Origin of the sequence: Citrobacter sp. RHBSTW-00887, from assembly GCF_013728095.1 — a bacterium.
Taxonomy (GTDB): domain Bacteria; phylum Pseudomonadota; class Gammaproteobacteria; order Enterobacterales; family Enterobacteriaceae; genus Citrobacter; species Citrobacter braakii.
In genome coordinates this window covers 57,672-171,327 of the sequence record NZ_CP056268.1, presented here as the reverse complement: position 1 = coordinate 171,327, position 113,656 = coordinate 57,672, and the positions used below count along the sequence as shown (strand labels likewise).

The 113,656-nt window shown below is 53.6% G+C and carries 117 protein-coding genes and 6 pseudogenes (2 of these 123 only partly in view); 80 read left to right on the top strand and 43 right to left on the bottom strand.

Going from position 1 to position 113,656, the window contains the following annotated elements:
• Positions 1–176: the beginning of an IS6-like element IS26 family transposase gene (locus HV314_RS26385; protein WP_001067855.1), read on the bottom strand. The gene continues 529 nt to the left of window position 1, outside the view; the window shows 176 of its 705 coding nt (coding positions 1–176); the start codon lies at positions 174–176; its stop codon lies beyond the left edge, outside the window.
• 24 nt (positions 177–200) lie between these two features.
• Between HV314_RS26385 and HV314_RS26380 the strand changes: the two genes are divergently transcribed.
• The 7 genes from HV314_RS26380 (at position 201) to HV314_RS26350 (ending at position 8,934) form a co-directional block, all read left to right on the top strand.
• The gene (locus HV314_RS26380) at positions 201–3,179 is read left to right on the top strand and encodes a Tn3 family transposase (RefSeq protein WP_065366010.1); all 2,979 of its coding nucleotides are present in this window, start codon (positions 201–203) and stop codon (positions 3,177–3,179) included.
• A gap of 184 nt (positions 3,180–3,363) precedes the next feature.
• Positions 3,364–4,386, top strand: coding sequence for an IS110 family transposase (locus HV314_RS26375; protein WP_001572362.1), 1,023 nt, complete (start codon positions 3,364–3,366; stop codon positions 4,384–4,386).
• A 1,047-nt stretch (positions 4,387–5,433) separates the two neighbouring features.
• Positions 5,434–5,763 carry a type II toxin-antitoxin system RelE/ParE family toxin gene (locus HV314_RS26370; protein WP_000493286.1) on the top strand — a complete coding sequence of 110 codons (330 nt, stop codon included), beginning with the start codon at positions 5,434–5,436 and terminating at the stop codon, positions 5,761–5,763.
• Positions 5,744–6,025 (top strand): helix-turn-helix domain-containing protein, encoded by a 282-nt coding sequence (locus tag HV314_RS26365; RefSeq protein ID WP_000780222.1) that lies wholly within the window; start codon positions 5,744–5,746, stop codon positions 6,023–6,025. The genes HV314_RS26370 and HV314_RS26365 overlap by 20 nt, the downstream gene beginning before the upstream one ends.
• A gap of 277 nt (positions 6,026–6,302) precedes the next feature.
• Positions 6,303–7,283 carry an IS5-like element ISKpn26 family transposase gene (locus tag HV314_RS26360; protein WP_181548137.1) on the top strand — a complete coding sequence of 327 codons (981 nt, stop codon included), beginning with the start codon at positions 6,303–6,305 and terminating at the stop codon, positions 7,281–7,283.
• A 119-nt stretch (positions 7,284–7,402) separates the two neighbouring features.
• Positions 7,403–8,107, top strand: coding sequence for an IS6-like element IS26 family transposase (locus HV314_RS26355; protein ID WP_004118358.1), 705 nt, complete (start codon positions 7,403–7,405; stop codon positions 8,105–8,107).
• Between the two features lie 326 nt (positions 8,108–8,433).
• A complete protein-coding gene (locus HV314_RS26350) occupies positions 8,434–8,934 on the top strand; it encodes a non-heme ferritin-like protein (protein WP_001752509.1) in 501 nt (166 codons plus the stop codon).
• A gap of 320 nt (positions 8,935–9,254) precedes the next feature.
• Here HV314_RS26350 and HV314_RS26345 read toward each other — a convergent pair whose 3' ends face one another.
• From HV314_RS26345 to merT (HV314_RS26305), 9 genes and pseudogenes are all read right to left on the bottom strand, one after another.
• Positions 9,255–9,959: an IS6-like element IS26 family transposase gene (locus tag HV314_RS26345; RefSeq protein ID WP_004118358.1), complete on the bottom strand. Its 705-nt coding sequence runs from the start codon at positions 9,957–9,959 to the stop codon at positions 9,255–9,257.
• A gap of 84 nt (positions 9,960–10,043) precedes the next feature.
• A complete protein-coding gene (locus HV314_RS26340; RefSeq protein ID WP_001162010.1) occupies positions 10,044–10,601 on the bottom strand; it encodes a recombinase family protein in 558 nt (185 codons plus the stop codon).
• 129 nt (positions 10,602–10,730) lie between these two features.
• A pseudogene (locus HV314_RS26335) lies at positions 10,731–10,958 on the bottom strand (DUF3330 domain-containing protein); the annotation flags it as partial.
• A gap of 50 nt (positions 10,959–11,008) precedes the next feature.
• Complete coding sequence (gene merE, locus HV314_RS26330) at positions 11,009–11,245, bottom strand: broad-spectrum mercury transporter MerE (RefSeq protein ID WP_001087807.1); 237 nt, start codon at positions 11,243–11,245, stop codon at positions 11,009–11,011.
• Positions 11,242–11,607, bottom strand: a complete 366-nt coding sequence (gene merD, locus HV314_RS26325; protein WP_001277466.1) for a mercury resistance co-regulator MerD — start codon at positions 11,605–11,607, stop codon at positions 11,242–11,244. Before merD (HV314_RS26325) ends, merE (HV314_RS26330) begins: the two co-directional genes overlap by 4 nt.
• Positions 11,608–11,624: 17 nt before the next feature.
• Positions 11,625–13,310 (bottom strand): mercury(II) reductase, encoded by a 1,686-nt coding sequence (gene merA / locus HV314_RS26320; protein WP_181548136.1) that lies wholly within the window; start codon positions 13,308–13,310, stop codon positions 11,625–11,627.
• A 38-nt stretch (positions 13,311–13,348) separates the two neighbouring features.
• Positions 13,349–13,774, bottom strand: a complete 426-nt coding sequence (gene merC / locus HV314_RS26315; protein WP_000522996.1) for an organomercurial transporter MerC — start codon at positions 13,772–13,774, stop codon at positions 13,349–13,351.
• Between the two features lie 27 nt (positions 13,775–13,801).
• On the bottom strand, positions 13,802–14,077 hold the full coding sequence (gene merP / locus HV314_RS26310; protein WP_000732275.1) for a mercury resistance system periplasmic binding protein MerP: 276 nt from the start codon (positions 14,075–14,077) through the stop codon (positions 13,802–13,804).
• Between the two features lie 15 nt (positions 14,078–14,092).
• Positions 14,093–14,443 carry a mercuric ion transporter MerT gene (merT, locus tag HV314_RS26305; protein ID WP_031623830.1) on the bottom strand — a complete coding sequence of 117 codons (351 nt, stop codon included), beginning with the start codon at positions 14,441–14,443 and terminating at the stop codon, positions 14,093–14,095.
• A gap of 71 nt (positions 14,444–14,514) precedes the next feature.
• Here merT (HV314_RS26305) and merR (HV314_RS26300) point away from each other — a divergent pair, with 71 nt between their 5' ends.
• The 5 genes and pseudogenes from merR (HV314_RS26300) to HV314_RS26280 all read left to right on the top strand — a co-directional run bounded on the left by merR (HV314_RS26300) (position 14,515) and on the right by HV314_RS26280 (position 18,158).
• Positions 14,515–14,970, top strand: coding sequence for an Hg(II)-responsive transcriptional regulator (merR, locus tag HV314_RS26300; protein ID WP_001166628.1), 456 nt, complete (start codon positions 14,515–14,517; stop codon positions 14,968–14,970).
• Between the two features lie 32 nt (positions 14,971–15,002).
• Positions 15,003–15,428 (top strand): annotated as a pseudogene (locus HV314_RS26295) (TrbG/VirB9 family P-type conjugative transfer protein); the annotation flags it as partial.
• Positions 15,428–16,588, top strand: a complete 1,161-nt coding sequence (virB10, locus tag HV314_RS26290; protein ID WP_012561145.1) for a type IV secretion system protein VirB10 — start codon at positions 15,428–15,430, stop codon at positions 16,586–16,588. The pseudogene HV314_RS26295 and the gene virB10, both read left to right, overlap by 1 nt.
• Before the next feature lie 41 nt (positions 16,589–16,629).
• The gene (locus HV314_RS26285; protein ID WP_012561144.1) at positions 16,630–17,625 is read left to right on the top strand and encodes an ATPase, T2SS/T4P/T4SS family; all 996 of its coding nucleotides are present in this window, start codon (positions 16,630–16,632) and stop codon (positions 17,623–17,625) included.
• Positions 17,625–18,158 (top strand): phospholipase D family nuclease, encoded by a 534-nt coding sequence (locus HV314_RS26280; protein WP_000792636.1) that lies wholly within the window; start codon positions 17,625–17,627, stop codon positions 18,156–18,158. Before HV314_RS26285 ends, HV314_RS26280 begins: the two co-directional genes overlap by 1 nt.
• 172 nt (positions 18,159–18,330) lie before the next feature.
• Here HV314_RS26280 and HV314_RS26275 read toward each other — a convergent pair whose 3' ends face one another.
• The 4 genes from HV314_RS26275 to HV314_RS26260 all read right to left on the bottom strand — a co-directional run bounded on the left by HV314_RS26275 (position 18,331) and on the right by HV314_RS26260 (position 19,934).
• Positions 18,331–18,645, bottom strand: a complete 315-nt coding sequence (locus HV314_RS26275; RefSeq protein WP_000091613.1) for a hypothetical protein — start codon at positions 18,643–18,645, stop codon at positions 18,331–18,333.
• Positions 18,646–18,899: 254 nt separating this feature from the next.
• Positions 18,900–19,256 carry a cupin domain-containing protein gene (locus tag HV314_RS26270; RefSeq protein WP_000215515.1) on the bottom strand — a complete coding sequence of 119 codons (357 nt, stop codon included), beginning with the start codon at positions 19,254–19,256 and terminating at the stop codon, positions 18,900–18,902.
• Entirely contained in the window at positions 19,246–19,647 is a 402-nt protein-coding gene (locus tag HV314_RS26265) for a HepT-like ribonuclease domain-containing protein (RefSeq protein WP_001293886.1), read from the bottom strand. Before HV314_RS26265 ends, HV314_RS26270 begins: the two co-directional genes overlap by 11 nt.
• The gene (locus HV314_RS26260) at positions 19,644–19,934 is read right to left on the bottom strand and encodes a nucleotidyltransferase family protein (RefSeq protein WP_001247892.1); all 291 of its coding nucleotides are present in this window, start codon (positions 19,932–19,934) and stop codon (positions 19,644–19,646) included. The genes HV314_RS26265 and HV314_RS26260 overlap by 4 nt, the downstream gene beginning before the upstream one ends.
• Positions 19,935–20,092: 158 nt before the next feature.
• Between HV314_RS26260 and HV314_RS26255 the strand changes: the two genes are divergently transcribed.
• The 6 genes and pseudogenes from HV314_RS26255 to HV314_RS26230 all read left to right on the top strand — a co-directional run bounded on the left by HV314_RS26255 (position 20,093) and on the right by HV314_RS26230 (position 27,242).
• Positions 20,093–23,059, top strand: coding sequence for a Tn3-like element ISPa38 family transposase (locus HV314_RS26255; RefSeq protein ID WP_032640605.1), 2,967 nt, complete (start codon positions 20,093–20,095; stop codon positions 23,057–23,059).
• Positions 23,060–23,137: 78 nt separating this feature from the next.
• A complete protein-coding gene (locus HV314_RS26250; protein ID WP_000427623.1) occupies positions 23,138–24,142 on the top strand; it encodes an IS110-like element IS4321 family transposase in 1,005 nt (334 codons plus the stop codon).
• Positions 24,143–24,419: 277 nt separating this feature from the next.
• A pseudogene (trbF, locus tag HV314_RS26245) lies at positions 24,420–24,740 on the top strand (conjugal transfer protein TrbF); the annotation flags it as partial.
• The gene (gene trbG / locus HV314_RS26240) at positions 24,737–25,786 is read left to right on the top strand and encodes a P-type conjugative transfer protein TrbG (RefSeq protein WP_011191356.1); all 1,050 of its coding nucleotides are present in this window, start codon (positions 24,737–24,739) and stop codon (positions 25,784–25,786) included. The pseudogene trbF and the gene trbG, both read left to right, overlap by 4 nt.
• Positions 25,783–27,003 (top strand): TrbI/VirB10 family protein, encoded by a 1,221-nt coding sequence (locus HV314_RS26235; RefSeq protein WP_011191355.1) that lies wholly within the window; start codon positions 25,783–25,785, stop codon positions 27,001–27,003. The genes trbG and HV314_RS26235 overlap by 4 nt, the downstream gene beginning before the upstream one ends.
• Positions 27,004–27,005: 2 nt before the next feature.
• Complete coding sequence (locus tag HV314_RS26230; protein WP_026227538.1) at positions 27,006–27,242, top strand: DUF2274 domain-containing protein; 237 nt, start codon at positions 27,006–27,008, stop codon at positions 27,240–27,242.
• On the opposite strand, the gene HV314_RS26225 is transcribed toward HV314_RS26230, so the two are convergent.
• On the bottom strand, positions 27,239–28,135 hold the full coding sequence (locus HV314_RS26225; protein ID WP_011191354.1) for a LysR family transcriptional regulator: 897 nt from the start codon (positions 28,133–28,135) through the stop codon (positions 27,239–27,241). The two genes, HV314_RS26230 and HV314_RS26225, sit on opposite strands and share 4 nt — an antisense overlap.
• A gap of 367 nt (positions 28,136–28,502) precedes the next feature.
• Between HV314_RS26225 and HV314_RS26220 the strand changes: the two genes are divergently transcribed.
• Entirely contained in the window at positions 28,503–28,925 is a 423-nt protein-coding gene (locus tag HV314_RS26220; RefSeq protein WP_223296479.1) for a MarR family winged helix-turn-helix transcriptional regulator, read from the top strand.
• Between the two features lie 26 nt (positions 28,926–28,951).
• On the top strand, positions 28,952–29,911 hold the full coding sequence (locus HV314_RS26215; RefSeq protein WP_004099025.1) for a YeeE/YedE thiosulfate transporter family protein: 960 nt from the start codon (positions 28,952–28,954) through the stop codon (positions 29,909–29,911).
• Positions 29,912–29,949: 38 nt separating this feature from the next.
• On the opposite strand, the gene HV314_RS26210 is transcribed toward HV314_RS26215, so the two are convergent.
• Positions 29,950–30,309 (bottom strand): DUF6314 family protein, encoded by a 360-nt coding sequence (locus tag HV314_RS26210; protein WP_166479491.1) that lies wholly within the window; start codon positions 30,307–30,309, stop codon positions 29,950–29,952.
• A 297-nt stretch (positions 30,310–30,606) separates the two neighbouring features.
• Here HV314_RS26210 and HV314_RS26205 point away from each other — a divergent pair, with 297 nt between their 5' ends.
• On the top strand, positions 30,607–31,095 hold the full coding sequence (locus tag HV314_RS26205) for a YkgB family protein (protein WP_004099027.1): 489 nt from the start codon (positions 30,607–30,609) through the stop codon (positions 31,093–31,095).
• A gap of 557 nt (positions 31,096–31,652) precedes the next feature.
• Positions 31,653–32,147, top strand: a complete 495-nt coding sequence (locus HV314_RS26195) for a MarR family winged helix-turn-helix transcriptional regulator (RefSeq protein ID WP_004099028.1) — start codon at positions 31,653–31,655, stop codon at positions 32,145–32,147.
• A gap of 396 nt (positions 32,148–32,543) precedes the next feature.
• Here the strand turns inward: HV314_RS26195 and HV314_RS26190 are convergent, their stop codons facing one another.
• From HV314_RS26190 to HV314_RS26180, 3 genes are all read right to left on the bottom strand, one after another.
• Positions 32,544–33,569: a zinc-binding alcohol dehydrogenase family protein gene (locus HV314_RS26190; protein WP_004357654.1), complete on the bottom strand. Its 1,026-nt coding sequence runs from the start codon at positions 33,567–33,569 to the stop codon at positions 32,544–32,546.
• Positions 33,569–34,057: a peptide-methionine (S)-S-oxide reductase MsrA gene (msrA, locus tag HV314_RS26185; RefSeq protein WP_045269765.1), complete on the bottom strand. Its 489-nt coding sequence runs from the start codon at positions 34,055–34,057 to the stop codon at positions 33,569–33,571. The genes HV314_RS26190 and msrA (HV314_RS26185) overlap by 1 nt, the downstream gene beginning before the upstream one ends.
• 107 nt (positions 34,058–34,164) lie before the next feature.
• A complete protein-coding gene (locus HV314_RS26180) occupies positions 34,165–35,397 on the bottom strand; it encodes a bifunctional alpha/beta hydrolase/OsmC family protein (protein ID WP_045269764.1) in 1,233 nt (410 codons plus the stop codon).
• Between the two features lie 228 nt (positions 35,398–35,625).
• On the opposite strand from HV314_RS26180, the gene HV314_RS26175 reads away from it, so the two are divergent.
• From HV314_RS26175 to HV314_RS26155, 5 genes are all read left to right on the top strand, one after another.
• The gene (locus tag HV314_RS26175) at positions 35,626–36,501 is read left to right on the top strand and encodes a LysR family transcriptional regulator (protein WP_011191349.1); all 876 of its coding nucleotides are present in this window, start codon (positions 35,626–35,628) and stop codon (positions 36,499–36,501) included.
• A 145-nt stretch (positions 36,502–36,646) separates the two neighbouring features.
• On the top strand, positions 36,647–37,090 hold the full coding sequence (gene msrB / locus HV314_RS26170) for a peptide-methionine (R)-S-oxide reductase MsrB (RefSeq protein WP_004099035.1): 444 nt from the start codon (positions 36,647–36,649) through the stop codon (positions 37,088–37,090).
• Between the two features lies 1 nt (position 37,091).
• Positions 37,092–37,631 carry a peptide-methionine (S)-S-oxide reductase MsrA gene (gene msrA, locus HV314_RS26165; RefSeq protein WP_004099036.1) on the top strand — a complete coding sequence of 180 codons (540 nt, stop codon included), beginning with the start codon at positions 37,092–37,094 and terminating at the stop codon, positions 37,629–37,631.
• 132 nt (positions 37,632–37,763) lie between these two features.
• Complete coding sequence (locus HV314_RS26160; protein ID WP_004099038.1) at positions 37,764–38,468, top strand: glutathione S-transferase N-terminal domain-containing protein; 705 nt, start codon at positions 37,764–37,766, stop codon at positions 38,466–38,468.
• Entirely contained in the window at positions 38,465–39,433 is a 969-nt protein-coding gene (locus HV314_RS26155) for a magnesium and cobalt transport protein CorA (protein WP_002118270.1), read from the top strand. The genes HV314_RS26160 and HV314_RS26155 overlap by 4 nt, the downstream gene beginning before the upstream one ends.
• A 63-nt stretch (positions 39,434–39,496) precedes the next feature.
• On the opposite strand, the gene HV314_RS26150 is transcribed toward HV314_RS26155, so the two are convergent.
• Positions 39,497–42,505 carry a Tn3 family transposase gene (locus tag HV314_RS26150; RefSeq protein WP_012817690.1) on the bottom strand — a complete coding sequence of 1,003 codons (3,009 nt, stop codon included), beginning with the start codon at positions 42,503–42,505 and terminating at the stop codon, positions 39,497–39,499.
• 163 nt (positions 42,506–42,668) lie between these two features.
• On the opposite strand from HV314_RS26150, the gene HV314_RS26145 reads away from it, so the two are divergent.
• Together HV314_RS26145 and HV314_RS26140 are read left to right on the top strand one after the other, a co-directional pair.
• Positions 42,669–43,241 (top strand): recombinase family protein, encoded by a 573-nt coding sequence (locus HV314_RS26145; RefSeq protein WP_001556711.1) that lies wholly within the window; start codon positions 42,669–42,671, stop codon positions 43,239–43,241.
• 119 nt (positions 43,242–43,360) lie between these two features.
• A pseudogene (locus HV314_RS26140) lies at positions 43,361–43,654 on the top strand (ArsA-related P-loop ATPase); the annotation flags it as partial.
• 30 nt (positions 43,655–43,684) lie between these two features.
• Here the strand turns inward: HV314_RS26140 and arsC are convergent.
• From arsC to arsR, 5 genes are read right to left on the bottom strand one after another with little or no spacing between them, the layout of a single operon-like run.
• Entirely contained in the window at positions 43,685–44,110 is a 426-nt protein-coding gene (arsC, locus tag HV314_RS26135) for a glutaredoxin-dependent arsenate reductase (protein ID WP_000065759.1), read from the bottom strand.
• A 12-nt stretch (positions 44,111–44,122) separates the two neighbouring features.
• Positions 44,123–45,412, bottom strand: a complete 1,290-nt coding sequence (gene arsB, locus HV314_RS26130) for an arsenite efflux transporter membrane subunit ArsB (protein WP_003026002.1) — start codon at positions 45,410–45,412, stop codon at positions 44,123–44,125.
• A gap of 48 nt (positions 45,413–45,460) precedes the next feature.
• Positions 45,461–47,212 (bottom strand): arsenite efflux transporter ATPase subunit ArsA, encoded by a 1,752-nt coding sequence (gene arsA / locus HV314_RS26125; RefSeq protein ID WP_181545835.1) that lies wholly within the window; start codon positions 47,210–47,212, stop codon positions 45,461–45,463.
• A gap of 17 nt (positions 47,213–47,229) precedes the next feature.
• Complete coding sequence (gene arsD, locus HV314_RS26120; RefSeq protein ID WP_000783215.1) at positions 47,230–47,592, bottom strand: arsenite efflux transporter metallochaperone ArsD; 363 nt, start codon at positions 47,590–47,592, stop codon at positions 47,230–47,232.
• Positions 47,593–47,639: 47 nt separating this feature from the next.
• A complete protein-coding gene (gene arsR / locus HV314_RS26115) occupies positions 47,640–47,993 on the bottom strand; it encodes an As(III)-sensing metalloregulatory transcriptional repressor ArsR (RefSeq protein ID WP_001114073.1) in 354 nt (117 codons plus the stop codon).
• A 397-nt stretch (positions 47,994–48,390) separates the two neighbouring features.
• Here arsR and HV314_RS26110 point away from each other — a divergent pair.
• A pseudogene (locus HV314_RS26110) lies at positions 48,391–49,452 on the top strand (ISNCY family transposase); the annotation flags it as partial.
• A 239-nt stretch (positions 49,453–49,691) separates the two neighbouring features.
• Here HV314_RS26110 and HV314_RS26100 read toward each other — a convergent pair.
• The 7 genes from HV314_RS26100 to glgB form a co-directional block, all read right to left on the bottom strand.
• Positions 49,692–49,970, bottom strand: a complete 279-nt coding sequence (locus HV314_RS26100) for a hypothetical protein (RefSeq protein WP_004197671.1) — start codon at positions 49,968–49,970, stop codon at positions 49,692–49,694.
• 334 nt (positions 49,971–50,304) lie between these two features.
• Positions 50,305–50,871 carry a LuxR C-terminal-related transcriptional regulator gene (locus tag HV314_RS26095; RefSeq protein WP_004197678.1) on the bottom strand — a complete coding sequence of 189 codons (567 nt, stop codon included), beginning with the start codon at positions 50,869–50,871 and terminating at the stop codon, positions 50,305–50,307.
• Between the two features lie 124 nt (positions 50,872–50,995).
• Positions 50,996–52,639, bottom strand: coding sequence for a phosphoglucomutase (alpha-D-glucose-1,6-bisphosphate-dependent) (pgm, locus tag HV314_RS26090; RefSeq protein ID WP_004197675.1), 1,644 nt, complete (start codon positions 52,637–52,639; stop codon positions 50,996–50,998).
• Between the two features lie 113 nt (positions 52,640–52,752).
• Entirely contained in the window at positions 52,753–55,200 is a 2,448-nt protein-coding gene (glgP, locus tag HV314_RS26085; protein WP_094543334.1) for a glycogen phosphorylase, read from the bottom strand.
• 18 nt (positions 55,201–55,218) lie between these two features.
• On the bottom strand, positions 55,219–56,652 hold the full coding sequence (glgA, locus tag HV314_RS26080) for a glycogen synthase GlgA (RefSeq protein ID WP_004197677.1): 1,434 nt from the start codon (positions 56,650–56,652) through the stop codon (positions 55,219–55,221).
• An 89-nt stretch (positions 56,653–56,741) separates the two neighbouring features.
• On the bottom strand, positions 56,742–58,025 hold the full coding sequence (gene glgC, locus HV314_RS26075; protein ID WP_015632388.1) for a glucose-1-phosphate adenylyltransferase: 1,284 nt from the start codon (positions 58,023–58,025) through the stop codon (positions 56,742–56,744).
• A 129-nt stretch (positions 58,026–58,154) separates the two neighbouring features.
• On the bottom strand, positions 58,155–60,347 hold the full coding sequence (gene glgB / locus HV314_RS26070) for a 1,4-alpha-glucan branching enzyme (RefSeq protein WP_004099052.1): 2,193 nt from the start codon (positions 60,345–60,347) through the stop codon (positions 58,155–58,157).
• A 372-nt stretch (positions 60,348–60,719) separates the two neighbouring features.
• Here glgB and HV314_RS26065 point away from each other — a divergent pair, with 372 nt between their 5' ends.
• Together HV314_RS26065 and HV314_RS26060 are read left to right on the top strand one after the other, a co-directional pair.
• Complete coding sequence (locus tag HV314_RS26065) at positions 60,720–61,688, top strand: IS5-like element IS903B family transposase (RefSeq protein WP_004099053.1); 969 nt, start codon at positions 60,720–60,722, stop codon at positions 61,686–61,688.
• Between the two features lie 300 nt (positions 61,689–61,988).
• Entirely contained in the window at positions 61,989–62,189 is a 201-nt protein-coding gene (locus HV314_RS26060) for a hypothetical protein (protein WP_022631502.1), read from the top strand.
• A gap of 529 nt (positions 62,190–62,718) precedes the next feature.
• Here HV314_RS26060 and HV314_RS26055 read toward each other — a convergent pair.
• Positions 62,719–65,616 (bottom strand): Tn3-like element Tn5403 family transposase, encoded by a 2,898-nt coding sequence (locus HV314_RS26055; RefSeq protein WP_023307208.1) that lies wholly within the window; start codon positions 65,614–65,616, stop codon positions 62,719–62,721.
• A gap of 94 nt (positions 65,617–65,710) precedes the next feature.
• Between HV314_RS26055 and HV314_RS26050 the strand changes: the two genes are divergently transcribed.
• Together HV314_RS26050 and HV314_RS26045 are read left to right on the top strand one after the other, a co-directional pair.
• Positions 65,711–66,316, top strand: a complete 606-nt coding sequence (locus tag HV314_RS26050) for a recombinase family protein (protein WP_000509966.1) — start codon at positions 65,711–65,713, stop codon at positions 66,314–66,316.
• Between the two features lie 72 nt (positions 66,317–66,388).
• Positions 66,389–66,538 carry a hypothetical protein gene (locus tag HV314_RS26045; protein ID WP_176564481.1) on the top strand — a complete coding sequence of 50 codons (150 nt, stop codon included), beginning with the start codon at positions 66,389–66,391 and terminating at the stop codon, positions 66,536–66,538.
• A gap of 167 nt (positions 66,539–66,705) precedes the next feature.
• On the opposite strand, the gene HV314_RS26040 is transcribed toward HV314_RS26045, so the two are convergent.
• Positions 66,706–69,393, bottom strand: a complete 2,688-nt coding sequence (locus tag HV314_RS26040; protein ID WP_016241527.1) for a cation-transporting P-type ATPase — start codon at positions 69,391–69,393, stop codon at positions 66,706–66,708.
• A gap of 50 nt (positions 69,394–69,443) precedes the next feature.
• On the bottom strand, positions 69,444–69,875 hold the full coding sequence (locus tag HV314_RS26035) for a universal stress protein (RefSeq protein WP_016241528.1): 432 nt from the start codon (positions 69,873–69,875) through the stop codon (positions 69,444–69,446).
• A gap of 524 nt (positions 69,876–70,399) precedes the next feature.
• On the opposite strand from HV314_RS26035, the gene HV314_RS26030 reads away from it, so the two are divergent.
• The 3 genes from HV314_RS26030 to HV314_RS26020 all read left to right on the top strand — a co-directional run bounded on the left by HV314_RS26030 (position 70,400) and on the right by HV314_RS26020 (position 75,657).
• Positions 70,400–71,485 carry an efflux RND transporter periplasmic adaptor subunit gene (locus HV314_RS26030; protein WP_016241530.1) on the top strand — a complete coding sequence of 362 codons (1,086 nt, stop codon included), beginning with the start codon at positions 70,400–70,402 and terminating at the stop codon, positions 71,483–71,485.
• The gene (locus HV314_RS26025) at positions 71,485–74,541 is read left to right on the top strand and encodes an efflux RND transporter permease subunit (RefSeq protein WP_045270087.1); all 3,057 of its coding nucleotides are present in this window, start codon (positions 71,485–71,487) and stop codon (positions 74,539–74,541) included. The genes HV314_RS26030 and HV314_RS26025 overlap by 1 nt, the downstream gene beginning before the upstream one ends.
• Positions 74,542–74,733: 192 nt before the next feature.
• Complete coding sequence (locus HV314_RS26020) at positions 74,734–75,657, top strand: acyltransferase (protein ID WP_024196075.1); 924 nt, start codon at positions 74,734–74,736, stop codon at positions 75,655–75,657.
• 7 nt (positions 75,658–75,664) lie between these two features.
• Here the strand turns inward: HV314_RS26020 and pagP are convergent, their stop codons facing one another.
• Together pagP and merR (HV314_RS26010) are read right to left on the bottom strand one after the other, a co-directional pair.
• Positions 75,665–76,240 (bottom strand): lipid IV(A) palmitoyltransferase PagP, encoded by a 576-nt coding sequence (gene pagP / locus HV314_RS26015; RefSeq protein WP_045270086.1) that lies wholly within the window; start codon positions 76,238–76,240, stop codon positions 75,665–75,667.
• A gap of 48 nt (positions 76,241–76,288) precedes the next feature.
• Positions 76,289–76,744, bottom strand: coding sequence for an Hg(II)-responsive transcriptional regulator (gene merR, locus HV314_RS26010; protein ID WP_001166628.1), 456 nt, complete (start codon positions 76,742–76,744; stop codon positions 76,289–76,291).
• Between the two features lie 71 nt (positions 76,745–76,815).
• Here merR (HV314_RS26010) and merT (HV314_RS26005) point away from each other — a divergent pair, with 71 nt between their 5' ends.
• The 14 genes and pseudogenes from merT (HV314_RS26005) to HV314_RS25940 all read left to right on the top strand — a co-directional run bounded on the left by merT (HV314_RS26005) (position 76,816) and on the right by HV314_RS25940 (position 86,103).
• Positions 76,816–77,166 (top strand): mercuric ion transporter MerT, encoded by a 351-nt coding sequence (gene merT, locus HV314_RS26005; protein ID WP_031623830.1) that lies wholly within the window; start codon positions 76,816–76,818, stop codon positions 77,164–77,166.
• A gap of 15 nt (positions 77,167–77,181) precedes the next feature.
• Positions 77,182–77,457, top strand: coding sequence for a mercury resistance system periplasmic binding protein MerP (merP, locus tag HV314_RS26000; RefSeq protein WP_000732275.1), 276 nt, complete (start codon positions 77,182–77,184; stop codon positions 77,455–77,457).
• Between the two features lie 27 nt (positions 77,458–77,484).
• Positions 77,485–77,910 carry an organomercurial transporter MerC gene (merC, locus tag HV314_RS25995; RefSeq protein ID WP_000522996.1) on the top strand — a complete coding sequence of 142 codons (426 nt, stop codon included), beginning with the start codon at positions 77,485–77,487 and terminating at the stop codon, positions 77,908–77,910.
• A 38-nt stretch (positions 77,911–77,948) separates the two neighbouring features.
• On the top strand, positions 77,949–79,634 hold the full coding sequence (gene merA / locus HV314_RS25990) for a mercury(II) reductase (RefSeq protein ID WP_181548136.1): 1,686 nt from the start codon (positions 77,949–77,951) through the stop codon (positions 79,632–79,634).
• 17 nt (positions 79,635–79,651) lie between these two features.
• Positions 79,652–80,017: a mercury resistance co-regulator MerD gene (merD, locus tag HV314_RS25985; protein WP_001277466.1), complete on the top strand. Its 366-nt coding sequence runs from the start codon at positions 79,652–79,654 to the stop codon at positions 80,015–80,017.
• Positions 80,014–80,250, top strand: coding sequence for a broad-spectrum mercury transporter MerE (merE, locus tag HV314_RS25980; RefSeq protein WP_001087807.1), 237 nt, complete (start codon positions 80,014–80,016; stop codon positions 80,248–80,250). Before merD (HV314_RS25985) ends, merE (HV314_RS25980) begins: the two co-directional genes overlap by 4 nt.
• A 50-nt stretch (positions 80,251–80,300) precedes the next feature.
• Positions 80,301–80,528: pseudogene (locus HV314_RS25975) on the top strand (DUF3330 domain-containing protein); the annotation flags it as partial.
• A gap of 129 nt (positions 80,529–80,657) precedes the next feature.
• Positions 80,658–81,215, top strand: a complete 558-nt coding sequence (locus tag HV314_RS25970; protein ID WP_001162010.1) for a recombinase family protein — start codon at positions 80,658–80,660, stop codon at positions 81,213–81,215.
• Between the two features lie 2 nt (positions 81,216–81,217).
• Positions 81,218–82,615, top strand: coding sequence for a DUF4158 domain-containing protein (locus HV314_RS25965; protein ID WP_045269836.1), 1,398 nt, complete (start codon positions 81,218–81,220; stop codon positions 82,613–82,615).
• Between the two features lie 78 nt (positions 82,616–82,693).
• Complete coding sequence (locus tag HV314_RS25960) at positions 82,694–83,698, top strand: IS110-like element IS5075 family transposase (RefSeq protein WP_000427614.1); 1,005 nt, start codon at positions 82,694–82,696, stop codon at positions 83,696–83,698.
• 459 nt (positions 83,699–84,157) lie between these two features.
• On the top strand, positions 84,158–84,478 hold the full coding sequence (locus HV314_RS25955; RefSeq protein WP_001137910.1) for a DUF134 domain-containing protein: 321 nt from the start codon (positions 84,158–84,160) through the stop codon (positions 84,476–84,478).
• Positions 84,453–84,914: a NifB/NifX family molybdenum-iron cluster-binding protein gene (locus HV314_RS25950; protein ID WP_000626969.1), complete on the top strand. Its 462-nt coding sequence runs from the start codon at positions 84,453–84,455 to the stop codon at positions 84,912–84,914. The genes HV314_RS25955 and HV314_RS25950 overlap by 26 nt, the downstream gene beginning before the upstream one ends.
• Positions 84,915–85,251: 337 nt before the next feature.
• Positions 85,252–85,512, top strand: coding sequence for a PaaI family thioesterase (locus HV314_RS27500; protein WP_017901299.1), 261 nt, complete (start codon positions 85,252–85,254; stop codon positions 85,510–85,512).
• A gap of 114 nt (positions 85,513–85,626) precedes the next feature.
• Positions 85,627–86,103 carry a Dps family protein gene (locus HV314_RS25940; RefSeq protein WP_000043177.1) on the top strand — a complete coding sequence of 159 codons (477 nt, stop codon included), beginning with the start codon at positions 85,627–85,629 and terminating at the stop codon, positions 86,101–86,103.
• A gap of 304 nt (positions 86,104–86,407) precedes the next feature.
• Here HV314_RS25940 and HV314_RS25935 read toward each other — a convergent pair whose 3' ends face one another.
• Entirely contained in the window at positions 86,408–86,758 is a 351-nt protein-coding gene (locus tag HV314_RS25935; RefSeq protein ID WP_000928911.1) for an ArsR/SmtB family transcription factor, read from the bottom strand.
• A gap of 160 nt (positions 86,759–86,918) precedes the next feature.
• Here HV314_RS25935 and HV314_RS25930 point away from each other — a divergent pair, with 160 nt between their 5' ends.
• Positions 86,919–88,577 (top strand): FAD-dependent oxidoreductase, encoded by a 1,659-nt coding sequence (locus HV314_RS25930; RefSeq protein ID WP_025760366.1) that lies wholly within the window; start codon positions 86,919–86,921, stop codon positions 88,575–88,577.
• A 263-nt stretch (positions 88,578–88,840) separates the two neighbouring features.
• On the opposite strand, the gene HV314_RS25925 is transcribed toward HV314_RS25930, so the two are convergent.
• Positions 88,841–89,482, bottom strand: coding sequence for a recombinase family protein (locus HV314_RS25925; RefSeq protein ID WP_045269835.1), 642 nt, complete (start codon positions 89,480–89,482; stop codon positions 88,841–88,843).
• Between the two features lie 167 nt (positions 89,483–89,649).
• On the opposite strand from HV314_RS25925, the gene HV314_RS25920 reads away from it, so the two are divergent.
• Positions 89,650–92,688 carry a Tn3 family transposase gene (locus HV314_RS25920; protein WP_045269834.1) on the top strand — a complete coding sequence of 1,013 codons (3,039 nt, stop codon included), beginning with the start codon at positions 89,650–89,652 and terminating at the stop codon, positions 92,686–92,688.
• A 23-nt stretch (positions 92,689–92,711) separates the two neighbouring features.
• Positions 92,712–93,734 (top strand): IS110 family transposase, encoded by a 1,023-nt coding sequence (locus tag HV314_RS25915; RefSeq protein ID WP_001572362.1) that lies wholly within the window; start codon positions 92,712–92,714, stop codon positions 93,732–93,734.
• A 356-nt stretch (positions 93,735–94,090) separates the two neighbouring features.
• Here HV314_RS25915 and HV314_RS25910 read toward each other — a convergent pair whose 3' ends face one another.
• A complete protein-coding gene (locus tag HV314_RS25910; protein WP_007372141.1) occupies positions 94,091–94,594 on the bottom strand; it encodes a hypothetical protein in 504 nt (167 codons plus the stop codon).
• Positions 94,595–94,847: 253 nt separating this feature from the next.
• On the opposite strand from HV314_RS25910, the gene umuD reads away from it, so the two are divergent.
• The 6 genes from umuD to HV314_RS25880 all read left to right on the top strand — a co-directional run bounded on the left by umuD (position 94,848) and on the right by HV314_RS25880 (position 99,470).
• Positions 94,848–95,264: a translesion error-prone DNA polymerase V autoproteolytic subunit gene (umuD, locus tag HV314_RS25905; protein ID WP_008786793.1), complete on the top strand. Its 417-nt coding sequence runs from the start codon at positions 94,848–94,850 to the stop codon at positions 95,262–95,264.
• The gene (gene umuC / locus HV314_RS25900) at positions 95,264–96,529 is read left to right on the top strand and encodes a translesion error-prone DNA polymerase V subunit UmuC (protein ID WP_009652912.1); all 1,266 of its coding nucleotides are present in this window, start codon (positions 95,264–95,266) and stop codon (positions 96,527–96,529) included. Before umuD ends, umuC begins: the two co-directional genes overlap by 1 nt.
• 149 nt (positions 96,530–96,678) lie before the next feature.
• The gene (locus tag HV314_RS25895) at positions 96,679–97,569 is read left to right on the top strand and encodes a DNA replication terminus site-binding protein (protein WP_007372144.1); all 891 of its coding nucleotides are present in this window, start codon (positions 96,679–96,681) and stop codon (positions 97,567–97,569) included.
• Between the two features lie 312 nt (positions 97,570–97,881).
• Complete coding sequence (locus HV314_RS25890; protein ID WP_127649377.1) at positions 97,882–98,262, top strand: type I-E CRISPR-associated protein Cas6/Cse3/CasE; 381 nt, start codon at positions 97,882–97,884, stop codon at positions 98,260–98,262.
• Between the two features lie 288 nt (positions 98,263–98,550).
• Entirely contained in the window at positions 98,551–98,808 is a 258-nt protein-coding gene (locus HV314_RS25885) for a helix-turn-helix domain-containing protein (protein ID WP_001333498.1), read from the top strand.
• A gap of 170 nt (positions 98,809–98,978) precedes the next feature.
• Entirely contained in the window at positions 98,979–99,470 is a 492-nt protein-coding gene (locus HV314_RS25880; protein ID WP_000217395.1) for a GNAT family N-acetyltransferase, read from the top strand.
• Between the two features lie 85 nt (positions 99,471–99,555).
• Here the strand turns inward: HV314_RS25880 and HV314_RS27495 are convergent, their stop codons facing one another.
• Positions 99,556–100,239 (bottom strand): hypothetical protein, encoded by a 684-nt coding sequence (locus HV314_RS27495; RefSeq protein WP_008786796.1) that lies wholly within the window; start codon positions 100,237–100,239, stop codon positions 99,556–99,558.
• Between the two features lie 356 nt (positions 100,240–100,595).
• Here HV314_RS27495 and HV314_RS25870 point away from each other — a divergent pair, with 356 nt between their 5' ends.
• The 5 genes from HV314_RS25870 to HV314_RS25850 all read left to right on the top strand — a co-directional run bounded on the left by HV314_RS25870 (position 100,596) and on the right by HV314_RS25850 (position 103,099).
• A complete protein-coding gene (locus tag HV314_RS25870) occupies positions 100,596–100,997 on the top strand; it encodes a hypothetical protein (RefSeq protein ID WP_008786797.1) in 402 nt (133 codons plus the stop codon).
• Between the two features lie 185 nt (positions 100,998–101,182).
• Positions 101,183–101,473: a hypothetical protein gene (locus HV314_RS25865; protein ID WP_007372147.1), complete on the top strand. Its 291-nt coding sequence runs from the start codon at positions 101,183–101,185 to the stop codon at positions 101,471–101,473.
• A 77-nt stretch (positions 101,474–101,550) separates the two neighbouring features.
• Entirely contained in the window at positions 101,551–101,787 is a 237-nt protein-coding gene (locus tag HV314_RS25860; protein ID WP_007372148.1) for a hypothetical protein, read from the top strand.
• A gap of 29 nt (positions 101,788–101,816) precedes the next feature.
• Entirely contained in the window at positions 101,817–102,368 is a 552-nt protein-coding gene (locus tag HV314_RS25855; protein ID WP_007372149.1) for a hypothetical protein, read from the top strand.
• A 326-nt stretch (positions 102,369–102,694) separates the two neighbouring features.
• Positions 102,695–103,099 (top strand): hypothetical protein, encoded by a 405-nt coding sequence (locus HV314_RS25850; protein ID WP_008786799.1) that lies wholly within the window; start codon positions 102,695–102,697, stop codon positions 103,097–103,099.
• Between the two features lie 26 nt (positions 103,100–103,125).
• Here the strand turns inward: HV314_RS25850 and HV314_RS25845 are convergent, their stop codons facing one another.
• Positions 103,126–104,115 (bottom strand): hypothetical protein, encoded by a 990-nt coding sequence (locus tag HV314_RS25845; protein ID WP_007372150.1) that lies wholly within the window; start codon positions 104,113–104,115, stop codon positions 103,126–103,128.
• A gap of 122 nt (positions 104,116–104,237) precedes the next feature.
• On the opposite strand from HV314_RS25845, the gene HV314_RS25840 reads away from it, so the two are divergent.
• The 15 genes from HV314_RS25840 (at position 104,238) to HV314_RS25770 (ending at position 113,401) form a co-directional block, all read left to right on the top strand.
• Positions 104,238–104,561, top strand: a complete 324-nt coding sequence (locus HV314_RS25840; protein ID WP_020996132.1) for a hypothetical protein — start codon at positions 104,238–104,240, stop codon at positions 104,559–104,561.
• On the top strand, positions 104,554–105,624 hold the full coding sequence (locus tag HV314_RS25835; RefSeq protein WP_007372151.1) for a phosphoadenosine phosphosulfate reductase domain-containing protein: 1,071 nt from the start codon (positions 104,554–104,556) through the stop codon (positions 105,622–105,624). The genes HV314_RS25840 and HV314_RS25835 overlap by 8 nt, the downstream gene beginning before the upstream one ends.
• A gap of 109 nt (positions 105,625–105,733) precedes the next feature.
• Positions 105,734–106,051, top strand: coding sequence for a hypothetical protein (locus tag HV314_RS25830; protein WP_020996134.1), 318 nt, complete (start codon positions 105,734–105,736; stop codon positions 106,049–106,051).
• Between the two features lie 8 nt (positions 106,052–106,059).
• Positions 106,060–106,395, top strand: a complete 336-nt coding sequence (locus HV314_RS25825; protein WP_008786801.1) for a PerC family transcriptional regulator — start codon at positions 106,060–106,062, stop codon at positions 106,393–106,395.
• Positions 106,396–106,778: 383 nt separating this feature from the next.
• Positions 106,779–107,240 (top strand): hypothetical protein, encoded by a 462-nt coding sequence (locus tag HV314_RS25820; RefSeq protein WP_009653863.1) that lies wholly within the window; start codon positions 106,779–106,781, stop codon positions 107,238–107,240.
• Positions 107,241–107,330: 90 nt separating this feature from the next.
• Positions 107,331–107,732 carry a hypothetical protein gene (locus HV314_RS25815; RefSeq protein ID WP_181548142.1) on the top strand — a complete coding sequence of 134 codons (402 nt, stop codon included), beginning with the start codon at positions 107,331–107,333 and terminating at the stop codon, positions 107,730–107,732.
• Between the two features lie 199 nt (positions 107,733–107,931).
• The gene (locus HV314_RS25810; RefSeq protein WP_007372154.1) at positions 107,932–108,816 is read left to right on the top strand and encodes a hypothetical protein; all 885 of its coding nucleotides are present in this window, start codon (positions 107,932–107,934) and stop codon (positions 108,814–108,816) included.
• A gap of 79 nt (positions 108,817–108,895) precedes the next feature.
• The gene (locus tag HV314_RS25805; RefSeq protein WP_007372155.1) at positions 108,896–109,423 is read left to right on the top strand and encodes a hypothetical protein; all 528 of its coding nucleotides are present in this window, start codon (positions 108,896–108,898) and stop codon (positions 109,421–109,423) included.
• A gap of 5 nt (positions 109,424–109,428) precedes the next feature.
• Entirely contained in the window at positions 109,429–109,734 is a 306-nt protein-coding gene (locus HV314_RS25800; RefSeq protein WP_032941601.1) for a hypothetical protein, read from the top strand.
• A gap of 12 nt (positions 109,735–109,746) precedes the next feature.
• Positions 109,747–110,199 (top strand): hypothetical protein, encoded by a 453-nt coding sequence (locus HV314_RS25795; RefSeq protein WP_007372157.1) that lies wholly within the window; start codon positions 109,747–109,749, stop codon positions 110,197–110,199.
• 82 nt (positions 110,200–110,281) lie between these two features.
• The gene (locus tag HV314_RS25790; protein ID WP_007372158.1) at positions 110,282–110,812 is read left to right on the top strand and encodes a hypothetical protein; all 531 of its coding nucleotides are present in this window, start codon (positions 110,282–110,284) and stop codon (positions 110,810–110,812) included.
• A gap of 322 nt (positions 110,813–111,134) precedes the next feature.
• Positions 111,135–111,692, top strand: a complete 558-nt coding sequence (gene ssb / locus HV314_RS25785) for a single-stranded DNA-binding protein (RefSeq protein ID WP_008786804.1) — start codon at positions 111,135–111,137, stop codon at positions 111,690–111,692.
• A gap of 55 nt (positions 111,693–111,747) precedes the next feature.
• Positions 111,748–112,101 (top strand): hypothetical protein, encoded by a 354-nt coding sequence (locus HV314_RS25780; RefSeq protein ID WP_154050669.1) that lies wholly within the window; start codon positions 111,748–111,750, stop codon positions 112,099–112,101.
• A 277-nt stretch (positions 112,102–112,378) separates the two neighbouring features.
• Entirely contained in the window at positions 112,379–113,059 is a 681-nt protein-coding gene (locus HV314_RS25775) for a hypothetical protein (RefSeq protein ID WP_007372161.1), read from the top strand.
• A gap of 27 nt (positions 113,060–113,086) precedes the next feature.
• Positions 113,087–113,401, top strand: coding sequence for a hypothetical protein (locus HV314_RS25770; protein WP_127649449.1), 315 nt, complete (start codon positions 113,087–113,089; stop codon positions 113,399–113,401).
• Between the two features lie 17 nt (positions 113,402–113,418).
• Here HV314_RS25770 and HV314_RS25765 read toward each other — a convergent pair whose 3' ends face one another.
• A protein-coding gene (locus HV314_RS25765) for a hypothetical protein (RefSeq protein ID WP_127649446.1) crosses the window boundary here: on the bottom strand, positions 113,419–113,656 show its 3' portion. It continues 110 nt past the right edge of the window; the window shows 238 of its 348 coding nt (coding positions 111–348); the start codon falls outside the window, past its right edge; it ends in the stop codon at positions 113,419–113,421.

Below are 113,656 nucleotides of genomic sequence, written 5' to 3'. Positions count from 1 at the left end.
TCCATTTCAGGCGCATAACGCTGAACCCAGCGGTAAATCGTGGAGTGATCGACATTCACTCCGCGTTCAGCCAGCATCTCCTGCAGCTCACGGTAACTGATGCCGTATTTGCAGTACCAGCGTACGGCCCACAGAATGATGTCACGCTGAAAATGCCGGCCTTTGAATGGGTTCATGTGCAGCTCCATCAGCAAAAGGGGATGATAAGTTTATCACCACCGACTATTTGCAACAGTGCCGTTCAGCTGGCTCGGTATTTTCATCTGGATGAGCGTGACCTTGCTTTTATTAATCAGCGACGGGGAAAACATAACCGGCTGGGGATTGCACTTCAGCTGACTACGGCGCGCTTTCTGGGAACGTTTCTTCCTGATCCCCTTCAAATTCCCTCATTCATCCGTTTTTACATTGCGGCACAGTTGAACATCAGCCGACCAGAGATCCTTTCCCGGTATGCTGAAAGAGAAAATACCCGCTGGGAGCATCAGGGGCTTATCAAGCTCTATTATGATTATCATGATTTTGGTGATTTCCCCTGGACATTCAGACTGAAGCGTTTGCTCTATACTCGCGCCTGGCTCAGCAATGAGCGTCCAGGTCTGCTGTTTGATTTTGCTACCGCATGGTTGCTGCAAAATAAGATCCTGCTACCCGCAGCCTCGACTCTGACAAGGCTGATTGGCGAAGTACGCGAACGGGCAAGTCGACGATTATGGCGAAGGCTGGCTTTGTTGCCTGACAGCTGGCAGAAAACACAACTGGACGGTTTACTTGAAATACCTGAAGGGCAGCGTATATCGGTGCTGGAGGAGATGCGAAAAGGTCCTGTCACTATCAGTGGGCCGTCATTTACAGACGCCCTGGAGCGATATACCCGACTGCGTAGCATGGAGTTTTCCCGGTTGAATTTCTCCGGTCTGCCTGCCATCCAGCTGCGGAATTTGGCCCGTTATGCCGGAATGGCTTCGGTGAAATACATTTCAAGAATGCCTGACGAACGGCGACTGGCCGTGCTTACTGCGTTTGTGAAAGCACAGGAAATTTCGGCGCTTGACGAGGCCGTGGATGTGCTGGATATGCTTATTCTGGATATCACGCGTTCTGCAAAAAATATCGGGCAGAAAAAGCGGCTCAGGACCCTGAAAGATCTTGATCGTGCCCCGCTATTACTGGCACGGGCATGCACGTTATTACTTGATGAGAACACCGATGAAGCAGCTCTGCGGCAGGCTATTTTTCGCCGCATACCAAAGGACAAACTGGCTGAATCCGTCGGCAAGGTAAATGAGCTGGCGCGCCCGCAAGATACTCAGTTTCAGGATGAAATGGTGGAACAATATGGACGGGTGAAGCGTTTCCTGTCCGCGATGTTGCGTGACTTACACTTTCAGGCCGCCCCGGCCGGGGAGCTCACGTTGTCAGCAATCCATTATCTGGCCGAACTGAGTGGCTCAAAAAAGCGAATTCTCGACGATGCACCAGAGCAAATCATTTCCGGCCCATGGAAACGTCTGGTCTACGACAGAGATGGTAGGATTCTACGAGCGGGTTACTCGCTGTGTCTTCTCGAGCGCCTTCAAGATTCTTTGCGCCGTCGTGATCTCTGGCTGGAGAACAGTGATCGGTGGGGGGACCCGCGTCAAAAATTGCTTCAGGGAGCTGAATGGCAGGCACAACGCATCCCGGTATGTCGGGCGCTGGGTCATCCATCAGACGGAACTAAAGCAGCAGAACAACTGGCTACGCGGCTTGATGACACATGGAAATCAGTGGCTTCACGTTTTGCCTGCAACGCAGCGGTCAGCATAAGCAATGAAGGTAAGCATCCCTCACTGACGATTAGCAGTCTGGATAAACTGGATGAGCCACCGGCACTGATACAATTGAATCGTCGGGTAAGAGAATTGATCCCTCCGGTTGATCTGACGGAGCTGTTGCTTGAAATAGATGCCCGAACCGGTTTTACCCGCGAATTCAGCCACGTCAGTGAATCAGGTGCTCGGGCGCAGGATCTCCAGGTCAGTCTGTGCGCAACACTGCTGGCAGAAGCCTGCAATATAGGGCATGAACCCCTGATAAAGCATAATATTCCCGCGCTTACTCGCCATCGTCTGAGCTGGGTTAAACAAAATTATCTCAGGGCAGAAACGCTGGTCACCGCTAATGCACGGCTGGTTGATTTTCAGTCCACGCTGCCGCTCGCGGGGTACTGGGGAGGTGGTGAGGTTGCCTCCGCAGATGGTATGCGTTTTGTCACACCGGTTAAAACGGTTAATTCCGGACCAAATCGTAAATACTTTGGTTCAGGACGCGGTATCACCTGGTACAACTTCGTCTCCGATCAATACTCCGGTTTCCATGGCATTGTAGTTCCCGGGACGCTTCGTGATTCCATCTTTGTACTGGAAGGGCTTCTGGAGCAGCAGACCGGGCTGAATCCGGTAGAAATTATGACGGACACGGCAGGATCCAGCGATATCATTTTTGGCCTGTTCTGGTTACTGGGCTACCAGTTTTCCCCTCGTCTGGCCGATGCAGGCGGGGCGATATTCTGGCGGGCAGATAAAACGGCACATTATGGTGCCCTGAATGAGCTGGCCCGGGGATGTGTTGAACTGTCAAAAATAGAATCCCAATGGGATGAAATGATGCGAATGGCGGGCTCACTGAAGCTTGGGACCATCCATGCATCAGAGCTTATTCGTTCACTGTTGAGAAGTAGCCGACCATCTGGTCTGGCTCAGGCGATTATGGAAGTGGGCCGGGTCAACAAGACGTTGTATCTTCTCAACTATATCGATGATGAGGATTACCGGCGTCGGATCCTCACTCAGCTCAACCGGGGAGAAGGACGCCATGCAGTGGCTCGAGCCATTTGCTACGGACAACGTGGTGAGATTAGAAAACGCTACCGTGAAGGGCAGGAAGATCAACTCGGTGCTCTGGGTCTGGTGACCAATGCGGTTGTGCTGTGGAATACACTTTACATGCAGGAGGCGTTGTCACATCTTCGCAAATCGGGGGAAACACCTGAAGAGGAGCATCTGGCAAGATTATCGCCGCTGATACATGGCCATATAAATATGCTGGGACATTATACGTTTTCGTTACCGGAAGATATTCTGAAGGGCGAGTTAAGACCATTAAATTTGAATACAAACAATGAATTAACCTCTTAGCGTGGTTTTTTACATCATTGGACCTCGAACCCCACTACCGCCTTAGCTGGCGGGGATTCTGCACGTCTGCAATAAACCTCAGTACAAAAAACAGCCTTAACGAATGGAAGGGACTTCCCCTGGATATGCGCCTGATTAACTCTTGTGCAATCATGGGGTAAACATAGCCCCGGAGGGATTCGTTATGACCATCACGACTGTCGGTATCGATCTTGCTAAAAATGTGTTCGCTGTTCACTGCGTTGACCAACACGGTAAAACTGTTCTGGTTAAACCCAAAGTATCGCGTGCTGCCCTTCCTGAGCTGATTGCCAGTTTACCTCCCTGTGTTATCGGGATGGAGGCATGCTCCGGGGCTCACTACTGGGCAAGGTTGTTTCGGCAATATGGTCATGAACCACGGCTGATGGCTGCTAAATTTGTATCTCCTTACCGCATGGCCGGTAAATCAGGCAAAAATGATGCAGCTGATGCTCAGGCTATCTGTGAAGCAGTTCGTCGCCCGCATATGCGGTTTGTACCAGTGAAGGATGAGAGCCAGCAGGCGATGCAATGCCTACACCGTATCAGACAGGGTTTTATCGAAGAGAAAACAGCAACATATAACCGATTGAGAGGTTTGATATCGGAATTCGGTGTCATCGCCCCACAAAGTACAGATGCCCTGCGTCACATGGTTTCTGAGCAGAAGAGTTCTTTGCCACTTCAGGTTCAACAATGTGTTAATGACCTGCTGGAACACATTGATCGTATTGAAGATAATATTACTGAATATGACCGGATTTTGTCCCGCATGGCAAAAACAGATCACCGCAGCCAGCGATTGATGGAACTGAAAGGGATTGGTCCCACAACGGCCTGTGCGCTGGTCGCCAGTATCGGTAATGCACACGATTTTAAAAATGGGCGACAACTGGCAGCCTGGCTGGGACTAACGCCATCGCAGTACAGCAGTGGTGGGAAATCAAAGCTTGGCAGGATAACTAAAGCTGGCGATTCGTATCTGCGAACGCTACTGGTTCAGGGGGCTCGTTCGGTTCTGATTGGTGCCGAGAAAAGGACTGATTTATTCAGTCGTTGGGTCTGTTCACTGGTCGATCGCAGAGGATACTGGCGTGCCGTTGTAGCCATCGCCGCCAAAAACGCAAGGCTGTGCTGGGCATCATTGCATTACGGTGATGATTTCAGGCTGTACTCAGCCAGCTAAAGCACGAAACAAAATAACCATCTGACCTGCAATTCGTTGATGATAAAGGGTTAGACCCCGTGAGGCCTATCTGGCTATTGTACAGGATATACGTATCCGCTTAACGAACAAGAACCTCACGCGCGTCTTTCATCAGGGTCCGAATCGATGACGATTCATCATGGCCGTTTATAGTACCGCAGTCTCTCCCCTTTATTTTTACTGAAGAGCAGACAGAAACCATAAACACCGGCGTTGACACGCCGGGGAAGCCCTTATAGTACAATAATTTTCGAAATCCAACCCATCCCGCCTACAGGAATGACGGATTTTTCGGCGGTTCCGGCGTAGACCCACCACAACTGCTGTATAGCTTGTGGGTAAGTGATAATGAAGTGCAAACGAGATGGCGCAAATACTCTTTTGGTTTATCTTTTAATTACTTACGTATTAAAAGATAAACCAAAAAAAATAAAAGACATTACTGTTATCCCCTTTAAAAAGTGGATAACCGAACAGCATCGGCGCGAGCGCCTCAAAAGTAGCTCCCCACGCTAAAGCGCGGGGCATTCAGAACGGAATCCCTCGATGGCTAACAGCTCGCCTGTTAGCCATCGAGGGATTGGACAAATCCGGCCACGCCGGATACGTCAGCAAATATCGCTGAAGAATTAGCTTACACGCTCGTAAGCGGCTCTTACGACCCGCTAACGAGGAGATACGCCCCAACTGCGGCTTCGCCTTGTTGTGACCACTCCGACCGCGCACAAAAGCCTCTGAGCCGCTTTTAGCGGAATATGGCTTTGCAGGGTGAAGGGATGGATAGGCGATCCCTTTCGATCCCTCACTGGTATCGGCGGCTAACCCTCGGTGCTACCTGTCATTTCATCCTGCCGCCTTACATGCGCTAACGCGCATAAATCCCCGTTCCTCAGTGGAACGAAAACTCACGCTAACAGGGTAGTGACCGGGTAGCCACGATAACTGCCAACAAAATTAGCTTATAGGTTAATTCTACCTTGTCTGAAATTAGCCTATAGGTTAATATTAATAGAAATGGGAGGTCACATGTTTAGCGTTGTTTATCACCCGGAAGCCAGGGAAGAAGCCACAGCATTACCCGTAAAAATCAGGGTGAAGTTTGACCGTCTCATCGGCAAACTGGAGTATGACGCCCGATTACTGCGGGAGCCGGACACGAAGCCCCTGGGCGATGGACTTTTTGAGATCCGCACGATGGGGACGGACATAGCCAGGGGAATCTGGGTATACCACAAAGGCAATACCATCATCATGCTCCGTGTTTTCATCAAGAAGTCACAGAAAACGCCAGCGAAAGAAATCGATCTCGCCAAAAAGCGGTTAGCGGAGGTACTTAATGAAACTGGTAAGCCATAAAGAACTGCATAACGAGTGGATGCAGGACGATGAATATCGCGCTGCATGGCAGGAAGAAGAACGTAAGGAAAAGCTCAGGGAGCTGCTTGCTGAATGGCGCAAGCATGACAACCTGACAAAAGCGCAGGTTGCTGAACGCATGGGGGTTACACCTCCGGTTATTTCTCGCCTGGAAAACAACATCACCAAAGCCAGCATCGACACACTGACCCGCTACGCTCACGCCTGCGGCATCAAGAAACCTGTCATTGCCCTGTACTGAATAGCCAGCCCTCCGGGGCTGGCCTTTTTGTTTCGGTCAGTCCCAAAATTTTGTTAAAGCAAGTTTAAAATGTCACCTGTTTCTCCAAAGTTGAAATGTCACTTCTAAGCCAATCTATTTATACATAATCTTTACATCTTTCCCCGGTGACAAAGTGCTAATTGGTCTGTAATGTTCAATGTGTGGCAGGCAAGCCGCCGGTGACTTAGGGAAGGTGCGAACAAGTTCCTGATATGAGATCATCATATTCATCCGGAGCGCATCCCAGAGGGACATCATGAGCCATCAACTCACCTTCGCCGATAGTGAATTCAGCACTAAGCGCCGTCAGACCCGAAAAGAGATTTTCCTCTCCCGCATGGAGCAGATTCTGCCATGGCAGAATATGACCGCTGTCATCGAGCCGTTTTATCCCAAGGCGGGCAATGGCCGACGGCCCTATCCGCTGGAGACCATGCTGCGTATTCACTGCATGCAGCATTGGTACAACCTGAGCGACGGTGCCATGGAAGATGCCCTGTACGAAATCGCCTCCATGCGCCTGTTTGCCCGATTATCCCTGGATAGCGCCCTGCCGGATCGCACCACCATCATGAATTTCCGCCACCTGCTCGAGCAGCATCAACTGGCCCGTCAATTGTTCAAGACCATCAATCGCTGGCTGGCCGAAGCAGGCGTCATGATGACCCAAGGCACTTTGGTGGATGCCACCATCATTGAGGCACCCAGCTCGACCAAGAACAATGAGCAGCAACGCGATCCGGAGATGCATCAGACCAAGAAAGGCAATCAGTGGCACTTTGGCATGAAGGCCCACATTGGTGTCGATGCCAAGAGTGGCCTGACCCACAGCCTGGTCACCACCGCGGCCAACGAGCATGACCTCAATCAGCGGGGTAATCTGCTTCATGGAGAGGAGCAATTTGTCTCAGCCGATGCCGGCTACCAAGGAGCGCCACAGCGCGAGGAGCTGGCCGAGGTGGATGTGGACTGGCTGATCGCCGAGCGTCCCGGCAGGGTAAAAACCTTGAAGCAGCATCCGCGCAAGAACAAAACGGCCATCAACATCGAATACATGAAAGCCAGCATCCGTGCCAGGGTGGAGCACCCGTTTCGCATCATCAAGCGGCAGTTCGGCTTCGTGAAAGCCAGATACAAGGGGCTGCTGAAAAACGATAACCAACTGGCGATGTTATTCACCCTGGCCAACCTGTTTCGGGTGGACCAAATGATACGTCAGTGGGAGAGATCTCAGTAAAAACCGGAAATAACGCCAGAAATGGTGGAAAAAATAGCCTAAATAGGCTGATTCGAGGCACTGTTGCAAATAGTCGGTGGTGATAAACTTATCATCCCCTTTTGCTGATGGAGCTGCACATGAACCCATTCAAAGGCCGGCATTTTCAGCGTGACATCATTCTGTGGGCCGTACGCTGGTACTGCAAATACGGCATCAGTTACCGTGAGCTGCAGGAGATGCTGGCTGAACGCGGAGTGAATGTCGATCACTCCACGATTTACCGCTGGGTTCAGCGTTATGCGCCTGAAATGGAAAAACGGCTGCGCTGGTACTGGCGTAACCCTTCCGATCTTTGCCCGTGGCACATGGATGAAACCTACGTGAAGGTCAATGGCCGCTGGGCGTATCTGTACCGGGCCGTCGACAGCCGGGGCCGCACTGTCGATTTTTATCTCTCCTCCCGTCGTAACAGCAAAGCTGCATACCGGTTTCTGGGTAAAATCCTCAACAACGTGAAGAAGTGGCAGATCCCGCGATTCATCAACACGGATAAAGCGCCCGCCTATGGTCGCGCGCTTGCTCTGCTCAAACGCGAAGGCCGGTGCCTGTCTGACGTTGAACACCGACAGATTAAGTACCGGAACAACGTGATTGAATGCGATCATGGCAAACTGAAACGGATAATCGGCGCCACGCTGGGATTTAAATCCATGAAGACGGCTTACGCCACCATCAAAGGTATTGAGGTGATGCGTGCACTACGCAAAGGCCAGGCCTCAGCATTTTATTATGGTGATCCCCTGGGCGAAATGCGCCTGGTAAGCAGAGTTTTTGAAATGTAAGGCCTTTGAATAAGACAAAAGGCTGCCTCATCGCTAACTTTGCAACAGTGCCCCTAATCGTGTTCAGCAGAATAGCCGGAGGAAGTTTCCTACTGTCGATAAGAAAGGATTGGCACAGGGAGTGTGAATATCGAAACACCATCACAGAATAATGCCAGATAGAAATGCGATAGTAGGGTTGGATATTTAAATAAGGAGCATCCCGACTTAAAATGAATATGACTGCGTAACCAGGCGCAATAAAAAAAGCGAAAGAATCGCTTTTATTCTGGTTGTTTTTTCGAAGAGTGACCGTTTTCTGAGATGACAAGAAATAAGGAAGTCCTATGATCGCTAGCGGAATAGTTCAAAAACTGAATGCGCAAATGAATCAGGAGTTTTATACCTCAAATTTGTATCTTCAGCTCAGCCAGAGGTGCAGCGAGAATAGCCTTAATGGCACCGCACTATTTTTGCGTCATCAGGCGCAAAATACGGTGACGCAAATGATGCGCATGTACGAATACATCAAACAGAGCGGCGCCACGCCGGTGTTACAGGAGCAACACGCCCGGTGCGGTGAATTTTCCACGCTGGAAGATCTGTTTGAGCAGACGGTAAGCGATTACCAGAAGCGCATTAATGCGCTGACCTCTTTGACGGAAGACGCCCAGGCAGCAAACGATAAGTCAGCGATTAACTTCCTGAAGCGATACAGAAAAGAGGAAATCGTGGACGGGACGCTGTTGCAAATCATTCTGGATGAAGTCCGCAGCGCTAAAAAAGCGGGCATCAACATGCAGCAAACCGACCACTATCTGGTTGGCGTGATCGATCGCTATCACTAAATCAATTTCGCAGTACGAGGAGGTTTTACGCCTCCTCAGAAAATCTGTTTTACATCAGAAACAGAGGTTTATGCCAGTGAACATTTGATACCCAACACGTCATAGTGATTTTTTAACTTAGCGTTTTTATATCGTGCCAAAAATGTCTCTGCTTGTGTCTTTATATTAAGGAAGGTGCGAATAAGCAGGTCATTTCTTCCCAAGCTGACTCGCTGATTAAAATTTCGCGGATCTGGGCCGATTTTTTTCCCGCAAACACATCGAATCAGGCACTGTTGCAAAGTTAGCGATGAGGCAGCCTTTTGTCTTATTCAAAGGCCTTACATTTCAAAAACTCTGCTTACCAGGCGCATTTCGCCCAGGGGATCACCATAATAAAATGCTGAGGCCTGGCCTTTGCGTAGTGCACGCATCACCTCAATACCTTTGATGGTGGCGTAAGCCGTCTTCATGGATTTAAATCCCAGCGTGGCGCCGATTATCCGTTTCAGTTTGCCATGATCGCATTCAATCACGTTGTTCCGGTACTTAATCTGTCGGTGTTCAACGTCAGACAGGCACCGGCCTTCGCGTTTGAGCAGAGCAAGCGCGCGACCATAGGCGGGCGCTTTATCCGTGTTGATGAATCGCGGGATCTGCCACTTCTTCACGTTGTTGAGGATTTTACCCAGAAACCGGTATGCAGCTTTGCTGTTACGACGGGAGGAGAGATAAAAATCGACAGTGCGGCCCCGGCTGTCGACGGCCCGGTACAGATACGCCCAGCGGCCATTGACCTTCACGTAGGTTTCATCCATGTGCCACGGGCAAAGATCGGAAGGGTTACGCCAGTACCAGCGCAGCCGTTTTTCCATTTCAGGCGCATAACGCTGAACCCAGCGGTAAATCGTGGAGTGATCGACATTCACTCCGCGTTCAGCCAGCATCTCCTGCAGCTCACGGTAACTGATGCCGTATTTGCAGTACCAGCGTACGGCCCACAGAATGATGTCACGCTGAAAATGCCGGCCTTTGAATGGGTTCATGTGCAGCTCCATCAGCAAAAGGGGATGATAAGTTTATCACCACCGACTATTTGCAACAGTGCCGGATTGAGCGGCGTGGCATGGTCAGTCTTCCCGCAGGTACTGGTACAAGGTTTCGCGGCTGATGCCGAAGTCACGGGCCACCAAGGTTTTCTGGTCGCCTGCCGCAACTCGCCGTTTCAACTCGGCAATTTGTTCGCTGTTCAGCGATTTCTTTCGTCCCCGGTAGGCCCCGCGCTGCTTAGCCAGCACGATTCCCTCGCGCTGACGTTCGCGGATCAGAGCGCGCTCGAACTCAGCAAAGGCTCCCATGACCGACAGCATCAGATTGGCCATCGGTGAGTCCTCGCCGGTGAACGTTAGCCCTTCTTTGACGAACTCCATGCGCACGCCCCGTTGTGTCAGCCCTTGGACGATGCGGCGCAGGTCATCAAGGTTGCGTGCCAACCTGTCCATGCTATGCACCACCACGGTGTCGCCCTCGCGGACGAAGGCCAGCAGCCTTTCAAGTTCGGGACGTTGTGTGTCCTTGCCTGAAGCCTTATCGGTGAATACCTTGCCGACTTCTATTTGTTCCAGTTGTCGATCAGGATTCTGGTCGAAGCTGCTGACGCGAACGTAGCCGATACGTTGACCTTGCAAGATGCCTCCAAAGGTAAAAATGTCAGGATGAAATCTATTACCCTTGGCTGAATGTATCAATAAATATAAATTAATACCCTACTCTGACGTTGTTTGTGCTCAACATCTGACATCAGGTTAGGGTATGCCTCAATCTGACGGCTGCGAACCGCCAGGGACAGGCGCAATGTCAGATTCTGTCGCGGCCTTGGCGCGTGCCTGGAAGCGTTCATAGCAATCCAGCCCGCAGAAATGTTCGACGTATTCCGCGCCTTCCGGGGTGAAGGCGGCATCGAGCGGAATTTCTTTGCAGCATTCGCAGCAGGTGGTGCAACTGGCAGTGTTCGGGGCGTTTGCGTTCATGGTGGTACTCCTCCAGATTGGTAGCGAAGCTCAAAGCTGCCCACTCTCGGCTGGCTGGGAAGCGGTCATGATCTTCCCTTGAAGGCCCGCAGCAGCCGCGTCACAGACAGGACAAACAAGCCGGTCAGCGTGAGGGCTGCAATACCCCAGTGCTCCCCGATGAACGCGCCGGCCGTCGTGCCGGCTAGCACAATGGCGAGAATCGGCAAATGGCAGGGACAGGTGAGCACGGCCAGCGCGCCCCACAAGTAGCCGGTGATCGGTTTGTGCGTCTCAGACGGCAAGTGCTCTGGGCTGTTCATGGCAGACTCTCCGCGTGCTGTGCCGGTTCGGTTGGCATGGCGGCCAGTTGCATTTCGAGGCTGGCCAGGGCCTCGCGCCGACGCTCGACGAGTTGCCGCAACACGGCAAGCTGCGCAGACGCACCGTCACCGTCCGCAGCATCCAGCGCCCGGCACAGCCGCGCCAGTGCGTCCAGGCCGATACCCGCTTCGAAGGCAGCCCGTACAAAGCGCAGCCGTTGCAACGCGGTGTCATCGAACAAGCCGTAGCCGCCCGTGGTGTACGCGACCGGCCGTAGCAATCCGCGCAGCAGGTAGTCGCGCACGATATGCACGCTCACCCCGGCATCAAGGGCCAGCCGGGACACTGTGTAGGCGCTCATTGAACACCTCCTTTTCCTCATCCGGCGCAGCACGAAAGCTGCTTCACGTCCTTGCTGAAGGTCTGCGCCGCGAGCTTCAGCCCTTCGACCATGGTCAGGTAGGGGAACAATTGGTCGGCCAGTTCCTGCACGGTCATACGGTTGCGAATGGCGAGCACCGCCGTCTGGATCAGTTCACCCGCTTCCGGGGCCACCGCTTGCACGCCGATGAGCCGTCCGCTACCTTCCTCGATGACCAGCTTGATGAAGCCGCTTGTGTCGAAGTTGGCAAGCGCACGCGGCACGTTATCCAGTGTTAGCAGGCGACTGTCGGTCTCGATCCCGTCGTGATGTGCTTCCGCCTCGCTGTAGCCCACGGTGGCGACCTGCGGGTCGGTGAACACCACGGCCGGCATTGCGGTCAGGTCCAGGGCCGCATCGCCGCCAGTCATGTTGATCGCCGCACGAGTGCCGGCCGCTGCCGCCACATAGACGAACTGCGGCTGGTCGGTGCAGTCGCCGGCCGCGTAGATGTTCGGGCTACTGGTGCGCATGCCCTTGTCGATGACGATGGCCCCCTGCGCATTGACGGCTACCCCCGCCGCTTCCAATGCCAGGCTGCGCGTGTTCGGTGTCCGGCCGGTGGCGACCAGCAGCTTGTCGGCGCGCAATTCACCGTGCGTGGTGGTCAGCACGAATTCACCGTCCATATGGGCGACCTGGCTGGCTTGCGTGTGCTCCAGCACCTCGATGCCCTCGGCACGGAAAGCGGCTGTCACCGCCTCGCCGATGGCCGGGTCTTCACGGAAGAACAAGGTATTGCGCGCCAGGGCCGTGACCTTGCTGCCCAGCCGGGCAAAGGCTTGCGCCAGCTCCAGCGCCACCACCGACGAGCCGATTACGGCAAGGCGTTCGGGAATGGTGTCGCTCGCCAGGGCCTCGGTGGAAGTCCAGTAGGGTGACTCTTTCAAGCCCGGAATCGGCGGGACCGCCGGGCTGGCACCCGTGGCGACCAGGCAGCGGTCGAACATCACGACGCGCTCGCCACCCTCGTTCAAACTAACGATAAGGCTCTGGTCGTCCTTGAAACGCGCTTCACCGTGCAGAACGGTGATGGCTGAATTGCCGTCCAGGATGCCTTCGTACTTGGCATGACGGAGTTCTTCGACACGGGCCTGCTGCTGGGCCAGCAGCCGCTCGCGCAAGATCGTCGGCGGTGTGGGTGGCATGCCGCCGTCGAATGGGCTTTCCCGGCGCAGATGGGCGATGTGGGCGGCGCGGATCATGATCTTGGACGGCACACAACCGACGTTGACGCAGGTGCCGCCGATGGTGCCGCGCTCAATCAGCGTGACCTGCGCGCCTTGCTCGACGGCCTTCAGTGCTGCCGCCATCGCGGCTCCACCGCTACCAATGACGACGACCTGCAACGGGCGTTCGTTGCCACTGGGCTTATCAGCGGCCCCTATCCAGCCGCGCATCTTGTCGAGCAGGCCGGCGCGGTTGTCCGTCGGTGGCGCATCGGCAAGCGTTGCCTCGTAGCCCAGTCCGGCCACGGCGGTAGTCAGCGCATCCGATGACGTGCCCGCCTCAATGGCGAGTTGCGCTGTGCCCTTCGGATAGGACACCAGCGCCGATTGCACGCCGGGCACTTTCTCCAAGGCTTCCTTGACGTGAGCCGCGCACGAGTCGCAGGTCATCCCGGTGATTTTCAGGGTGGTCATGTATTTTTCCTTTTCTGTGGTGGCTACGGCTGTTGCCGTCAGCCACGTTGTTCTGGCAATTCACAGCTGTCCGGCCCGCAGCGGCGATGTGCTGGCGAGATGAAATCCCAGACCGACACCCCAACCATCAAGGCCAGGCCGACATAGAGCAGTCCACCGCTCTGCCAGCCGTAAGCCCGCATTAAAAACACCGCTGCCAGCACCAAGATCGGGCCTATCGTGCCGAGCGCCGTGCGTCGCCACTGTCGATGATTGAGCCAAGCGATAGCATTGGCGAGTAACGCGATGCCGGCGAACATCGGCAGCAGGATGCCAATGAATAGCCCCTCGTACTGGCTCAAGAAGCCCAGTCCGATGGCCGCGCCAAAGCTGGCGATGGCAGGAAAACAGGCGGCGCAGCCCATCGCGGAAACGACGCTGCCGAGCGCGCCGGTTTTGCCAGCGATGCGCGTGATGAGTCCCATGTGTCGCTCCCGAGTTCGGTTAACGGATCAGCGTTTGAGGCTGGACGGATAGCCCGCGTCCTCGGTCGCCTTGGTCAACTTCTGGACGTTGGTCTTGGCATCGTCGAAGGTGACGACGGCCTGGCGCTTGTCGAAACTTACGTCGGTCTTGCTCACGCCCTCAACCTTGGAAAGCGCGTGCTTGACAGTGATCGGGCAAGAGGCGCAGGTCATGCCAGGCACGGACAGCGTGACGGTCTGGGTGGCGGCCCACACGGGGGCAACAACGGCAGCGAGGGCGAGGGCGGCAAACAGTTTTTTCATGATGAACTCCTGTGATTAATAGAAAAATGGCATGACGTAGGGAAATCCGAGCGAGACCAGGACCAGCGCGGCCACGATCCAGAAAATGAGCTTGTAAGTAGCTCGCACTTGGGGAATCGCGCAGACCTCACCCGGTTTGCAGGCTTGCGCCGGGCGGTAGATGCGCCGCCAGGCGAAAAACAGCGCGACCAGCGCTGCGCCGATGAAGATCGGGCGATAGGGTTCCAGCACCGTCAGGTTGCCGATCCATGCCCCGCTGAACCCCAAGGCGATCAAAACCAGCGGCCCCAGGCAGCAGGCCGACGCAAGAATGGCGGCCAGCCCACCGGCGAAGAGCGCGCCGCGCCCGTTTTGTGGTTCAGACATACGCTTGTCCTTTCAAATTTGGTTTGGATAGCTTAAGCTTACTTCCGTAGTTATGTACGGAGTCAAGCGATATGCAAATTAATTTTGAGAATCTGACCATTGGCGTTTTTGCCAAGGCGGCCGGGGTCAATGTGGAGACCATCCGGTTCTACCAGCGCAAGGGCCTGCTGCCGGAGCCAGACAAGCCCTATGGCAGCATTCGCCGCTATGGCGAGGCGGATGTAACACGAGTGCGGTTCGTGAAATCGGCCCAGCGGCTGGGCTTTAGCCTGGACGAAATCGCCGAGCTACTGCGGCTGGAGGATGGCACCCATTGCGAGGAAGCCAGCGGCCTGGCCGAGCACAAGCTCAAGGATGTGCGCGAGAAGATGGCCGACTTGGCACGCATGGAGGCCGTGCTGTCTGAACTGGTGTGCGCCTGCCATGCGCGGAAAGGGAACGTTTCCTGCCCGCTGATTGCGTCACTGCAAGACGGAACGAAGCTCGCTGCATCGGCGCGGGGGAGTCACGGGGTGACTACGCCTTAGCGTGCTTTATTTTCCGAATTCTGAGACGACCCCAGCAGGAAAAAGCCAAAAGCGCGGCTGATAAAAAACGCATTACGCAGAAGCTGAAGCAGACGGCTTTTGCGGGGGCGAAGAACTATCAGTACGTAATGAGCGAACAGCCTGAAATGCGCAGCATCCAGCCGGTTCACGTCTGGGATAACTACCGCTTTACCCGGTTTGAGTTTCCGGCCAATGCGGAGTTACCGCAGGTCTACATGATCTCGGCCAGTGGCAAAGAAACGCTGCCTAACTCTCATGTTGTGGGTGAGAACCGCAACATCATCGAGGTGGAAACCGTCGCTAAAGAGTGGCGTATTCGTCTGGGCGATAAAGTCGTTGGCGTTCGTAATAATAATTTCGCGCCGGGCGCCGGTGCGGTAGCAACCGGTACGGCTTCCCCGGATGTGCGCAGGGTTCAAATTGGGGAGGATAACTGATGGCCCGTAAAAGTGTCGATGTAGATCAGGAACTCGATGAAAACACCGGAGACGGTGAATTTGAAAGCGAGCGTGGCGGATTTAATGGCAGTAACCGCCGTTCGGCTCCTGGTATGAAAGCCTTTGTCATACTGATGGCGCTGCTTGCTTTGGTATTCATCGGGATTACGGTCATGGGTAAAATTCGCGCCCCGGCTAAAGCTGAAGCTGATAAAGACGGTGGTAAAGCGCAACAGGCCAATACACTGCCAAACTACAGCTTTAACAGCGATCCTGATGTTAATAAACCTGCAACTGCGCAGAATAGCGCCACTGATGCCCGTGCTGTGCAGGCTGCCGCACAGGCAGATGCAGATGCGGGCAGCAGCAATACCGGCGCGCGTACCTCTAATAAGCGTAAAGAACCTTCGCCTGAAGAACTGGCTATGCAGCGTCGTCTGGGCGGCGAGCTGGCCCAGACTAATCAGGCGGCTACAAGCAATAGTCCCGGAGTGCAGCCCCAGGACAACGAAACAAGCGAAGGTAGTTCAGCACTCGCTAAAAACCTGACTCCTGCAAGGCTGAAGGCTAGCCGCGCTGGAGTCATGGCTAATCCCAGCCTGACTGTTCCGAAAGGCAAAATGATCCCCTGTGGTACCGGCACCGAGCTGGATACCACTGTTCCGGGTCAGGTTTCCTGCCGGGTTTCACAGGACGTTTACTCAGCTGATGGACTCGTTAGGCTGATTGATAAAGGCTCATGGGTTGACGGGCAGATTACCGGTGGTATCAAAGACGGCCAGGCGCGCGTGTTTGTTCTCTGGGAGCGTATCCGCAATGACCAGGACGGAACAATCGTTAATATTGACAGTGCCGGAACGAACTCACTCGGCAGCGCGGGGATTCCGGGCCAGGTGGATACCCATATGTGGGAGCGTCTGCGTGGTGCGATCATGATTTCGTTGTTCTCTGACACCTTAACGGCGCTGGTTAACCAGACGCAGAGTAATAACATTCAGTACAACAGTACAGAAAACAGCGGTGAGCAGCTGGCGTCTGAAGCACTCCGCTCTTACATGTCTATCCCCCCTACCCTCTACGATCAGCAGGGTGATGCGGTGAGCATTTTTGTTGCCCGCGACCTCGATTTCAGCGGCGTTTATACGCTCGCAGACAACTAAAAAAGTGGGCGCTTAGCGCCCGCTTTTCTTCAGGAGTAATCATGACTGATGCAGCTTTCTATCAACTTGGCCCACTGCGCGAGTATTTAGAAGATCCTACTGTTTTTGAAATTCGCATTAACTGCTTTCAGGAAGTTATCTGTGATACGTTCAGCGGCCGCAGGGTTGTGCAGAACGCGGCAATTACGGCAGATTTTATTAGGAACCTTGCTAAATCGTTGGTGAGCAGCAACAAGCTGACCATGCAGGCCATTAATGACGTGATCCTGCCTGGCGGGATCAGGGGCGTTATCTGTCTGCCCCCTGCGGTGATTGACGGTACAACGGCCGTAGCGTTTCGTAAGGATTTGGCGGCCGATAAAAATCTGGAGCAGCTGACCCGCGAGGGGATTTTCAGTGACTGCCGGAAGATTACCGGCAGCAAGCAAAGCCTAACGGATGATGATTTTTTCCTTAAAGAGCTGCACAGCAGCGAAAAATGGCCCGCATTCCTGCAAACCGCCGTTGAGAAGAAACGCACTATCGTGATCTGCGGTGAAACCGGGTCGGGGAAAACGGTACTCACGCGCGCGCTGTTAAAATCGCTACATAAAGACGAGCGTGTAATTATTTTAGAGGACGTTCACGAAGTCACGGTCGATCACGTTGTAGAAGCCGTTTATATGATGTACGGCGATGCAGGAAAGATCGGCCGCGTCAGCGCCACTGATGCCCTGCGAGCCTGTATGCGTCTGACACCGGGCCGTATCATCATGACTGAGCTTAGGGATGATGCTGCGTGGGATTATCTTAAAGCACTTAATACCGGCCATCCAGGCGGTGTTATGTCAACGCACGCTAACTCTGCGCGCGATGCCTTTAACCGTATTGGGCTGCTTATCAAGGCGACCCCTATCGGCCGTATGCTCGATATGAGCGATATTATGCGAATGCTCTACTCCACCATTGACGTTGTGGTGCATATGGAAAAGCGGAAAATCAAAGAAATTTATTTTGACCCTGAATATAAAATGCAGTGTGTGAACGGGAGCCTGTAATGAAAAACTTAGCAACCTGGCTTCTGGCCGCAGCATTTACGACAGCCGCCCTGCCCGCCTTTGCGGTGGAACCATCCGTTCAGGTTGGCTACTCGCCTGAAGGAAGCGCCCGCGTTCTCGTCCTGAGCGCCATTGACTCCGCAAAAACCTCGATACGGATGATGGCTTATTCTTTTACCGCCCCGGATATTATGAAAGCACTGGTAGCAGCCAAAAAACGGGGAGTTGATGTGAAAATCGTAATTGATGAAAGGGGCAATACGGGGCGCGCCAGCATTGCGGCCATGAACTACATAGCGAACAGCGGCATCCCTTTGCGTACTGACAGTGATTTCCCTATCCAGCATGACAAGGTGATCATCGTGGATAATGTGACCGTTGAAACTGGCAGCTTTAATTTCACCAAAGCGGCCGAAACGAAAAACTCGGAGAATGCGGTGGTGATCTGGAACATGCCTAAGCTCGCTGAATCATTCCTCGAACACTGGCAAGACCGCTGGAATCGGGGGAGAGACTACCGTTCCAGCTACTGAATACTGACCGCCAAAAGGCGGTTTTTTTGTTCAAAGAAACTGATCTCAGTATCGCGCCCGGGGCAGCTGGCCAACGTCGCCGGCATCGCGCCGGCAAAAATCGAAAAACAGAAATATCAGCAAGATAGCTTAAACAGGTGTCGGGAAATTTCGTTGAGATATTTTGAAGGAATCACAGTGTAAGCAGGCGCTTTTTCAGGGAGGCGCGTTCTTGCGGGTTGCGTCCCTTGTGATTGGCGATGCGATCCGCCGTGGCGGCCTGGCGCTTGACGGGCCAGTAGGAGCGGCCATCCTTGCCCATCGACCAGACGCTGCTGGCCTGGTTTTCCAGCAGGGGCAGATGGGCGCTCAGGGCTTCGGGCGACGCGCTGGTCAGCGCCGTGCGCTCACGGGTGCGCCAGCGCTGATGCCAGAGCTTCTTGTCCTCGCGCTCGCTGCCGCAGGTCGTGTGCCCGACGATGGGTGTTTTGCGGCGGCTGCGGCTCATAACGTAGTGGTCTCCAAGAACATTCAGGACTGATCCCAGGCGTCGATGGTCAAGACCTGATCGGCAGGACAGGCGGCTACGCGGTCGGGAACTGGATGGTGTTCAGTCTCATGCCGACCCCATTCGATTGATCGCGTCGCTTGCGGCACGCTGCGACGCAAGGAGGTTTGCGACCTGGTTTAGCAGCCGTGTCCGCTGCATGTCTGTTACCTATCTCCCCGACCGCTCATTGGACCAACTCCAGAGATTGGGCTCTATCGCTCAGCCAATACGAAACCGGCATTGGCTGATGCCACAACCGAGACTAACACAAATGGCTCGGTACCTGTATTTCGCGCCCCGTGCACTTGGCCCGGTCTTGCCACGGCTATCTCACCTTCCCTGAGGGCACGAACAATCCCATTGCCCTGAAAGTAATCAGCCATTCCCGACAAAACAGTCCACGTGTCTTGGCCGTGAGGATGAATGTGAGCCGCAATTTCCTGCCCGGGATGGACATGCCAAACCACGATAATTGAGTCTCGGGTTTCAAGCACAACGGAACGAATAGGCTCGCCTTCGGACGGCTGAACATACTCGGCTACAGAAAATATTCTCGATTCAACAGTCATCGGAGATCCCTCTTTCACAGTTGTCGTTACGGTCTTCATCGTCGGCATCCTGACGCACGGCGGGCAATTGCTGGAGCAACGCCGGCAGCCATTCCTGTACCGTCTCCCACACCACATCGAGGTTGATGTCGAAATAGCCGTGAGCCATGCGATTACGCATATTGCGCATGCTGCGCCACGGCACGTCGGCATGCGCCTGGGTGAACTCGACGTAGCCATCCATCACCTTTGTGGCCGCCTCGCCGATGACGATCAGGCTCATGATGACGGCCTGCTGGGTGCGCTTGTCGGCCAAGAAGTCGTCCTTGGCCATCCCTTCCACGAAGCTGCGCGCATCGGTTGCGGCCTGCTGAATGTGGTCGAGGTAATCGGGCAGGCGGTTCTCGCTCATATCGGTTGCGCCTCCGCGAGCACCTTGGCCCGGAACTTCGGCGGCAGGTCGCCGGGAGTCAGCAGATCGACGTCAACGCCGAGCAGCGATTTCAGTTCTTCTTCCAAATCGCCCAAGTCCAACAACGTGGCACCGGGCAGCGCATCGACCAACAGGTCGAGGTCGCTGCCATCCCGGTCGGTGCCATGCAGCACCGAGCCGAAGACGCGCGGGTTCGCGGCGCGAAAGCGGCCTACCGCTTCACGCACTGCGCTTCGCTTCATGTCAAGCACAACAGACGGTCGCATGCGCATCCTTTCTTATCGAAACTCGTTGAGATGATATGCAATCAAGAATAGAATTTCAAGAACTATTTTCGAGAATCGCAATGCCTTGATTCCCGTGCCGCGCCGGTTGCCTTGGCGGGCTTGTCACAAACCTACGTTTTCAAGAAGAAGGAAACCGCATGCCCCGCCGTTCGATCCTCTCCGCCGCCGAGCGCGAAAGCCTGCTGGCGTTGCCGGACACCAAGGATGAGTTGATCCGTCACTACACGTTCAGCGAAAGCGACCTCTCCATCATCCGGCAGCGGCGCGGCCCGGCCAATCGGCTGGGCTTCGCGGTGCAGCTCTGCTACCTGCGCTTTCCCGGCGTCATCCTTGGCGCTGATGAGCCACCGTTCCCGCCATTGCTGAGACTGGTCGCCAACCAGCTCAAGGTCGGCATCGAAAGCTGGGACGAGTACGGGCAGCGTGAGCAGACCCGACGCGAGCACCTGGTCGAGCTGCAAACGGTGTTCGGCTTCCAGCCGTTCACGATTGGCCACTACCGGCAGGCTGTCCAGTTGCTGACCGAGCTGGCCATGCAAACCGACAAGGGCATCGTGCTGGCCAGAGCCTTGATCGAGCACCTGCGGCGGCAGTCGGTCATTGTGCCCGCCCTCAACGCCGTCGAGCGGGCGAGCGCCGAAGCGATTACCCGCGCCAACCGGCGTCTCTACGACGCCTTGGCTGAGCCGCTGACGGACGTGCATCGCCGTCGCCTCGACGATCTGCTCAAGCGCCGCGACAACGGCAAGACGACGTGGCTGGCCTGGCTGCGGCAATCCCCGGTCAAACCGAACTCGCGGCACATGCTGGAACACATCGAACGCCTCAAGGCGTGGCAGGCGCTCGACCTGCCCTCCGGCATCGAGCGGCTGGTTCACCAGAACCGGCTGCTCAAGATCGCCCGCGAGGGCGGCCAGATGACGCCCGCCGACCTGGCGAAGTTCGAGCCGCAGCGGCGTTACGCGACCCTGGTGGCGCTCGCCATCGAGGGCATGGCCACCGTCACCGACGAAATCATCGACCTGCATGACCGCATCCTGGGCAAGCTGTTCAATGCCGCCAAGAACAAGCATCAGCAGCAGTTCCAGGCATCCGGCAAGGCGATCAATGCCAAGGTGCGGCTGTTCGGGCGCATCGGCCAGGCGCTGATCGAGGCCAAGCAAGCGGGCCGCGATCCGTTCGCCGCCATCGAGGCCGTCATGTCCTGGGATGCTTTCGCCGAGAGCGTCACCGAAGCGCAGCGGCTCGCGCAACCCGAGGACTTCGATTTCCTGCACCGCATCGGCGAGAGCTACGCCACGCTGCGCCGCTACGCGCCGGAATTTCTCGACGTGCTCAAGTTGCGGGCCGCGCCCGCCGCCAAGGACGTACTCGACGCCATCGAGGTGCTGCGCAGCATGAACAGCGACAACGCCCGCAAGGTGCCCACCGACGCGCCGACCGAGTTCATCAAGCCGCGCTGGCAGAAGCTGGTGATGACCGACACCGGCATCGACCGGCGCTACTACGAACTGTGCGCGCTGTCGGAGCTGAAGAACGCGCTGCGCTCCGGCGACATCTGGGTGCAAGGCTCGCGCCAGTTCAAGGACTTCGAGGACTACCTGGTGCCGCCCGCGAAATTCGCCAGCCTCAAGCAGGCCAGCGAATTGCCGCTGGCCGTGGCCACCGATTGCGACCAGTACCTGCATGACCGGCTGACGCTGCTGGAAACGCAGCTCGCCACCGTCAACCGCATGGCGCTGGCCAACGAGCTGCCGGACGCCATCATCACGGAGTCGGGCCTGAAGATCACGCCGCTCGATGCGGCGGTGCCCGATACCGCACAGGCCCTGATCGACCAGACGGCGATGATCCTACCGCACGTCAAGATCACCGAATTGCTGCTGGAGGTAGACGAATGGACGGGCTTCACCCGGCACTTCGCCCACCTGAAGTCAGGCGACCTGGCCAAGGACAAAAACCTGTTGCTGACCACGATCCTCGCCGACGCGATCAACCTGGGCCTGACCAAGATGGCGGAATTGTGCCCCGGCACGACCTACGCCAAGCTGGCCTGGCTGCAAGCCTGGCACATCCGCGACGAAACCTACGGGGCGGCACTGGCCGAGCTGGTCAACGCGCAGTTCCGACATCCCTTCGCCGGGCATTGGGGCGACGGCACCACGTCATCGTCGGACGGCCAGAACTTCCGCACCGGCAGCAAGGCCGAGAGCACCGGCCACATCAATCCGAAATACGGCAGCAGCCCAGGGCGGACGTTCTACACCCATATCTCCGACCAGTACGCGCCGTTCCACACCAAGGTCGTGAACGTCGGCGTGCGCGACTCGACCTACGTGCTCGACGGCCTGCTGTATCACGAATCCGACCTGCGGATCGAGGAGCACTACACCGACACGGCAGGGTTCACGGACCACGTCTTCGCGTTGATGCACCTGCTGGGCTTCCGCTTCGCCCCGCGCATTCGTGACCTGGGCGACACCAAGCTCTACATCCCGAAGGGCGATGCCACCTACGAGGCGTTGAAACCGATGATCGGCGGCACGCTCAACATCAAGCACGTCCGCGCCCATTGGGATGAAATCCTGCGGATGGCCACCTCGATCAAGCAGGGCACGGCGACGGCCTCGCTGATGCTCAGGAAGCTTGGCAGCTACCCGCGCCAGAACGGCCTGGCCGTCGCCCTGCGTGAGCTGGGACGCATCGAGCGCACACTGTTCATCCTGGACTGGCTGCAAAGCGTCGAGCTGCGCCGCCGCGTGCATGCCGGGCTGAACAAAGGCGAGGCGCGCAACGCGCTGGCCCGCGCCGTGTTCTTCAACCGCCTGGGGGAAATCCGCGACCGCAGCTTCGAGCAGCAGCGCTACCGGGCCAGCGGCCTCAACCTGGTGACGGCGGCCATCGTGCTATGGAACACGGTCTATCTGGAGCGGGCCGCGAACGCCTTGCGTGGCCACGGTCAAGCCGTCGATGACGGCCTGTTGCAGTACCTGTCGCCGCTCGGCTGGGAGCACATCAACCTGACCGGCGATTACCTCTGGCGCAGCAGCGCCAAGATCGGCGCGGGCAAGTTCAGGCCGCTACGGCCGCTGCAACCGGCTTAGCGTGCTTTATTTAATGAGATGGTCACTCCCTCCTTCCCGGTATTATGCTGAGGACAGGCTTTCATTCGGAGAACTATCATGGAAAACATTGCGCTCATTGGTATCGATCTGGGTAAAAACTCTTTCCATATTCATTGCCAGGATCGTCGCGGGAAGGCTGTTTACCGTAAAAAATTTACCCGGCCAAAGTTGATCGAATTTTTGGCGACATGCCCCGCTACAACCATCGCAATGGAAGCCTGTGGCGGTTCTCACTTTATGGCACGCAAGTTGGAAGAGTTGGGGCATTCCCCAAAGCTGATATCACCACAATTTGTCCGCCCGTTCGTTAAAAGCAATAAAAACGACTTTGTCGACGCCGAAGCTATTTGTGAAGCTGCATCGCGTCCGTCTATGCGTTTTGTGCAGCCCAGAACGGAATCTCAGCAGGCAATGCGGGCTCTGCATCGTGTCCGTGAATCCCTGGTTCAGGATAAGGTAAAAACAACCAATCAAATGCATGCTTTTCTGCTGGAATTTGGCATTAGCGTTCCCCGAGGAGCTGCCGTTATTAGCCGACTGAGTACCATTCTTGAGGATAATAGTTTGCCTCTTTACCTCAGCCAGTTATTGCTGAAATTACAACAGCATTATCACTATCTTGTTGAGCAGATTAAAGATTTGGAATCCCAGTTGAAACGAAAGTTGGACGAAGATGAGGTTGGACAGCGCTTGCTGAGCATTCCCTGCGTCGGAACACTGACAGCGAGTACTATTTCAACTGAGATTGGCGACGGGAAGCAGTACGCCAGCAGCCGTGACTTTGCGGCGGCAACAGGGCTTGTACCTCGGCAGTACAGCACGGGAGGTAGGACGACATTGCTGGGAATTAGTAAGCGAGGTAATAAAAAGATCCGAACTTTGTTGGTTCAATGTGCCAGGGTATTCATACAAAAACTGGAACACCAGTCTGGCAAATTGGCCGATTGGGTCAGGGATTTACTGTGCCGGAAAAGCAACTTTGTCGTCACTTGTGCTCTGGCAAACAAGCTGGCCAGAATAGCCTGGGCCCTAACGGCACGACAGCAAACTTATGTAGCATAACGGCAGAAATACACCGGTTTAAAGAATTACTGATCTGGTTTTGCGAATACTGATATTGATGATACTAACGGCCCACCGGCCTGTTGAGGAACCTGTAAAACGGAAAGGCTCATTGAAGCCGTATATTTTCTGGAGGTTCATCAGGCGCGGAACTCATCAAGGCGCGGGAATAAAATCCCATTCAGACGCCGGATAGATTCAAGCAAGCCAACTTGTCGTCAAAATCGGTGTTGCAAAAACGGGAGTGACCATAGATTCCGTTTTCTGAGACGACCCCTGGCTGCGCGCCTACGACTTCACGACTGACCGCGGCGCCATGGCGCTCAATGACTACGCCCGCTCCAACGACCCCTTTACACGGGTCGGCCGGCAGCAGGTCGCTGTCGACGTCTCCAGCGTCATCCGCGCGTCCCCGGACAGCTTCCGCGTCGCCTGGGTCGAGCGCCGATACGAAAATGGCCAGCTCGCCGAGACCACGCGCTGGACCGCGATCCTGACGATCGTCGTGCAGATCCCCCGAAACGCCGACCGGCTCAGGGCGAACCCGCTCGGCATCTACGTCAACGCCATCAACTGGTCACGGGAGCTTGGGCAATGAAGCCGTATTTCCGTAAAGCCGGAAACCCGGCTTCACACACACACGTACTCCCGGCTCTCCGTAGAGCCGCATTCCCGGTCGTTCTGCTAGCGGCGACCGCGCTCGCGGGCTGCGCGACCACCAATCCGCCGCCGGAGATTTCCTACGACAATGCGGCTCCGGCGGTGCAGACCGTCGATCCACCCGCGCCGGTCACCGTGGTCGAGCTGCCCCGGCCGCTGCCGCTGCCTGGCCAATTGCAGCGTGTGGAGGAGACGCGGCGTGCCCCGGAGCCTTCTAATCCGACCGCTCGCGTCAACCAGGCAAACGAGGCGGCACGAGTCCAGCCGGTGCGCGACGGCTTCATTAACTCGATGCAGGTCTACCCGTGGACTCAAGGGGCGCTTTATCAAGTCTATACCGCCGTCGGGCAGATCACCGACATCGCGCTCCAACCCGGGGAGCAGCTTGTCGGCGCAGGCCCGGTGGCCGCCGGCGACACAGTGCGCTGGATCATCGGCGACACCGAGAGCGGATCGGGGGCAACGCGCCAGATCCACATCCTAGTAAAGCCCACCCGCGCCGACCTGATGACAAACCTCGTCATCAACACCAACATGCGCACCTATCACATGGAGCTGCGCTCGACAGAGCGCACCTATATGGCGTCGGTCTCATGGCAGTATCCGCAAGACCAGCTCATTGCGCTGCGCCGTCAGAACGCCGAGGCGCAGGCGGCCCAGCCGGTGGCGAGCGGCGTCGATCTCGCGAACGTCAACTTCCGCTATGCGATCGAGGGCGACCGTGCGCCGTGGCGGCCGCTGCGCGCCTTCGACGACGGACGCCAGGTCTTTATCGAGTTTCCGCGCGGCATCGGTCAGGGCGAGATGCCGCCACTCTTCGTCGTCGGCCCCGAGGGCAACACCTCTGAGCTCGTGAACTATCGCGTTCGCGGCCACCACATGATCGTTGATCGTCTGTTCGCGGCTGCCGAACTTCGCTTCGGCTCCGGCCGCGAGCAGAAGCGCGTCAGGATCGTCCGCACAGACGGGAGGCCGACCTCGTGAGCGAGAACCCGCCCCGGATTGAGGAAGTGCCGGACGACGATGCGCAGCCCCTGACCGGCGAGCCGGTCGGGCCTGCGCCGATGCGGCTGCGGGCCGAACCGCCCCGCGTCACCCGGTTGTCGCGGAAGGTTCTCGCCGGCCTCGGTCTTGTCGCCAGCGTCGGGCTCGGAGGTGCGCTGATCTACGCGCTTCAGACCCGCGACGCCGGTCGGCCGAACGACGAACTCTATTCGACCGAGAACCGCTCGACCGCTGACGGACTGGCCGGCCTGCCGCGAGATTACAGTGGCGTGCCACAGCTCGGTCCCCCTCTTCCCGGTGACCTCGGCCGGCCGATCCTTAGTACCCAGGATCGCGGACAGCCGGTGCCCACACCCGGGACGGCCACGCCCAATCCCGGCATCAGCCCGGAAGAGCAGCGCCGCCTTCAGGAAATCGAGACCGCGCGCACCAGCCGTCTCTTCTCCGGATCGGAAAGCCGGGGCACACCCGCTGCTGCGGGAGCTGCCCCAGCGCTCGCGCCGGTGCCGGATTTGGCGAGCATTGGCCTCGCTCCGCCGCCCGCCACGCCCTCGGCGCAGGACCGGCAGAACGCGTTTCTGAACGCCGCGGCCGATCGCAGGACGGTTGCGCCCGATCGCGTCGCTGCGCCAGTATCGCCGAACGTCCTTCAGGCGGGAGCAGTGATATCCGCGGCGCTGATCACCGGCATCCGATCCGATCTACCCGGCCAGATCACCGCGCAGGTCACCGAAAACATCTACGACAGCCCAACCGGCCGTATCTTGCTTGTGCCGCAAGGCACTCGTGTGGTCGGGCAGTACGACAACAACGTGCAGTTCGGCCAGAGCCGAGTCCTGCTCGTCTGGACTCGGCTCGTCTTCCCGAACGGGCGCTCGATCGTTCTCGAGCGCCAGCCTGGTGCTGACGCTGAAGGGTTCGCCGGGCTGCAGGATGGCGTCGATTACCATTGGTGGGATCTGGCCAAGGCTGCGGGATTGTCGACACTGCTGAGCGTCGGCGCCGAACTCGCGGTCGACAACGACGATCAGCTCGTTCAGGCGATCCGGAACGGTGGGCAGGACACCATCAACGACGCAGGGCAGCAGATTGTGAGGCGTCAGCTCAACGTCGCGCCCACGATCACTATTCGGCCCGGATTTCCCGTGCGCGTTCTCGTGACGCGAGACTTGGTACTGGAGCCATATGGAGGGTGATGATGTCGAAGCTTAAGCTAGGCCCCATCGCGGACGACAAGCCGCTTAAGGTACAGGTCGAGCTACCTGCAGCTCTCCACCAGGACCTTGTTGACTACGCCCACCTATTGGGCCGAGAGCAAGGTCAGTCCGCTGTTGACCCAGCTCGGTTAATCGTCCCGATGTTACAACGGTTCATCGCGACAGACCGTGGCTTCGCCAAAGCCAGGCGAACGTTGACGCCGGGGAGCGCCGATTAATCCGTGGTCCCCGCTCTAGAGGGGGTGTCGAAACACTTCAGCAGCAGCGGCAGAGTCGGGTTGTCGTTGTCACTGGAAGAAATTATAGCGGCCGTCGGCGCCCGCGCCGATGGGAGCGGGATCAACGCGATATCCGGCCGGTAGATCACGCTGGTGATGGTCAAGCCGAAGCCCTGTTCGACCATCGTCAGCAGGGTTTCTCGGCTGACTTGTTGGATCGAGAGTTGAACCGCTCCGTCTCCGGCGCCCACCATGCGCCGGAGTATGCCAGCGAGCTCACGCCCAGCGCCATCCGAGCGAACGAGGAAGACTTCGTCACAAACGTCCTCCCACGACAGCTGTGGCCGTGCTGCCAACTCGTGAAGCGGGGACAATGCCACGAACAGATCTGGTTCGCAGAGACGTCGAACTTGGAACTGAGGGCTCTTGCTCGCACTCAGGCTGATTGCTGCGTCCAGTAATCCGCGCTTCACCCCCAAAGTGTTTTCTTCTGAAGTGCCTTCCTCAAGCTTTACCTCGATCGTCGGATGTCTATTTCTGAATGCCGAGAGAATGTTGATGATCGGGCACGCCGGGAACGCTTCAAGCATTCCAAACCTCACGAGCCCGGTCTTGAGTTTCCGCGCGGAGCGGATCTCCGTTGCGGCGTTACGAAGGTAGCGCGCTCCCACCACCGCTTGTTGAAGGAAGCGCTCACCTTCTGGAGTCAGCCCTGCCCCCGCTCGCGTACGCTTGAAGAGAGAAAAGCCAAGTTGGCGCTCAAACAGCTGCACACGTCGGCTGACGGTGGATTGCGATATCGATAGGCGCTCCGCCGCTCGGCGGAAGCTGCCGGCCTCGGCGACCTGAACGGCGTACTTCAGGTATCGGAGATCAAGAGTCAGGTCGGGCATGAGACCCGTCCGATCATACCGGCGGTCTCATCGGCGAACCGCCTGCGCCCGGTGAGCGGCACCCATGCACGTCCACTTTCATCGAGCCCACCCCCGCTAGCGCCTGGGGAACGAGCACGTCCGTTGATCTCAGATGTGGAATCCGAGCTGAGCCCCTCAATGAGCATGACCATGTCCGAATCTGTCATAGATGCATGCGGCGGTCATACATTTTCACACGCTTGAAGTCTATGCGCGAAGCATATATTCTTGCGGTATGGAGCCTGAGGTCGCCAAGTACCATTTAGGTGCACTCGCGTTGGCCGTTGCAGACAGCATCGCCAGTGTCTCGGCCTCGTTTTCACCAAGCGGCCCGGGGACCGCCGTGATGGTGTTACTCAGCATGGAGCCCGGACTGCCGATCAGCGTTTTGGCTACCTCGATCGGGCTTTCTCATGCCGGGACGGTGCGATTGATCGATAGGCTCGAGCGCGAACAGTTGGTGGAACGACGAAGACAAATCACCGACAGGCGGGCGCGCTTCATTCACCTCACCAATTCGGGGAAGAAGATAACGGACGCCTTGCTCAAGGCACGGGAGCAGGTGATCTCCGAATGTATTTCGCCCCTGTCGCCCAATGACCTCGACATTCTAGGCATGCTGTCGGAGCGGCTCCTTGTGGCAAACGGCTTCGACAAAGATGGCTCGGTCAGCCTTTGCCATCTGTGCGGCTACAGCAGGATCGCGCCTTCCCGTGGTAAAGCTAAGCCGGGGCGCTCGCCACGCTGGAACGTCGCATCAGAAGGCTGACGATATGATCAGGCAGGCTTGAAATAATGGGATCGTTTGCGCTCGAACTTCTTCTATGCGTACTTGCCTTCGGGTTCGGATATGCGGCGAACCAAGGCGGAACCTGTTTAGTGGTGGCCGCTCATGAGTTACACAGAAGACAGCCGCCGAAAATGTTCGTCGGATTTCTCGCAGCGTCGGCAGCGGCAGGCCTGGTTGCGGTCCCGATAGTCTGGACGGGAACACTGGGCGCAACACTCGCACCCTCGACCAGCATCAATTTCCTCCTGCTCATCGGCGCCATCGCCTTCGGCCTCGGCGCACTCATTAATGACACATGCCTGCTCGGATCGCTGGCGCGGCTTGGGGATGGGGAGATGCGACTTCTAGCTCTACCCTTGGGATTAACGATTGGTATCTTGGCTGCCGACCATGGCAGGTTCGGCTACGATTCAACATGGCCAAGCTTAATCTCCAAACCGAGCGCAACAGGCCTCGTTACTCTCCTAGCCTTCCTAGTTGTGCTCGTGCTGGCACTCGTTTTCGTTTCCACGAAGAGCGTTCTGCGAACAAAGCCGGGTTGGTCGTTCGGCGCTTCGATGATTGGACTCGGTATCACTGGCGGACTTCTATATGCACTCTCGCCGGCCTGGACCTTCGCAGACGTGATTCAACGCGCCCTTCCTCTCAGAATGTCCCCGGCCGGCGAGGTCGCGCTCACTGCGGTGATCTCTTCGATCGCAGGCGCCCTAACCGCCTCCTTTCGCCAAGGCAATCTGCGTCTCCAACTGCCGACAGCCAATGGCATTCTGCGATCTGTCGTCGGCGGCACATTGATGGGTATCGGCATCGCGCTCATACCCGGCGGGAATGATGGGTTGATCCTCGCAGCGGTTCCGACTCTTTCACCTGGTGGGATAGTCGCCTACCTTCTGATGACGACGACAATCGTCTTCGGATTTGCAGCGCGTGGTAAGTTATTCCGGCGCTGCCTTTCACGGCCATGATAAGGGCAACAGAGGACTTGCCCTCCTGACATGAGCATTTATCCCGACCGGGAATATCGGCTGACTAGCTCGTATGCCTTTGCAGGCCCTTGGACCATGATGACCACTTCAAAGGCCGCCGGCCCCAGAATCCTGTAGGTTGCATGGTAGGTGTCGTCTCCGCAGGCATAGACGCCACTCGCTTCCAACCCGGTATCCGTCCGCGAGAAACTCAAGCTGAGGAACTGCGTCCCGATATGAGGTCCGTCTGCGAACTCGACGACAACACTGTCCTCGCTCAAGCGATAGCGATACTGCCGGCACGCGGAGAATACTCTGCCATCTGCCAGTGAGAGAATGCCGCTCTCTCGATAAGCGAGCGCGCCTTCGCCGATCGCTGCTACGATTTCGGTGGGCATGGTTATCTCGTCCAGGGCCGCGTCCATCCGTACAGGCTGGACGTTTGCCAACGGGCTATAGGCCCACCCGGAGCGCCAGCCCCATCAAGTCAAAATCCCGCAAAGGTCGCGCGTTTGCTGGGTAAAGGCATCGCCGATGAGGATGGCTTCGTGAGGCAGCGAAGCGCGAGCCAGCCGCTCGACATATCTCGCTTATTAGTATATGGTATATGCGTCGCGCATATACTGCAACGCCTGCCCGAAGCACGTAGACGACGTTCGTGACGTTCCCACGGGACCACTGTTGAGGAATTTTAGATGAGCATTTTCGACCGTTATGAATTTCTTGTCCCCGAGCACGGTCGGAGGGATCTTGGCCTGCTTAGATGGGCTCTCGTGATCGTATTTCTGTGGTTCGGCGCGATGAAGTTCACAGCGTACGAGGCCTATGGTATCGCCCCGTTTATCGAACACAGCCCGATCATGAATTGGCTCGGCATGTTCGGGACGCAGGGGCAAAGCTATTTCATCGGCGTTATCGAGTTATCGACCGGTCTCGTTCTGATCCTTGGTGCATTTCGTCCACTCTTCTCTGCGCTAGGCGCACTAATGTCAGCAGCGACCTATCTGATCACGCTGACCTTTTTCATCACCACTCCAGGTGTCGCGGAGCAGACTGCCGGCGGCTTTCCTGCGATTTCGGCTGCACCAGGGCAGTTTCTACTGAAGGACGCAGTTCTGCTAGCGGCGTCCCTCGTGCTGCTGCGTGCTTCGGTCCGCCACAGAGGGGCGCTTGTGCTCTCGTGACTGTGGTCCTCTCGTGACGGCGGGCGTGCAAATCCTGCAGAACCTCCGCGGGGCATGGATGCTCCGTCGCGATATCGAGCCCGGAGGCGCTCAGCTGCATGGCGACGCGGTCTTCGCCCGTTTCGCCGCAATCCCCGACGTCGTGGAGCACGGACTGTTCCTCAATGGGATTGATACAATCGTGATCGCGCGCGGTGACACGATGGAAGTGCGACGCCGGGGGCAAGCTAGGTCTCGCTGATCTGCACCTGCGCGGCCTGGATGACAGCGCTGACGCGGAGTGATTCTCGGGCGCGACCTACGGCGATTCCGAGCGAAAAGGCTTGCCCTATAGCCGCCAGGTATCAACGGTTCCGCGGCCTTAACGAGCCGGACCCGTTTTTTTCGGCGCGCTCGATCAGTCGAAATCCTCCGAAACCCTTCTAAAACAGGACATTTTCCACAAGCCGCGCGGAGGAAGAGGACCACGGTATGGCTTGCTGTCTATGCTCCGCGCACATATAGATGTGGCAATGGATGGACCTCGAGATCGAAACATTTTCGGGGCGTTCGCACTCATGATCAGCGACGACATCGTTCGCGCTAGTTCATCGCGGGCGCCGGAAGCTGGACCCGCCGCCTCAGCGCTGGCGTTGCTCGCGCACAAGCCCGGGCTCTCGATCCGTATGCTTGCGATCGGGGTGGGCCTTTCACATGCTGGAACTGTTCGCCTGGTGGATAGATTGGTAAGCGAGGGATTGATCGAGCGTAGGGAGCATTCGACAGACGGGCGCGCGCGATCCCTCTATCTTACTCCAACTGGCAAGGTCGCGAGCGACGAGGTCCTGGCCTCGCGCGATCAAGTGATTGCCGAAGGGCTATCGATCCTTAATCCAGACGAACTGAAAACCTTATCGGACATCGCTGAACGCGTTCTCCGAAATCGCTTGGAAAACCTCGAGCAGTCATACCGCATCTGCCGCTTGTGCTGCTACGAGGGCTGCACGAACTGCCCCGTCGATGCCGAATTGCATGAGCGAGGTGTGGACCGCGAGAAGAACGACGACGCGTAGGAGACTCGCAATTGCGGCAGCTCAACGCTGCTCAGATGGCGGGGCTTCATAATGTCAGCGAGCCTACCATCAGCCGCATTCTTTTGGCTACGCGTCAAGCCGGCCGATCGGGCATGGCGGTCTCATTCTAATATGTCGGTGATCGCCCCACTTTTAGCCGCTCAATTGATCGGAACGCGGTTTCGGAAGCGGCCGTTCAAACCACTCGCTGCATTCCCATTTCTCTATGTCCGATAGGTAGTTTCGGGGAAAAGCAGTCGGGAACAGGTTTCGGGAACGCATGCTCCGGCAGGAGCGCAGCGCGCGTCCCACACGCGTTTTCCCGGTAGAGCTTCCCAATCGGCAAAGTGCGGGCCACCTCAGACTGCGAACGCGAAAAACCGCCTGGCTGGTCACTCAAGGCAGGGTAACGACGATTTTCGCTGCGGATACACCCGCCTTCAGGGCTTCCAAGGCAGCCTGGAGCATTTCAAGGCCCTGGCCCACGATCTTCGCCGGAGGGGCGGGGACGAACGTGCGCGCCGCGAGAGCCTGCGGCAGGAATTCGCGGTAGATCATTGGACCAACCTCGTCATCCTTGAGGCTCGTCCCGGAGATGTGCGTCGCCTCGACTCCAAATGAACGCTCGTCGGGCGGGGCCAGCGTCGCTGCCACCCGGCGCGAGCCCTCGCATCTCGCAACTACGGCAAAACAGTCTTTCATGTGACCGGTCGCGTGAAGCGTTCCAGCGAGACTGCGCCCGCGCATTGCCTCAATCACGTCTTCCACGATGGCTGGACTCGAGTGGTCAAGAACCTCGCTTGCACCCAGCTCCTTCAACAGGCCGACGTTGCGCGCCGAAGCGGTGGCGACGCACCTGTAGCCCGACGCCACCGCGAGCTGGATGGCGTTGCAGCCAACGCTCGACGATCCACCCCAGACCAGAACGACCTCTGGACGCGCGGTCGGCGAGTGTAACGGTGGCGCGAGAGCCAACTGTGTCCGTCCGTAGAGCCCGCTTGCGGCGGTGCCAAGGCCAAGCGGGAGGACTGCCGCATCAGCGAAGGCAATGTTGTTGGGGATCGGCGCCGCCATGTGGTCCAGCACGATCGTGTGGTGCTGGAACGCACCCTGCGCAGGTTGATTTACGGTTGTCCCGACCGCCTGTCCGATGACTCGATCGCCGACCTTGAACCGCTCGACCGCGCCACCGACCGCCGCGACCTCACCGGAGACGTCGCTGCCGAGAATCGCGGGATAGTCGAGCCATGGCAAAAGCGCGACGTCCTGCAGAATCCAGTCGAGTGGGTTGATCGCGATGGCCGCGTTGCGGATCAATATCTCGTTCGCCGCCAGATGCGGCAGAGCGGTGACACCGATCCTCAGTGGCTGCCCCGGCGCTTTCTGCCAGGCGGCCTGATTAGTCACGGTTTCGGTCATCATCAACTCTTTCTGTCAAGTATTACAGCTGGGCGTTCGTCTGAGCGGTCCAACCGCCAGGTCGGGCGCACGAAGTGGCAGCTATAGCCCCCAGGATAGCGCACCAGGTATTCTTGGTGCTCTGGCTCCGCCTCCCAAAAGGGTTCTTCTGGGTTGATCTCCGACACGACCGGGCCAGGCCAGCTTCCTGATGCCTCGATTTCCGCGATGGTTGTGAGGGCGACTTCCTTCTGCACTTCGGTGGTGTAGAAAATCGCCGATCGATAGCTCGGACCGACATCGCTGCCTTGTTGCTCGTAGGTCGTGGGGTCATGTATCTGGAAGAAGAGTTCCAAGAGCGAGCGATAGGCGAGAACGGAAGGGTCGAAGGTCACTTCCACTGCTTCCGCATGGCCGTAATGTCTCGCGTAGGTCGGATCAGGCATTTCTCCGCCTGTGTAACCGACACGCGTCGAAATGACTCCCCTGGCTCGGCGCAGCAAATCCTCCATGCCCCAGAAGCAGCCGCCTGCGAGAATTGCTCGCTCTGTCGCGGCCGCCCTATTGCCGGTAGGCGATTGGCTCACAGTCCGTTCGCCCTCCTCCGTGTGCGCCACGGTCAAGCCAGCCTCGCGGGATCCGCAGCCTGACTGGCGCTCAAGAGCTCGGTCTGCACGTCCGAACCCCGGATGAGACTCAGATCGACGGGACACCGATCAGCGATCGCGAGGATCCGAGCGCGCTGATCATCACTCAGCGGCCCATCGAGGACAATGGTGCGGGTGAACCGGTCGGGTGGCATCATGTCCGGCACCTTCTCGTGCTGCACGGTCGTGCTCGCCCGTTCGAGCGGAAAGCCCTTGCGGTTCGCATAGAGACGCATCGTCATCACCGTGCAGGCTGCGAGGCCGGCAGATACGAGTTCGTAGGGAGATAGTCCGGTCCCGAGGCCACCGACCGATGCTGGCTCGTCGGCGAACAGAGTGTGCTCGCCGCTGCGGACCTTGAGCTGGAACGTCCCTGCAAGAGTTTCGGTGGCGACGACGCCCTCCGCAACCTCGATCTGCGGAAGATCCGCGCTGAGTGGTGGGAGAAAGCGGCTCGCCCAAACCGCCACCATGGCCGCGGCGTAGTTCGCGTCCGCGACGTCGGTGAGAAGGTGATCCGCGTTGTCGAGCGAGATGAAGCTTTTAGGGTGCCTGGACGCGACGAAGATGCGCGACGCGTGGTCGATGCCGACCACCTGATCCAGCGGAGAGTGCATGACCAGCACCGGCCGTCGCAGGGAGGCAATGGCCTTCTCGACGTCGATCCCCTCAACCGCCTCAAGGAACCCTCGGCGAATGAGGAAGGGCCTACCGGCAATCTCCACCGAGGCCTCGCCCTCGCTCGCGATGGTGTCCAGATCATTCGGTCCGAAGAGGCGCAAGATATGCTGAAGGTCGGCCGGCGCACCAATCGTCGCTACCGCCGCAATATCAGGCATGTCGGCGGCGGCTACGATCGCAGCGGTGCCACCCAGGCTGTGCCCGACGAGGAGGGACGGTGACATGCCCGCCGCCGCCATCGCATTTGCGGCGGCCCGAAGGTCCTCGACGTCCGACGCGAAGTTCACAGGTTCTCCCGTCCCACCGCCGATCCCGGTCCCGGCGAAATCGAACCTCAAGACCCCGATGCCCGCACGCGACAGCGCGCGCGAGATGTGAACAGCGGCGCGACTGTCTTTCCCGCACGTGAAGCAGTGGGCGAAGATCGCCCAGCCCCGCGGCGTCCCTTCCGGCGGTTCGAGGTGCCCGGACAGCGGAGAGCCAGCCCCACTGACAAACGTAAATGATCTTCCTGCCATGTCCATCAAACCTCCAGCACGCGGCTTGGCGGTTGCGCTCTCAGAACCTTCGACGGAGCTGAGCGGAGCGCACCGCCAACCGGTAATCGTCATCTCAGGCTATCATTTATATGTCTGGCGCATATAGACAAGCCCCTATATCATGATTATATGCGCCAAGCATACTTCTGCGACCTGCGTTCCAAAGGCGGTCTCACGGAAGAGGTATCAGTCAGGCGCGTGGGCCAAAGGACTATGGAACTCAATCAAGTCAGCTATTTCATCAACTTGGCCGAGACGCTGAATTTCACAGCGGCCGCTCGCTTGAGCGGTGTGTCACAGCCAAGTCTGACCCGCGCGATCCGCCGCTTGGAAGATGAGCTTGGCGGGCCGCTGATCTATCGCGACGGGAAGAACAGCCGCCTGACTGGCCTTGGCCATGACGTCGAGGCAGAATTCCGGCGCATGGTGGTCGCGATGAAGAGCGTTCGCAATCACTCGGAGCACTGGGCGATGGGGGGGCACCGCGTGCTGGATGTCGCCGTCGCGCCCACCGTCGGACCAAAGGAATTTACGGCATTCTTCGAGAGCGCATTGGCGGAGATGCCATCCATCGAAATCAAGCTGCACTCGCTCCAGTCGAACGAGGACACATCGGAGGTGCTTTCAGGAAAATACCACGCGTGCATCATGCCGCGTGAAACAAGACCGGAACGCAAGCTGGATGTGCATCCTCTATTTCGGGAGCGCTTCGTGCTCGGCTGTTCTGCAAACCATCCCTTGGCTGCCAACGAGATCGTGCGCGGCGAAGACCTGCTCGAGTTTCCTTTCGTCGATCGCCTGAAATGCGAGTTTCGCGATCGGATCCTCGATCACTTCGCGCGACGGGACTTGCTCATGCGACCTCGCTTTCGATCAGATCGCGAGGACTGGGTGCAACGGGTCGTCGCTGACGGCCACGCCATATGCATTCTTCCGGAACGATCGCCGACCGTGCAAGGCCTCGTCACTCGGCCGATCGACGGATTTGTCTTGGAGCGCGAAGTCGTGATCGCGACAGTATCCGGCTCCACGGCAACGGTCGAGATACGGAACATCGCGCAGCTGGCAGCCCGGTATGAGTGGAACTGAATCACGACGTGAAGAGCTTCGGCGCTATGGAAACTATACGCGCAGCGTATTGGATAAATCTGGGGCGCATGCTATAGTCGGCGCAATGACTGCAAAGATAAATGACAGTGTGTCGAGCTCTCTAGATTAATTATTGGAGACTATCATGAAGTTTGAGAAGTCACAGGCAGCAGTTGACCGCCTGACCCCCGAGCAACGCCGGATTACCCAGGATTCGGGGACCGAAAGGCCCTTCACGGGTGAGCACAACGACAACAAGGAGCCTGGCATCTACGTCGACATAGTGTCGGGAGAGCCGCTGTTCGCTTCAACGGACAAGTTCGATTCGGGTACTGGCTGGCCCAGCTTCACCAAGCCGATCGTTCCGGCAAACGTGAACGAGGTGCGGGACAGTGCACACGGCATGGTCCGGACGGAGGTCAGGTCGGTACACGCCGACAGCCATCTGGGCCACGTTTTCCCGGACGGTCCTTCCGACCGCGGCGGTCTGCGCTACTGCATCAACTCTGCGTCCCTTCGCTTCATCCCGCGCGACGAGATGGAGTCCGAGGGATACGGTGAATATCTCGATCAAGTAGAGGAGGCTTAACATGCATCAGCGCGCTGTTCTCGCAGGAGGATGTTTCTGGGGCATGCAGGATCTGATCCGCAAGCGGCCCGGCATCATCTCGACCCGTGTGGGTTACACGGGCGGCGATATTCCGAACGCCACGTATCGTAATCACGGCACGCATGCCGAGGGGATCGAGATTGTCTTCGACCCGACAGTGACGAGCTACCGGCACATCCTGGAATTCTTCTTCCAGATCCACGATCCGACGACGCTGAACCGCCAGGGCAATGATCGTGGGCTCTCCTACCGGTCGGGCATCTATTATGTCGACGAGGAGCAGAAGCGCGTCGCCGAGGATACGATCGCCGATGTGGATGCCTCGGGGCTGTGGGATGGCAAAGTGGTGACCGAGGTCCAGCCGGTCGGCGAGTTCTGGGAGGCCGAGCCCGATCACCAGGATTATCTGGAGAAGCGGCCGGGCGGCTACACCTGCCACTTCGTCCGTCCCGACTGGGTTCTTCCAAAGCGGCATGAGGCCGGCGATGTGAGCCCTGCGGCCGGGGCTGCAGCGGAATAGGCTTCGCTGCCGTTAGTGCCGCGCCGATCCGGTTCGCAACCTCCGACGACCGCGTCAATCGACGCGGTCGTCGAACCCGGCCTTGAAGCAGATCATTCCATTCAGCCGCCGTCGCAGTGCCAGGATCCAGATATGACAGACCTCTCCTCCTTTCCCATCACGCAGCGCTGGCCAGCATCTTATCCGGATCGCTTGCAACTATACGCGGCCCCCACGCCCAACGGCGTCAAGGTCTCGATGATGCTGGAGGAGACTGGCCTGCCGTATGAGCCCCACTTCGTCGACATCTCGAACAACGAGTCGAAGGATCCAGCGTTCGTGTCGTTGAATCCCAACGGCCGCATACCCGCGATCATCGATCCGGCTGGCCCTGACGGCCAGCCCATTGGCATATGGGAAACCGGTGCGATCCTCATCTATCTGGCCGACAAGACGGGGCAGCTCATCTCAACAACACCCGCCCAGCGGTACGAGACTCTGGCCTGGGTGTTCTTTCAGGTGTCGGGCGTTGGGCCGACCTTCGGACAGCTAGGCTTTTTCCTGCGATTTGCCGGCAAGGACTATGAGGACAAGCGACCTCGGCAGCGCTTTGTTGATGAATCCAGGCGTCTTCTCGGGGTCCTGGATCACCGGCTGGAGGGCCGCGAATGGATTGTCGATGATTACTCGATCGCGGACATTGCGACGTTTGGCTGGGTGAATGCGCTGGTCGAATTCTACGCAGCGGGCGACATCCTCGGCCTAAGCAGCTATTCGAACGTGCAGGCATGGCTCGAACGCGGGCTGGCGCGACCGGCTGTACAGCGTGGCCTGCGAATTCCTGCGAGGCCTGCATGACCATTATCGCCGCATATTATTACAACGAAGGTAAGCGAGTCCGTGAAATCAGGCTCGATGAGCACGTCGAACTAAACGAGAATCGCTCGGGCTTCTGCTGGATCGCGCTTAGCGAGCCCACCGCAGACGAACTCAGCGCGATCCAGACGACGTATAACCTCCATCCTTTGGCGATCGACAACGCCATGCACCCGCTGTGCCCGCCCAAGCTCGAGGTCTACAACGATGAGTTGTACGTCGTCGCCCAGACCGCCGAGCTGGTCGGCGACCGGATCAGCTACGGCAAGATGGCGATCTTCACCGGTCACAATCACCTTATCACCGTGCGGCACGGCAATGCCGGAGCGCTGGGCAAACTTCGGGAGCAACTCGAGGCATCGCCGACGCAGTTCGGCAAGGGTGTCGACTATGTGCTGCACGCGATCTTGCACCGAGTGGTCGACCAGTATCTGCCCATCTTCGAAATGATCGAGGACGACGTCCTGGCGATGGAGCGACGGTCGCTGCACGATTTCCTCGGGCCAGAAGAGGTGGCGCGAATCTTCGAACTAAGGTCCGAACTCACGCGGTTCCAGCGCACGCTCGGGGCTATGGCCGAGCTGGTGCGAAAGCTCGTTCGCGGCCACTTTCCCTGCATCAGCGCCGAAATGACACCATATTTCCACGACGTCGCGGACCATGTCCACCGCGTGCAGTCCATGGTCGACGGCCTCCTGCTTGTCCTGTCCACGGTCTTCGAGGCCAGCAGCCTTCTGGAAGCGCAAAGGATCGGTGTGGTCACTCGCCAGCTCGCGGCCTGGGCGGCGATCTTGACGGTCCCGACGGCGATCGCCGGAATATATGGCATGAACTTCAAGCACATGCCGGAACTGGACACGCCATATGGCTACTTCGTCGTGCTCGGAGTGATAGCGGTGTTCTGCCTTCTCCTGTTCATGCGCTTCAAGAAGGCCAAGTGGCTATGAGTAACGCACTTCGCGAGCTTCTCCGTCCGCGGGGTTTGAGAGCCAATGGAACGAAAACGTACGCTAAGAAGTTAATTCATTGTTTAAATTGAAATTTAGTTCTCTCAGTTCCCCCTTCAAAATATCCTCCGGTAGCGTAAACGTATAATGCCCCAGCATATTGATATGCCCGTGCATCAGTGGGGACAACCGGGCGATATCTTCAACCCCGATTTCTTCTCCATTACTGCGTATCCAGCTCAGGGCTTCCTGCATATAAAGTGTGTTCCACAGTACCACTGCGTTAGTGACCAGGCCCAGTGCCCCCAGCTGATCTTCCTGACCTTCACGATAGCGCTTTCTGATCTCACCGCGCTGCCCGTAGCAGATCGCCCTCGCCACAGCATGGCGGCCTTCCCCCCGGTTTAGCTGCGTCAGGATCCGCCGACGATAATCCTCATCATCAATATAATTAAGAAGGTACAGCGTCTTGTTGACGCGCCCCACTTCCATGATCGCCTGTGCCAGCCCTGATGGGCGCGAGCTTTTCAGCAAAGAGCGAATGAGTTCTGAAGCATGAATGGTGCCCAGTTTCAGCGAACCGGCGGTTCGCATCATCTCATCCCACTGATCCTCGGCTTTCGACAGATCGGCACAACCACGTGCCAGTTCGTCCAGTGCACCGTAATTTGCCGATTTATCCACTCGCCAGAATACCGCTTCACCGGCATCGGCAAGCCGGGGGGAAAACTGGTATCCCAGCAGCCAGAAGAGGCCAAAAATAATGTCGCTGGTACCGGCTGTGTCTGTCATGATCTCAACCGGATTCAGCCCTGTCTGCTGCTCCAGAAGGCCTTCCAGCACAAAAATGGAATCTCGTAATGTGCCGGGGACAACGATGCCGTGGAATCCAGAGTACTGATCAGAGACGAAGTTGTACCAGGTGATGCCACGTCCGGAACCAAAATATTTTCTGTTAGGTCCTGAATTGACGGTTTTCACCGGCGTGACAAAGCGCATGCCATCAGCTGAAGCCACTTCGCCACCACCCCAGCGGCCAGCAAGCTCCAGTGTGGACTGAAAATCAACCAGGCGGGCATTGGCGCTGACCAGCGTTTCTGCCCGGAGGTAATTCTGTTTTACCCAGCTAAGCCGGTGGCGCGTCAGCGCCGGTATATTGTGCTTTATCAGCGGTTCCAGCCCGATATTGCAGGCCTCTGCCATCAGGACCGCGCACAGGCTGATGTGCAGATCCTGTGCCCGGGCCCCGGATTCACTGACATGCGTAAACTCACGTGTAAATCCCGTTCTGGCATCTATTTCAAGCAACAGTTCCGTCAAATCTACTGGCGGGAGTAGCAGCCTTACCCGACTGTTGAGACGATGCAACGATGTTGGCTCCTCCAGTTTCTCCAGGCTGCTGATAGTCAGGGAAGGATGTTTACCGTCATGGCAAATATGAACCTCCGCATTTCCTTCAAAGCGGGATGCGACGGTTTTCCAGGTTTCATCTAGCTGGACCGCCAACTGTTGCACGCCTTTATGTCCATCAGTGGGATGTCCCAGCGCCCGGCAAACGGGGACCCGCTGAGCCTGCCATTCTTCCCCCTGCAACAGCTTCTCGCGGGGATTTCCCCAGCGATCGCTGTTTTCGAGCCAGATGTCCCTTCGACGTAGTGCATCCTGAAGGCGCTCCAGCAGACAAAGCGAGTAACCGGCACGCTGTATCCGGCCCTCCGCATCGTATACCAGGCGTTTCCAGGGGCCGGTAATAATATGTTCAGGCGCATTGTCCAGGATGCGCTTTTTCGAGCAGTTCAGTTCGGTCAGATAATGAATGGCGGACAACGTATGTTCTCCGGCTGGCGCTGCCTGGAAATGCAGGTCGCGCAATACCGCCGGAAGAAAGCGCTTTACCCGCCCGTACTGCTCCACCATTTCGTCATGGAAATTGTTGTTCTGAGGCCGGGCCAGCTCATTTACCTTGCAGACGGATTCTGCCAGCCTGCTTTTCGGTATGCTGTTGAATATGGTCTCCCTCAGTTCAGCATCGTCAGCCTGTTCATCCAGCAACAATGAACATGCCCGCGCCAATATTAGCGCAGCACGATCAAGATCTTTAAGCGTCCTGAGCCGTTTTTTCTGCCCCGTTTTCTTCGCCGCACGAGTGATATCCAGTATCAGCATATCGAGCACATCAACGGCCTCATCCAGCGCCGCAGTCTCCTGCGCTTTAACGAATGCTGTGAGTACGGCCAGTTTTCTCTGCTGTGGCATTCGCGCGATATATTTTACCGACGCCATGCCTGCGTAACGGGCCAAATTACGCAGTTGTATAGCAGGCAGACCGGTAAAATTCAGTCGGGAAAATTCCAGGTTTCGCAGCCGGATATACCGCTCCAGCGCTTCGGTAAATGCCGGGCCGCTGACGGTGACCGGTCCCTTTTTCAGTTGCTCCAGCGGTGAAGTACGCTGCCCCTCAGGAATGTCCAGAAGCTCCGTCACGCGGGCGGTCTGCCAGCTGTCCGGCAACGCGGCCAGTTTCTTCCACAGCCGCTGATTTGCCCGTTCGCGTATTTCACTGACGAGACGTACAAGTGTGGTTGCTCCGGGCAGCAGGACCTTATTCTGAAGCAGCCACGCGGTGGCAAAATCAAACATAAGGCCGGGTCGCTCATTACTGAGCCATGCGCGGGTGTACAGCAGGCGCTTCAGGCGGAAAGACCAGGGGAAATCGCCAAATTCATGGTAACCGTAATATTCCTTAATCAGCGCAGTATGCTCTCTGAGGGTGGTAACCCGTTCTGCGTAGCGGGTAAGGACTTCTGGACGGCGAATATTAAGCTGCACCGCGACAAATTGCTGAACACCTGGCAGAACCCGGGTTAAGTCTGTCAGAAAGGTGCCCAGAAAACGGGCGGTGGTGAGCTGAAGCGCAATTCCCAGCCGGTTATGCCTTCCCCGCCGCTGGTTAATGAAGGCAAGATCCCGCTCATCAAGATGAAAATAGCGCGCCAGCTGCACGTCATTGGGTTCTGCAACATAGCGACCATAATTCAGTTCCTGCTCAGTGGTCAGAAAATCGACGGGCATACCGGCCTCCCTGCCTGATGGTCATGAATTAACAATTTCGCAACCGTCCGAAATATTATAAATTCTCGGACACACTAAAATGGTGTTGTCTAGGTGTCTATTAAATCGATTTTTTGTTATAACAGACACCCACTGTCCGATATTTGATTTAGGATACATTTTTATGCGACTTTTTGGTTACGCACGGGTATCAACAAGCCAGCAGTCCCTCGATATTCAGATCAAGGGGCTTAAAGAGGCGGGGGTGAAAGCCAGTCGCATATTTACCGACAAAGCATCCGGCAGTTCTACCGACAGGAAAGGACTGGATCTGCTGCGAATGAAGGTGGAGGAAGGTGACGTCATCCTGGTGAAGAAACTCGACCGGCTTGGCCGCGACACTGCCGATATGATCCAACTGATAAAAGAATTCGACGCTCAGGGAGTCGCGGTCCGATTCATAGACGACGGGATCAGCACCGACGGTGAAATGGGGAAAATGGTTGTGACCATTCTTTCAGCTGTAGCCCAGGCCGAACGCAGGAGGATTCTGGAGCGTACGAACGAAGGACGGCAGGAGGCCAGGCTGAAAGGTATCCGGTTTGGCCGAAAGCGCATCATCGACAGAAATAGTGTACTGGCACTTCATCAGCAGGGAACTGGTGCAACAGATATTGCCCGCCGGCTCAGTATTGCCCGTTCCACTGTTTATAAAATTCTGGAAGATGAGAGCCGGGTTAATCTGAGCAAAATTTGAGGACGAACATGAGTGATGTAAAGGCATTCAACAATTGCATGAGTGTGTTCTGGCGACAGCATGAAGCCGAATTCTCTCGCTTTCTGACATCGAAGACAGGTGATAGCGAAAAAGCAGCAGACCCGGAGAAGACGAAGGTGATTATCGTGACGCTTGCCGAAACGACACCTGTACTGGAAGCCGCTAACCTGCAGCAGGATCTACGCCGAGCTGGCATCGAGCCGTGGGCATGGGTCGTTAATAACAGCCTGGCAGCTGCTCAACCGTCTTCGCCTTTCCTGAAGATCAGGGCGAACCGCGAGCTGCCTCTCATCTCTGATGTGGAAGAGCAGTATGCAAAGCGTATTGCATTAACAGCGCTACAGAGCGAAGAGCCGGTTGGTATTGACCTGCTGGAAGAAATGGCGAAGTAATAATGAAGGGGGCAAATGCCCCCTTCGTCTTTATTTCAGTCTTTTACCTGAATCATCAACGACTTTTTCACCGTCTTCCTTGGTGAAAGCCGCTTTCTGGGCATCTGGAAGGATATCGAGAACAACCTCTGAAGGACGGCAAAGTTTAGTTCCCAGTGGCGTCACTACGATCGGACGGTTGATCAGAATCGGATGCTGTAGCATAAAGTCGATGAGCTGGTCGTCAGTAAATTTATCTTCTGCAAGACCCAGTTCCTCATACGGCTCGACGTTCTTACGCAGCAAAGTACGGACGGAAATGCCCATATCTGCAATGAGTTTGACCAGCTCATCGCGTGAAGGTGGAGTCTCAAGGTAAAGAATAACGGTCGGCTCGATACCGCTGTTGCGGATCATCTCCAGCGTATTACGCGACGTGCCGCAGGCTGGGTTGTGATAAATGGTGATGTTGCTCATATCAGTATCTCATTACAAAGTGAAAGAGAGACGTAGCGCCAGCGCGGCCAGCGTTACAAACAGCACAGGCAGAGTCATGACGATCCCGGTGCGGAAATAGTATCCCCATGTGATGGTCATGTTCTTCTGTGAAAGGACATGCAGCCAGAGCAACGTTGCCAGGCTACCAATAGGTGTAATTTTCGGTCCAAGATCGCAGCCAATCACGTTGGCAAAAATCATCGCCTCTTTGATAACGCCTGTTGCAGTGCTGCCATCAATAGAGAGAGCACCAACCAGCACGGTAGGCATATTGTTCATGATGGAAGAGAGGAAAGCCGTCAGGAAGCCAGTACCAAACGTCGCGGCCCAAAGTCCTTTATCTGCCAGCACGTTCAACACACCGGAGAGGTATTCTGTTAGTCCGGCATTACGCAGACCATAGATCACCAGATACATTCCCAGAGAGAATATGACGATCTGCCATGGCGCACCGCGAAGCACTTTGCCAGTGTTAATGGCATGACCTCGCTTCGCCACCGCAAACAGAATGACAGCCCCTACAGCAGCAATCGCACTGACCGGGATACCCAACGGCTCAAGGACGAAAAAGCCAACCAGAAGAAGGATCAACACTATCCAGCCGGTTCTGAAGGTTGCCAGATCTTTAATCGCTTTTGCCGGTGCTTTCAGGAGAGCCAGGTCGTAAGTTGGCGGAATATCTTTGCGGAAGAACAGATGCAGCATCACCAGCGTGGCGATAATGGCTGCGATATCCACCGGCACCATTACCGACGCATACTCAGTGAAACCCAGCCCAAAGAAGTCTGCAGAAACGATGTTAACCAGGTTGGACACGATAAGCGGCAGACTGGCCGTATCGGCAATAAACCCGGCGGCCATGACAAATGCCAGCGTAGTGCCTTTGCTGAAACCTAATGCAAGCAGCATGGCGATAACAATTGGCGTCAGAATCAATGCCGCACCATCGTTGGCAAACAGTGCCGCCACCGCTGCGCCGAGCAAAACGATATAGGTAAACAGCAAACGCCCGCGACCGTTACCCCAACGTGAAACGTGCAGCGCCGCCCATTCGAAAAAGCCCGATTCATCGAGCAGAAGGCTGATAATAATCACGGCAATAAAGGTCGCCGTCGCATTCCAGACAATATTCCACACTACAGGGATATCACCAAAATGGACTACGCCAGAGATCAGCGCCAGTACCGCGCCCAGCGTCGCACTCCAGCCGATCCCTAATCCCTTCGGTTGCCAGATAACCAAAACGATGGTCAGGACAAAAATAGCGCCTGCCAGTAACATAAATCCTCCAGACAGGACGGCTTTGCCGCCCTGTATATACAAAAAAAATTAAACAACCAGCTCTCTGAGTTTCTCGATGCCAGTGGGCTCTGCAGCCATTACCGGTACTAACGCTATGCGGCTTGCATGCTGGTTTTTCACAACCTCGATTTGAGGACGCTCTTGTAGGGCGCGCTGGCAAAGCAGCGGCGATTGCGTCTGTGCAATCGAAAGGCTGTTATTGATAATCCAGCCCCAGGGATGAATCCCCGCACGTTCAAGATCGGACTGCAGGTTTGCCGCTTCCAGTACAGGTGTGGTTTCAGGCAGAGTGACCAGCAAAACTTTGGTACGTTCCTGGTCCTGAAGCTGCATCATCGGAGTGGTAAAATGACCTTTATCCCCCATCTTCCTGGCAATCTCACGGTGATAAGCCCCGGTAGCATCAAGCAGTAATAGCGTATGCCCGGTAGGTGCCGTATCCATGACCACAAACCGTTTGCCAGCTTCACGAATTACGCGTGAAAACGCCTGGAACACCGCAATCTCTTCTGTGCAAGGAGAACGTAAATCCTCTTCGAGCAGCCGTTTCCCAGCCTCATCCAGATCCCTGCCTTTCGTCTCAAGAACATGCTGACGATAGCGTTCAGTTTCATCGTGAGGGTTGATTCGGCTGACCTGCAGATTTTTGAGGCTGCCATTGAGCGTTGTACTGAGATGTGCAGCAGGATCTGAGGTGGTGAGATGCACATCAAAACCCTTATCCGCCAGACTGACGGCGATAGCCGCAGCCATTGTGGTTTTGCCCACACCACCTTTGCCCATCAGCATAATCAAACCGTGTTCACTGCGGGCGATATCATCAACCAGGACAGACAACGACATATTCTCTGGCTTGTTCTGTGGGCTTTGTTCAGTAAGCGATGTTATCTCAGCGTGTTCGTTGAGCAGGCCTTTCAATGCGGATACACCAACCATGTTCAGCGGCTGCAGGTATAAGTTGTCTGTCGGCAAATCAGATAACCCGGCAGGAAGATTTGCCAGCGCCTCTTGCTCCCGTTGCCATATTGCAGCGGCCAGTGCATCACGTTCTGCTTCGCTCGCAGGCAGGACACCGTTAATGACTAAATACTGATTTTTAAGGCCAATAGCTGATAATTCGTCATGAGTACGAGCGACTTCCTGCAGTGTTGATTTTTGCAATCGCGCGACCAGCACAAGGCGAGTTCGTTCAGGATCGGATAATGCCTCAACCGCATGAGCATATTGCTCGCGTTGTTTTTCCAGCCCAGCCATTGGACCAAGACAGGAAGCACCATCCGGGTTACTTTCGATGAAGCTGCTCCAGGCTCCGGGAAGCTGAAGAAGGCGAATAGTGTGGCCAGTTGGGGCAGTATCAAAAATGATGTGATCAAAGCGGGTCAGCAGAGAAGCGTCAGTCAGTAAGCCAGTAAACTCGTCGAATGCAGCGATCTCTGTCGTACAAGCTCCTGAAAGCTGTTCACTGATGCTGTTAACAACGTCATCAGGCAAAAGACCTTTAATAGGGTCAACGATTCTGGCGCGGTATTGCTGGGCGGCGTCCTGCGGGTCAATCTCCAGAGCCGAAAGACCAGACACAGCAGTCACGGGCTGGATAGTGTTACCGATAGTCTGATCGAATACCTGACCGACATTGGAAGCCGGGTCGGTACTGACAAGCAGAACACGCTTTCCCAGTTCAGCCAGACGTATAGCCGTTGCGCAGGAAATCGAAGTTTTGCCTACACCTCCCTTACCGGTGAAAAACAGGTAAGACGGGATATTCTCTAAGAATTTCATATGTCCTCCTGACATACTCAACAACAGGAAGTTTTACCACCACAGCAACTGGTGGAAGCTAAACCCACCTTTTCCAGCGGTATACCAAACCAGCGAGCCAGTTCAGCGCGTTTTGGGTATCGCCCGGCCATCACCGTTTCACCATCAAGCAACAGCAGCGGAAGCCCTTCAGCTCCAGAAGCCTCAAGGAATGCTTTCGCTTTTTCGTTCTCAACGAAGCTCATAGGCTGCTGCGCCAGGTTATAACGTTCGATCTGAACCCCACGCCCTTTCAGCCATTGCACATCAGCAGAAAAATTGACCAAAACCTGATCGACATCTGAACCACAAACGCCGGTACTGCAGCACATCGCCGGATCAAACACCGTTAACATTTTCATCTTTAACACCTCATATTCGTAAAAACATATATGTACAGGCAAAATTTTTAGATACAAACAGCCTTACCGCTGCCAGAGCAGTTGGCCGATGCCAGCTTACGGGCGATGGCCTGTACGTCGTCCTGTTGACTTAACCAGGCCTGCTCAATCACCAGGGCAGCCCAGGAAGGAATATGCGGGGATAAGCGATAATGAACCCATTTCCCCTGCTTGCGATCCAGCAACAGGCCACTTTCCCGAAGCATCGCCAGATGGCGGGAGGTCTTGGGTTGTGATTGTTCCAGCGCTGTGCAGAGATCGCATACGCACAGCTCCCCCATCTCCCTGAGCAGTAGCACGATACCCAGGCGGGTTTCATCAGATAGTATTTTGAAAAGTTGTAGGGATGCAATTTCTGGCATTATGTACTCCTGCTATGAATGGGTATTGTCTCTCCACCAAAACAAGAAGTCAAAATCATATGTGTTTTCTCGCATGTGAGTGCAGGTGTCACTATGCGGTTGAAAAACGACCTGATGTGCGATCGTTACGTTAGTTGGGTAGGTAAAAAAGTCATTTGAGGCTAAAACATTGCTTAGTGCGGGCTTTCAGTTCATAGAGAAGAATGAATAATATCAATTATAACAATTGGTTATTTCCTTAGCGTACGTTTTCGTTCCATTGGCCCTCAGACCCCGACTTAGTTTATCAAGGGTATCATCGGGAAAAACCTCACTAACACAGAGGCTTATGTTAATTCATTAAAAACAGAAAGTTATCGTCTTGGCGTGGTTTTTTACATCATTGACCGTCAAACCCCTACGTAAGCTTATGACCCGGGATGGTTTATGGATCCCTCGTAAGTTACGGCCACCTCGTGTGCATCAGCCACGCCCACGTCGGGCCTGCACCGGCGAACTCATCCAGATTGATGGCAGTGAACATCGCTGGTTCGAGGACCGTGGTCCGGCCTGCACGCTGCTCGTTTACGTTGATGATGCAACAAGTCGGTTGATGCAGCTTCTGTTCGTCAGTTCGGAGTCCACGTTCACCTATTTTGAAGCCACCCGGGGATATCTGGAGCGCTACGGTAAGCCTCTGGCATTCTACAGCGACAAAGCCAGCGTCTTCAGGATCAACAACAAGCAGGCCACCGGCGGAGATGGCCAGACTCAGTTTGGTCGTGCCATGAACGAGTTGAATATCACTGGTATCTGTGCCAACACCAGTTCAGCCAAGGGGCGTGTTGAACGGGCTCATCTGACATTACAGGACCGCCTGGTCAAGGAACTGCGGCTCCGCGGTATCAGCACACCTGAGGCTGCAAACGCCTTTGCTGATGAGTTCATGGAAGATTACAACCGTCGGTTTGCAAAGCCGCCACGTCACGATTTTGACGTACATCGCCAGCTGGATAATGGCGAAAACCTGCAGGCGACATTCACCTGGCGCGAGCAGCGTAAGGTCTCGAAAAACCTGACATTACAGTATGATAAAAAGCTTTATCTGCTTGAAGATAATGAAGAAAACCGGCGTTTTCAGGGGAAGTACATCGAGGTATGGCAATACCCGGATGGTGACATTGAGCTCCGGGCCAGCGGCACTTCCCTGCCCTTTACCACTTACGACCGACTGGGAGAACTGGACCAGGGCGCCATCATCGACAACAAGCGTCTGGGACGTGCCCTGGAAATGATAAAGCTGGTTCAGGACAAACGGGACAACACCCGCTCACAGGCCCTGCCATCACTGGACGGCCAGACCTCACGCAGAAAGAAACAACCCGGCAAGAAATCACAACGAAGTCTGGACCATAACGACATGCTGGAAGCCCTGCAGCAACTTCAGACCCGGAGTAAAGACATCTTCGGCAAAGGCTGAAACATAACCTACATGCGGACATTTCAATTTAGATTGATGTTCAGGATAAACGCGATAACAACCGTTCACAGGCGATCCCTGCCGGTGATGGCTCTTTGCGGCGGCGCAGAAAACCAACAGAGAAATAATCGCAGCGCTCACTGAACGGCGACGACATGTTAGATGCGTTGAAGACATTGCAGTCACGTTCTGAGAAAAGTTCCAATGTTTAACGAGCGATTAAAAAATATATTAAATCATTATTCTCTCATTTCTCTGTTGCAATACTGACCTCCCAGGGCCTGTGTAATTCTGTCACCAAATAGTATCGTCAGACTACGATCATAGTAAATGGTTTCACCAGTGATAGATTCATGCTTTAATATTATCCCATAGCCATATCTTTCAAGCATATTCATACCCACCCTTGCCAAATTGTAAGAATAATTTATTCCCCAAATGGAACCATTTCTTCCTTCAAAAAACTCCGCTCTGTAATATCTTTTTAGAAATTCATAGTGTGCGTCTTCACTAAACATACCCCCTCCCGCTACAGAATTTACATAACAGTTTTTTATAATAAAAAGATGAAATGCATAAATATATATCCCGTTTTTCCTCTGCCGCCCACCATTCACAGATAGAGGATATAATCCTATATTATTTATTGTATGCTTAAATCATTTGATGACTATAGTTTCATATATTTTCATCATGTTAGCACCCATGATGTATGTTTATTTTTTCTGAAGCATACCAATAATCAAACCCCGTTCAACATAACAACATAAAATAATTTATAACAAATTTAGTTGAAACTTAATATATGAAATAGTGACTTTCCATAAGCAGATCATTAGTTTATAGGGCATCCTAACGATGCAGGCTCCTCCTGGCAAAACTGTCGATGATGAGATTTTTTTTGCGGTATATTCCACTTATTTTGGTGGTATTCAGTTTATGCAAAACAATACCGACAAAAGACTGAACCGTTTTTTTGGAGATCAGCAGGCTACGGGAAATTTCATCTATCGAATAACCATTTAAAATCATATTGATAACATGTGTTTCTCTTTTGGTAAATGACAACTTGTCCCTCTTCAGATTGATCCCCATTTTTTTAAACGCCTGCCTCATCATGAGATATTCATTACCGCTTAATTCAGTGTCAATGCATACCGCTTCACGCCCTGTCCCGCTCATTCCTGACGCCGGTTTTAATAAAAAGATAAGATTGACCGGTGAAATGTGTAGGTACTTGAGACGTTCGGCATCGCCGGTGTTCAGCTCTGACTCCACAATCACCACATCGCTGTTGCTGAAGGCAATATCGCTGACCCGTGAAAACACAACCCTGTTGACGGAGAGGCTGTTGTCGCTGAACATACATTTCAGACCTACAAGCATGAAATTATTATTGGTAATAACATAGATATTCATATAGTCCCCGCAGCAATACCTTTTGCGAAGCGTCCCGTTCCTTATGTTCTGACAAAGTGGTGCCTGTATTGGTGTCGCCGGGTAACTATGACGTACTCCGGCTCAGCGGAGTACGTCAACTGCTCTACTGGTGCGCCGCTAGCACGCTATTCACGATTTCCACCGCTTCTTTCTCGATCTGCTTGCGATGTGCTTCCCCGAGGAAGCTCTCGCAGTAGATCTTGTAAGCGTCTTCCGTACCTGACGGTCGGGCGGCGAACCAGCCGTTGTCGGTCATCACTTTCAGGCCACCAATCGATGCGCCGTTGCCCGGCGCGGCGGTCAGACGCGCAGTGATCGGGTCACCCGCCAGCTGACTGGCCCTGACCATTTCCGGCGACAGCTTCGACAGCACCGCTTTCTGTGCGGAAGTGGCCGAAGCCTGCAGCCGGTTATAGCTCGGCGCGCCGAAGCGGGCGGCCAGTTCGTCGTAGTGCTCCTGCGGGTTTTTACCGGTGACGGCGGTGATTTCCGCCGCCAGCAGGCACATGATGATCCCGTCTTTGTCGGTCGACCACGGCGTTCCGTCAAAACGCAGGAACGAGGCGCCCGCGCTCTCTTCTCCGCCGAAGCCGAAGCTGCCGTCGAACAGGCCGTCAACAAACCATTTAAAGCCCACCGGCACTTCAACCAGCCTGCGGCCGAGGTCGTTCACCACACGGTCGATCATCGCGGAAGAGACCAGCGTCTTGCCCACCGCCACATCCTGGCCCCACTGCGGGCGATGCTGGAACAGGTAGTTAATCGCCACCGCCAGATAGTGGTTCGGGTTCATCAGCCCTGCCGGCGTGACGATGCCGTGACGGTCATAATCTGGATCGTTAGCAAAAGCCAGGTCAAACTTATCGCGCAGCGCCAGCAGGCCCGCCATTGCGCACTCAGATGAGCAGTCCATGCGAATGGCGCCGTCTTTATCCAGATGCATAAAGCGGAAGGTTTGATCGACGTGATCGTTGACGATAGTCAGGTCGAGCTTGTAGTGCCCGGCAATACGTTTCCAGTATTCGATACCGGACCCGCCCAGCGGATCGATCCCGAGCTTGAGGCCGGCTTTCTGAATTGCCGCCATGTCGACGATATCCGCCAGCCCTTCGATAAACGGCTGTACCAGATCCTGCTTTTTAACATGACCGGATGCCAGTGCCGCATCGAGGGAGATGCGCCTGACGCCCTGCAGACCCGAGGCCAGCAGTTCGTTAGCGCGATTCTCTACCACTTTGGTGACGTTGGTATCCGCCGGGCCGCCGTTCGGCGGGTTGTACTTAATACCGCCATCTTCCGGCGGGTTATGAGACGGCGTGATCACGATGCCGTCTGCCAGCGGACCACCTTTTTTGTTGTGCACCAGGATGGCATTGGAAATGGCCGGCGTCGGGGTGAAACCGTTGTGTTCCTGCACGATAACATCAACGCCGTTGGCCGCCAGCACTTCCAGTACGGAAATAAAGGCCGGTTCGGAGAGCGCGTGGGTATCTTTACCCACGTAGCAGGGACCGGTAATCCCGTTCCTGGCGCGGTCTTCCGCAATCGCCTGCGCGATCGCCAGAATATGCTGCTCATTGAAGTTATGGCGCCCTGCACTGCCACGATGGCCAGAGGTACCAAACTTCACCGCATGCTCCGCGTTGCCCGCTTCCGGCCTCAGTACGTAGTACTGCGCGGTCAGCTGAGCGACGTTAATCAAATCACTCTGTTGTGCAGGCTCCCCTGCGCGTTTACTGTCCGTCATTTTTCTCTCCTGTCATATCCGTCAGGCTTATTTATGTGTTGCTGCCGGGTCGCTCATCGACGGGGCCGGTCTCCTGCCACCCGCCCCGGCGTTTCCTGGTTGTCAGTACGCGCTCAGAGTTGCGTTTTGTCGATATACCAGATCTTTTGCGCATACTCCCGCACCGTACGGTCCGATGAAAAATAGCCCATGTGGGTTATGTTGAGCATCGCTTTGGCGGTCCACTCTTCCGGGGTTCGGTAGAGCGCATCCACCTTGTCCTGACAGTCAACATAGCTGCGGTAATCGGCCAGCACCTGATAGTGGTCGCCAAAGTTGATCAGCGAATCCAGCAGACCGCGATAGCGGCCCGGCTCCTGTGGGCTGAACACCCCGGTCCCCATCTGGGTCAGCGCCTGGCGCAGCTCTTGATCCTGGTCGTAGTAATCATGCGGCTGGTAGCCGTTGCTGCGCAGCGCCTCGACCTCTGCAGCGGTATTACCGAAGATAAAGATATTGTCCTCACCCACGTGCTCCAACATCTCAACGTTGGCGCCGTCCAGCGTGCCAATGGTCAGCGCACCGTTGAGGGCGAACTTCATATTACTGGTCCCGGAGGCTTCAGTCCCTGCCAGCGAAATCTGCTCAGAAAGGTCCGCGGCCGGAATGATCATCTGCGCCAGACTGACGCTGTAGTTGGGAATGAACACCACCTTTAGTCTGTCGCCAATCTGCGGATCGCTGTTGATGACTTTGGCGACGTCGTTTATCAGATGGATGATCTGTTTTGCCGTGTGGTAAGCGGACGCGGCTTTGCCGGCGAAAATCACCACTCGCGGCACCCATTCGGCCTGCGGGTCCGCCTTGATACGGTTGTAGCGGGTGATCACATGCAGCACATTCATCAGCTGGCGTTTATATTCGTGGATCCGTTTAATTTGCACATCAAACAGCGCGTTCGGGTTCACCACCACGCCCAGCTGACGGGCGATATAATCGGCCAGACGCTGTTTATTCGCCAGTTTGGCGGCGCTGACGGCCTGGTTAACCAGCGGATAATCCTGATATTCCCCCATTTCGCTCAGCTGGCTTAAATCCGTTCGCCAGGTCTGGCCGATATGGCGGTCCAGAACCGCGGCAAGGGACGGGTTAGCGGCAGCCAGCCAGCGGCGCGGCGTGACGCCGTTAGTCACGTTGGTGAAGCGGCGCGGAAAGATTCTGGCGAAATCGGCAAATAGCGACTCCACCATCAGCCGGGAGTGCAGTTCCGACACGCCGTTAACCTTGTGACTGACCACTACCGCCAGCCAGGCCATCCGCACGCGGCGACCATTGGACTCATCAATAATCGAGGTCCGGCTCAGCAACGCCATATCATCGGGATAGTGCTCCTGCATCGTTTTCAGAAAATAGTCATTAATCTCGAAGATAATCTGCAAATGGCGCGGCAGGATTTTCCCCAGCATATCGACAGGCCAGGTCTCCAGCGCTTCGCTCATCAGGGTATGGTTGGTGTAGGAGAAGACCCGACAGGTCACCTCAAACGCGTCATCCCAGCTGAAGCGGTGTTCGTCAATCAGCAGACGCATCAGCTCCGGGATCGACAGCACCGGATGGGTGTCATTGAGGTGGATAGCAATTTTATCCGCCAGGTTGTCATAGGTTTGATACAGCTGGTAATGACGGGTGAGGATGTCCTGTACCGTCGCCGAAACAAGGAAATACTCCTGACGCAGGCGCAGTTCACGCCCGGAATAGGTCGAGTCGTCCGGGTAAAGCACGCGGGAAACGTTCTCAGAGTGGTTCTTATCCTCCACGGCGGCGAAATAGTCCCCCTGGTTAAATTTACCGAGATTAATTTCACTGCTGGCCTGGGCACTCCACAAACGCAGGGTGTTGGTGGCATCGGTGTCATAACCCGGGATAATCTGATCGTAGGCCACGGCAATAATTTCTTCGGTTTCCAGCCAGCGTGAGTTTTTGCCCTCATGTTGAACACGTCCGCCAAAGCGCACGGTATAGCGGGTTTTATGGCGCTCGAATTCCCACGGGTTACCGTACTCCAGCCAGTAGTCCGGTGACTCCATCTGCCGGCCGTCGATGATGTTTTGCTTGAACATACCGTAGTCGTAGCGGATACCATAGCCGCGGCCTGGCAGCCCCAGTGTGGCCAGGGAATCGAGAAAACAGGCCGCCAGACGACCGAGACCGCCGTTGCCCAGCCCCGGATCGTTCTCCTCATCAATCAGCTCTTCCAGATCCAGCCCCATCCCTGCCAGAGCCGTTTTCACATCCTCATAGATGCCCAGCGACAGTAAGGCATTAGAGAGGGTTCGGCCGATGAGAAACTCCATCGACAGATAATAAACCTGCCGGGCCTGCTGCGAGATCCGCGCCCGATGCGCCCGCAGCCAACGTTCTACCAGCCGATCGCGAACGGCGAACAGCGTGGCGTTGAGCCATTCATGTTTATTGGCAAGTGAGGGATCTTTACCAAGAATAAACATGAGCTTATAAGCGATAGCATGCTGTAGCGCTTCTTCATTCAGACTGGGTGAAATATAACTTAAGCGTGGTTCCATTTTTCTTATCCGTAGCAATTAAATAATACGCTGATACAACTGGTGGAAAGACTTAGCGGCAATTTGCCAGCTAAAATCCATGCTCATTGCCTGACGTTGCACGTACCGCCACAGCGATGGACGGGACCACAGGACAAAGGCCCGGTGGATGGCATGTAATAGTGATTCAGTCTCGCTGTCGGTAAACACAAATCCGCTCGCGATCCCGTCAGCAAGGTTTTCGAGCGAACAGTCGGCGACGGTATCCGCCAGTCCGCCGGTGCGACGAACCAGCGGCAATGTGCCGTAGCGAAGGCCATAGAGCTGGGTCAGACCGCAGGGTTCAAAACGGCTGGGCACCAGGATGACGTCGGCGCCGCCAATCATCTGATGCGACAGCGCCTCGTCGTAACCGATCCGGATACTCACCTGCCCGGAGTATTGCGCCGCAGCGGCAAGAAAACGGGCCTGCAAATCCGGGTCGCCGGATCCCAGTAGCGCCAGCTGCCCTCCCTGCGCAATGATTCCCGGCAGTGCGCCAAGGAGCAGATCCAGCCCCTTCTGGCTGGTGAGCCGGCTCACGACGGTGAACAACAGCGCCCGGCCGTCCTCCTTCAGCCCCAGCGTCGTCTGCAGCTGCTGCTTGTTCTTCGCTTTCTCAGCCAGCGAGTTCCGGTCGTAAGGCGCAGCCAGCAGCGGATCGCGGCGCGGATCCCAGATGCTTTCGTCGACGCCGTTAAGGATCCCCGACAGTCGCCCTTCCCGCTGACGTTGCCGCAGCAACTCTTCCAGACCGAACGCGTACTGCGGTTCGGTAATTTCACGGGCATACGTCGGGCTGACGGTGGTGATATGGTCAGCGAAATAGAGGCCCGCCTTAAGGAAGGAGATCTGTCCTTTAAACTCCACCCCATGCATCTGGAAGAATGACCACGGTAAAGCGATCTCCGCCATATGCCGGGCGAGGAACAAGCCCTGATAGGCAATGTTGTGCACCGTAAACACTGACCTGGCGGGGTTGCCGCGGGCGGCCAGATAAGCCGGCGTGAGGCCCGCATGCCAGTCATGGGCGTGGACGATTTCAGGCCGCCAGAACGGATCCAGACCGCCAGCAAGCTCAGCCGCGACCCAACTCAACAGCGCGAAACGCAGGACGTTATCGGGATAATCCTGCATCTGCGGGTCATGATAAGGATTACCCGGTCGGTCATAGAGATGCGGGGCATCAATCAGATAGATGCCCACGCCGTTAAAGTCGCCAAACAACAGCGTCATCGGCCCGGCGAAGGTCTCCCTGCTGGCCACCACCTGCGGTTCCCCTACTCCGTCGCGGATCGCGGGAAACCCCGGCAGCAGCACGCGGGTATCCACGCCCTCGGCTATTTGCGCCGCCGGGAGAGCACCGGTCACATCAGCCAGCCCCCCCGTTTTCAACAGAGGGAACATCTCCGCTCCTACATGTAAAACTCGCATGGATGCTCCTTAATTATTCAGGCATGAAGGCGACGCGATGCCAATGACGGCAATCACAGCTGCGGCAGCTTTTATTTCCGCCAACGGCTTCATAGTTCAAGTCGGTTCAGCATTTCTTTGGTAACCAGAACGATGCCTTCTTCCGAACGATAAAAGCGTCGCGCATCCTCAACGGCATTTTCGCCAATCACCGTCCCCTCCGGAATAACGCATCCCCGGTCGATCACGCAGCGTCTTATCCTGCAGGAGCGACCGACCCAGACGCCCGGTAATAAAACCGACGAATCAATATTACAGAACGAGTTAATCCGAACTCTGGAAAATAGAACCGACTGCACCACCACCGAGCCAGAAATAATACAGCCGCCGGAGACCAGAGAATTCATGGTCATGCCATGACTGCCGGAACGGTCCTGAACAAATTTGGCGCTGGGCAGCGATTCGACATAGGTACGGATAGGCCAGTTACGGTCATAAACGTCCAGCTCTGGCACTACTGAGGCTAAATCCAGATTCGCTTTCCAGTACGCCTCCAGGGTTCCGACATCGCGCCAGTATGGCTCGGCATTATTATCCGACTGAACGCAGGAGCGCGGGAACGGATGCGCATACGCTTCACCTGCCGCCGTTATCCTGGGAATAATATCTTTGCCAAAATCATGGGTGGAGTGTTCATCCCGATCGTCGTCTTCCAGCAGCTGGTAGAGATATTCCGCATCAAACACATAAATGCCCATACTGGCAAGCGAGCGGGTTTCATCGCCAGGAATGGTGGGCGGATTAGCCGGTTTTTCAACAAATTCAATGATTTTGTCATTCTCATCCACGGCCATGACGCCAAAAGCGCTTGCCTCTTCAACCGGGACCGGCAGGCAGGCCACGGTACAGCGCGCCCCTTTTTCAACGTGATCGAGCAGCATCCGCGAATAATCTTGTTTATAGATATGGTCCCCGGCCAGAATAACGACATATTCCGCATCATAGCGGCGGATAATATCCAGATTCTGGGTCACGGCATCCGCCGTCCCCCGATACCAGTTCTCACCATGCACCCGCTGCTGCGCCGGTAATAAATCCACGAACTCATTCATTTCTTCGTTAAAGAATGCCCAGCCGCGTTGAATATGCTGCACCAGTGAATGGGACTGATATTGTGTAATGACCCCGATACGTCTTATTCCGGAGTTAATACAATTCGATAAAGCAAAATCAATAATTCTGAATTTACCGCCGAAATGCACCGCAGGTTTTGCGCGAATAGTGGTCAGGTCTTTTAATCGTGTGCCACGTCCGCCGGCGAGGATCAGGGCCACGGATTTAAGCGGTAACTGGCGCGACAGCATTAAGTTGTCAGTATATTCAAGTTTACTCATAATAATGTCCTGCTATTAAATAAAAGCCATAAAAGAAAATAATGAAGAAAAAGCCTCACTCTTCTGCAAAATAATTCAGAAGTGATCACCTCCGGTAATAAGTCAGCTGCAATAAATCAGCTGCGCGTTTTATTGCCCTGCAGATTCCCGTACCAGCCAGATTGTCGCCAGCGGCGGCAGAGTCACCGACAGCGAATGCTCCCGACCGTGGCTGGCGATCGCCTCGCTTGCCACGCAGCCGCCGTTGCCGGTGTTGCTCCCGTGGTAGTGCATCGAGTCGGTGTTCAGCTCTTCACGCCAGCGCCCCGGCTGGTTAATCCCGAAGCGATAGCCGTGACGCGGTACTGGCGTGAAGTTGCTCGCCACGATTATCTCGTTCCCGGCTTTATCGCGACGGACAAAGATAAACACCGACCGTTCATGGTCATCCACAACAAGCCATTCAAAGCCGTAGGGGTCAAAATCCAGTTCGTGCAGTGCCTTATGGTGGCGATAGGTATGGTTCAGATCGCGCACCAGACGCTGCACCCCGTGATGCCAGTTGTCGCCCCCTTCCAGCAGATGCCAGTCGAGGCTGGCGTCGTGGTTCCACTCCCGCCCCTGGGCAAACTCGTTGCCCATAAACAGCAGCTTTTTACCGGGGAAGGCAAACAGCCAGCCGTAGTAGGCGCGCAGGTTGGCGAACTTCTGCCAGGCATCGCCAGGCATCCGGTCAAGAATCGATTTTTTGCCGTGAACCACTTCATCGTGTGACAGCGGCAACACGAAGTTTTCGGTGTAGTTGTAGAGCATCCCGAAGGTCATCTTGTCGTGATGATAACGACGATAGATGGGATCGAGCTGCATATAGTCGAGGGTGTCATGCATCCAGCCGAGGTTCCATTTGAACCAGAAGCCAAGACCGCCCGTCGAAGACGGTCGTGTAACCCCGGCGAAGTCGGTGGACTCCTCCGCCATCGTGACCGCTCCCGGCGTCTGCTCACCGAGCACACGGTTGGTATTGCGCAGAAATTCAATCGCTTCGAGGTTTTCCCGGCCGCCGTACTCATTGGGCACCCACTCCCCCTCTTTGCGGCTGTAGTCGCGGTAGATCATTGACGCAACCGCATCCACGCGCAGGGCGTCGATCCCGAAGCGTTCAATCCAGTACAGCGCGTTCCCGACCAGAAAGTTGCTGACTTCACGGCGACCGTAGTTGTAGATCAGCGTATTCCAGTCCTGGTGATAACCTTCTCGCGGGTCGCTGTGTTCATACAACGCGGTGCCGTCGAACGATGCCAGCGCAAAGTCATCCGACGGGAAGTGGCCCGGCACCCAGTCGAGGATCACGTTCAGACCCGCGGCATGGGCAGCATTCAGGAAGTAGCGGAAGTCTTCACGGGTACCAAAACGGCGGGTCGGCGCGTACAGCCCGGTGGGCTGATAGCCCCAGCTGCCGTCGAACGGATGTTCGTTTACCGGCAGCAGCTCCAGATGGGTGAAGCCCATCCACTTCGCGTAAGGCACCAGCTGGTCCGCCAGCTCGCGGTAGCTGAGCCAGAAATGGTTATCGGCGTGGCGGCGCCACGAGCCAAGGTGCACTTCATAAATCGAAATCGGTGCATCAAACTGGTTGGCCTGCTGACGGGACTGTGGCTGTTCGACCTTTTCCGGCATGCCGCAGATAAGCGACGCGCTTTCCGGGCGCATCTGTGCCTCAAAGGCATACGGGTCGGATTTCACCCGCAGGTGGCCGTGGGCGTCAATCAGCTCGAACTTATACAGCTGGCCGTTATGCGCGCCGGGGACAAACAGCTCCCAGATGCCGGACTCTTTGCGCAGACGCATCGGGTGGCGGCGGCCGTCCCAGTAGTTGAACTGTCCGACCACCGACACACGACGGGCGTTCGGCGCCCAGACGGAAAAACGCGTCCCGGTGACGCCGTCCATGGTGTCGGCATGGGCTCCCAGCGTCTCGTAGGGCCGCAGATGAGTCCCTTCAGCGAGCAGCCAGGCATCAAGCTCCTGCAGCAGCGGGCCAAAGCGATAGGGGTCGTCAATCAGGTTTTGCTGACCGTGCCAGGTGACGGCCAGCTGGTAACGAAAAGGATTTTTCCGGCGCGGCAGAACGCCGCTAAAGAACCCGCGTGTGTCGAGGCATTCGAGTTTACCGACTTTGCGCCCGGTTTTCGGTTCAATCACCCATACATCGGTGGCATCGGGTAATAATGCGCGCACTTCCAGACCCGCATCGGTTGAGTGCATGCCAAGCACGGAAAATGGATCGGAACAATGACCTGCGAGAAGTGCGGAGATCGCACTTTTTTCATTATAATCAGACATGGCAGTCACCCTACTATCATCCTGCGGAAAGAATTAAAACGCCTCTTCCTGCTTTATTGATCCGGTAATATTCCGCTGCATGCTACGCATCGAAATATCAACACGTTATTCCAGAGCCTTAAGACATGTCGGTTGTCCACAAATAGAGAGTGATTAACCTCCTGAGAAGTGAGTTAAATGCGCTGTACGACTTCTGTATTATCTGTCTTCAGAATAATTACTCCTGATTTTCTTTCTGTGAGTAAACACTCATTTCTATATTAATGGGGAAACTAATTTTTATTTCGTCACGAATGATGAGTTTCCTTCTGCTGAATTCGTCAGATCGTATATAAAAAAAGGCTTTGTTGAATAAATCGAACTTTTGCTGAGTTGAAGGATCAGATCACGCATCTTCCCGACAACGCAGACCGTTCCGTGGCAAAGCAAAAGTTCAAAATCACCAACTGGCCCACCTACAATAAAGCCCTCATCAACCGTGGCTCCATAACTTTCTGGCTGGATGATGAAGCTATTCAGGCCTGGTATGAGTCAGCAACACCTTCTTCACGAGGCAGACCTCAGCGCTATTCTGACCTTGCCATCACGACTGTGCTGGTCATTAAACGCGTATTCAGGCTGACCCTGCGCGCTGCGCAGGGCTTTATTGATTCCATTTTTTCTCTGATGAACGTTCCGCTACGCTGCCCGGATTACAGCTGTGTCAGCAGGCGGGCAAAGTCGGTTAATGTCAGTTTCAAAACGCCCACCCGGGGTGAAATCGCACACCTGGTAATTGATTCCACCGGGCTGAAGGTCTTCGGTGAAGGCGAGTGGAAAGTCAAAAAGCATGGCCAGGAACGCCGCCGTATCTGGCGTAAGCTGCATCTCGCCGTTGACAGTAAAACACATGAAATCATCTGCGCTGACCTGTCGCTGAACAATGTGACGGACTCAGAAGCCTTCCCGGGTCTTATCCGGCAGACTCACAGAAAAATCAGGGCAGCATCGGCAGACGGCGCTTACGACACCCGGCTCTGTCACGATGAACTGCGGCGTAAGAAAATCAGCGCGCTTATCCCTCCCCGAAAAGGTGCGGGTTACTGGCCCGGTGAATATGCAGACCGTAACCGTGCAGTGGCTAATCAGCGAATGACCGGGAGTAATGCGCGGTGGAAATGGACAACAGATTACAACCGTCGCTCGATAGCGGAAACGGCGATGTACCGGGTAAAACAGCTGTTCGGGGGTTCACTGACGCTGCGTGACTACGATGGTCAGGTTGCGGAGGCTATGGCCCTGGTACGAGCGCTGAACAAAATGACGAAAGCAGGTATGCCTGAAAGCGTGCGTATTGCCTGAAAACACAACCCGCTACGGGGGAGACTTACCCGAAATCTGATTTATTCAACAAAGCCATAAAAAAATAAAACATACGCCTGATGACAGCTCAATCATTCTGGGTTGCAACTTCATGGCAGCATTTACCTCCACCAGACGGCCTGACAGGCGGATTGCGGCGGCAGGAAACGCCCTAAAGTACAAAATCTGCGGCTGGCCTCACAGTTTTCGCGACTCTGCAGGAGAATATCGAGAGGCTGGGCCATACTGAAAATAGCAGAGCATAAACCTTACTCTTCATGGCGATTAAAAGGGAGGAATATGCAGGCAATACACCACGTAGAAAAGTTTCATCCAAAAGATTTTGATTTTATTGCATTAAGTCTGGCCCAGATGAACTCACAAGGGCGGAAAGTGGACGTTGAACAGGTCACCGGCAGTATGAATGATGCATGTAAATCCCGGTTCCTCGACAGCTACCGCTACCATCTCAATCTATTTGTCGAAAAATCACCAAGTTGACACAACAGGCCGGATAGCATAATCCGGCCTGTTCATTATTGTGTTCCGGCAACATCTCTGTGAAGGCAGATAACACCCCCAGATGGGGTTCACGACTTTGCAGAAAAAGTATTTTTCCACCCTGCTCCTCATTACCAGTAAGAGACGTTGTCAGTCGCTGATGCACGTATCGGTGTATACCCCTGCAAATCACATATCTTTTTTCCGCATGCTGGTTCCCCGGTCAGCAGACTTATCTATGGTGATAAAAATTACTAATGAGACATGCGAAATAAAAAATTAATTTTATGACTTAAATTCGCTGTATTCGGGCATCACCTAAAACCCCTGAAATGTTATCAAATGGTTAAATAATATGATTTAAAACCACCATTAATTAACATTTTATTTTGTCTTCCCCCATCAATCCCTCATGATTTAACACAAAATCAACATAAAAAATCATGAATTTTAACATTAATGTGCATAACTCACAATTACGTAATCCTGACTTCCTGGGGTCGGTTCCGGCTGAGGGCGAAATGACACCCTAAGCTTTCGGTTCCTTGGGCCAAAGATATTCGCCAGTCAGTAGAATGTGCGCCCAGCCCAATGGGGATATGTGGGGAAGAAATTCAGGGGGAACATCCAACCCTTCGTTCCGCCGCTCCGTGACGGCATGACCAAGATGGACGGTATTCCAGTAAATGATCACCGCAGTCAATAAATTGAGCCCAGCGATTCGGTAGTGCTGCCCCTCTGTCGTGCGATCGCGAATTTCCCCCTGCCTCCCGATACGGAGCGCATTTTTGAGCGCATGGTGGGCCTCTCCCTTGTTAAGACCGATCTGAGCACGCCGCTGCATGTCCGTATCCAGGATCCACTCAATAATGAAAAGGGTCCGTTCAATACGACCAACTTCACGAAGCGCAACTGCAAGGTTGTTTTGTCGTGGGTAAGAAGCGAGCTTGCGCAGGAGTTGGCTGGGCCTGATTTTGCCAGCGGTCATCGTCGCGGCACAACGGAAAATATCAGGCCAGTTCGCAACGATAAGATCCTCCCGGGCTTTTCCACCTACCAACTTGCGTAACTCCCTGGGGGTCGTATCGGGATTAAATACGTACAACCGCTTCGATGGCAGATCCCTGATTCGCAGAACGAGATTGTAGCCGAGCAGGCTACTGGCTCCGAACAAATGGTCGGTGAATCCTGCTGTATCGGCATACTGTTCGCGAACATGGCGACCGACCTCGTTCATCAGTAGTCCATCGAGAATATACGGTGCCTCGCTCACGGTCGCCGGGATCGACTGACAAGCGAATGGCGCGAACTGGTCGCTTACGTGAGTATACGCTTTGAGGCCGGGAACAGAACCATATTTGGCATTGACCATGTTCATGACTTCGCCATGCCGCGCTGTCGGGAAAAACTGACCATCGCTCGATGCTGACGTGCCCATCCCCCAGACGCGTGACATCGGCAGTTTACCCTGCGCGGCCACCACAATTGCCAATGCCTGGTTCATGGCTTCGCTTTCAACATGCCAGCGGGCAAGGCGTGAGAGCTGCCAGTAATCATGCGTGTTTGTAGCTTCCGCCATCTTACGCAGGCCCAGATTGAGCCCTTCAGCGAGCAGGACGTTGAGCAGACCGATCCGGTCGCGACATGGAGCCCCGGTTCTCAGATGGGTAAACGCATCTGTGAAACCAAGGGCTGCATCAACTTCAAGCAGCATGTCGGTAATCCGAACGGACGGCATTCGGCGATACAGATCCAGTATGAGTGCCTCGGCACCATCCGGCACGTCTGCTGTCAACCTGTCGATCCGCAACGTTCCATCTTCTATGCTACCGTGCGGAATAGTGCCGTTACGGGCAGCCCGGGCCAGCCGCTTAAGAGCGATCGTGAGTCGCGCCTTTCTGTCTGCCAGCCAATCCTGTGGGTTGGAAGGCACGGCCAGTTTTGCATTTTCCTGCGCCGCGATCATCGGCACCAGTACCTGCTTGAGGTCACCATAGCGGCGCGAATGAGCGAGCCAGACATCTCCGGAACGAAAAGCATCCCGGAGGTGAAAGAGTACCGCCACTTCCCAAAGACGGGTATCTCCTTTTTCCTGAGCTCGTAAATGACGGTTCCATTTGGAGCTGGGCCGCAGGAAACGCCTTTCTGGCGATGCAACACCTTTCATCTCTCCGATCGACAAAGCTGCTGCTACCAATGGTCCGGCGACCGGCGCGGCTTCGAGCTTCAGACAGCGCAACATGCGGGGCGCATAACGACGAAAGCGATGGTATCCCTGCCCGACATATGCAAGAGGCTCATCGGCTAGCGTGTTGCTGAGTTGAGTCCCTGTCGCTACCAGTTGAGCGAGCCGGTCCCATGCAACCGAACTGGCGACAGCCATCTCCAGCGGGGTTCCGTCACTGCGGGCCTCAAGCAACGAAGCTCCCAGCGCGGTGAAGGTACGGATCGTATCCGTGAGTGTGGCTTTAGAGCCGGAAATTGTTTCGTCATGCTGGCGCTTCGCTTCCCGCCAGGTTTTTCCTACGATCCTGTCATGGGTTTCGACTATGGCATCAGCAATCGCCGCTTCCCACTCCACAACACAGACGGCAAGGATCGCCCAGCGGCGGTCCGAAGTGATGTCACGCAAACCGTCGGTGAAGTAGCGTTCACCCTGCCGACGCAGCCGGGCAATGCGATGGGCAGGTATGCTGGCCAAAGCACTATGATTGATATTCAGGGTACGCAGAAATTCGAGCCTGTCGAGCAAACGGTTAGCAGCAGCCGAGTTGTTACCAACCTCGAAGTTGCGAAGCCAGATGAAACGACTGATATTGCCGGCGAGCATTTCACTCAGAAGTTTGTCCAGGTGATCGCGAACATCCGCTGTTAAATTTTCCGCAATCCGCGTTTCAATCCGCCGCTCAGCGGCGACCAGAGCATCCGCGCACAAGCGCTCGATTGTCGATACTGCGGGCAGAATGGTGGAAGTTTCCCGACACCGCACAATAAAACGATGAGCAAGATCCTCGTTTGATCTGGCATCTTCGGCCTGGCCGAAAGTCCACTCCCGCAGATCACGGGCACCACGGCCCGTGAAGGTCTTGTAGCCGTAAATTTCGCGCAGCGTGTCCATGTGCTGCTGACGGGTTTGGCGCCGTGTGGCATAAGTGAGAAGCGCATCAGCCGGAACTCCAAGCTGAGCACCGACGAAGGAAAGGACTTCACGCGGGATCATCTCACCAGGAGCCAGTGCACGGCCCGGATATCGTAAGGCACAAAGTTGCAGGGCAAAGCCAATCCTGTTTTCCGGTCTGCGGCGCTGCCTAATGTTTTCCAGGTCATCATCGCCCAGCGTGTAGAACTTCAGTAGCGACAGTTCGTCCGTGGGCAGATCGAACAGCGCTGCTCGCTGCCGTTCGGTGAAAATATGGCGTCGTGACATACAAATTCGTCCCTTTTGAAGTATAGTCTGTTTTGGACAACAGCCAGCCCATATAAATCAGGGCGTTCCGATACAAAAATCCAGGAGGGTTCAATTGGGACATCGTGCCGCCATTTACTGCCGGGTTTCAACAGCGGATCAGTCTTGTGAACGCCAGGAATTTGATCTGCGAGCCTTCGCCGGCCGTGCCGGCTACGACGTGGTGGGAATATTTAAGGAAACAGGTTCAGGAACTAAACTCGACCGGGCCGAGCGAAAGAAAGTCCTGGCGCTTGCCCAGTCCAGACAAATTGATGCAATCCTGGTCACTGAGCTTTCCCGGTGGGGGCGCTCGACGCTCGATCTGCTCAATACGCTACGTGAACTGGAGAACTGGAAGGTTTCCGTGATAGCCATGAATGGAATGGCGTTCGATCTTTCGTCGCCGTATGGACGAATGCTGGCGACGTTTCTTTCCGGCATTGCGGAGTTTGAGCGGGATCTCATCAGCGAGCGGGTCAAGTCAGGCCTTGCTGTTGCGAAGGCACGTGGTAAGAGGCTTGGTCGTCAGGCCGGAGTGCGACCAAAATCAGACCGACTTTTGCCTAAGGTGGTTGCGATGAGGGCCGAGGGACGCAGCTATCGCTGGATCGCACGCGAGCTCGGTATCAGCAAGAATACCGTCGCTGACATCGTGCAACGACACAGAGCTAACGCTTAGGGTGTCATTTCGCCCTCAGCCGGAACCGACCCCTTCAAGCGTCATGAGTGGGATTTCACTGAACCAAAATATGTGGATTTCCCGTCACGCGGTATTTTCCATGTGCAGGTCGGCGGCGGTGCCACCACTGGCGTGGTGAGCGCGGTCAATAACAACAGCAGCAGCTGGATGCGCGCGAAGCTGGCGGCCTATCGTAATAACCCGGTTAAACTCAAAGATTGATCGATTAAGATCGTGTTCTTTGTCTGAAACGGAAAAGCCGACGCGTTATGCGTCGGCTTTTGTTTTTTGGTTTTCCACGGTGGCGGCGCGCTGCGTCTGTCCGGGCTACCGATTATGCGGCTGTCTGGTAGCCCGGACAGGTGCGCAGCACCGCCTCCGGGAATGACTCAGGCCGTGCGCCACTTGCGCGTCAGCGGCTTCTCAATTTCCACAATCAGGAACATCACAAAACCGATAATAAAGGTGATCACCCAGTAGCGGAACGGCAGCGCTTCGGTACCGAACAGCATCTGCATAAACGGCGCGTAGATAATCAGCAGTTGCAGCACCAGCAACACGCCGCTGACAATCCAGATACCCCGGTTCGCCAGCAGCCCTTTGCTCAGTGAGAAACCATCCGCCACCCGGCAGTTGAGCATATAAAACCACTGTGCGGTGACCAGCGTCTGCAACAGTACGGTGCGGATAAACTCAGGTGAGTAGCCTCGCGGCTGTAGCCAGGCCTCCAGCACAAAGGCGCTCACGGCGATCATCGAACCGACAAAAATTACCCGCCAGATGGCAAAGCCGTCCATCGCATGCAGCTTAGGATCGCGCGGCGGACGGCGCATGATGTTCTTTTCACCGGCTTCGAACGCCAGACCAAACGACAGCGTGGCCGACGTCGCCATGTTCATCCACAAAATCAACACCGGCGTCAGCGGAATCAAATTCCCCGCCAGCAGCGCGATAATGATTAACAACCCCTGCGCCAGGTTGGTTGGCATAATGAACAAGATCGTTTTCTTCAGGTTATCGTAAACCCGCCGCCCTTCCCTGACTGCACTGGCGATGGTGGCGAAGTTATCATCGGTCAGCACCATATCAGCGGCCTCTTTGGTCACTTCGGTGCCCTTGATGCCCATCGCGATACCAACATCGGCCTGCTTCAGCGCCGGGGCGTCGTTCACCCCATCACCGGTCATCCCGACCACCTCTTTCCTGCTTTGCAGCGCCTGAACCAGACGGAACTTATCTTCCGGACTGGTACGGGCAAAAATATCGAATTTCTGCGCCGCTTCACTCAGTTGGGTATCGTCCATCACCTCCAGCTCGCGCCCGGTAATGGCGTTCCCGGCGTTGCCGATCCCCAGCATCTTGCCGATACTCATCGCCGTTTGCGGGTGGTCCCCGGTGATCATCTTCACGCGGATCCCCGCCTGCAGGCAGTCGCCGATAGCGGTAATGGCCTCTGGTCGCGGCGGGTCCATCATCCCGGCGATCCCTAACAGAATGACGCCATGCTGCAAATCCTGATGGGTGAGTTCGGTTTGCCCGTCAGCCGCCGGTTTCCACGCTGCCGCCACCATGCGCAGCCCTTCCCGCGCGTACTCTTCAATTTTCGCTTCCCAATACGGCTGGTCCAGCGGCTCCAGCCCATGGTCGGTTTGCTGATGCTGACACAGGCGGAACAGCACATCTGGCGCACCGGTAATTAAAATCGTCTCCTCATTGCCGATGCGGTACAGCGTTGACATATATTTGTATTGCGAATCAAAGGGGATCTTACTGCGCAGTTCGGTGCTCGCCGGCGAAAGCGTCACTTTCGCCGCCAGCACCTTCAGCGCCCCTTCCGTAGGGCCGCCAGTGATTTTCCACAACCCGCTTTCATCTTTGATTAGCTGGCTGTCGTTACACAGGTCGATGGTGCGCAGATAGCGCTCCAGCAGCGTGCCCGGCGCGACGGTTATCGGGTCCGGCTCATCGATCGGGTGAATATTCCCCACCGGCTCGTAGCTGTCCCCTTCCACCCGATAGACTTTATCGGCGGTGATAACGGCCTTAACCGTCATCTCGTTCATGGTCAGCGTCCCGGTTTTATCCGAGCAAATAACCGTCATCGCCCCTAGCGTTTCGACCGTCGGCAGCTTGCGGATAATCGCCTTCTGCCGGGCCATGGTTTGCACGCCAAGCGAGAGGATAATCGAGATAATCGCCGGCAGCCCTTCCGGTACCGACGCCACCGCCAGGCTAATCAGCGACAGCATCAGTTCAGAAACCGGCATATCGCGGAACAGCAGGCTAAAGACGAATAGCGCAGCCATCATCACCAGAATGATGATAAAGATGGCTTTGCCGAGCTTATCCATCTGCACCAACAGCGGAGTACGGTGTTTCTCGATATCCGCCATCATCTGGTTAATGTGGCCCAGCTCGGTATCGCCACCGGTTGCCACCACCAGGCCTTTGCCACCGCCGGAGCTTACCGTGGTGCCTGAGAACAACAGGTTCGTCCGGTCACCCAACGGCAGTTCGCCGCTAAGCGCTTCGGTACTTTTCTCCACCACCGTTGATTCACCGGTCAGAATCGCCTCTTCCACCCGTAGGTTATGCGCTTCGATAACCCGCAGGTCTGCTGGAATGCGGTCGCCGGCGCGGATCACCACGATATCGCCGGGAACCAGCGCCGTGGTCGGAATGGTTTCATGATTCCCCTGACGAACCACCACCGCTTCGCTGGAGAGCATATTGCGAATGCTCTGGAGCGATTTTTCGGCGTTACTCTCCTGAATATGACCAATCAGGGCGTTGATCACCGCCACGCCGAGGATCACCAGAGTATCGACCCAGTGGCCCATCACCGCCGTCAATAGCGCCGCCGCCAGCAAGACGTAAATCAGCACATCATTAAAATGCGCCAGAAAACGCAGCCATGCCGGTTTACCCGCTTTTTGCGGTAGCGCATTTTCACCGTACTGCTGTAAGCGCGCCGTCGCTTCAGCGCTGCTGATGCCATCGGGAGTGCTGTTGGTGCTGGTCAGGGTTTCATCCACGGAGAGCTGATAAAACGGGCCGCCCGGTTTTTCTGTATTCATAGTTATCTCCTCACTCCTGTAACGGAAATCAGGACAGCCTCAGGCTGCCCTTAGCGCACCACAAAAACCGGCACATGGGCATAACGCACGATACTTGCCGCCTCTGAACCCAACAGATGGGTTTGAATATTGGGATTGCGTGAGCCAATGATCACCACATCCGCCTTCAGTTCATCTGCCAGTTTCGTCACTTCATCGCGGACGTTGCCGCTGCGAATATGAATCTGGACATCGCTTTCCTTCAGAGAGAGTTTATTGATGAGTTCAGCGAGTTTTTCTTTTGAATTATTAACCAGATAGTCTTCCATTTTTCGCGCATCGGAAATAAATCCGCGCGTCAGTGCAGGAGAAAATGTCGGGATGACGTTGAGTAAATGAATCTGCCCGGAGGAGCTTTGCGCGAGGAATTGAGCATGGGACAAAGCCTTGTCCGCAAGGCCGGTTTCAAACACATCAACCGGGACGAGGATATTTTTATACATAGAGACAATCCTTTTATTACCTATAAAAAAAGGTGGTGAAAACAGCGCAGACAATGGCGCTGAGGAAGAAATCTCGATTCGAAGTATGATGGGTATAATTAAACGTAGCACACGGCGATTAACATTATTAAGATGCCAATTAATATATTGAAAAATATCACAGACTCAGTCGACCTCAGACAATTCAACTGAAAACCCAGCAAAATCGTCAACATTACCGCAAATTTTACTCTTTTTAACATTTCCTTTTTTCAACGACTATGCTCATTATCAGAGGCCTGCGCGCCTCTAAAAACCATTCAACAATTATGTAGATAAGAATCTACTTAGCACAAGGTTGATACCAGAGGAGGAGCAATGTTCGGCTACAGCCTGTTTCGCCTGAGCCTGTTTATTGCCCTGGCAATAATCGCCTGTACGGCTTCCGGGTTATTTACCTATTTAGTGGTCTCAGCGCTGGCTGAATAAAGCCGGCATTTGTGAAAAATATGTAAAATAAAACCTTTAGCACCGAGGGGAATACAGTGAACCGTTATTTTTCTCTCATTCCCGTTGTTATTTTAATAACAACGGCTTGCGATCAGAAAGCACCGCAAGTTACCCCGCTGCCGCGGATGGTAAAAGTTGCGGATGTCGTCGCCATTGGTGATTCACAGCAGCGCATTTTTCCTGCCCGTATTGAATCCGGGGATTCTACCGATCTGTCGTTCAAACGCGGCGGACAGATTGAATCCCTTGATGTGCGTCAGGGAGCCAGTATCTCTCAGGGGCAAGCGCTCGCCCGGCTCAACGCCCGGGAAGCGCAGCAACGCGTCAACGAACGGCAGACCGCAGCAACCCTCGCTCAGCGGCAGTTCGACCGCTTCCAGACGCTGGCCGGTCGCCAGGCCATTTCAAAAGCGGAAATGGATATCCAGCGGGCCAACCGTGATTCCGCCAACGCTGCGCTAAAAATCGCCCGCGAAGAGCTAAGTCAAATGACGCTCACCGCGCCGTTTAGCGGTATTGCCGCCAGCGTCCCGATCCGTAATCACCAGGTTGTCGCCGCCGGACAGCCGATCGTCACCCTGACGCGAACCGATCTGCTCGACGTGGTGTTCAGCATTCCGGAGAATCTTTTTACGACTATTGATATCCGCAATGCGCAGTATCGTCCGGTGGTGAAAATCAACTCTATGCCGGACCGTCAGTTCACCGCCGAATATAAAGAACATACCGGTAGCAGCGACAGCAACACTCTGACCTGGCAGATCATTTTAACCATGCCGCGCCCGGCCGATTTTCCGTCAGTGGGCGGCGTGAGTGGGACCGTGACGGTCAATCTGGCAAACCTGCCCGCCAGCGCGGGCGATAAAGCCGTCGTGGTGCCGGTTGAAGCGGTATTTAATCCGGATAATCGCCAGCGCAATGAGCCCCACGTCTGGGTAGTTAAAGGCGAAGGCGAACAGCTACAGCTTGAGGACAGAAAAGTTGGCGTCGGCCAGGTCACCTCTCAGGGAGTGGTCATTACCGAAGGGCTTAGCGTCGGCGAGCGCGTCGTGGCGGCAGGCGTCAGTGAACTGCATGCGCAGCAACCGGTTCGAATCTGGACGCGTGAACGAGGTTTGTAATGGATATCTCTCGTCAGTTTATTAACAACCCGATTCGCGTCTGGCTGACTATTTTACTGCTGGGCATCGGGGGTATTTTCGCCCTGCTGAATATCGGTCGCCTGGAAGACCCGGCGTTTACCATCAAGACCGCCGTGGTCATCACCCACTATCCGGGAGCCTCGGCGCAGCAGGTTGAGGAAGAAGTCACCCTGCCGCTGGAGAACGCGCTGCAACAGCTGCCCTATCTGGACAACGTCAGCTCAATTTCCTCCAATGGTCTGTCGCAAATCACCGTCAATATCGCCTCGAATTATCACTCCAGCGAGCTGCCGCAAATCTGGGATGAGCTGCGCCGTCGGGTAGGAGACGCCGCCCGGATGTTCCCGCCCGGCGTGGCCTCCCCCTTTGTGAACGACGATTTTGGCGATGTCTTTGGCTTCTTCTTTGCTATCTCCGGCGAGAGCTTTACCAACCCTGAGCTGGTCCGCTACGCCGAGCAGCTCAGGCGCGAACTGGTGCTGGTTCCCGGCGTTGGCAAAGTCGCTATCGGCGGTGCGATCCCACAACAAATCAATATCGATATCTCGCTGGCAAAAATGACCGCCCGCGGTATCACGCTCAACCAACTGGCGGCAATCCTCAGTCGCTTGAACGTAGTGTCTAACGCCGGTGAGATTAAATCCGGCAGCGAGTCAATTCGCCTGCATCCAACGGGGGAGTTTGAAAATCTCGACGAGCTGGGCGATTTGTTAATCAGCCCGCACGGCTCAGGTTCAGCGACGCGATTGCGCGATATTGCCACGCTATCGCGCGGACTCAGCGAATCTCCTTCCAGCATTTATCACGCTAATGGCCGCCAGGCGGTCACTATGGGGGTGTCGTTTATTCCCGGCGTCAACGTCATTGACGTTGGTCGCGCGCTGGAAAGCAAACTGGATCAGATGTCGGCGGAAAAACCGGCAGGGATCAAAATTGACCTGTTCTACGACCAGGCTGCAGAAGTGGCTCACTCGGTGAACGGCTTTATCACTAACTTCCTGATGGCACTGGCCATTGTCGTCGGCGTGCTGCTGATCTTTATGGGCGTGCGCAGCGGTATCATTATTGCCCTGTCGTTAGCGCTTAACGTGCTCGGTACGCTGCTGATTATGTATCTGTGGGGCATCGAGCTACAGCGTATCTCGCTGGGGGCGCTGATTATCGCCCTGAGTATGCTGGTCGATAATGCCATCGTCATCGTCGAAGGGGTACTCATTGCCCGCCAGCAGGGGTCGACGCTGCTCACGGCGATTAATTATGTGATTCGCCGCTCGGCGCTGCCGCTGCTGGGGGCGACGGTGATTGCTATTCTCGCCTTTGCGCCGATTGGCCTGTCGCAGGACTCCACCGGAGAATACTGCAAATCACTGCTCCAGGTGCTGCTGATTTCACTCATGCTGAGCTGGTTCTCAGCGTTAACCATCACGCCAGTACTGATTAAATGGTGGCTGTTCAAAGGGCAACAGCCGCCTGCTGAAACCTCGGATACCGACCCCTACAGCGGGCGCTTTTATCGCATTTATCAGCAGATTCTGCACACCCTACTGATGCGCAAAGCGATCACCCTGACCGTCATGGCGGCGCTGCTGGCAGCTTCAATATGGGGATTCGGCTCGGTGCGGCAGAACTTTTTCCCCTCATCGAACACGCCTATCTTCTTTGTTGACCTCTGGCTTCCCTATGGCACTGATATTGCGACAACCGAAAAGATGGCCAGCGATATTGAAACCTCGATTAACGGCCAGCCGGGCGTTGTCACCACCATCGCCACCGTTGGTCAGGGCAGTATGCGTTTTATCCTCACCTACAGCGGGCAACGGCAATACAGCAACTACGCGCAGATCATGGTACGCATGGACGACCAGCGCAGTATTAACGCTCTGACGCAGCATGTTGACAGCTATATTGCGCGCAACTATCCGCAGGTTAATGCCAGCAGCAAACGCGTGATGTTCGGCCCTTCCGGCGATAGCGCCATTGAAGTGCGCATCAAAGGCCCGGATCCCGACCGCCTGCGCCTGCTCGCCAGCCAGGTGGGCGATATTCTCTCCGCAGACCCGGCCACCGACGGCGTGCGCAACGACTGGCAGAACCGCAGCAAGGTTATCCGCCCACAATATTCCGCCAGCTTAGGCCGCGAACTGGGAGTAGATAAACAGGATATCGATAACGCGCTGGAGATGAATTTCTCTGGTAGCCGTGCGGGACTCTATCGCGAAGGGGCTGACCTGCTGCCGGTGGTGGTTCGCCCACCAGCCGCCGAGCGCCAGGATGCTAACCACCTGAATAATGTGCTGGTCTGGAGCCAAAACCGCCAGCAGTATATCCCGCTCAGTAACGTGGTCAGCGGCTTTAATCTCGAGTGGGAAGATCCTTTGATCCTGCGCCGCGACCGCAGCCGCGTACTGACCGTGCAGACCGACCCCGATCCGCTGAGCAATCAAACCTCAGGCGATATTCTGGCGCGCGTGAAGCCGCAAATCGATGCCCTCGCCCTACCGCACGGCTACAGTATTGAGTGGGGCGGCGACGCGGAGAATTCCCGCGAAGCGCAGCAGGGGTTGTTCACCACCCTGCCGCTGGGTTACCTGGTGATGTTTGTTATCACTGTGCTGATGTTCAGCTCGCTGAAAAACGCGATCGCTATCTGGCTGACGGTGCCGCTGGCGCTGATTGGCGTAACGCCAGGCTTTTTGATTACCGGTATTCCTTTTGGCTTTATGGCATTGATAGGCTTGCTTAGCCTGAGCGGGATGTTGATTCGTAACGGCATCGTGCTGGTTGAGGAAATTGAGCAGCAGAAGCAGGAAAAAGCGCAGCAGGAAGCCATTATTTATGCCGCCACCTCGCGTCTGCGCCCTATTCTGCTGACCGCCTTCACCACCGTTCTCGGTCTGGCCCCTTTATTATTGGATGTCTTCTTCCAGAGTATGGCGGTAGTTATTATGTTTGGTCTGGGTTTTGCTACTATTCTGACGCTGCTGGTTCTGCCAGTGATTTACGCCTGTTTCCATAATAAGAGCCTATCCCAGTAGGCGTATATTGTTGCAGCCAGTTTGGGCACGGACAGCGCGCAACAACCGAAGCGTACACGCAGTACGTGAGGCTTGTGAGCACTGCCCAGGACCAAAATGGCAAATAAAATAGCCTAATGGGATAGGCTCTAAGGATATGAAGCCACAATAATGAACAGTACCGGATTAAATATTATTAAAACGCTGGGATGCATGACGGCGGTGACCTTCTTCACCATTTATAACACCCGGGATCACTATGATTACGACTATCACTGGATCCTCGGTTTTCTGACGTTTATTTCGACCATAGCCACGCCGCTGTTTTTTGTGGTGGCGGGCTATCTGGATTCGCAGTCACGGCACGATGCGCAGTGGCAAATGGGTAAAATCAAAAGCGTAGTTATCGTCTTCCTGTTCTGGATGACAGTGTACTATCTCTGGGAACCCTACCAGCGCGGTTATCTTATCCAGCCGTGGTTTGTTTTTGCCTTTATTGTGATTTACACCTTTCATCCGCTTATCGAGTGGCTCAGCCAGCGACGCAAGCTATTTTTCGGCGTGGTATTTGCGCTGCTGTTGCTCTCATATGGCTACGATCTGCTGTCCGCGCTGTATCCTGATGTTCATGCGCTGAGCCTGGCCCCGCAGTACCGTTTGTGGACCTGGCTGCTGTTTTACCTGACCGGCCAGCTGTTCAGCGATCCGCTGGTCGCCAGTTGGCTGACCCGCGAGAGAGTGGTGAAAGGCGCGATGATCGCCATTCCGTTTATTTATCTCTTCACCTGGTTTTACGAGCGCCATTTCTTCTTCGCCCTGTTTAAGGCTGACAGAAATGCGTTCATTCTTACCGGATCACAAATTTATATTTTGGTGGTGGCGCTGGTGATTGCCGCCAACGGCGTGCGGTTTCGTAAAAACAGCGAGTTTAAAGAGACCATTCTGGCGACTATCAGCAAAACGATGACCGGCGTCTATATTCTTCACTACTCCGTTTTTCATCTGCTGACCGCGCTTATCCCAATTAGCTCGCTGGGAACCAAGTTAATGCTGATTGTCCTGACGTTCATCGCCTCGGTGTTAATTTCAATGCTAGCGCTGTCCAATTCGCTGGTGAAAAAGGTGATTACGATTTGATGCCCTCTTAAAAACCGTAGCGCAGCCACGCAAACAGCACGTTGCCGTTATTGTAGGTGCCGGGAATATAGGTGAACTGCACGCTCAGGCGGCGATAGCTGGCGGAAAAGAGCGGCAAAATAATCGGTAGCGGTACGTAGTTGGCGAAGTCTTCTCGGGCGGTGATCCCGGCGGTCACCCCAAGCCCCAGGCGAAAATCGCGACTACTGTCCAGATACCAGCCCTTCTCCCAGCCGTAGCCGATAATCGGCTGCCACTCGTTGTGCGAATCCTTAAACATCATCGCGTAGAGTGAGCTCCAGTTACCTTCTTCGTTATATCTTGAGACACCAAATCCCCCGCCCCACGGCATCTCATTGTAGTTATCGGTTTTCTCTTTATCGTACATAAAGCGGTTGTGCCAGCTGAGAAATGGCAGATACAGGTCGTAGTTTTGCGGCTGATTCCAGGTTTGCGAGACATCGTCTTTTAGCCAGTTCCACCAGCCGCTGACGCGTTGTTCGCCATAAACCTTTGTTTCCGCCTGTACCGCAAAGGCGAAAATAAACAGAGTTCCCCACACTATCCGCAGACAACGTCGCATTGTTTTATCCTTAAAGGGGTCGTCTCAGAATTCGGAAAATAAAGCACGCTAAGGCGTAGTCACCCCGTGACTCCCCCGCGCCGATGCAGCGAGCTTCGTTCCGTCTTGCAGTGACGCAATCAGCGGGCAGGAAACGTTCCCTTTCCGCGCATGGCAGGCGCACACCAGTTCAGACAGCACGGCCTCCATGCGTGCCAAGTCGGCCATCTTCTCGCGCACATCCTTGAGCTTGTGCTCGGCCAGGCCGCTGGCTTCCTCGCAATGGGTGCCATCCTCCAGCCGCAGTAGCTCGGCGATTTCGTCCAGGCTAAAGCCCAGCCGCTGGGCCGATTTCACGAACCGCACTCGTGTTACATCCGCCTCGCCATAGCGGCGAATGCTGCCATAGGGCTTGTCTGGCTCCGGCAGCAGGCCCTTGCGCTGGTAGAACCGGATGGTCTCCACATTGACCCCGGCCGCCTTGGCAAAAACGCCAATGGTCAGATTCTCAAAATTAATTTGCATATCGCTTGACTCCGTACATAACTACGGAAGTAAGCTTAAGCTATCCAAACCAAATTTGAAAGGACAAGCGTATGTCTGAACCACAAAACGGGCGCGGCGCGCTCTTCGCCGGTGGGCTGGCCGCCATTCTTGCGTCGGCCTGCTGCCTGGGGCCGCTGGTTTTGATCGCCTTGGGGTTCAGCGGGGCATGGATCGGCAACCTGACGGTGCTGGAACCCTATCGCCCGATCTTCATCGGCGCAGCGCTGGTCGCGCTGTTTTTCGCCTGGCGGCGCATCTACCGCCCGGCGCAAGCCTGCAAACCGGGTGAGGTCTGCGCGATTCCCCAAGTGCGAGCTACTTACAAGCTCATTTTCTGGATCGTGGCCGCGCTGGTCCTGGTCTCGCTCGGATTTCCCTACGTCATGCCATTTTTCTATTAATCACAGGAGTTCATCATGAAAAAACTGTTTGCCGCCCTCGCCCTCGCTGCCGTTGTTGCCCCCGTGTGGGCCGCCACCCAGACCGTCACGCTGTCCGTGCCTGGCATGACCTGCGCCTCTTGCCCGATCACTGTCAAGCACGCGCTTTCCAAGGTTGAGGGCGTGAGCAAGACCGACGTAAGTTTCGACAAGCGCCAGGCCGTCGTCACCTTCGACGATGCCAAGACCAACGTCCAGAAGTTGACCAAGGCGACCGAGGACGCGGGCTATCCGTCCAGCCTCAAACGCTGATCCGTTAACCGAACTCGGGAGCGACACATGGGACTCATCACGCGCATCGCTGGCAAAACCGGCGCGCTCGGCAGCGTCGTTTCCGCGATGGGCTGCGCCGCCTGTTTTCCTGCCATCGCCAGCTTTGGCGCGGCCATCGGACTGGGCTTCTTGAGCCAGTACGAGGGGCTATTCATTGGCATCCTGCTGCCGATGTTCGCCGGCATCGCGTTACTCGCCAATGCTATCGCTTGGCTCAATCATCGACAGTGGCGACGCACGGCGCTCGGCACGATAGGCCCGATCTTGGTGCTGGCAGCGGTGTTTTTAATGCGGGCTTACGGCTGGCAGAGCGGTGGACTGCTCTATGTCGGCCTGGCCTTGATGGTTGGGGTGTCGGTCTGGGATTTCATCTCGCCAGCACATCGCCGCTGCGGGCCGGACAGCTGTGAATTGCCAGAACAACGTGGCTGACGGCAACAGCCGTAGCCACCACAGAAAAGGAAAAATACATGACCACCCTGAAAATCACCGGGATGACCTGCGACTCGTGCGCGGCTCACGTCAAGGAAGCCTTGGAGAAAGTGCCCGGCGTGCAATCGGCGCTGGTGTCCTATCCGAAGGGCACAGCGCAACTCGCCATTGAGGCGGGCACGTCATCGGATGCGCTGACTACCGCCGTGGCCGGACTGGGCTACGAGGCAACGCTTGCCGATGCGCCACCGACGGACAACCGCGCCGGCCTGCTCGACAAGATGCGCGGCTGGATAGGGGCCGCTGATAAGCCCAGTGGCAACGAACGCCCGTTGCAGGTCGTCGTCATTGGTAGCGGTGGAGCCGCGATGGCGGCAGCACTGAAGGCCGTCGAGCAAGGCGCGCAGGTCACGCTGATTGAGCGCGGCACCATCGGCGGCACCTGCGTCAACGTCGGTTGTGTGCCGTCCAAGATCATGATCCGCGCCGCCCACATCGCCCATCTGCGCCGGGAAAGCCCATTCGACGGCGGCATGCCACCCACACCGCCGACGATCTTGCGCGAGCGGCTGCTGGCCCAGCAGCAGGCCCGTGTCGAAGAACTCCGTCATGCCAAGTACGAAGGCATCCTGGACGGCAATTCAGCCATCACCGTTCTGCACGGTGAAGCGCGTTTCAAGGACGACCAGAGCCTTATCGTTAGTTTGAACGAGGGTGGCGAGCGCGTCGTGATGTTCGACCGCTGCCTGGTCGCCACGGGTGCCAGCCCGGCGGTCCCGCCGATTCCGGGCTTGAAAGAGTCACCCTACTGGACTTCCACCGAGGCCCTGGCGAGCGACACCATTCCCGAACGCCTTGCCGTAATCGGCTCGTCGGTGGTGGCGCTGGAGCTGGCGCAAGCCTTTGCCCGGCTGGGCAGCAAGGTCACGGCCCTGGCGCGCAATACCTTGTTCTTCCGTGAAGACCCGGCCATCGGCGAGGCGGTGACAGCCGCTTTCCGTGCCGAGGGCATCGAGGTGCTGGAGCACACGCAAGCCAGCCAGGTCGCCCATATGGACGGTGAATTCGTGCTGACCACCACGCACGGTGAATTGCGCGCCGACAAGCTGCTGGTCGCCACCGGCCGGACACCGAACACGCGCAGCCTGGCATTGGAAGCGGCGGGGGTAGCCGTCAATGCGCAGGGGGCCATCGTCATCGACAAGGGCATGCGCACCAGTAGCCCGAACATCTACGCGGCCGGCGACTGCACCGACCAGCCGCAGTTCGTCTATGTGGCGGCAGCGGCCGGCACTCGTGCGGCGATCAACATGACTGGCGGCGATGCGGCCCTGGACCTGACCGCAATGCCGGCCGTGGTGTTCACCGACCCGCAGGTCGCCACCGTGGGCTACAGCGAGGCGGAAGCACATCACGACGGGATCGAGACCGACAGTCGCCTGCTAACACTGGATAACGTGCCGCGTGCGCTTGCCAACTTCGACACAAGCGGCTTCATCAAGCTGGTCATCGAGGAAGGTAGCGGACGGCTCATCGGCGTGCAAGCGGTGGCCCCGGAAGCGGGTGAACTGATCCAGACGGCGGTGCTCGCCATTCGCAACCGTATGACCGTGCAGGAACTGGCCGACCAATTGTTCCCCTACCTGACCATGGTCGAAGGGCTGAAGCTCGCGGCGCAGACCTTCAGCAAGGACGTGAAGCAGCTTTCGTGCTGCGCCGGATGAGGAAAAGGAGGTGTTCAATGAGCGCCTACACAGTGTCCCGGCTGGCCCTTGATGCCGGGGTGAGCGTGCATATCGTGCGCGACTACCTGCTGCGCGGATTGCTACGGCCGGTCGCGTACACCACGGGCGGCTACGGCTTGTTCGATGACACCGCGTTGCAACGGCTGCGCTTTGTACGGGCTGCCTTCGAAGCGGGTATCGGCCTGGACGCACTGGCGCGGCTGTGCCGGGCGCTGGATGCTGCGGACGGTGACGGTGCGTCTGCGCAGCTTGCCGTGTTGCGGCAACTCGTCGAGCGTCGGCGCGAGGCCCTGGCCAGCCTCGAAATGCAACTGGCCGCCATGCCAACCGAACCGGCACAGCACGCGGAGAGTCTGCCATGAACAGCCCAGAGCACTTGCCGTCTGAGACGCACAAACCGATCACCGGCTACTTGTGGGGCGCGCTGGCCGTGCTCACCTGTCCCTGCCATTTGCCGATTCTCGCCATTGTGCTAGCCGGCACGACGGCCGGCGCGTTCATCGGGGAGCACTGGGGTATTGCAGCCCTCACGCTGACCGGCTTGTTTGTCCTGTCTGTGACGCGGCTGCTGCGGGCCTTCAAGGGAAGATCATGACCGCTTCCCAGCCAGCCGAGAGTGGGCAGCTTTGAGCTTCGCTACCAATCTGGAGGAGTACCACCATGAACGCAAACGCCCCGAACACTGCCAGTTGCACCACCTGCTGCGTATGCTGCAAAGAAATTCCGCTCGATGCCGCCTTCACCCCGGAAGGCGCGGAATACGTCGAACATTTCTGCGGGCTGGATTGCTATGAACGCTTCCAGGCACGCGCCAAGGCCGCGACAGAATCTGACATTGCACCTGTCCCTGGCGGTTCGCAGCCGTCAGATTGAGGCATACCCTAACCTGATGTCAGATGTTGAGCACAAACAACGTCAGAGTAGGGTATTAATTTATATTTATTGACACATTCAGCCAAGGGTAATAGATTTCATCCTGACATTTTTACCTTTGGAGGCATCTTGCAAGGTCAACGTATCGGCTACGTTCGCGTCAGCAGCTTCGACCAGAATCCTGATCGACAACTGGAACAAATAGAAGTCGGCAAGGTATTCACCGATAAGGCTTCAGGCAAGGACACACAACGTCCCGAACTTGAAAGGCTGCTGGCCTTCGTCCGCGAGGGCGACACCGTGGTGGTGCATAGCATGGACAGGTTGGCACGCAACCTTGATGACCTGCGCCGCATCGTCCAAGGGCTGACACAACGGGGCGTGCGCATGGAGTTCGTCAAAGAAGGGCTAACGTTCACCGGCGAGGACTCACCGATGGCCAATCTGATGCTGTCGGTCATGGGAGCCTTTGCTGAGTTCGAGCGCGCTCTGATCCGCGAACGTCAGCGCGAGGGAATCGTGCTGGCTAAGCAGCGCGGGGCCTACCGGGGACGAAAGAAATCGCTGAACAGCGAACAAATTGCCGAGTTGAAACGGCGAGTTGCGGCAGGCGACCAGAAAACCTTGGTGGCCCGTGACTTCGGCATCAGCCGCGAAACCTTGTACCAGTACCTGCGGGAAGACTGACCATGCCACGCCGCTCAATCCTGTCCGCCACCGAGCGCGAAAGTCTGCTGACACTGCCAGATGCCAAAGACGAACTGATACGGCACTACACGTTCAACGAAACCGACCTGTCGGTGATCCGTCAGCGTCGCGGCGCCGCGAATCGATTGGGCTTCGCCGTGCAGCTTTGCTACTTGCGATTCCCTGGCATCTTCTTGGGCGTCGATGATCCTCCATTTCTGCCCCTGCTGCGCATGGTGGCCGCACAACTCAAGGTGCCGGTGGAAAGCTGGAACCATTACGGCCAGCGCGAGCAGACACGGCGGGAGCACTTGGTCGAGCTGCAAACGGTGTTTGGATTCAAGCCCTTCACCATGAGTCATTACCGGCAAGCCGTGCATACATTGACCGAACTGGCCTTGCAAACAGACAAAGGCATTGTGCTGGCCAGCACCCTTGTTGAAAACCAGCGGCGGCAGAGCATCATCCTACCCGCCATGAATGCCATCGAGCGCGCAAGCGCCGAGGCCATTACCCGTGCCAACCGAAGCATCCATGCGGCATTGGCCGATTCCTTGATACCTGTCCATCGCCAGCGCCTGGACGAACTCCTCAAGCGCAAGGATGGTAGCAAAATGACGTGGCTAGCGTGGCTGCGCCAATCGCCCGCCAAGCCGAACTCGCGCCACATGCTTGAACACATCGAACGCCTCAAAGCCTGGCAGGCGCTTGACCTACCTGCTGGCATCGAACGGCAGGTACACCAAAACCGCTTGCTCAAGATCGCCCGCGAAGGCGGCCAGATGACGCCCGCCGACCTGGCCAAGTTCGAGTCGCAGCGGCGTCACGCCACCTTGGTAGCACTGGCCATCGAGGGCATGGCCACCGTCACTGATGAAATCATCGACCTTCACGACCGTATCATCGGCAAGCTGTTCAATGCGGCCAAGAACAAGCATCAACAGCAGTTCCAGGCTTCCGGCAAGGCGATCAACGACAAGGTGCGGATGTATGGGCGCATCGAGCGCACGCTGTTCATTCTGGATTGGCTGCAAAGCGTGGAGCTGCGCCGCCGCGTCCATGCGGGGCTGAATAAGGGCGAGGCGCGCAACGCGCTGGCCAGGGCGGTCTTCTTCTACCGATTGGGTGAAATCCGCGACCGCAGTTTTGAGCAGCAGCGCTACCGGGCCAGCGGCCTCAATCTGGTGACGGCGGCCATCGTGTTGTGGAACACGGTCTATCTGGAGCGTGCCACCAGTGCTTTGCGTGCCCACGGCAAGGCGCTGGACGACACGTTGCTGCAATATCTGTCCCCGCTGGGGTGGGAGCATATCAACCTGACCGGCGATTACCTATGGCGCAGCAGTGCCAAGGTCGGTGCGGGGAAGTTCAGGCCATTGCGACCGCTGCCACCGGCTTAGCGTGCTTTATTTAATGAGATGGTCACTCCCTCCTTCCCAGTACTATGCTGAGGACAGGCTTTCATTCGGAGAACCATCATGGAAAACATTGCGCTTATTGGTATCGATCTGGGTAAGAACTCTTTCCATATTCATTGTCAGGATCATCGTGGGAAGGCCGTTTACCGTAAAAAATTCACCCGACCAAAGCTAATCGAATTTCTGGCGACATGCCCGGCAACAACCATCGCGATGGAAGCCTGTGGCGGTTCTCACTTTATGGCACGCAAGCTGGCAGAGTTAGGGCATTTTCCAAAGCTGATATCACCGCAATTTGTCCGCCCATTCGTTAAAAGCAACAAAAATGACTTCGTTGATGCTGAAGCTATCTGTGAAGCAGCATCACGTCCATCTATGCGTTTCGTGCAGCCCAGAACCGAATCTCAGCAGGCAATGCGAGCTCTGCATCGTGTCCGTGAATCCCTGGTTCAGGATAAGGTGAAAACAACTAATCAGATGCATGCTTTTCTGCTGGAATTTGGTATCAGCGTTCCGCGAGGTGCTGCCGTTATTAGTCGACTGAGTACCCTTCTTGAGGACAGTAGTTTGCCTCTTTATCTCAGCCAGTTACTGCTGAAATTACAACAGCATTATCACTATCTTGTTGAGCAGATTAAAGATCTGGAATCTCAGTTGAAACGAAAGTTGGACGAAGATGAGGTTGGACAGCGCTTGCTGAGTATTCCCTGCGTTGGAACGCTGACTGCCAGTACTATTTCAACTGAGATTGGCGACGGGAAGCAGTACGCCAGCAGCCGTGACTTTGCGGCGGCAACAGGGCTGGTACCCCGACAGTACAGCACGGGAGGTCGGACGACATTGTTAGGGATTAGCAAGCGGGGCAACAAAAAGATCCGAACTTTGTTGGTTCAGTGTGCCAGGGTATTCATACAAAAACTGGAACACCAGTCTGGCAAGTTGGCCGACTGGGTCAGGGAGTTGTTGTGTCGGAAAAGCAACTTTGTCGTCACCTGTGCTCTGGCAAACAAGCTGGCCAGAATAGCCTGGGCACTGACGGCGCGACAGCAAACTTACGAAGCATAAAGGCAGAAATACACCAGTTTAAACAATCATTCATCTGGTTTTGCGAATACTGATATTGATGATACTAACGGCCCACCGGCCTGTTGAGGAACCTGTAAAACGGAAAGGCTCATTGAAGCCGTATATTTTCTGGAGGTTCATCAGGCGCGGAACTCATCGAGGCGCGGGAATAAAATCCCATTCAGACGCCGGATAGATTCAAGCAAGCCAACTTGTCGTCAAAATCGGTGTTGCAAAAACGGGAGTGACCATAGATTCCGTTTTCTGAGACGACCCCCTTATGGCAGCACTTTAAATTGAGTCTCATACAGTATCTGTTTTCTTTCTCTTCATCTCTCATGACCTGCTGCCCACTTACAGACTCCAGGGTAAAGCAAAAAATTCTCCACCGGTGAGCAGAGTATATTGCATATGCCAGTTTATGAGTGTATATATAGCATATGCCAATAAGGAGCCTTCATGCCAAGACCCAGAATTCCCCGTAACATCTGTGGCCGCCCTGCGGATACCTGTTTTAAGCCCAATGCGCGACCGATGAGCCAGCTTGAACATGTTCATTTAAAAGAAGATGAGTTTGAAGCGTTACGGCTGGTCGATTTACTGGGCATGCAACAGCAGGAAGCGGCTGTTGCAATGGGGGTTTCAAGGCAGACACTGGCCAATGTCCTGAAAGCAGCCCGTTTTAAGGTTGTGGACTGTCTCACTCAGGGCAAGGCCTTAATAATGCACTCTGAAAGGGAAGGAGTTACACAAGATGATCACAGCCATTCCAGTGAATGACGACCGGGTAGCAAATCATTTTACCAAAGCGAGTCACCTTGTCCTGGTGGATGAGCGCGGTGTGGAGCTCAGCCGGACAGAAAATCCCGCGCTGGGCGCAGATTGTTCAGGTAAACGGAAGCTGGTTGACCTGCTGGTTCAACAGCAAGTCAGCCGCGTTGTGGTCCGTAACATCGGGGAACGGATGCTGGGTAAATTACTGGGGCATCAGATCGCGGTGTACCAGACTGACTGTGGTCGTCGTTTGTTCACTGAACTGTGTGATCCGGATACCCGTGTTCTGACTGAACTGAATAAGCCGGAGCAGGGACGCCAGTCCTTTCATCATGAGGCGAAAGGGAAAAAATGCTGTCACTCTGACGGGAACACAGCAGAAAATGCGTGCCAGGGTGGGCGTCAGCATCATCACGGAAACGGGCGCTGTTGCCATTCATGAGTTTATTTCATCACGGGCGGTGATTTTTATCAGACCCGTATTGTGTATAAACCAGGAGCCGGAATGTGTGGAGGAGGCAGTAATGATGCCGGGGGAGCCCCTCAGCTGACTGAATTCCGGATGCCTCCCGTCAGTACAACCGGACGCTGAGCAGAAACAGATGAATTGTTATCTTGATGCCAGAAAGGCCCATACCTGTTGTATGGTCTGTAGTTCCCGCGACAACAACCCTGATACGGTGAACTTAATGTTTTCAGAGCACCCGGATGGCTCTGTATGTGCGGACTACACGGCCAATCACAGGCATCAGGGGTATACGGGTCTTTTACATGGCGGAATGACGAGTACCCTGCTGGATGCAGCAATGACTCATTGTTTGTTCATGCAGGGTGTGCAAGCCCTGACGGCTGAACTGACGGTAAGATTCATTTCACCCGTTTGTACCGGAGACAAACTGATGGTATGTGCCAGACTGCTTGGGCAACGCAGGGGGATTTACCTGCTTGAAGCATGGCTGACAAAAGGACAGCAGACAGTGGCACGTGCCACGGCGAAATTCATTGTTCCGTCGCAGGATATTGCTCTGGCGCATCGCTAGTGTGACAGACGACAGGTGTACCTGGTTATTATAAAAATTTGAGGCGTGTTTTGCTCAGACCGGAAAGAATAATCGCATATCGTATATTCCACTGAAACCGTGTAAGAGGTAGTTATGAGTAAACAAATCATTGATATTGGTATTGCTGAATCATCCCGGGTGGAGATTGCAGACGGCCTGTCCCGGCTTCTTGCTGACACCTATACCCTGTATATAAAAACACATTACTATCACTGGAATGTAACTGGCCCCATGTTTAACAGCTTACATTTAATGTTTGAAAATCAATACAATGAGCTGGCCACTGCCGTTGATGATATCGCTGAACGTATACGCTCGCTCGGATGCTTCGCGCCCGGCACATATCATGAATTTTCACGTCTAACAGCGGTTAATGAAGATAAGGATATTCCGGCAGCAAAAAACATGATTGAAAATCTTGTCCAGGGCCAGGAGACCGTGGTTAAAACTGCACGCTCCCTGTTCCCGCTCGTTAATAATGCGAATGATGAAGCCACAGCAGATCTGCTTACACAACGTATCCAGTTACATGAGAAAACTGCCTGGATGTTGCGTAGCCTGCTTGAATAATGTCACCCCGTGGCAGCAGAAAAAACGGTTTGTCAGCCACAGGCTATTACTGACAGTGCAGAATCATCCGTGTTCCTGTGGCTGTTTTTTCTGACCGTCACAGTATTAAACACCATTGAATCAGTGGGTTAATCAGTGAATGCGTGAACGAGAAATACTGTCCGTGACGGGCATCATCGGCTGGTATATCCGGACCACTGTTGTTTTCCCGTTAAGGTATCGCAGGTTCCGGTCTGGCATTTCACAGCCTGAACAGGGTTAATGATGCACGGATAAAACGGTTTACGGGGAAAGCAGGATCATATTATTCGTTGTTATGGCTTCCTTTACCGGTGCCTGCCTGCGGGCAGTAGAGATCATATAAGGTATTTAACAACGTCATGATACGGTTATCCTCAATACGGTAATATACCATTTTACCTGCCCGTCGGGTCTCGACCAGCTTCAGGCGGCGCATTACACCCAGCTGCTGGGACAGGGTCGGCTGAGTGATACCGACCGCCGCTTCCAGCCCGGCCACATTCGCTTCCCCCAGGCTTAACTGACACATCAACAGCAACCGGTCGCTGTTGGCCAGTCCCCGTAAGACATCTGCTGCCCTCAGGGCCGCATTCTTCATATCTGTCTGACGTTTTGTGTCTTCATTCATGAGCATTGCTGATTTCTCATACTATGTGTTTTTATATAATATAATTTAGTATACTGACGGTATCGTAATTTTGCCATCGTGTTCGTCAGGTCTGCAGCGTCCTGCCGGCCCGGGGAAACGATTATATCTGGCAGGCATTTCGCCCCGGGTGAACAGAGAGGATGTAATGAAAATAGTGATTGTTGGTGGTGTTGCCGGCGGGGCATCCGCTGCAGCCAGAGCTCGTCGGTTATCAGAGGATGTCAGTATTGTTGTGTTTGAACGGGGAAGCGATGTCTCTTTCGCCAACTGTGGATTACCTTATCATATAGGCGGAAAAATTCCTTTAAGGCAGTCACTGATTCTGAAAACCCCGGAGGATTTTAAATCCCGCTTTAACATAGACGTCCGTATCTGTCATGAAGTGACGTCAGTGGATCCGGTTAATAAAACGGTGACGGTTAAAAATCTGACCTCAGGGGAGGTCTATAGCGAAGAATGGGATCGTCTGCTCCTCAGTACCGGCGCCGCTCCGGTTGTCCCTCCTTTGCCCGGGCTACAGGAAGAGGGTGTCTTTACGCTGCGAAATCTTACTGACATGGATGCTATCCTGGGGTGGATTGAGCAACATCACGTAGCTCACACCACGCTTGTCGGGGGGGGATTTATCGGACTTGAAGTGATGGAGGCTCTGAGCGAACGGGGGATCAGTGTGACCCTGCTGGAGATGGGGGAACAGGTTATGGCTCCGGTTGATCCTGAAATGGCATCTGCCCTGCATCAGGAAATCCGGAGTCATGGCGTGGATCTGCGTCTCAGAACGGCGCTCACCGAGGTACTGCGGACAGAGACGGGATTCCGCGTTGCACTGTCTGAGGGTGGGTTTCTGCAGACCGACATGGTTATTCTCGCCATCGGGGTAAAACCTGAGAACAGCCTTGCCACAGGAGCCGGGCTCGCAGTGGGTAAACGGGGAGGCATAAGCGTCAATGCCTGTATGCAGACCAGTATCCCTGACATCTACGCCGTGGGGGATGCCGTTGAAACCCCAGACTTTGTCTTTCAGGAACCCGCTAATTTTCCTCTGGCAGGGCCCGCCAACCGCCAGGGACGCATTGCTGCTGATAACATGCTAGATCGTCACAGCCTTTACCATGGCAGTCAGGGGACATCCATTTGTAAGGTATTTTCGCTGAGTATTGGCAGCGTCGGTGCGAATGAAAAGCAGCTGAAAGTTCATGGCACCCGATACGAGAAGGTTTACGTCCATGCCGCTGATCATGCCGGTTACTACCCGGGGGCAACGATGATCAGTCTGAAACTGCTGTTCAGCCCCGATACCGGTAAAATTCTCGGGGCTCAGGCATCAGGGAAAAAAGGGGTTGATAAACGCATCGATGTCCTGTCTGTCGCACAGCGCGCGGGGCTTACCGTCAACGATCTCGAACATCTTGAGCTGACTTATGCTCCACCTTTTAACAGTGCAAGGGACGTCGTTAACCAGGCTGGTATGGTGGCGACAAATGTAATGAAAGGAGATACGGTCATATGTCATGTCAGCGATGTGTTACAACGGGAACCGGGCAGTTATTGTTTACTTGATATTCGCTCTCCTGCCGAACTGAAACAATTTGGTGAATATCCTGACGCGCTATCCATCCCTCTTGATTCCCTGCGGGAAAACCTTGGAAAATTGCCTAAAGATAAAGAAATTTTTATAGGATGTCAGAGTGGCCTGCGCGGGCATGTGGCATACCGTATTCTGCAGGCTCACGGCTTCCGGACATATAATCTGAGTGGTGGTTTCATAACCTGGCAGACGGTAACGGAGTCAATGAGTAAATAAGAGATGAAGTGCCATACACACATGGCACTTCATTTCTCCAGATTCGTTGAAAACATATTATATGGAATAGAAAATCTACAAAAATTATTAACGCCTTGAATGGCAGCTATAAGCGCATACCCTGAATCACTTTAAAGTGATTCAGGGTGTGAATGACTATTTTTGGATTTGGCACACAGCGTACTTCCAGGCTGCTAGTCATTAACAAGCCCTAACTATGACGCCTATGCAATGATCGCAATAAACACCGTTATTCCAGCCTTTCAGGAAAATTCATTATTTTTATACAGCGCTTGTATCCGACATACCTGCGAAGCACTGTAACCTGTTGCATCTGCGGTTTCACGAATACTCAATTTCTTAACCTGCCGATAATACAGTACTTTCTGGTGACGCTCCCGATCAGCTTGCTTACCTTGGTATTTACCTAGTGTATGAGCCCGTTCAATCCCCTGTTTTTGCCGCTGTCGGCGGCTCAGCCAGTCCTTATGCGACATCGCGGCCATCAGGTCGATTAGCATGTTATTGATGGCGGTTATTACTGCGCGAGTAATCGGGTCCGCCTGCGAAGGATCTTTATCTGACAGCGCCTGCCATGAGGTGGGCACATCAAGACTGACAATCCGCAGCTCATGTTTTTCTATCTGCTTTTTCAGCGTCATCCAGTCGCTGTTGCTCAGACGGGTCAGACGGTCTATCTGTTCGACCAGCAAGATATCATTGTGGTGACTGTCCATCAGTAAGCGCCCCAGCTCAGGGCGATCAAGTTTTGTGCCGCTGATATTCTCCCGGTAGTAGCTGGCGATTTTATGTCCCCGCTGCTGAACGAACTGCTCCAGCATCTCTTTTGCCCGGTCAGCGAACTGATCTTCCGTCGATGCCCTTAAATAAGCTCTGATGAACATTTTTCCGCCATAATATCGCATTTAAGTTATTGCATTTAATCTATCGCATATAGGTTATGGCATAAATCGTGTGATGTCACGTTTTGGTTATACCGTCAGGGTGTACCCTTATGCGATAACCATTTTTGTTAAAAATACCGCATCGGATAATTTATGAGGGAAACTATATGGCAAGGAGGCAGATTCTTTCTCTGTCGGAAAGAGAATCATTACTGGCATTGCCAGACGATGAGTTAACGCTGACCCGGATGGCCTATTTCAGTGAGCATGATCTGGCGCTTATCTGTGCTCACCGTAAACCCGCCAGCCGTTTTGGTTTTGCCGTCCTTCTTTGCTATCTGAAAAATGTTGGCTTTGCCCCGGATAAAAAAATCCCACCCTCTGATGCACTGCTGAAACATATCGCCAGCAGGCTAAATCTTACCGGTGATCTCTGGCCTGCTTACCTTTCCGGCAGGGATACGACCCGGCGCGAGCATTTAACCGAACTGTACCGCTATCTTGGCGTGAAGGCATTTACCGGCAAAATACAGCAGGACTGTATTACACACCTGCTGTCGATGGCGACGCGTACTGATAAAGGTATTCTCCTGGCCGAAGAGATGCTGGTCTGGCTCCGGCAGAACAACGTAATAATCCCCGCGATTGATGTCGTGGAGCGTACCTGTGCTGAGGCCATGGCAGGCGGCGATAAAATCGTATTTCAGACTCTGAATGCCCCGTTAACTCCGGCTCACAGGGATGCCCTGGATCGTTTACTTGAGTCATCGGATAATCAGTCTTCCAGGCTGACATGGCTTCTGCAACCGCCGGGTAAAATCAATGGTAAGAACGTGCTGCAACATCTTGATCGGCTCAGCAGCGTTGAATCGCTGGCATTACCGGAAGGTATAGATCGTACCATTCACCAGAACCGGTTGCTGAAACTGGCGCGGGAAGGCCGGAAGATGAGTAGCCGTGATTTGACCCGATTTTCAGCAACCCGGCGTCATGCGATCCTGGTGTGCGTGCTGGAAGAAGCCAGAGCCACACTGACAGACGAAGTGATTGAGTTGCATGAGCGAATGCTGAACAGCCTTTTCAGCAAAGCCAAAAGAACACAGGCAGAGCGCCTTCAGCAGACCGGAAAGCTGATCCAGTCAAAACTGAGGCAGTACATCGATGTCGGTCAGGCGCTGTCTGATGCCCGCGATTCCGGTGACGATCCATGGCTCGCAATAGAAAATATACTCCCATGGCCTGAATTTGTCGCCAGTCTGGAGGAAACACGCCATCTCGCCAGAAAAAATAATTTTGACCCGCTGCATATTATTACCGAGAAATACAGCATATTACGGAAATATGCCCCACGCATGTTATCCACTTTACAGTTAGTCGCAACCCCGGCAGCGCAACCTCTGGCTGATGCGCTGGTTGTGATCAAGGATATGTACCTGAAGCACTCACGTAAAGTTCCGGCGACTGCGCCGCTTGAGTTTGTCCCTGAAAGCTGGCACAGGGTGGTGATTACACCTGCGGGTATTGATCGGCAGTATTATGAATTTTGTGCGCTCAGCGAGCTTAAGGGAGCGTTGCGCTCCGGGGACATCTGGGTTAAAGGCTCACGGCGCTACAAAAATTTTGATGATTACCTCATTCCCGAAAAGGACTTTGACAAACTCACTCCGGCGCTGCCACTGCCCGTATCTGCTGATTACCATGAGTACATTACCAGCCGTATGACCCTGCTTCAGTCCAGACTTGAAGAGGTCAATGCCATGGCAGCCCTTGGTGAACTGCCCGATGTGGAAATTTCCGACAGGGGCGTAAAAGTCTCTCCGCTGGATAACTGCGTACCGGCGCAGGTTTCACCGCTGGCAGAGCTGGTTTACAGCATGCTACCGCGCCCTAAAATCACGGAAATTCTCGATGAGGTAAACGGCTGGACGACGTTTACCCGACATTTTTCGCATATAAAAAATGACATTACCCGTCCCGATACCCGCCTGCTTCTCACCACCATTCTTGCGGATGGCATCAATCTTGGCCTGACAAAAATGGCAGAAGCCTGCCCCGGGAGTACCAAATCATCACTTGAAGATATTCAGGCATGGTACATCCGCGACGAAACCTATTCAGCCGCCCTTGCAGAACTGGTAAACGCGCAGGGGAAAAGGCCGCTGGCGGCATTCTGGGGAGACGGGACAACATCATCATCAGATGGACAGAATTTCAGAACAGGCAGCACTGGCCGCTACGCAGGACAGGTTAACCCGAAATATGGGCAGGAGCCCGGACGACAGTTTTATACCCATATTTCGGATCAATACAGCCCGTTTTACACCTGCATAATAAGTCGGGTCAGGGATTCAACCCATGTTCTCGATGGCTTGCTGTACCACGAAAGTGACCTGAAAATCAGGGAGCATTACACCGATACCGCGGGTTTCACCGATCATGTCTTTGCCCTGATGCATCTGCTGGGATTTGCGTTCTGTCCGCGAATCAGGGATCTCCATGACAAGAAGCTGTTTATCAAAGGGAAAGCAGACCAGTACCCGGCGCTTCAGTCACTGATATCAACGACCAGCCTGAACCTGAAAGAGATCGAAATTCACTGGCGTGAAGTGTTGCGTCTGGCAACCTCGATAAAGCAGGGAACAGTGACGGCATCCCTGATGCTGAAAAAGCTTGCCAGCTACTCAAAGCAAAATGGACTTGCCAAAGCACTGAGAGAAATTGGCCGTATTGAACGAACGCTGTTTATGATCGACTGGTTCCGCGATCCGGCACTTCGTCGGCGGGTCCAGGCGGGACTGAATAAAGGAGAAGCCCGTAACGCGCTGGCGCGCGCGGTATTCCTGCACCGTCTGGGTGAAATCAGGGATCGTAAACCGGAAAATCAGAGCTATCGCGCCAGTGGACTGACGCTGCTGACGGCAGCTATCTCGCTGTGGAATACCGTCTATATGGAAAGAGCGGTCGATGCCCTGAAGCGTAAAGGGGTGAAGATCAACGATCAATTGCTGTCGCATTTGTCCCCGCTAGGCTGGGAGCATATCAATCTGACAGGCGATTATATCTGGAAAAGCAACCGGATACCGGCTTCCGGTAAGTTTCGTCGGTTGAGACCCGCTAAAGTCGAAAGGTCAAAAAATAGCCTTAACGAATGGAAGGGACTTCCCCTGGATATGCGCCTGATTAACTCTTGTGCAATCATGGGGTAAACATAGCCCCGGAGGGATTCGTTATGACCATCACGACTGTCGGTATCGATCTTGCTAAAAATGTGTTCGCTGTTCACTGCGTTGACCAACACGGTAAAACTGTTCTGGTTAAACCCAAAGTATCGCGTGCTGCCCTTCCTGAGCTGATTGCCAGTTTACCTCCCTGTGTTATCGGGATGGAGGCATGCTCCGGGGCTCACTACTGGGCAAGGTTGTTTCGGCAATATGGTCATGAACCACGGCTGATGGCTGCTAAATTTGTATCTCCTTACCGCATGGCCGGTAAATCAGGCAAAAATGATGCAGCTGATGCTCAGGCTATCTGTGAAGCAGTTCGTCGCCCGCATATGCGGTTTGTACCAGTGAAGGATGAGAGCCAGCAGGCGATGCAATGCCTACACCGTATCAGACAGGGTTTTATCGAAGAGAAAACAGCAACATATAACCGATTGAGAGGTTTGATATCGGAATTCGGTGTCATCGCCCCACAAAGTACAGATGCCCTGCGTCACATGGTTTCTGAGCAGAAGAGTTCTTTGCCACTTCAGGTTCAACAATGTGTTAATGACCTGCTGGAACACATTGATCGTATTGAAGATAATATTACTGAATATGACCGGATTTTGTCCCGCATGGCAAAAACAGATCACCGCAGCCAGCGATTGATGGAACTGAAAGGGATTGGTCCCACAACGGCCTGTGCGCTGGTCGCCAGTATCGGTAATGCACACGATTTTAAAAATGGGCGACAACTGGCAGCCTGGCTGGGACTAACGCCATCGCAGTACAGCAGTGGTGGGAAATCAAAGCTTGGCAGGATAACTAAAGCTGGCGATTCGTATCTGCGAACGCTACTGGTTCAGGGGGCTCGTTCGGTTCTGATTGGTGCCGAGAAAAGGACTGATTTATTCAGTCGTTGGGTCTGTTCACTGGTCGATCGCAGAGGATACTGGCGTGCCGTTGTAGCCATCGCCGCCAAAAACGCAAGGCTGTGCTGGGCATCATTGCATTACGGTGATGATTTCAGGCTGTACTCAGCCAGCTAAAGCACGAAACAAAATAACCATCTGACCTGCAATTCGTTGATGATAAAGGGTTAGACCCCGTGAGGCCTATCTGGCTATTGTACAGGATATACGTATCCGCTTAACGAACAAGAACCTCACGCGCGTCTTTCATCAGGGTCCGAATCGATGACGATTCATCATGGCCGTTTATAGTACCGCAGTCTCTCCCCTTTATTTTTACTGAAGAGCAGACAGAAACCATAAACACCGGCGTTGACACGCCGGGGAAGCCCTTATAGTACAATAATTTTCGATATCCAAACTGACCCCAAGTAAGGACGGTCGCGCCTGTGGTGGTTTTATCTCCGTGGAGCGCCTGGCCCCGGCCATAATTGTTAGTTCGATACCCCATGAGTCACGCCTCCGGGTATTGCCAGAAAGTCGGGGGCTTCAGCCATACCTTTGCGCGATAACAGCACTAATCTGTCCTGCGGGGTCGAGACAATTTCATCCCCGTTATCCAGTACGCTGCCCACCAGCGCGAGCCCTTTCTCGAAGTGTGTAGCTTTCTGGCCAGCGCTTGAAACAATCCGTGCAGATGAACCATCGGTATAAGTGACTGCATCACCCTCCACTGCGATTTTGACCATTTGACCGTTGCCTAGATCCATAACCCTGGCGCTATCAACAGCGGTTACGACACCACCTCGCGCAGTCAGGCTTCCCTCGACCGCAACACGCCAGATTGCTGTTACCGGGTGTTGGCGATCCCTTTCAGCGTTCTGCTCAATAATTTGTCGAGCATCCACATCCATTGCGGCCAGATCAGCGTCAGAGAAAGGGGATTTGTCAAAGTCGGCCAGCATTTGTTGAGTTGCTTCATTTGTAAACTGCTTCATCGTTATTACTCCTTATAAAATGTACGGATAAATTCCGAATTGTATACGAAGTAAGCACGAGTAAATTCTGAAAATGAACTGAGGAATCATATGGTTGCAATTTGTTATGTGCAGTTACCCACTTCTGGACAAGTGATAAGAAAAACCTGAAGAGTGATAGCGGAAAATAACTTTCGGAAAAGGAGGTGCGAAAATTCCTGGCTCCTGTCTATAATACTGTATGGATATACAGCACCACGAAGAGCAGAGCATTATGAAACTTATCCCAGTGACACAACAATCACCAGGCCAATTCCCGTTGTTCGTTGAGCCTGTCAGCGCAGGTTTCCCTTCAGTCGCTTCCGATTATGTTGATGAATTTATTGATCTAAATACTCACCTCATCAAACATCCATCTGCAACCTACTTCTTACGAGTAACAGGTTCATCGATGGTAGAGGCACGTATTCACGAAGGCGATCTGGTCATCGTGGATAGCTCACTTGAGGCGAAAGAGGGGGATATTGTGATTGCGACCGTTGATGGTGATTTCACCATTAAGCGGTTGCAGCTAAGCCCGGCTCCCGCGCTACTGCCAATGAATAGCCGGATGTCACCGATCTATCTGAAAGAAGGCGAAGAACTGGCCATTTTTGGCGTGGTGACCTTCATCGTGTACAAGGCCTTGTGATGTTCTGCCTGGTGGATTGCAACTCATTTTACGCCTCCTGCGAGAGAGTCTTTCGGCCCGATCTGGTGAACAAGCCAATTGTATGCCTTTCGAACAATGATGGCATGGTCGTGGCACGTTCAGCGGAAGCTAAAAAATTAGGTATCCAGAATGGTGACGTGTACTTCCAGAAGAAAGCATTCTTTGAAGCTAACGGTGTACATGTTTTCAGTTCTAACTATGCCTTGTACGCGGAGATCTCCCGTAGGGTGTGTGAGACATTATTTAAATTCTCCAGTAATACTGAGGTCTACAGTATTGATGAAGTTTTCCTTTCGTTTGAAGGAATGCAGAAAAATTATAATTTTGATGACTATGGAAGAGAAATAAAGAAAACCGTATTAAAGAGCACCCATATACCCGTGGGGGTGGGCATATCGACAACTAAAACTTTGGCAAAACTAGCAAATAAAGCTGCAAAAACATGGACTAAAACAGGCGGAGTGGTTGATCTCAGCAGTCCAGAAAGACAACGTAAATTATTGCCATATATTGACGTAAGCGATGTCTGGGGGGTGGGCCGGAGATATGCCACCAGACTGAACAGCATGGGCATCAGGACTGCTCTCGATCTGGCCAATGCGCCAACATCGCTTATCCGTAACACATTTGGAGTCGTACTGGAGCGAACGCAGCGCGAATTGAATGGCGAGTCCTGCATAGCCCTGGAAGAGGTGAGGAAGGTTAAGCAGCAGATCATCAGCTCGCGTTCATTCGGCCAGAAAATAGAGCACTACGAAGCAATGCACCAGGCGGTGTGTGAGTATGCCGAACGTGCAGGCGAGAAGCTGCGCGAAGAGAAGCAATACTGTCGCTGCATAACGGTTTTTATTGGCACAAGTTACTATTCGAAAACGGCCCCTTACAGTGGCCAGCAGACAGTCAAGCTGGAAAACCCCACCGCCGATACCCGGGAAATCATTGCGGCTGCGGTCGCAGGGCTCCGGCATATCTGGCAGGAGGGATACCGATACCATAAAGCCGGAGTGATGCTATCTGACTTTTATGATAGCGCCACCAGCCAGCTCGATTTGTTTGGTGAGAACCGACTCTTTGCCAATGGTGAAGCGTTGATGGGCGTGATGGATAGAATTAACCGGTCAGGTCGGGGGAAATTATGGTTTGCGGGCCAGGGCATCGACAAAGACTGGACGATGCGGCGGGAGTTATTGTCACCATCCTATCTCACTAACATTAATGAAATCCCTCGCGTCAGGATTGGCTAATCAGCAGTGAAAACTTCATTCGTCATCGATAAAATTCGTCTGTAAACAAAACGAACTTGATATACTCGGTTTCGCTTGTTATGAGTATGTATGTACATACAGTCCTCCGTGCAGCGGAGGGAGTTTAGAGCCCTTTTTCGGGGATAGAAATGAATATCTCAACAACTTTCCAGACGCTGGAGAGCGAGATCACACAACTTCGTGGAGTGCTGGGTTCCCGGCTTCCGCTCAAGGCGAGTGTCTGCGTCCTGCCAGCCGTTGCTGATGGCGAAGAAGATATGGCCATCGAACACATCATGCCTGAGCTGAAACAGGGACACGATGCTGTCCATGCTGCCTGCGCGGCATACGCTGACCTGCATATCAGGGATGGCTATTCGCAGAAGTCCGCTCGGCGCACTACCGGCGTATTATGGTACGACAATACAGATGCGGAATTCTCTCAGCTGGTTACCCGTTTGGTGACATCCATCAACCAGCATAAAGAGAGCATTCAACGCCACATCATCGAAAACTACGGTGGTGATCGCCGACCGGAATACATGCGCTTCAACGCGCTGCATAGCGCCTGCCCTGGTGTCATGACCCTGCATCTCTATCGGCAGCTGCGTATGTTTGATAATGCTAACGTCAATCTGGTCAGTTTCGGCTGGAGGCAAAAGACGCTTTTTAGCAGGGTTAACAAAATCGAGTTGCTCCAGAAGATGGGCAAGGACATCGAGGAAGATGAAGATAAATCAGTCAGACTCAACTCGTTGATTAAGGCTATTGCGCGTGTACCGGAAGAAAAGCTTCGCTTACGCCGTCCGGTTAAAGTGCATCCAGCTGCAAACATCGCGATGGCTGATCCTGAACACCCCGACCAGATACTGCGTCTTTCTGCCGCTTCATCTATGCCGTTCATTATCATTCAGGATGAGCACGTGAAAATTCGGCCATTGCCAGAGTTCGTGGCCAATGAAGTAAAGCCGAGGAGTAACCGCCTCAAGACAGATGTGATCGGTATATTCCACGGCGAAAGTATCGAAATGATTCTCTGACCACACCGGCCAAAGGACTGGCCGTATTCCCCCCTCATAATTTCGTCACTCGCCGTCCATGCCATACCCTGAAACTAATATTGAAAATTCATTATGTTCAGCAAGGAATGTGGCGTGAAATACTTTGAATGTGCGCTCAGGTTCAGAATCGCCCCAGGTGACGTGTATGGGATCCACCAGCAACTGGATAAGGTAGTCCAGGAACGTTCTGGGTCGCGACTCCCATACACCTTCTACTCTCGCAAACAAAGTGCCTCCGACACCCAGGTTGTTCTGAGAACGGCTGTTGCACTCGGGCTCCCTGGCGAAGTCATGAAGGAAATCATGTTTGTGTCTGGCCAGAAAATTCGAATCTGCGGCTCGCTGGCCACTATTCGACGCGAGGAAGCTGGAGGCCGGAAAAGAGAGATTTGTCCACCTGCCCATGAACTCCCGGATTATATCCACTATCACCTGGAACGGGCCGGAGTGATCTGTGGACGGTTACGTATCGTTCGAAGCACCAAGTTCCATATTATTAAGCCCGGGAGCGTTGGCCGTACATCCCACAAGATCATTGTACCGATGAGCCAGTACGATGCTGAATGCGTGATTGAAGATGTCGGCGCACTTGAACAGGCATACGCTTTCGGGATCGGCAGAAAGCGGATATTCGGCTTTGGCTATATGAACAGCATCGAAGTGCTTTCCTGAACAGGCCATTAAGCATAGTTATTATCTGAATTTCAAACCGACTCGCAAACTTACGGCATTAACACTTCTGATACACCCTTTAAATGCTGTAAACTGTTGTAGCCCTTACTAAATCGTAAGAGTGGGGATTTGCAGCCCCGACTAATGACACGCCGTTCATGTACTTGAACGGTTCGCACTCGCTCGCCTGTTTTTTGTCAATGGTGGGTCGGGGCGTGGGAGCCTTACGGCTCGCCAGTCGTCATTAGCTGGTACTGCAAACCATGTTCCGATTCACCACCAAAGGAAATGGAGATGGAAAAACAGGACTGGCATAAGGCAGACATCATAGCTGCGCTACATAAGAAAGGTTTGTCACTTGCCTCACTGAGTAGGGCTAACGGTCTTTCAAGCAGCACTCTGGCAAATGCACTGACACGTGACTGGCCTAGAGGCGAGATCATCATCGCTAATGCAATTGGTGAAGAACCTCAAGAAATATGGCCAACCCGATATTTTGATAAGGCAGGAATGCCGATCAAGAGAATCATAAGAAAACCGGTTTAAATGAAAAAGGCTGGCATTTTTGCTGGCCTTATATACCTCCTGGCTCTGCTACTGAAACCACTAACACCGATCAAATGGTCATCAGCGAAATACCCCGTTCATTTCTATTGACCTCTTTACCTCCATGTAATCAAATTGATGGAATAATAACGGTTACGAGAGACAAACTGATGACGGTGTTATCTGCCCCTGAAATGCGCTTTGGAACCAAACAGGATGTTCCCTTTATCATAGCGGTGATTCGCGACGGTATGCGGGATGGGTATTTTAACTTTGATGATGATGACGGACTGTCTCAGTTCGAAAGTCAGATCTCAGAAGCCATTGCCAGGCGGGAACGGGGAGAGAATTGCGCCGATTTCTTGTTTGTCTTTGATGCTCAACATAATGGCGCAGCGATAGGTTTTGCCCTACTGACGGGCAAAAATGGTGCAAATGGACTTGCTTCACATCTGGAAATCAGGATGTTTGGTGTTACCAGGAGTCAAAGACAAAAAGGATTTGGGCGCTCCATGTTGCAAAGTATTCTGGATGCTACTCCCGGCCATAAAGTGGAGGCATCCTGTCTTCCTGCATCAGTTGTCATGGCCAGGATGCTGACTAATGCGGGTTTTCACGTCAAAGAGATAAGCCCGTTTGGAAAGCGTACTTTCAGACGCTAATGTAAAATTCAGATAAAAAAACCGGCTGACGAATTCAGTCGGTTTAGTAATCCTGCAAAAGGATGCTGGACAGCGACGGACGACTTCAGAGCTGTGGCAATGGCCCCTGGTTATCTTCAGTCGCAGCCTGGTCTTTATCCGGGGTGGCCGTTGCAGTCCGCGAGGCATCAAATGAGACCGTTGGGTCGCTGAGAGTCAGGATGCCAGTGTCTTCAACTTCTCGCGTTGTCAGCGTAAGCTCAGATTTACTGTCATCACACTTATTCGTTTTCTCCGCCAGTGCCTTGCACCAGATATAACGACCTCTCTGGGCATCAGAGACTGAAGGCTCTCCATATTTCTCGATCGCCGACTTCAGTAAGAGATCAGGGTTGCTGAATGAAAAGCGGATTTTGTAAGCCACCGGCTCAATGGGGTCAACTGCCGTATCGGGGATAAAATAGACCACCGTCTCCTGGTGAGCATCTCCCCAGAAAATACTATTCAATGAGTTGTTACTGTAGCGCTTTTGAATTTCTTCACCAGCAGACTGGCCAAGTTTGTCAGTGATAGCAGTGATCGCTTCAGAAGCTGTCATCCGCAGGCTTACCGGCCCTATAGAAAAAGACATAACATCAAAGCTATTCAGGGGGGTAATGGTGCTTTCTGGAGCGGTAGATGAATCGGGTACGTCATCACTGTACAGACTGTCATCCCCCGGAGAAGGCGTTACAGGTGCTGAATTTTGGATGTCAGGTGTGTAGCTGGGATCGGGAGCGTATAGGCCCATTGTATCATTCTGTACAGCAGAATATACCGAAGCGGTCGGCAGGACGGTAAGGAGCGCAAGGGCGCAGTATCCAAGGTATCTGGTCATATTCACCTCGTCAGTAGCAGTTGTCCTACTGTAACAGCGCGAGGTTTGAGAACATCATGGAAATGGGGTCAAAGCGGGGCGAAAAACAAGCCTGATTCACATGGCTTACGTAGCAGCATGGAGATCTCCTGAAGTCGGAGAAAATGAGTCAGATAACGCGAATATCGAAAATGGAACGAAGTACTTAATTACCTAACAGGAGGTACATGTTAACCTGACGAACATTGCTTACTGCCTATTTGTAGATTCAGGCTACAGGGAGAATCCAAGTGCCAAACTGCATACCCCTTAATCCGGTATTACCTAAAAACTTCGACGATACACCTAATGAAAAGCGCTCAAAGTCTCAGCTTGATGCCTGGTGGGATCATCCATATGGCATTACTTGCCCGGACGGGAAAATCACTGTTCGATGCCTGAATGGAGGAGCTTGGGATCGTTCGACAGTGCTGGGAGTAGCGGACAATTACGAAGAAGCCTGCGAGCTCGCAGAGCGCGAGCAATCAGCATGGGTCAAACGCCGTGCGGAGCCAATATTCTACTATAGCGGTGAAGCTCCATTCAGAGCGATAAGGGATGCACAACGTCCTGATCAGGAGCAGACCTTTGTCGCGTCTTTTGACACGCAAGATGAGCTAATCAGCTGGCTTAATAGTCAGAAAACCAGTTAATACCAAGTCTGGAAGTCTGCTTCTCAACAGACTTCCACATTTGATTATCAAGCTCCCCATAATTTGGGTTCAGTATAAACATTCCATTACGTTCTATTCCCCTCATTACATTCATCTATCCGTAAATTTCGTTAGCCAGCACATCGGGGTGATACTGATGTCAGGTAAACAAAACGGATGCAAAAATGCAGACATGTTCGGAAGTCCTGGCGGTTGAAATATTCAATCAAGTTGGACGTGAGGCAGCTATTGCTCAATATAACTTAATTTGTGAAATAGCCCAGCGACGTTACGAAGACAGCCTGGCCAAATATGGTTCCGTGCCAGCTGGTTTCACCGCGCTCAATTTCCTCCATCCGGCAGAACTTCAGGAGCGTTACATCCTGGGGTTGGGAATTCAGCTTTGTATCGATGAGCAGCATGAAGCCAGGGAACGGGTTTTAGCTCGCTGCCTGGCAAGAAAAAGGGCCGCATAAACAGGTGATAAAACAACTCAGCTATAGCTGAACACGCACTAATTGGCTATGTTAACAAAACGAACAAGGTGGCGATTATGTACAGTGAATCTATCGATCGTGCTATCAGTATCCTCAAGGACGCGGGCGAAAAAATCGGTATGGAACTGGGTAGTAATGTGACATCTCAGGAATCAGAACTGCTTGAGGATGCGCTGGTGGGCCTGACTAAAGTTAAAGGGCAACTCTGCGGTAATCACTCCTTAACTGATGTAAAAGCGGACGTCGTGCCTTTTAGTCTCAGTTCGACGAAGAACGTCGATAGCCCGCATTAATTAACAACCACCAACTGGACGGAAGGGATATGACTGAAGACAACGCCGGTAGTGTTTCTGGAAAAGCACAGAACGCCCCAAAAGCAAATGCCCACCTGGACAGGCTCTTTGATTTCATTGTGACAGAAATCAAAGAGCAGGGTGCAGCACCGTCTTACGAGCAGATCTGTTCTTCTCTGGGGTATTCAAAAGGGCTCGTTTCCCGGCGTATCCGGCAGTTGCATGACCAGGGACGAATCATTATCGATGGTGAAAGAAAGTCTATGACGCTGCGCGTAGCGAAAGGACAAGGTCATGATGACATTGCCGAACTCCCGGACATGACCAGTGACAGGAAAGCAATCATCACGTATGTCAAAAAATACATGAACAGAAATGGTGGCCGTGGGCCATCAGTTCACGCAATAGGGAAAGCGCTCGGCTTCTCGAATAACAAGGCGCGTAGACATGTGGACTATCTCGACGAAGTAGAGAGGGTACGTTACAGCCCTCATCTTAATGAAGTAATCGTTATCAATCAGGGTGATTACGTTAAAATTACCCAGGACAACGATGAACCACCGAGCCCGGCAGAAGGTTAGCCATGATTCGCATATGGAGAGAAGTTGTAAACGTAAAGGTTCAGGACGGGAGCCGTAACGGACGAATCTGGTTTCTTGAACTTTCGTGTGGCCATCATGCTGTCAGACGTATACCTCGATTACGTCTGCATAATCTGACGCAATTCGAACGACTTGAGCCACCAGCTAAATGTCACTGTGTATTGTGTGAAATAGATGCTATTGCAGGACAAAAATAGCAATAAACACAACATAAAAGCCCTCAATTTGTCCCCATTGTTTTTAGCCTGACAGCATTGGTACTGATAGCCTAATCATATTTAAACGCATAACCCTATGGTGGACATATGAAAAAAGCTGTTTTTGGCCTTTTAGCACTATTGCCCTTCATAACCAGCGCAGAATCGATCGATCCGAACGATTTCTATGCTCAGCAGCCTTCTCAAAACTACCAACAACCTGCTGCCAGCGAGCAACAGGACGATGCTGACAATTCCAGTGACCAGACAGCTGCGATCGTATTGAACCTGGAAAGTTACAAACCGCTGGGGAATTTTGTAGTCCCCCAGGGAGTAGAACGCCCATTCATTGGTCTTATTAACAGCAAAATTTTCATACTGTCTGAGCAACCAGATAAACGCTTGGCTGGCCTATGGATAGGTCGTAGTCAGGATGGTCGTGAAGCACTTTGTGGTTACCTGAACAACAGTATGCAGGTCAGAAAATGTTATTACATCTTATATCGTGAGTAAAAAATGGGGCCGTAGCCCCATTTATTTTAATGTTTGAATGAGGGTATAAAGGGTATTACTGGATTTGTTCCTAGCGAAGCTAATTCGTTAGGCGCAAGATAACGTCGCAGTTCAGTAATCAATATATCAACTGATTTATCCCAGCCATCTCTCACAATGTTTAGAATGTGCCGAGCTGGATAATGTGTTAGAAAAGGATGGTTGGGGCCAAATTTATTAAGGTGTTCAATAGTACCTATTGCATCGAGATAATCTGTAACAAGATGGTGTTCTGACTCAAAAATAGCGACAAATTTATAACCATCAGCAGCGTTTACCCACTGGCAAGTACAGTCATTAAGCTGAAATTGATTAGAACGTTTTTCCCCCTTGGGTTTAGGATTGACTCCAATACCAAAAGACAAATACAAACCTTTCCTTCCCCAGAAGGCCGGTCTCTTCAAGTCCTGACCATTGTTTCCTTCGACCTCTCCAAGAATGCCAAACAAAGTAGCTGATTCTTGGTTAGGATTCGTTCTCATACGGAAAAGAATGCATAGATCTGCAAACTTTAAGCTATTATAAACTGAATTATAAAAGACATTCTCATGGCCAAGTAGATAAGGATTATGCTCTACCGCAAAATTAGTGCCACTTCTAAAGTCACGGCAGCTAATGAATACACCAAACTGGCTCATATTAGCGAGGATATCGACATTGCGATAATCAGACAAATTAATAAGTATAGTATTTAAGACTTCTCTACCTTCATAACTCATCAGATAGTGGCAGAGCAAATTTTGTAGACCGAAGTTTCTGAACTGATCTTTAATTAAAGAAAAATATCCTTCACCAGCTAATGAAACTAGGTTTCTCATTGTTGGTGTATGTTTCCCCATGAGAGGGGAATTAAAACGTACCTTCATCCGGTTATTATCATAAAGGGTTTCAATAATTGAGCAAAAGTGCATCGCCCAATACGCGTTGTTATCACCAATTAAACCGGGTTTCACTACAGTAGTTTTAGAAAAATCCATTCTGTCTCCAAAGCAGTAATCAGTCACTCATAACACGATATTTGCAGTGAAAGTTATATCTGTAAGCAAATTTCGTCAGCTGTTAGCGTCGTATTAGGCTTAGTAAAAAGCCGGAGGTAGATATGCCTAAAGACGATGTTGCAACAATCATAATCCAGAATGGGTTGACGCATAAAGTAAATGTGATCTGCAAATTCAGCGCACAAATCGACAATCAAATGTTCTCATTCATCATCCATCGCACATTAAGCGTATGTCGATATGCGCTTGTCTGTAAGGCAACAGGCCAAAGAATTGCAGTTCTTGATACCAGTCGAGTAAAGGCACTTGGTATGGAAGCAGCAGGTAAACTAGCGCTATCAGATCTGGCCTCATCATTAGGCGAGACTAGACTTGCTGCGATTCTGACAAATTCACTTCAGAGCAGGAGCGCGGCAAGTGAGTGATTTAATCGACGATAACTTTATTATTCCTGCACTGAGTAGCATAGCAGGCATCACCACGCCACTATCAGGACAAACGTACAGGAACGCTCCAGATATCGACATATCTTGCTATGACGTGATAATCATTTGCCTTAGCGGCGGAAAAGACTCCATAGCCTGCCTTCTCCACTTAATTGACATCGGGGTCGATCTGTCCAGGGTGGAACTCTGGCATCACGATGTTGATGGCCGCGAGGGAAGTACTTTAATGGACTGGCCATTTATGGCCGACTACAACCGCAAAATAGCTTCAACATTTCAGATACCGTTGATGTTCTCCTGGCTTCAGGGAGGAATGGAAGGTGAGATGCTGAAAGAGAATGGCTACAGTCGCCCGCAATGTATCGAAACCCCAGATGGATTAATAATCGCGGAACGTGATATCCAGCGAAGCACTCCCGCCACGCGACTTCGGTTCCCTCAGCAATCACCAAGCCTTAAAACACGTTGGTGCTCATCAGCACTAAAAATTGATGTTGGTCGGCGAGCACTCACAAATCAGAGACGCTTTGACGGAAAAAAGGTGCTTTTTATTACGGGGGAAAGGAGAGCGGAAAGCTCTAATAGATTCAATTACTTACAACTGGAGCCACATACCAGCAGTTGCAAAAAAAGACAAGTTGATGCCTGGAGGCCAGTACTTGAATGGTCTGAAGAACAAGTCTGGGAGATTTTAGCAAAACATCGTGTTACAGCCCCAGTACCGTATCGTCTTGGATGGGGTCGCAGTTCATGCTTAACGTGTATATACAACAGTGCTCGCATATGGGCAACCATCAAACATTATTTCCCCGAGCGTATTCACGCAATGGCCAACTATGAAAACCGCTTTGGGGTCACTATCAGTCGTAAACGAATAAATGTTCTGGATCTAAGCCAGAATATTTCTCCTATTAATATCACGGATGAGGAAGCGCTGCTGCAAGCGGTAAATCCGGTCTATACATTGCCCGTCATTAACATGTCAAAAGAATGGGTGCTACCTGGTGGGGCGTACAACCGGGAGAAATGCGGGTCAGACTAATTAGCCATCAGCGATTTATAGCTGAGATTTCGTCACCTGAATATTACGTGGAAAATAGATATCAAATAGCAACATTGATACAGGCTTAACCGCCTCTGAAGGAAATATTATGACGATGGTAACGGCCAGAAATTGTACTGAAACACGGTTCAACCAGTTATGGGATGCTCTGCATGAAAAAAGCAGTGCGGAAAACGAATCCTTGTTTCAGCAAGAATTGCATCGCTGCCGCAGTAAACGTCAGCGAAGTAAACTGGCCGGGCGATTCGCCGGTGCCTGGCAAACCTTATTCGATGCCTTCTGTGAAGGTCGGGTCTTCTGCTCACTTCTGGACTCGGTTATCCACCAGGAGAGTATCAGCGAATGGCAGGTTGAAGAGTTAATCTCATTCACTTCTGCCCAGATGTCGACTCTATACAAAGGGTAGAGGTAGATATGGGACAAAGAAAATGTGCAGCAGCGTTCCTGCTCGCTGAAGAAATGTACCAGATACCAGCGACCAAATCGGTGATACTTGCCCGGGACCTGGAAGAAAGAGGGTTGTATCTCCGCGCTGCCAGGCAATGGGGAGAGGTCATGTTTGAACATACCCAGTGTACTGAGTACATTGTTGAACAACGGGAACGTTGCATTCGGTTATCCAATTCTCGCCATGAAGACCGTATCAGACAGCATGAGCAGGCAAGTGATCTTCAATATATTCACAAGCATATTAATGATGTATACACACGGATGGGACTAAAAGACGATGGTGTCTTTAATACCGCCTGATTTGTCGACCTTTTCCGTTCATTAAAAAATGAAACTGAGGAGAATGAGCGCACTCTTGACTGATTTTGACGGAGGATTACGTAAGTGGTTAAACAAAGTTTATTTGACCTTATAGGAGCTACCACGGGCCCAGAGCGAGATCTGTTGATCGTAAGCCTTCAGTCTCTACATCGTGAACGAGTAAGCTCATACAATGCATTGTGTACAGCCTGCTCAATCTCTGGAGATAAAGTCCCGCCAATGTCTTTATTCGGCATAGACGAGGTTACTGATGCACTACGCCGGTTAGGTGCATTACCGATCAGATAGTTCTTCAAGTAGTCAGGGTGAACAGGTTTGAATTGATACAAACGGCCTATGCTGAAGAGGAACAGAGATAACTGATGAAAACAAACGAAAACCTGCTGAACAGCATTGGAAAAAGTATTCGAATGTGGCGAGATAACTGCTTCCCTCCATTTCAGCGAGCGTATGGAACATGGTTATTGGTTCTGGTTTCGGTTAATGCCGGGATATGGTTTTACATAACCTCTGACTGGTCTGTACAGTTCGTCGGCAATATAGCAGGGCTCTTGGTTTTCCCAATGCTGGGTCGAAAGGTTTTTACAAAACGCGCCAGATCTTGGCAAGAAGAACTGGATATTAAGCTGGCAAAATACAAACCGCATAACATAGCTGCATGGAGGGAGTTGCAGGCTTATGCCTTGGAATCCAATACGCTATCTTCACAAATTGTTGAACGGTGGTATTTCAAAGAGCGGGAATTTATCAAGACGGCCCAAAAAGGGAAGCCGGGTAGTTCTGAACTCAAATTTCTCAAGAATAATACTGGATCAAAGCCTTAAGGAATCTGAGAGCCGGTGCGTAATGCAGAACCCACAGCCGAAGGGTTTTGGGAGTTAAACTGATACAGCTTTTACCGTGAGGTGGGATTTATGTCGAATGTCTTGCAGAAAGAAAACATCATCATGTCTCTGCCTCATCGTCACTGGAGTTGTGAAGTCATCGAGTGCCGATTAAAAGTGTGCCCCGTACCTGACGAACTCGACAGGGGGAATAACATCTTTTTCATCGTGGAAGACCTTTACCAGCTACGCGAGAACAGTGAATCACTTAACGTGCTTGGACAAATTCTGGCGAAACGTTTCCCACACATACCACCAAAAAGAATGCACCTTGTGCTGCACCGACGTGATGTGCAGAAAGCTCATGGAGTAGCCATCCACCTCTACCGCTTCATGCGTAGCGAGAAAGAAAATAACCGTAGTATTTTCATTGGTCGTAACCCTACTGAAGTTTCCCAGAAGACGGCATACGCCTCGATGTGCATTTTCTGACCACCAGCTGTTGAATCGTCACAATAGCCGACATAGTCGGCTATTTTTTTACGCTAAGAAAAACCATTTATGCCCACAAATTGCGGTTGAAAAAGCTATTTATTTTTGGGTGCAAAACGTCCTCATTCTCACTGTAACAATAAATTTCAACATGTGATTATAGTGAGAGTCGAAGCTGAAACATGAATGGTGGCTACATATGCATGATCTCCAGAATTCGTTAACTAGCAAAAATACCAACATTATCCGTGCTGAATTTGAAAATATGCTTTCTGCGCGTGGAACATCTATCGTGCGTTTTGATACCAACGCAGGGGCGAACAGCGGCGAGTATATAGGAAAAGGAATTCAACGTGAGTGGGTTGGGTATTTGCTAAACCATACGAGTTCTGGCCATACGGTCAAGGCATTTGAACCGGTGTATTCTATTCCTTTAAAAATCAGGCCAGACCTTCAATCCAGAAATATTGCAGACCACCAGACTAAAGTAAAAAAGTTATTTGAAAGTTATGATGAAGCGTATCTTACAGCCGCTATAGACTCAGAAGAGTATTGCAAGCCATTCTGGGTTTATCAGAATGCAGATGACGGTCATTACTCGATCAGTACTCGCGGTTTCAAAAATGCAAATGCACCTGCAAGCATTCCGAGCGATAATCGCATTGATATCGCTCAGATGAAAATGGGATATCCCATGCTCGATTATTGCCATAACATTATACCGTCCTCAGTCGTGCGATTAGGATTTAATGGGCGAGTGTTTACGCAAGGTAAGTATTATTACACCAATGAAGAGGTTTTCAGTTGGTTGTCCCGGAACCCGGATAGCGCAGTTTTCATTACGTTCCCAAAAGTTAACCAGACTGATAGATCTGAATTGATGTCAATTATGAAACGAGAATTCCTGAATTCGTGGGGTTTATTCTCATATTATCGCTGGCTGGGACGCAGCACCGCATTACTGGCATTGAGCCCGGTCAGTTCTAATGCTTCTGTTAAGTTAAGAAGTAGCAATGCACACTTCTTCAAAAATGCAATGCTGGCTGTTAACACGATCATTCCTAAAGGTAACGGAATTTCGTAATCGGAATAGTTACCGTTAGAGTGATTTAAAGATCGATTCATTCTGGAAATTGAACGAAGAAAATTTAATGGGAGTAACTATGACTGCACTACGCCGTATCTCAACAGAACCAAGCTGGACTCCAGTTGGCATCCGGGGCGAAGGGTTACCGACTAAAGCAGGTGTATACCGTTTTATTGTTCCCCGGGAAGCCGATAGCTCAGAACATATTGAGTTTCTGGCGTTAGTGCGCTGGCGTAAACACGGTGTTCATCAACTGTTATTTCCCACCTTTGAATACATCGTATGCGACGAGAATATCGTGCTCCCAGAAGGCACATGCTGGCGTGAACGCGAACCGTGGGATCCAGATACGCTGGGGGAAACCGAGTTCATCATCGTTCCTGAAATGAGCGCGGGTGCTCAACGCTGTCCGTTCTGCAAAGAAGTTCCGCGCATCGTTGGTGATAAATACAACTTTGAGTATAAGGAAAACTACATCACGAAAATGCCTCACCGGTTTAACCGCCTGTGGTTCAGCTGCTGTAAATGGGTTGCTCCTGTGCCCACTTCTGGGATTCAGTCACTGATTACGGCCTGGAACAAAATGCTCGGGTCATCCCGGTAGGAGTAATGATGAAATGTGCGTACCTACGAAAGTTTCTGATCATTGCTTTCATAACCGGCATTAGCGGATGCCAGAGTCTCGGAATAGGGTTAAGCCTGGATGAGCGCTACCAGAAGGCTTATCAGAAAGTACTGGCTGACCCTAATGACGATAACATTAAGACTTTCATGAAACTCAGCCAGGAAAAAGGCGAAAGAGACATGCAAGAGGCAAATTCGAAAGCCGCAGCCGACACTCGTGAAAGCGATAAGGGGTTTACTGAGTATTTTAAATCATATGGCAACGATGGATTTAAGCGGGCCAGACAATAAGAAAGAGGTTATATGTCATTACAGCAATCGCATGAAAATCTGGAGTTCCTGAAGGGGGCGGTCTGGTGCGCCGCAAAACTCGTTCAGGAAATTGGCGATTCAAAAGGTGCAGCTATTCTTATCACAAACTTGCCGGTTGGAATTTTCCCTCAATGTAGCGAAAGGGATTTATTTGTTCTGAGGCAATATGTCAGGAAAGATCTGCCACTTGGTATTGATGCCGAATATAGCGATATCAGGCCGGTCTTAATTGATTATCTGGGAGAGCCAGTAGACCTTCCTGAGTGTGAACTGGATAATTATGAACCGGCTCCTGGTGAAATGCTCCGCTGGGGAGTAACTGGAGATCTCAGTTCCGGGACACGATGTGTGCTGGTGGATAATCTTGCTTATCTCGCTGAAGCAATTGGTATCAGCAACGCACTAAGGCAACAGGCCGCAGAGTCAATCCAGCGCACCCTGTGATTAGTGAGTCGCCCCGAATTTCGTAAGCAGCATAAATGCCCTTAATCTTTATCCTACATATTTCAGGTTGTTGGGGTTTACCATGTACAAAGACCATTTTCCACAAGCGTGTCCTTCATCGATAAAAGAGGGCCAGTCATGCTGGCGGGTATTTATTGATATGGACGTAGACAACCCGTCGAAAATAAAAACCAGCGTCGAATTAATAGAAGTTGGCGTAAAAACAATTCGAATGAAAAAGAATGCGGCAGAAGGCAGTGAAAAAACTGTTTTTCTTGTGGATAAAATCCCTGGAATCACATTTATCAAAATTCGGCCTAGCGACAAAAAGCCAAGCGTCTGGAATACAAGCATCAGCAGTTTCTATAAACATGACGTGGAAATCGGGAAAACATTCCCCGTTGGTATCAGAACGACTAAAAGCGCTGCGTTTCGTACAGCAACAAAAAAAGTTGAACAGAGTATGCAAGAATACACTGATACTATAGCTAAGCTTGAAAACGACTATGTTAAGAATGAGACGGAGATTGCTGAGTACAAAAATGAACTCGCTGCTTACCAAACAATACTCCAAACCCTAAAACGTATGGCAAAAAGGCATCTCAAGCAATAATACATTTCGTCTCTTTTCAGGTAAACAAAATGGAAACACAATGTATTTTCATTGCAGGTTTCAAAAATTGTTTCACTCTGGGCCATACATGTTTAGTATGGGGACATAACAAAGAGAACGCTGGCGAGTACGCTGGCATAAAGATCACCTTTCCCGGCCTGGCCGGGATTTTTTTTGTCTGATGTGCCGTCCTTCTCACCACAAACTTAATATCCTGACTATTTTTATGGATGTGCAGTGCAATTATTTAACGAATTACCATTCGTCACCAGACCGGACAGGCTGATAATAATGTCATCCGATACAGAGCTGGGGAGGGTGTATGACTAATCGTGGCTATAGCAAAGTAATTATCGAAGGTACTGTAGGCCGTGAGCCTGAAATCCGACAACACCCTACCCACGGCATCTACGCAAAGATTTATGTAACAACATCTGAGTCCTCAATGGAGGATAAATCTGGTCTGGAGAAAATTACGGAAGAACACTATCAGATCATTTTGCTTGGTCAATTTGCTGATGTGGCCCGCAATCATCTTCATGTCGGGACAGGAGTGTACCTGGAGGCCCAATTGCGTACCCGCCTAATCAAGGAGGATGGTAAAGAACGCTTCTTTATGGACGTACTTGTCAACCCCGTGAAGGGGCATGTTCTTCGCAAAGTCAATGTAGGCGGTAATAAACTGGTGAGTCGTCACCTCCAGCAGAACCGTGGGCAGGATCACCGGCAGAATACCAGTTATAGCCGCAGGCCACAAAACACGAACGCGAGGCCAGCAACACCACGCAACTCGCCCCCAACAATGGAAAATTATTATTTGGGAAATCAGGATGAAGTTCCAGGAAGCACTGGTGCTTATGGAACTGAGATAGCCTTTTAATGATTAGCAGCATATCTGTTTTAATTTGTATCATAACTAATGGGGAATTATTGCCGTGAATGAATTCAATAACGCACTCCAGACGATACTGGAAAATGGGTCTATGTCATATGGCCAGGCTGCTATTTATGCCGGTGGTGCAATTTGCGTTGCGGCCCTTTTTTCGGCGATACTCAGAAGTGGACTACTGGTAATTTTGGGAATTGTCTCAGGCTTTTATCTGTTCAGTCTCAACACTCCAGACAGTACACTGGCGTATACTGCTGCTGCCTCAGACCGTCTCATCGAGCAGGTTAAAGCTGTCGGTGGATGCGCCACTAGACACATTGAGGATGCGCAAACTCTGGGTATCATCATAAAAAATGGCGATGTTATCGAGATAGCAAAGCAGTGCGGTATTATAAAATAATAACCGTAGCATATTATGATTGATGAATGCCTGAATGGTAATCTGCTCGCGGATTACCATTATTTTTTGAGATGTCTTATAGAACTTATCTAAAATTACATACGACTGTCATGACAGTATAAGGTCTTTATGAAAAACGTCGTCAAAACTTTACTACCCTCAGTGAACACTGGTGATCAAGACGAAAGCGTAAAATCGGATACGCTGACTGGCACTACTAAACCCTGCGACCACGGACTGGTTCATAATCATCTTTTAGGGCAGGAGGCCTGTTACTATGCCAAACACTAACGACTCGCTGACAGGACTCAACGTCGAGCTCGTTGGTGCATCGAAACAAGAGTTTACTCTCCTCACTGAAAACCATCTGATGCGCCGCATCATAGTGGCTTTATCTGAGTTAATGCGTAACGCGGAAGGCGTGATGATTGATTCTCATGTTTACCCGTGGGATCAAGTTCTCCCTGCTGCGATGGACATTCCATCATCCAACGCTTCTGATGAAGAGATACAGAACTGGATGATCAGTGCCTGTAAGGAGTGGCAGTGCGAATACAATCGCCGGGTTCAGTCGTTTACCGCATCAGAAGTAAAAAGCAAAAGCGACACCGAGAACGATAACCTATTCCTGCTGAATATCACCAACCTAGCCCATATGCTGATTGACCGGTTACTGCCGTTTGTCAGTATCGAGGAGATTAATCATGAGGATCCAGATTTACTCCCCCAAGTTATTGATATCGTGAATTATATGGTTGGTGTTATAAATGGTACAACCAGCACACAACAAGTCAGACAAGAATTGTTTACTGCCGGTGCTGATGACGCAGTATTTGCACTCAAACTAAAGCACAAAGAGCTAACCAGCCGGGGTGAAGATGCTGGATGGCTTGAAGAGGCAATGAAGATAATCGAAGAAAACAAACGCCAATCCATCGACTTTATGCAGCGCAGCTAATCGTTCCCATAATAAAAGGGTAATGCTATGAGTAAACATCTGTACTGTATTAAGGGTGTTTTAAAACCCAGGAAATTTTCTGTAAGTCTGATAAGAAATAAACTTAGCTCATTTGGTTTAAGGGGAAGTACTCTTCGTAGCGAAACCGCTCGCATTCTTGCCGGGCCAATAGATGGTATTAAGGGTACGTATCCCTTCGGCTGGTCAGAAGAACATTTTGACCGCAGGATGAAACGCATATTCATTCGCGCCGGTAATGCTTCCAGACTTTCTGATAATCGTCCATTTGCATTAAAACGACGCAGCGCTTTAACTATCAGTAAAAAGTATCTTTCTGTGTAACCACCAGCAGACGAGTTTTACTCGTCTGCCTGGCCCCATGCCTCTAATCTTCGCACCCGAAATGAAGTTGCCTGGAGTTCTCCTGATGAAGTTAACTCAAATGAAACTGTAAGATCGTTTTTGTTCCGGTACTTCCATACATAGCCATTTTGCTGCAATGTTTTGAGTGACTTACGTAGGTTGGGCTCAGCTACATCCTGGCTGTCTGGAACAGAGTTAATAAACCCCAGCAACCTGGTGAATGGCACTATCGCA

Coding starts and splice junctions, on each gene's coding strand:
- HV314_RS25840 (WP_020996132.1), top strand. CDS start 104,238: ATGCCTAAAGACGATGTTGCAACAATCATAATCCAGAATGGGTTGACG.
- HV314_RS26225 (WP_011191354.1), bottom strand. CDS start 28,135: ATGCCCGACCTGACTCTTGATCTCCGATACCTGAAGTACGCCGTTCAG.
- HV314_RS25775 (WP_007372161.1), top strand. CDS start 112,379: ATGCCAAACACTAACGACTCGCTGACAGGACTCAACGTCGAGCTCGTT.
- merD (WP_001277466.1), top strand. CDS start 79,652: ATGAGCGCCTACACAGTGTCCCGGCTGGCCCTTGATGCCGGGGTGAGC.
- HV314_RS25795 (WP_007372157.1), top strand. CDS start 109,747: ATGTCATTACAGCAATCGCATGAAAATCTGGAGTTCCTGAAGGGGGCG.
- HV314_RS25770 (WP_127649449.1), top strand. CDS start 113,087: ATGAGTAAACATCTGTACTGTATTAAGGGTGTTTTAAAACCCAGGAAA.
- HV314_RS26220 (WP_223296479.1), top strand. CDS start 28,503: ATGGTGTTACTCAGCATGGAGCCCGGACTGCCGATCAGCGTTTTGGCT.
- HV314_RS26205 (WP_004099027.1), top strand. CDS start 30,607: ATGAGCATTTTCGACCGTTATGAATTTCTTGTCCCCGAGCACGGTCGG.
- HV314_RS26145 (WP_001556711.1), top strand. CDS start 42,669: ATGCGACTTTTTGGTTACGCACGGGTATCAACAAGCCAGCAGTCCCTC.
- HV314_RS26160 (WP_004099038.1), top strand. CDS start 37,764: ATGACAGACCTCTCCTCCTTTCCCATCACGCAGCGCTGGCCAGCATCT.
- HV314_RS26040 (WP_016241527.1), bottom strand. CDS start 69,393: ATGAATACAGAAAAACCGGGCGGCCCGTTTTATCAGCTCTCCGTGGAT.
- HV314_RS26060 (WP_022631502.1), top strand. CDS start 61,989: ATGCAGGCAATACACCACGTAGAAAAGTTTCATCCAAAAGATTTTGAT.
- merA (WP_181548136.1), top strand. CDS start 77,949: ATGACCACCCTGAAAATCACCGGGATGACCTGCGACTCGTGCGCGGCT.
- HV314_RS26355 (WP_004118358.1), top strand. CDS start 7,403: ATGAACCCATTCAAAGGCCGGCATTTTCAGCGTGACATCATTCTGTGG.
- HV314_RS25960 (WP_000427614.1), top strand. CDS start 82,694: ATGGAAAACATTGCGCTTATTGGTATCGATCTGGGTAAGAACTCTTTC.
- HV314_RS26095 (WP_004197678.1), bottom strand. CDS start 50,871: ATGAATATCTATGTTATTACCAATAATAATTTCATGCTTGTAGGTCTG.
- arsB (WP_003026002.1), bottom strand. CDS start 45,412: ATGTTACTGGCAGGCGCTATTTTTGTCCTGACCATCGTTTTGGTTATC.
- HV314_RS25790 (WP_007372158.1), top strand. CDS start 110,282: ATGTACAAAGACCATTTTCCACAAGCGTGTCCTTCATCGATAAAAGAG.
- merE (WP_001087807.1), bottom strand. CDS start 11,245: ATGAACAGCCCAGAGCACTTGCCGTCTGAGACGCACAAACCGATCACC.
- pagP (WP_045270086.1), bottom strand. CDS start 76,240: ATGCGACGTTGTCTGCGGATAGTGTGGGGAACTCTGTTTATTTTCGCC.
- HV314_RS26150 (WP_012817690.1), bottom strand. CDS start 42,505: ATGCCCGTCGATTTTCTGACCACTGAGCAGGAACTGAATTATGGTCGC.
- HV314_RS25825 (WP_008786801.1), top strand. CDS start 106,060: ATGGGACAAAGAAAATGTGCAGCAGCGTTCCTGCTCGCTGAAGAAATG.
- HV314_RS26280 (WP_000792636.1), top strand. CDS start 17,625: ATGAAAAACTTAGCAACCTGGCTTCTGGCCGCAGCATTTACGACAGCC.
- HV314_RS26380 (WP_065366010.1), top strand. CDS start 201: ATGATAAGTTTATCACCACCGACTATTTGCAACAGTGCCGTTCAGCTG.
- HV314_RS26375 (WP_001572362.1), top strand. CDS start 3,364: ATGACCATCACGACTGTCGGTATCGATCTTGCTAAAAATGTGTTCGCT.
- HV314_RS26370 (WP_000493286.1), top strand. CDS start 5,434: ATGTTTAGCGTTGTTTATCACCCGGAAGCCAGGGAAGAAGCCACAGCA.
- HV314_RS25925 (WP_045269835.1), bottom strand. CDS start 89,482: ATGTTCATCAGAGCTTATTTAAGGGCATCGACGGAAGATCAGTTCGCT.
- HV314_RS26215 (WP_004099025.1), top strand. CDS start 28,952: ATGGGATCGTTTGCGCTCGAACTTCTTCTATGCGTACTTGCCTTCGGG.
- HV314_RS26155 (WP_002118270.1), top strand. CDS start 38,465: ATGACCATTATCGCCGCATATTATTACAACGAAGGTAAGCGAGTCCGT.
- HV314_RS26020 (WP_024196075.1), top strand. CDS start 74,734: ATGACGGCGGTGACCTTCTTCACCATTTATAACACCCGGGATCACTAT.
- HV314_RS27500 (WP_017901299.1), top strand. CDS start 85,252: ATGACGAGTACCCTGCTGGATGCAGCAATGACTCATTGTTTGTTCATG.
- HV314_RS25930 (WP_025760366.1), top strand. CDS start 86,919: ATGAAAATAGTGATTGTTGGTGGTGTTGCCGGCGGGGCATCCGCTGCA.
- HV314_RS26175 (WP_011191349.1), top strand. CDS start 35,626: ATGGAACTCAATCAAGTCAGCTATTTCATCAACTTGGCCGAGACGCTG.
- HV314_RS26260 (WP_001247892.1), bottom strand. CDS start 19,934: ATGCGACCGTCTGTTGTGCTTGACATGAAGCGAAGCGCAGTGCGTGAA.
- HV314_RS25855 (WP_007372149.1), top strand. CDS start 101,817: ATGACTGAAGACAACGCCGGTAGTGTTTCTGGAAAAGCACAGAACGCC.
- HV314_RS26285 (WP_012561144.1), top strand. CDS start 16,630: ATGACTGATGCAGCTTTCTATCAACTTGGCCCACTGCGCGAGTATTTA.
- HV314_RS25895 (WP_007372144.1), top strand. CDS start 96,679: ATGAATATCTCAACAACTTTCCAGACGCTGGAGAGCGAGATCACACAA.
- msrA (WP_045269765.1), bottom strand. CDS start 34,057: ATGGAGGATTTGCTGCGCCGAGCCAGGGGAGTCATTTCGACGCGTGTC.
- HV314_RS25800 (WP_032941601.1), top strand. CDS start 109,429: ATGATGAAATGTGCGTACCTACGAAAGTTTCTGATCATTGCTTTCATA.
- HV314_RS26265 (WP_001293886.1), bottom strand. CDS start 19,647: ATGAGCGAGAACCGCCTGCCCGATTACCTCGACCACATTCAGCAGGCC.
- HV314_RS27495 (WP_008786796.1), bottom strand. CDS start 100,239: ATGGGCCTATACGCTCCCGATCCCAGCTACACACCTGACATCCAAAAT.
- merE (WP_001087807.1), top strand. CDS start 80,014: ATGAACAGCCCAGAGCACTTGCCGTCTGAGACGCACAAACCGATCACC.
- glgB (WP_004099052.1), bottom strand. CDS start 60,347: ATGTCTGATTATAATGAAAAAAGTGCGATCTCCGCACTTCTCGCAGGT.
- virB10 (WP_012561145.1), top strand. CDS start 15,428: ATGGCCCGTAAAAGTGTCGATGTAGATCAGGAACTCGATGAAAACACC.
- HV314_RS25820 (WP_009653863.1), top strand. CDS start 106,779: ATGAAAACAAACGAAAACCTGCTGAACAGCATTGGAAAAAGTATTCGA.
- merD (WP_001277466.1), bottom strand. CDS start 11,607: ATGAGCGCCTACACAGTGTCCCGGCTGGCCCTTGATGCCGGGGTGAGC.
- HV314_RS26365 (WP_000780222.1), top strand. CDS start 5,744: ATGAAACTGGTAAGCCATAAAGAACTGCATAACGAGTGGATGCAGGAC.
- merA (WP_181548136.1), bottom strand. CDS start 13,310: ATGACCACCCTGAAAATCACCGGGATGACCTGCGACTCGTGCGCGGCT.
- HV314_RS25810 (WP_007372154.1), top strand. CDS start 107,932: ATGCATGATCTCCAGAATTCGTTAACTAGCAAAAATACCAACATTATC.
- HV314_RS25955 (WP_001137910.1), top strand. CDS start 84,158: ATGCCAAGACCCAGAATTCCCCGTAACATCTGTGGCCGCCCTGCGGAT.
- HV314_RS26025 (WP_045270087.1), top strand. CDS start 71,485: ATGGATATCTCTCGTCAGTTTATTAACAACCCGATTCGCGTCTGGCTG.
- HV314_RS25885 (WP_001333498.1), top strand. CDS start 98,551: ATGGAGATGGAAAAACAGGACTGGCATAAGGCAGACATCATAGCTGCG.
- HV314_RS26055 (WP_023307208.1), bottom strand. CDS start 65,616: ATGTCACGACGCCATATTTTCACCGAACGGCAGCGAGCAGCGCTGTTC.
- arsD (WP_000783215.1), bottom strand. CDS start 47,592: ATGAAAATGTTAACGGTGTTTGATCCGGCGATGTGCTGCAGTACCGGC.
- HV314_RS25850 (WP_008786799.1), top strand. CDS start 102,695: ATGAAAAAAGCTGTTTTTGGCCTTTTAGCACTATTGCCCTTCATAACC.
- HV314_RS26350 (WP_001752509.1), top strand. CDS start 8,434: ATGATCGCTAGCGGAATAGTTCAAAAACTGAATGCGCAAATGAATCAG.
- HV314_RS25890 (WP_127649377.1), top strand. CDS start 97,882: ATGAAGGAAATCATGTTTGTGTCTGGCCAGAAAATTCGAATCTGCGGC.
- ssb (WP_008786804.1), top strand. CDS start 111,135: ATGACTAATCGTGGCTATAGCAAAGTAATTATCGAAGGTACTGTAGGC.
- HV314_RS26255 (WP_032640605.1), top strand. CDS start 20,093: ATGCCCCGCCGTTCGATCCTCTCCGCCGCCGAGCGCGAAAGCCTGCTG.
- merC (WP_000522996.1), bottom strand. CDS start 13,774: ATGGGACTCATCACGCGCATCGCTGGCAAAACCGGCGCGCTCGGCAGC.
- umuC (WP_009652912.1), top strand. CDS start 95,264: ATGTTCTGCCTGGTGGATTGCAACTCATTTTACGCCTCCTGCGAGAGA.
- glgP (WP_094543334.1), bottom strand. CDS start 55,200: ATGGAACCACGCTTAAGTTATATTTCACCCAGTCTGAATGAAGAAGCG.
- HV314_RS25865 (WP_007372147.1), top strand. CDS start 101,183: ATGCAGACATGTTCGGAAGTCCTGGCGGTTGAAATATTCAATCAAGTT.
- msrA (WP_004099036.1), top strand. CDS start 37,092: ATGCATCAGCGCGCTGTTCTCGCAGGAGGATGTTTCTGGGGCATGCAG.
- merT (WP_031623830.1), bottom strand. CDS start 14,443: ATGTCTGAACCACAAAACGGGCGCGGCGCGCTCTTCGCCGGTGGGCTG.
- arsC (WP_000065759.1), bottom strand. CDS start 44,110: ATGAGCAACATCACCATTTATCACAACCCAGCCTGCGGCACGTCGCGT.
- merR (WP_001166628.1), top strand. CDS start 14,515: ATGCAAATTAATTTTGAGAATCTGACCATTGGCGTTTTTGCCAAGGCG.
- HV314_RS25920 (WP_045269834.1), top strand. CDS start 89,650: ATGGCAAGGAGGCAGATTCTTTCTCTGTCGGAAAGAGAATCATTACTG.
- arsR (WP_001114073.1), bottom strand. CDS start 47,993: ATGCCAGAAATTGCATCCCTACAACTTTTCAAAATACTATCTGATGAA.
- merT (WP_031623830.1), top strand. CDS start 76,816: ATGTCTGAACCACAAAACGGGCGCGGCGCGCTCTTCGCCGGTGGGCTG.
- HV314_RS26270 (WP_000215515.1), bottom strand. CDS start 19,256: ATGACTGTTGAATCGAGAATATTTTCTGTAGCCGAGTATGTTCAGCCG.
- umuD (WP_008786793.1), top strand. CDS start 94,848: ATGAAACTTATCCCAGTGACACAACAATCACCAGGCCAATTCCCGTTG.
- HV314_RS26230 (WP_026227538.1), top strand. CDS start 27,006: ATGTCGAAGCTTAAGCTAGGCCCCATCGCGGACGACAAGCCGCTTAAG.
- merP (WP_000732275.1), bottom strand. CDS start 14,077: ATGAAAAAACTGTTTGCCGCCCTCGCCCTCGCTGCCGTTGTTGCCCCC.
- glgC (WP_015632388.1), bottom strand. CDS start 58,025: ATGAGTAAACTTGAATATACTGACAACTTAATGCTGTCGCGCCAGTTA.
- HV314_RS25935 (WP_000928911.1), bottom strand. CDS start 86,758: ATGCTCATGAATGAAGACACAAAACGTCAGACAGATATGAAGAATGCG.
- HV314_RS26180 (WP_045269764.1), bottom strand. CDS start 35,397: ATGGACATGGCAGGAAGATCATTTACGTTTGTCAGTGGGGCTGGCTCT.
- HV314_RS25950 (WP_000626969.1), top strand. CDS start 84,453: ATGATCACAGCCATTCCAGTGAATGACGACCGGGTAGCAAATCATTTT.
- HV314_RS26190 (WP_004357654.1), bottom strand. CDS start 33,569: ATGATGACCGAAACCGTGACTAATCAGGCCGCCTGGCAGAAAGCGCCG.
- HV314_RS25940 (WP_000043177.1), top strand. CDS start 85,627: ATGAGTAAACAAATCATTGATATTGGTATTGCTGAATCATCCCGGGTG.
- merR (WP_001166628.1), bottom strand. CDS start 76,744: ATGCAAATTAATTTTGAGAATCTGACCATTGGCGTTTTTGCCAAGGCG.
- HV314_RS25965 (WP_045269836.1), top strand. CDS start 81,218: ATGCCACGCCGCTCAATCCTGTCCGCCACCGAGCGCGAAAGTCTGCTG.
- pgm (WP_004197675.1), bottom strand. CDS start 52,639: ATGACGGACAGTAAACGCGCAGGGGAGCCTGCACAACAGAGTGATTTG.
- HV314_RS26275 (WP_000091613.1), bottom strand. CDS start 18,645: ATGAGCCGCAGCCGCCGCAAAACACCCATCGTCGGGCACACGACCTGC.
- HV314_RS26250 (WP_000427623.1), top strand. CDS start 23,138: ATGGAAAACATTGCGCTCATTGGTATCGATCTGGGTAAAAACTCTTTC.
- arsA (WP_181545835.1), bottom strand. CDS start 47,212: ATGAAATTCTTAGAGAATATCCCGTCTTACCTGTTTTTCACCGGTAAG.
- HV314_RS26195 (WP_004099028.1), top strand. CDS start 31,653: ATGATCAGCGACGACATCGTTCGCGCTAGTTCATCGCGGGCGCCGGAA.
- HV314_RS26100 (WP_004197671.1), bottom strand. CDS start 49,970: ATGTTTAGTGAAGACGCACACTATGAATTTCTAAAAAGATATTACAGA.
- merP (WP_000732275.1), top strand. CDS start 77,182: ATGAAAAAACTGTTTGCCGCCCTCGCCCTCGCTGCCGTTGTTGCCCCC.
- HV314_RS25815 (WP_181548142.1), top strand. CDS start 107,331: ATGTCGAATGTCTTGCAGAAAGAAAACATCATCATGTCTCTGCCTCAT.
- HV314_RS25915 (WP_001572362.1), top strand. CDS start 92,712: ATGACCATCACGACTGTCGGTATCGATCTTGCTAAAAATGTGTTCGCT.
- HV314_RS25910 (WP_007372141.1), bottom strand. CDS start 94,594: ATGAAGCAGTTTACAAATGAAGCAACTCAACAAATGCTGGCCGACTTT.
- HV314_RS25805 (WP_007372155.1), top strand. CDS start 108,896: ATGACTGCACTACGCCGTATCTCAACAGAACCAAGCTGGACTCCAGTT.
- merC (WP_000522996.1), top strand. CDS start 77,485: ATGGGACTCATCACGCGCATCGCTGGCAAAACCGGCGCGCTCGGCAGC.
- HV314_RS25880 (WP_000217395.1), top strand. CDS start 98,979: ATGACGGTGTTATCTGCCCCTGAAATGCGCTTTGGAACCAAACAGGAT.
- HV314_RS25830 (WP_020996134.1), top strand. CDS start 105,734: ATGACGATGGTAACGGCCAGAAATTGTACTGAAACACGGTTCAACCAG.
- HV314_RS25845 (WP_007372150.1), bottom strand. CDS start 104,115: ATGGATTTTTCTAAAACTACTGTAGTGAAACCCGGTTTAATTGGTGAT.
- HV314_RS26345 (WP_004118358.1), bottom strand. CDS start 9,959: ATGAACCCATTCAAAGGCCGGCATTTTCAGCGTGACATCATTCTGTGG.
- trbG (WP_011191356.1), top strand. CDS start 24,737: ATGAAGCCGTATTTCCGTAAAGCCGGAAACCCGGCTTCACACACACAC.
- glgA (WP_004197677.1), bottom strand. CDS start 56,652: ATGCGAGTTTTACATGTAGGAGCGGAGATGTTCCCTCTGTTGAAAACG.
- HV314_RS26360 (WP_181548137.1), top strand. CDS start 6,303: ATGAGCCATCAACTCACCTTCGCCGATAGTGAATTCAGCACTAAGCGC.
- HV314_RS26210 (WP_166479491.1), bottom strand. CDS start 30,309: ATGCCCACCGAAATCGTAGCAGCGATCGGCGAAGGCGCGCTCGCTTAT.
- HV314_RS25860 (WP_007372148.1), top strand. CDS start 101,551: ATGTACAGTGAATCTATCGATCGTGCTATCAGTATCCTCAAGGACGCG.
- msrB (WP_004099035.1), top strand. CDS start 36,647: ATGAAGTTTGAGAAGTCACAGGCAGCAGTTGACCGCCTGACCCCCGAG.
- HV314_RS26035 (WP_016241528.1), bottom strand. CDS start 69,875: ATGTATAAAAATATCCTCGTCCCGGTTGATGTGTTTGAAACCGGCCTT.